Origin of the sequence: Variovorax trehalosi (genome assembly GCF_051216415.1) — a bacterium.
In the GTDB taxonomy this organism is placed as follows: domain Bacteria; phylum Pseudomonadota; class Gammaproteobacteria; order Burkholderiales; family Burkholderiaceae_C; genus Variovorax.
Map to the genome: position 1 here is coordinate 1118553 of NZ_JBPJZG010000001.1, position 111958 is coordinate 1230510.

At 65.5% G+C, this 111958-nt stretch carries 106 protein-coding genes and 3 tRNA genes (2 of these 109 only partly in view); 62 read left to right on the forward strand and 47 right to left on the reverse strand.

What is annotated here, in order from left to right; all coding sequences use genetic code 11:
• The 3 genes in view from ACSFA7_RS05250 to ACSFA7_RS05260 are tightly spaced (at most 4 nt apart) and all read left to right on the forward strand, a layout consistent with a single transcriptional unit that may run on beyond the window.
• Positions 1 to 777, forward strand: partial view of an aminotransferase class I/II-fold pyridoxal phosphate-dependent enzyme gene (locus ACSFA7_RS05250; RefSeq protein WP_435498398.1) — the 3' portion only. The gene continues 234 nt to the left of window position 1, outside the view; only the last 777 of its 1011 coding nucleotides appear in the window; its start codon lies beyond the left edge, outside the window; the stop codon is at positions 775 to 777.
• Between the two features lie 4 nt (positions 778 to 781).
• Positions 782 to 1135 carry a CidA/LrgA family protein gene (locus ACSFA7_RS05255; RefSeq protein WP_435498399.1) on the forward strand — a complete coding sequence of 118 codons (354 nt, stop codon included), beginning with the start codon at positions 782 to 784 and terminating at the stop codon, positions 1133 to 1135.
• Complete coding sequence (locus tag ACSFA7_RS05260) at positions 1132 to 1860, forward strand: LrgB family protein (protein ID WP_435498400.1); 729 nt, start codon at positions 1132 to 1134, stop codon at positions 1858 to 1860. Before ACSFA7_RS05255 ends, ACSFA7_RS05260 begins: the two co-directional genes overlap by 4 nt.
• Positions 1861 to 1915: 55 nt before the next feature.
• On the opposite strand, the gene ACSFA7_RS05265 is transcribed toward ACSFA7_RS05260, so the two are convergent.
• The 3 genes from ACSFA7_RS05265 to ACSFA7_RS05275 form a co-directional block, all read right to left on the reverse strand.
• Positions 1916 to 3418 carry a KAP family P-loop NTPase fold protein gene (locus ACSFA7_RS05265; protein ID WP_435498401.1) on the reverse strand — a complete coding sequence of 501 codons (1503 nt, stop codon included), beginning with the start codon at positions 3416 to 3418 and terminating at the stop codon, positions 1916 to 1918.
• A gap of 169 nt (positions 3419 to 3587) precedes the next feature.
• Positions 3588 to 4433, reverse strand: coding sequence for a PhzF family phenazine biosynthesis protein (locus ACSFA7_RS05270; RefSeq protein ID WP_435498402.1), 846 nt, complete (start codon positions 4431 to 4433; stop codon positions 3588 to 3590).
• A complete protein-coding gene (locus ACSFA7_RS05275; RefSeq protein ID WP_435498403.1) occupies positions 4433 to 5407 on the reverse strand; it encodes a Bug family tripartite tricarboxylate transporter substrate binding protein in 975 nt (324 codons plus the stop codon). Before ACSFA7_RS05275 ends, ACSFA7_RS05270 begins: the two co-directional genes overlap by 1 nt.
• Before the next feature lie 119 nt (positions 5408 to 5526).
• Here ACSFA7_RS05275 and ACSFA7_RS05280 point away from each other — a divergent pair, with 119 nt between their 5' ends.
• Together ACSFA7_RS05280 and ACSFA7_RS05285 are read left to right on the forward strand one after the other, a co-directional pair.
• On the forward strand, positions 5527 to 6366 hold the full coding sequence (locus ACSFA7_RS05280; RefSeq protein ID WP_435498404.1) for a helix-turn-helix domain-containing protein: 840 nt from the start codon (positions 5527 to 5529) through the stop codon (positions 6364 to 6366).
• A 30-nt stretch (positions 6367 to 6396) separates the two neighbouring features.
• Positions 6397 to 6873, forward strand: a complete 477-nt coding sequence (locus ACSFA7_RS05285) for an OsmC family protein (protein ID WP_435498405.1) — start codon at positions 6397 to 6399, stop codon at positions 6871 to 6873.
• 12 nt (positions 6874 to 6885) lie between these two features.
• Here the strand turns inward: ACSFA7_RS05285 and ACSFA7_RS05290 are convergent, their stop codons facing one another.
• Genes ACSFA7_RS05290 through ACSFA7_RS05300 form a run of 3 tightly spaced genes read right to left on the reverse strand, consistent with a single transcriptional unit; the run spans position 6886 to position 10134 of the window.
• Positions 6886 to 7500, reverse strand: a complete 615-nt coding sequence (locus ACSFA7_RS05290; RefSeq protein ID WP_435498406.1) for an Isoquinoline 1-oxidoreductase subunit — start codon at positions 7498 to 7500, stop codon at positions 6886 to 6888.
• Entirely contained in the window at positions 7500 to 9668 is a 2169-nt protein-coding gene (locus tag ACSFA7_RS05295; protein ID WP_435498407.1) for a xanthine dehydrogenase family protein molybdopterin-binding subunit, read from the reverse strand. Before ACSFA7_RS05295 ends, ACSFA7_RS05290 begins: the two co-directional genes overlap by 1 nt.
• A 4-nt stretch (positions 9669 to 9672) precedes the next feature.
• Positions 9673 to 10134, reverse strand: coding sequence for a (2Fe-2S)-binding protein (locus ACSFA7_RS05300; RefSeq protein ID WP_435498408.1), 462 nt, complete (start codon positions 10132 to 10134; stop codon positions 9673 to 9675).
• 214 nt (positions 10135 to 10348) lie between these two features.
• Here ACSFA7_RS05300 and ACSFA7_RS05305 point away from each other — a divergent pair, with 214 nt between their 5' ends.
• The gene (locus ACSFA7_RS05305; RefSeq protein WP_435498409.1) at positions 10349 to 11407 is read left to right on the forward strand and encodes a tetratricopeptide repeat protein; all 1059 of its coding nucleotides are present in this window, start codon (positions 10349 to 10351) and stop codon (positions 11405 to 11407) included.
• A gap of 58 nt (positions 11408 to 11465) precedes the next feature.
• On the opposite strand, the gene ACSFA7_RS05310 is transcribed toward ACSFA7_RS05305, so the two are convergent.
• Positions 11466 to 12380, reverse strand: coding sequence for a LysR family transcriptional regulator (locus ACSFA7_RS05310; RefSeq protein WP_206178989.1), 915 nt, complete (start codon positions 12378 to 12380; stop codon positions 11466 to 11468).
• Positions 12381 to 12571: 191 nt separating this feature from the next.
• Between ACSFA7_RS05310 and ACSFA7_RS05315 the strand changes: the two genes are divergently transcribed.
• From ACSFA7_RS05315 to ACSFA7_RS05330, 4 genes are all read left to right on the forward strand, one after another.
• Positions 12572 to 13450 carry an alpha/beta hydrolase gene (locus ACSFA7_RS05315; RefSeq protein WP_435498410.1) on the forward strand — a complete coding sequence of 293 codons (879 nt, stop codon included), beginning with the start codon at positions 12572 to 12574 and terminating at the stop codon, positions 13448 to 13450.
• Positions 13451 to 13601: 151 nt separating this feature from the next.
• Positions 13602 to 14858, forward strand: a complete 1257-nt coding sequence (locus tag ACSFA7_RS05320; RefSeq protein ID WP_435498411.1) for an efflux RND transporter periplasmic adaptor subunit — start codon at positions 13602 to 13604, stop codon at positions 14856 to 14858.
• A 40-nt stretch (positions 14859 to 14898) separates the two neighbouring features.
• The gene (locus ACSFA7_RS05325; protein ID WP_435498412.1) at positions 14899 to 18183 is read left to right on the forward strand and encodes an efflux RND transporter permease subunit; all 3285 of its coding nucleotides are present in this window, start codon (positions 14899 to 14901) and stop codon (positions 18181 to 18183) included.
• A 30-nt stretch (positions 18184 to 18213) separates the two neighbouring features.
• A complete protein-coding gene (locus ACSFA7_RS05330; RefSeq protein WP_435498413.1) occupies positions 18214 to 19686 on the forward strand; it encodes an efflux transporter outer membrane subunit in 1473 nt (490 codons plus the stop codon).
• Here ACSFA7_RS05330 and ACSFA7_RS05335 read toward each other — a convergent pair.
• Positions 19655 to 19888 (reverse strand): hypothetical protein, encoded by a 234-nt coding sequence (locus ACSFA7_RS05335; RefSeq protein WP_435498414.1) that lies wholly within the window; start codon positions 19886 to 19888, stop codon positions 19655 to 19657. The genes ACSFA7_RS05330 and ACSFA7_RS05335 overlap by 32 nt on opposite strands.
• A gap of 155 nt (positions 19889 to 20043) precedes the next feature.
• On the opposite strand from ACSFA7_RS05335, the gene ACSFA7_RS05340 reads away from it, so the two are divergent.
• Genes ACSFA7_RS05340 through ACSFA7_RS05355 form a run of 4 tightly spaced genes read left to right on the forward strand, consistent with a single transcriptional unit; the run spans position 20044 to position 23901 of the window.
• Positions 20044 to 21504: a cobyric acid synthase gene (locus ACSFA7_RS05340; RefSeq protein WP_435498415.1), complete on the forward strand. Its 1461-nt coding sequence runs from the start codon at positions 20044 to 20046 to the stop codon at positions 21502 to 21504.
• Complete coding sequence (cobT, locus tag ACSFA7_RS05345; RefSeq protein ID WP_435498416.1) at positions 21501 to 22541, forward strand: nicotinate-nucleotide--dimethylbenzimidazole phosphoribosyltransferase; 1041 nt, start codon at positions 21501 to 21503, stop codon at positions 22539 to 22541. The genes ACSFA7_RS05340 and cobT overlap by 4 nt, the downstream gene beginning before the upstream one ends.
• A 5-nt stretch (positions 22542 to 22546) precedes the next feature.
• Positions 22547 to 23341, forward strand: a complete 795-nt coding sequence (locus tag ACSFA7_RS05350; protein ID WP_435498417.1) for an adenosylcobinamide-GDP ribazoletransferase — start codon at positions 22547 to 22549, stop codon at positions 23339 to 23341.
• The gene (locus tag ACSFA7_RS05355) at positions 23338 to 23901 is read left to right on the forward strand and encodes a histidine phosphatase family protein (RefSeq protein ID WP_435498418.1); all 564 of its coding nucleotides are present in this window, start codon (positions 23338 to 23340) and stop codon (positions 23899 to 23901) included. Before ACSFA7_RS05350 ends, ACSFA7_RS05355 begins: the two co-directional genes overlap by 4 nt.
• Here ACSFA7_RS05355 and ACSFA7_RS05360 read toward each other — a convergent pair whose 3' ends face one another.
• The 3 genes from ACSFA7_RS05360 to nth form a co-directional block, all read right to left on the reverse strand.
• Positions 23902 to 24816 (reverse strand): hypothetical protein, encoded by a 915-nt coding sequence (locus tag ACSFA7_RS05360; protein ID WP_435498419.1) that lies wholly within the window; start codon positions 24814 to 24816, stop codon positions 23902 to 23904. It lies immediately after the preceding gene.
• Positions 24817 to 24930: 114 nt separating this feature from the next.
• Positions 24931 to 25779 carry an Ivy family c-type lysozyme inhibitor gene (locus ACSFA7_RS05365; RefSeq protein WP_435498420.1) on the reverse strand — a complete coding sequence of 283 codons (849 nt, stop codon included), beginning with the start codon at positions 25777 to 25779 and terminating at the stop codon, positions 24931 to 24933.
• Between the two features lie 10 nt (positions 25780 to 25789).
• A complete protein-coding gene (gene nth / locus ACSFA7_RS05370; RefSeq protein ID WP_435498421.1) occupies positions 25790 to 26437 on the reverse strand; it encodes an endonuclease III in 648 nt (215 codons plus the stop codon).
• Between the two features lie 139 nt (positions 26438 to 26576).
• Between nth and ACSFA7_RS05375 the strand changes: the two genes are divergently transcribed.
• Complete coding sequence (locus ACSFA7_RS05375) at positions 26577 to 27764, forward strand: aminotransferase-like domain-containing protein (protein WP_206179001.1); 1188 nt, start codon at positions 26577 to 26579, stop codon at positions 27762 to 27764.
• Between the two features lie 54 nt (positions 27765 to 27818).
• Here ACSFA7_RS05375 and ACSFA7_RS05380 read toward each other — a convergent pair whose 3' ends face one another.
• From ACSFA7_RS05380 to ACSFA7_RS05390, 3 genes are all read right to left on the reverse strand, one after another.
• Positions 27819 to 30221, reverse strand: coding sequence for a TonB-dependent siderophore receptor (locus tag ACSFA7_RS05380; RefSeq protein WP_435498422.1), 2403 nt, complete (start codon positions 30219 to 30221; stop codon positions 27819 to 27821).
• A 129-nt stretch (positions 30222 to 30350) separates the two neighbouring features.
• Positions 30351 to 31667, reverse strand: a complete 1317-nt coding sequence (locus ACSFA7_RS05385) for a sigma-70 family RNA polymerase sigma factor (protein ID WP_435498423.1) — start codon at positions 31665 to 31667, stop codon at positions 30351 to 30353.
• Positions 31668 to 31757: 90 nt separating this feature from the next.
• Positions 31758 to 31985: a hypothetical protein gene (locus tag ACSFA7_RS05390; RefSeq protein WP_013541760.1), complete on the reverse strand. Its 228-nt coding sequence runs from the start codon at positions 31983 to 31985 to the stop codon at positions 31758 to 31760.
• 76 nt (positions 31986 to 32061) lie between these two features.
• On the opposite strand from ACSFA7_RS05390, the gene ACSFA7_RS05395 reads away from it, so the two are divergent.
• Entirely contained in the window at positions 32062 to 32385 is a 324-nt protein-coding gene (locus tag ACSFA7_RS05395; RefSeq protein ID WP_435498424.1) for a DUF6172 family protein, read from the forward strand.
• A 4-nt stretch (positions 32386 to 32389) separates the two neighbouring features.
• Here the strand turns inward: ACSFA7_RS05395 and ACSFA7_RS05400 are convergent, their stop codons facing one another.
• From ACSFA7_RS05400 to mfd, 3 genes are read right to left on the reverse strand one after another with little or no spacing between them, the layout of a single operon-like run.
• A complete protein-coding gene (locus tag ACSFA7_RS05400) occupies positions 32390 to 33457 on the reverse strand; it encodes an Ldh family oxidoreductase (protein ID WP_435498425.1) in 1068 nt (355 codons plus the stop codon).
• Positions 33454 to 34164, reverse strand: coding sequence for a phosphoserine phosphatase SerB (serB, locus tag ACSFA7_RS05405; protein WP_435498426.1), 711 nt, complete (start codon positions 34162 to 34164; stop codon positions 33454 to 33456). The genes ACSFA7_RS05400 and serB overlap by 4 nt, the downstream gene beginning before the upstream one ends.
• Positions 34161 to 37643 carry a transcription-repair coupling factor gene (gene mfd, locus ACSFA7_RS05410; protein WP_435498427.1) on the reverse strand — a complete coding sequence of 1161 codons (3483 nt, stop codon included), beginning with the start codon at positions 37641 to 37643 and terminating at the stop codon, positions 34161 to 34163. Before mfd ends, serB begins: the two co-directional genes overlap by 4 nt.
• Positions 37644 to 37762: 119 nt before the next feature.
• Here mfd and ispD point away from each other — a divergent pair, with 119 nt between their 5' ends.
• Both ispD and ispF read left to right on the forward strand, forming a co-directional pair.
• A complete protein-coding gene (gene ispD / locus ACSFA7_RS05415) occupies positions 37763 to 38476 on the forward strand; it encodes a 2-C-methyl-D-erythritol 4-phosphate cytidylyltransferase (protein WP_435498428.1) in 714 nt (237 codons plus the stop codon).
• Positions 38473 to 38967, forward strand: a complete 495-nt coding sequence (gene ispF, locus ACSFA7_RS05420; protein WP_435498429.1) for a 2-C-methyl-D-erythritol 2,4-cyclodiphosphate synthase — start codon at positions 38473 to 38475, stop codon at positions 38965 to 38967. Before ispD ends, ispF begins: the two co-directional genes overlap by 4 nt.
• A gap of 12 nt (positions 38968 to 38979) precedes the next feature.
• On the opposite strand, the gene ACSFA7_RS05425 is transcribed toward ispF, so the two are convergent.
• Positions 38980 to 40392, reverse strand: coding sequence for a sensor histidine kinase (locus ACSFA7_RS05425; protein WP_435498895.1), 1413 nt, complete (start codon positions 40390 to 40392; stop codon positions 38980 to 38982).
• Between the two features lie 74 nt (positions 40393 to 40466).
• Entirely contained in the window at positions 40467 to 41198 is a 732-nt protein-coding gene (gene ompR / locus ACSFA7_RS05430) for an osmolarity response regulator transcription factor OmpR (protein WP_007837017.1), read from the reverse strand.
• Positions 41199 to 41321: 123 nt separating this feature from the next.
• Between ompR and ACSFA7_RS05435 the strand changes: the two genes are divergently transcribed.
• A complete protein-coding gene (locus ACSFA7_RS05435; RefSeq protein WP_435498430.1) occupies positions 41322 to 41729 on the forward strand; it encodes a hypothetical protein in 408 nt (135 codons plus the stop codon).
• A 49-nt stretch (positions 41730 to 41778) separates the two neighbouring features.
• A complete protein-coding gene (locus tag ACSFA7_RS05440) occupies positions 41779 to 42480 on the forward strand; it encodes an SIMPL domain-containing protein (protein ID WP_435498431.1) in 702 nt (233 codons plus the stop codon).
• Between the two features lie 24 nt (positions 42481 to 42504).
• Here the strand turns inward: ACSFA7_RS05440 and ACSFA7_RS05445 are convergent, their stop codons facing one another.
• Positions 42505 to 43275 carry a 3-hydroxybutyrate dehydrogenase gene (locus ACSFA7_RS05445; RefSeq protein WP_435498432.1) on the reverse strand — a complete coding sequence of 257 codons (771 nt, stop codon included), beginning with the start codon at positions 43273 to 43275 and terminating at the stop codon, positions 42505 to 42507.
• Between the two features lie 26 nt (positions 43276 to 43301).
• Between ACSFA7_RS05445 and ACSFA7_RS05450 the strand changes: the two genes are divergently transcribed.
• From ACSFA7_RS05450 to ACSFA7_RS05460, 3 genes are all read left to right on the forward strand, one after another.
• Positions 43302 to 44297, forward strand: a complete 996-nt coding sequence (locus ACSFA7_RS05450) for an alpha/beta fold hydrolase (protein WP_435498433.1) — start codon at positions 43302 to 43304, stop codon at positions 44295 to 44297.
• 63 nt (positions 44298 to 44360) lie between these two features.
• Positions 44361 to 46550, forward strand: a complete 2190-nt coding sequence (locus ACSFA7_RS05455) for a RelA/SpoT family protein (RefSeq protein ID WP_234975087.1) — start codon at positions 44361 to 44363, stop codon at positions 46548 to 46550.
• Positions 46551 to 46598: 48 nt separating this feature from the next.
• Positions 46599 to 46675 (forward strand) — tRNA-Val (locus ACSFA7_RS05460).
• 183 nt (positions 46676 to 46858) lie between these two features.
• On the opposite strand, the gene ACSFA7_RS05465 is transcribed toward ACSFA7_RS05460, so the two are convergent.
• Complete coding sequence (locus ACSFA7_RS05465; protein WP_435498434.1) at positions 46859 to 47089, reverse strand: hypothetical protein; 231 nt, start codon at positions 47087 to 47089, stop codon at positions 46859 to 46861.
• Positions 47090 to 47285: 196 nt separating this feature from the next.
• On the opposite strand from ACSFA7_RS05465, the gene phaR reads away from it, so the two are divergent.
• On the forward strand, positions 47286 to 47846 hold the full coding sequence (gene phaR / locus ACSFA7_RS05470) for a polyhydroxyalkanoate synthesis repressor PhaR (RefSeq protein ID WP_013541748.1): 561 nt from the start codon (positions 47286 to 47288) through the stop codon (positions 47844 to 47846).
• Positions 47847 to 47924: 78 nt separating this feature from the next.
• Entirely contained in the window at positions 47925 to 49331 is a 1407-nt protein-coding gene (rimO, locus tag ACSFA7_RS05475; RefSeq protein WP_435498435.1) for a 30S ribosomal protein S12 methylthiotransferase RimO, read from the forward strand.
• Between the two features lie 78 nt (positions 49332 to 49409).
• On the opposite strand, the gene ACSFA7_RS05480 is transcribed toward rimO, so the two are convergent.
• Both ACSFA7_RS05480 and ACSFA7_RS05485 read right to left on the reverse strand, forming a co-directional pair.
• A tRNA-Leu gene (locus ACSFA7_RS05480) sits at positions 49410 to 49494 on the reverse strand.
• A 164-nt stretch (positions 49495 to 49658) separates the two neighbouring features.
• Positions 49659 to 49743 (reverse strand) — tRNA-Leu (locus tag ACSFA7_RS05485).
• An 81-nt stretch (positions 49744 to 49824) separates the two neighbouring features.
• Here ACSFA7_RS05485 and rnr point away from each other — a divergent pair.
• Both rnr and ACSFA7_RS05495 read left to right on the forward strand, forming a co-directional pair.
• The gene (gene rnr, locus ACSFA7_RS05490; RefSeq protein WP_435498436.1) at positions 49825 to 52095 is read left to right on the forward strand and encodes a ribonuclease R; all 2271 of its coding nucleotides are present in this window, start codon (positions 49825 to 49827) and stop codon (positions 52093 to 52095) included.
• A gap of 48 nt (positions 52096 to 52143) precedes the next feature.
• Complete coding sequence (locus tag ACSFA7_RS05495; protein ID WP_435498437.1) at positions 52144 to 52911, forward strand: SDR family oxidoreductase; 768 nt, start codon at positions 52144 to 52146, stop codon at positions 52909 to 52911.
• Positions 52912 to 52918: 7 nt separating this feature from the next.
• On the opposite strand, the gene ACSFA7_RS05500 is transcribed toward ACSFA7_RS05495, so the two are convergent.
• The 3 genes from ACSFA7_RS05500 to ACSFA7_RS05510 all read right to left on the reverse strand — a co-directional run bounded on the left by ACSFA7_RS05500 (position 52919) and on the right by ACSFA7_RS05510 (position 57459).
• On the reverse strand, positions 52919 to 54379 hold the full coding sequence (locus ACSFA7_RS05500) for an NAD(P)H-hydrate dehydratase (protein WP_435498438.1): 1461 nt from the start codon (positions 54377 to 54379) through the stop codon (positions 52919 to 52921).
• Between the two features lie 447 nt (positions 54380 to 54826).
• A complete protein-coding gene (locus tag ACSFA7_RS05505; protein ID WP_435498439.1) occupies positions 54827 to 56080 on the reverse strand; it encodes a D-amino acid dehydrogenase in 1254 nt (417 codons plus the stop codon).
• 53 nt (positions 56081 to 56133) lie between these two features.
• Positions 56134 to 57459: an amidase gene (locus ACSFA7_RS05510; RefSeq protein ID WP_435498440.1), complete on the reverse strand. Its 1326-nt coding sequence runs from the start codon at positions 57457 to 57459 to the stop codon at positions 56134 to 56136.
• 213 nt (positions 57460 to 57672) lie between these two features.
• On the opposite strand from ACSFA7_RS05510, the gene rpsB reads away from it, so the two are divergent.
• From rpsB to ACSFA7_RS05615, 21 genes are all read left to right on the forward strand, one after another.
• Positions 57673 to 58428 carry a 30S ribosomal protein S2 gene (rpsB, locus tag ACSFA7_RS05515; protein WP_435498441.1) on the forward strand — a complete coding sequence of 252 codons (756 nt, stop codon included), beginning with the start codon at positions 57673 to 57675 and terminating at the stop codon, positions 58426 to 58428.
• Between the two features lie 81 nt (positions 58429 to 58509).
• Complete coding sequence (gene tsf, locus ACSFA7_RS05520; RefSeq protein ID WP_435498442.1) at positions 58510 to 59433, forward strand: translation elongation factor Ts; 924 nt, start codon at positions 58510 to 58512, stop codon at positions 59431 to 59433.
• 96 nt (positions 59434 to 59529) lie between these two features.
• Positions 59530 to 60252 carry a UMP kinase gene (pyrH, locus tag ACSFA7_RS05525; protein WP_206179018.1) on the forward strand — a complete coding sequence of 241 codons (723 nt, stop codon included), beginning with the start codon at positions 59530 to 59532 and terminating at the stop codon, positions 60250 to 60252.
• Between the two features lie 11 nt (positions 60253 to 60263).
• Positions 60264 to 60824: a ribosome recycling factor gene (frr, locus tag ACSFA7_RS05530; protein WP_206179019.1), complete on the forward strand. Its 561-nt coding sequence runs from the start codon at positions 60264 to 60266 to the stop codon at positions 60822 to 60824.
• 8 nt (positions 60825 to 60832) lie between these two features.
• Positions 60833 to 61552, forward strand: a complete 720-nt coding sequence (gene uppS / locus ACSFA7_RS05535) for a polyprenyl diphosphate synthase (protein WP_435498443.1) — start codon at positions 60833 to 60835, stop codon at positions 61550 to 61552.
• A gap of 21 nt (positions 61553 to 61573) precedes the next feature.
• A complete protein-coding gene (locus ACSFA7_RS05540; protein ID WP_435498444.1) occupies positions 61574 to 62419 on the forward strand; it encodes a phosphatidate cytidylyltransferase in 846 nt (281 codons plus the stop codon).
• Positions 62416 to 63603 (forward strand): 1-deoxy-D-xylulose-5-phosphate reductoisomerase, encoded by a 1188-nt coding sequence (gene ispC / locus ACSFA7_RS05545; RefSeq protein WP_435498445.1) that lies wholly within the window; start codon positions 62416 to 62418, stop codon positions 63601 to 63603. The genes ACSFA7_RS05540 and ispC overlap by 4 nt, the downstream gene beginning before the upstream one ends.
• A gap of 24 nt (positions 63604 to 63627) precedes the next feature.
• Positions 63628 to 64998 (forward strand): RIP metalloprotease RseP, encoded by a 1371-nt coding sequence (gene rseP / locus ACSFA7_RS05550; protein WP_435498446.1) that lies wholly within the window; start codon positions 63628 to 63630, stop codon positions 64996 to 64998.
• A gap of 38 nt (positions 64999 to 65036) precedes the next feature.
• Positions 65037 to 67499 (forward strand): outer membrane protein assembly factor BamA, encoded by a 2463-nt coding sequence (bamA, locus tag ACSFA7_RS05555; protein WP_435498447.1) that lies wholly within the window; start codon positions 65037 to 65039, stop codon positions 67497 to 67499.
• Complete coding sequence (locus ACSFA7_RS05560) at positions 67500 to 68045, forward strand: OmpH/Skp family outer membrane protein (RefSeq protein WP_198788445.1); 546 nt, start codon at positions 67500 to 67502, stop codon at positions 68043 to 68045. It begins immediately after the preceding gene.
• A 14-nt stretch (positions 68046 to 68059) separates the two neighbouring features.
• Positions 68060 to 69037, forward strand: coding sequence for a UDP-3-O-(3-hydroxymyristoyl)glucosamine N-acyltransferase (gene lpxD / locus ACSFA7_RS05565; RefSeq protein WP_435498448.1), 978 nt, complete (start codon positions 68060 to 68062; stop codon positions 69035 to 69037).
• A gap of 23 nt (positions 69038 to 69060) precedes the next feature.
• Positions 69061 to 69510: a 3-hydroxyacyl-ACP dehydratase FabZ gene (gene fabZ / locus ACSFA7_RS05570; protein WP_013541729.1), complete on the forward strand. Its 450-nt coding sequence runs from the start codon at positions 69061 to 69063 to the stop codon at positions 69508 to 69510.
• Between the two features lie 23 nt (positions 69511 to 69533).
• Positions 69534 to 70322, forward strand: a complete 789-nt coding sequence (gene lpxA, locus ACSFA7_RS05575; protein ID WP_206179026.1) for an acyl-ACP--UDP-N-acetylglucosamine O-acyltransferase — start codon at positions 69534 to 69536, stop codon at positions 70320 to 70322.
• 10 nt (positions 70323 to 70332) lie between these two features.
• Positions 70333 to 71481 carry a lipid-A-disaccharide synthase gene (gene lpxB / locus ACSFA7_RS05580; protein ID WP_435498449.1) on the forward strand — a complete coding sequence of 383 codons (1149 nt, stop codon included), beginning with the start codon at positions 70333 to 70335 and terminating at the stop codon, positions 71479 to 71481.
• Positions 71453 to 72178, forward strand: a complete 726-nt coding sequence (rnhB, locus tag ACSFA7_RS05585) for a ribonuclease HII (RefSeq protein ID WP_435498450.1) — start codon at positions 71453 to 71455, stop codon at positions 72176 to 72178. The genes lpxB and rnhB overlap by 29 nt, the downstream gene beginning before the upstream one ends.
• A gap of 7 nt (positions 72179 to 72185) precedes the next feature.
• Positions 72186 to 72971, forward strand: a complete 786-nt coding sequence (locus ACSFA7_RS05590; RefSeq protein WP_435498451.1) for a TrmH family RNA methyltransferase — start codon at positions 72186 to 72188, stop codon at positions 72969 to 72971.
• A gap of 138 nt (positions 72972 to 73109) precedes the next feature.
• Positions 73110 to 74303, forward strand: a complete 1194-nt coding sequence (carA, locus tag ACSFA7_RS05595; RefSeq protein ID WP_435498452.1) for a glutamine-hydrolyzing carbamoyl-phosphate synthase small subunit — start codon at positions 73110 to 73112, stop codon at positions 74301 to 74303.
• The gene (carB, locus tag ACSFA7_RS05600; RefSeq protein ID WP_435498453.1) at positions 74296 to 77544 is read left to right on the forward strand and encodes a carbamoyl-phosphate synthase large subunit; all 3249 of its coding nucleotides are present in this window, start codon (positions 74296 to 74298) and stop codon (positions 77542 to 77544) included. Before carA ends, carB begins: the two co-directional genes overlap by 8 nt.
• An 8-nt stretch (positions 77545 to 77552) precedes the next feature.
• A complete protein-coding gene (locus tag ACSFA7_RS05605; RefSeq protein WP_435498454.1) occupies positions 77553 to 78422 on the forward strand; it encodes a Kdo hydroxylase KdoO in 870 nt (289 codons plus the stop codon).
• 64 nt (positions 78423 to 78486) lie between these two features.
• A complete protein-coding gene (gene greA / locus ACSFA7_RS05610; protein ID WP_042578201.1) occupies positions 78487 to 78963 on the forward strand; it encodes a transcription elongation factor GreA in 477 nt (158 codons plus the stop codon).
• Between the two features lie 11 nt (positions 78964 to 78974).
• The gene (locus ACSFA7_RS05615) at positions 78975 to 79391 is read left to right on the forward strand and encodes a DUF4149 domain-containing protein (protein ID WP_435498455.1); all 417 of its coding nucleotides are present in this window, start codon (positions 78975 to 78977) and stop codon (positions 79389 to 79391) included.
• Between the two features lie 40 nt (positions 79392 to 79431).
• Here ACSFA7_RS05615 and ACSFA7_RS05620 read toward each other — a convergent pair whose 3' ends face one another.
• Positions 79432 to 80151 carry a glycosyltransferase gene (locus tag ACSFA7_RS05620; protein WP_435498456.1) on the reverse strand — a complete coding sequence of 240 codons (720 nt, stop codon included), beginning with the start codon at positions 80149 to 80151 and terminating at the stop codon, positions 79432 to 79434.
• A 26-nt stretch (positions 80152 to 80177) separates the two neighbouring features.
• Positions 80178 to 80657, reverse strand: coding sequence for a YhbY family RNA-binding protein (locus tag ACSFA7_RS05625; protein WP_093433071.1), 480 nt, complete (start codon positions 80655 to 80657; stop codon positions 80178 to 80180).
• Positions 80658 to 80689: 32 nt separating this feature from the next.
• On the opposite strand from ACSFA7_RS05625, the gene ACSFA7_RS05630 reads away from it, so the two are divergent.
• The 5 genes from ACSFA7_RS05630 (at position 80690) to ACSFA7_RS05650 (ending at position 86192) form a co-directional block, all read left to right on the forward strand.
• The gene (locus tag ACSFA7_RS05630) at positions 80690 to 81358 is read left to right on the forward strand and encodes an RlmE family RNA methyltransferase (protein WP_435498457.1); all 669 of its coding nucleotides are present in this window, start codon (positions 80690 to 80692) and stop codon (positions 81356 to 81358) included.
• Between the two features lie 167 nt (positions 81359 to 81525).
• Positions 81526 to 83442, forward strand: coding sequence for an ATP-dependent zinc metalloprotease FtsH (gene ftsH / locus ACSFA7_RS05635; protein ID WP_435498458.1), 1917 nt, complete (start codon positions 81526 to 81528; stop codon positions 83440 to 83442).
• 115 nt (positions 83443 to 83557) lie between these two features.
• Complete coding sequence (folP, locus tag ACSFA7_RS05640) at positions 83558 to 84379, forward strand: dihydropteroate synthase (RefSeq protein WP_435498896.1); 822 nt, start codon at positions 83558 to 83560, stop codon at positions 84377 to 84379.
• Positions 84376 to 85713 carry a phosphoglucosamine mutase gene (glmM, locus tag ACSFA7_RS05645; protein ID WP_435498459.1) on the forward strand — a complete coding sequence of 446 codons (1338 nt, stop codon included), beginning with the start codon at positions 84376 to 84378 and terminating at the stop codon, positions 85711 to 85713. The genes folP and glmM overlap by 4 nt, the downstream gene beginning before the upstream one ends.
• Positions 85710 to 86192, forward strand: coding sequence for a GNAT family N-acetyltransferase (locus tag ACSFA7_RS05650; protein ID WP_435498460.1), 483 nt, complete (start codon positions 85710 to 85712; stop codon positions 86190 to 86192). The genes glmM and ACSFA7_RS05650 overlap by 4 nt, the downstream gene beginning before the upstream one ends.
• A gap of 81 nt (positions 86193 to 86273) precedes the next feature.
• Here the strand turns inward: ACSFA7_RS05650 and ACSFA7_RS05655 are convergent, their stop codons facing one another.
• The 9 genes from ACSFA7_RS05655 to lexA form a co-directional block, all read right to left on the reverse strand.
• Positions 86274 to 87545: an acyl-CoA dehydrogenase family protein gene (locus ACSFA7_RS05655; RefSeq protein ID WP_435498461.1), complete on the reverse strand. Its 1272-nt coding sequence runs from the start codon at positions 87543 to 87545 to the stop codon at positions 86274 to 86276.
• 43 nt (positions 87546 to 87588) lie between these two features.
• A complete protein-coding gene (locus tag ACSFA7_RS05660; protein ID WP_435498462.1) occupies positions 87589 to 88695 on the reverse strand; it encodes a phosphotransferase in 1107 nt (368 codons plus the stop codon).
• A 1-nt stretch (position 88696) separates the two neighbouring features.
• Positions 88697 to 89416: a Crp/Fnr family transcriptional regulator gene (locus tag ACSFA7_RS05665; RefSeq protein WP_206179042.1), complete on the reverse strand. Its 720-nt coding sequence runs from the start codon at positions 89414 to 89416 to the stop codon at positions 88697 to 88699.
• Between the two features lie 61 nt (positions 89417 to 89477).
• Positions 89478 to 90257 (reverse strand): oxepin-CoA hydrolase, alternative type, encoded by a 780-nt coding sequence (locus tag ACSFA7_RS05670; protein ID WP_435498463.1) that lies wholly within the window; start codon positions 90255 to 90257, stop codon positions 89478 to 89480.
• Between the two features lie 35 nt (positions 90258 to 90292).
• Positions 90293 to 91813, reverse strand: a complete 1521-nt coding sequence (locus ACSFA7_RS05675) for a 3-hydroxyacyl-CoA dehydrogenase (protein WP_435498464.1) — start codon at positions 91811 to 91813, stop codon at positions 90293 to 90295.
• A 144-nt stretch (positions 91814 to 91957) separates the two neighbouring features.
• Positions 91958 to 93115, reverse strand: coding sequence for an MFS transporter (locus ACSFA7_RS05680; RefSeq protein WP_435498465.1), 1158 nt, complete (start codon positions 93113 to 93115; stop codon positions 91958 to 91960).
• 60 nt (positions 93116 to 93175) lie between these two features.
• On the reverse strand, positions 93176 to 94183 hold the full coding sequence (locus tag ACSFA7_RS05685; RefSeq protein ID WP_206179046.1) for a D-2-hydroxyacid dehydrogenase family protein: 1008 nt from the start codon (positions 94181 to 94183) through the stop codon (positions 93176 to 93178).
• 99 nt (positions 94184 to 94282) lie between these two features.
• Positions 94283 to 94648 carry a hypothetical protein gene (locus ACSFA7_RS05690; RefSeq protein WP_435498466.1) on the reverse strand — a complete coding sequence of 122 codons (366 nt, stop codon included), beginning with the start codon at positions 94646 to 94648 and terminating at the stop codon, positions 94283 to 94285.
• A 138-nt stretch (positions 94649 to 94786) separates the two neighbouring features.
• The gene (lexA, locus tag ACSFA7_RS05695) at positions 94787 to 95470 is read right to left on the reverse strand and encodes a transcriptional repressor LexA (RefSeq protein ID WP_013541704.1); all 684 of its coding nucleotides are present in this window, start codon (positions 95468 to 95470) and stop codon (positions 94787 to 94789) included.
• Between the two features lie 73 nt (positions 95471 to 95543).
• On the opposite strand from lexA, the gene ACSFA7_RS05700 reads away from it, so the two are divergent.
• The gene (locus ACSFA7_RS05700; protein ID WP_435498467.1) at positions 95544 to 96506 is read left to right on the forward strand and encodes an asparaginase; all 963 of its coding nucleotides are present in this window, start codon (positions 95544 to 95546) and stop codon (positions 96504 to 96506) included.
• Between the two features lie 25 nt (positions 96507 to 96531).
• Here the strand turns inward: ACSFA7_RS05700 and adk are convergent, their stop codons facing one another.
• The 6 genes from adk to ACSFA7_RS05730 all read right to left on the reverse strand — a co-directional run bounded on the left by adk (position 96532) and on the right by ACSFA7_RS05730 (position 100350).
• The gene (gene adk / locus ACSFA7_RS05705) at positions 96532 to 97188 is read right to left on the reverse strand and encodes an adenylate kinase (RefSeq protein WP_206179049.1); all 657 of its coding nucleotides are present in this window, start codon (positions 97186 to 97188) and stop codon (positions 96532 to 96534) included.
• Positions 97189 to 97312: 124 nt separating this feature from the next.
• Positions 97313 to 98086: a 3-deoxy-manno-octulosonate cytidylyltransferase gene (gene kdsB, locus ACSFA7_RS05710; RefSeq protein ID WP_435498468.1), complete on the reverse strand. Its 774-nt coding sequence runs from the start codon at positions 98084 to 98086 to the stop codon at positions 97313 to 97315.
• An 8-nt stretch (positions 98087 to 98094) separates the two neighbouring features.
• Entirely contained in the window at positions 98095 to 98277 is a 183-nt protein-coding gene (locus ACSFA7_RS05715) for a Trm112 family protein (RefSeq protein ID WP_007836935.1), read from the reverse strand.
• Complete coding sequence (gene lpxK / locus ACSFA7_RS05720) at positions 98258 to 99280, reverse strand: tetraacyldisaccharide 4'-kinase (RefSeq protein ID WP_435498469.1); 1023 nt, start codon at positions 99278 to 99280, stop codon at positions 98258 to 98260. Before lpxK ends, ACSFA7_RS05715 begins: the two co-directional genes overlap by 20 nt.
• Positions 99281 to 99706, reverse strand: coding sequence for an ExbD/TolR family protein (locus ACSFA7_RS05725; RefSeq protein ID WP_435498470.1), 426 nt, complete (start codon positions 99704 to 99706; stop codon positions 99281 to 99283).
• Positions 99707 to 99717: 11 nt separating this feature from the next.
• Complete coding sequence (locus ACSFA7_RS05730) at positions 99718 to 100350, reverse strand: MotA/TolQ/ExbB proton channel family protein (RefSeq protein WP_093433040.1); 633 nt, start codon at positions 100348 to 100350, stop codon at positions 99718 to 99720.
• Between the two features lie 313 nt (positions 100351 to 100663).
• Between ACSFA7_RS05730 and xseA the strand changes: the two genes are divergently transcribed.
• Both xseA and ACSFA7_RS05740 read left to right on the forward strand, forming a co-directional pair.
• The gene (xseA, locus tag ACSFA7_RS05735; RefSeq protein ID WP_435498897.1) at positions 100664 to 101977 is read left to right on the forward strand and encodes an exodeoxyribonuclease VII large subunit; all 1314 of its coding nucleotides are present in this window, start codon (positions 100664 to 100666) and stop codon (positions 101975 to 101977) included.
• A 50-nt stretch (positions 101978 to 102027) separates the two neighbouring features.
• Positions 102028 to 102609 carry a superoxide dismutase gene (locus tag ACSFA7_RS05740; RefSeq protein WP_435498471.1) on the forward strand — a complete coding sequence of 194 codons (582 nt, stop codon included), beginning with the start codon at positions 102028 to 102030 and terminating at the stop codon, positions 102607 to 102609.
• Positions 102610 to 102677: 68 nt separating this feature from the next.
• On the opposite strand, the gene ACSFA7_RS05745 is transcribed toward ACSFA7_RS05740, so the two are convergent.
• From ACSFA7_RS05745 to ACSFA7_RS05755, 3 genes are all read right to left on the reverse strand, one after another.
• Positions 102678 to 103142 (reverse strand): DUF192 domain-containing protein, encoded by a 465-nt coding sequence (locus ACSFA7_RS05745; RefSeq protein WP_435498472.1) that lies wholly within the window; start codon positions 103140 to 103142, stop codon positions 102678 to 102680.
• A gap of 94 nt (positions 103143 to 103236) precedes the next feature.
• Entirely contained in the window at positions 103237 to 103425 is a 189-nt protein-coding gene (locus tag ACSFA7_RS05750; RefSeq protein WP_176657709.1) for a hypothetical protein, read from the reverse strand.
• A gap of 151 nt (positions 103426 to 103576) precedes the next feature.
• Entirely contained in the window at positions 103577 to 103915 is a 339-nt protein-coding gene (locus ACSFA7_RS05755) for a cell envelope biogenesis protein TolA (protein ID WP_435498473.1), read from the reverse strand.
• 219 nt (positions 103916 to 104134) lie between these two features.
• Here ACSFA7_RS05755 and icd point away from each other — a divergent pair, with 219 nt between their 5' ends.
• The 3 genes from icd to ACSFA7_RS05770 all read left to right on the forward strand — a co-directional run bounded on the left by icd (position 104135) and on the right by ACSFA7_RS05770 (position 107965).
• The gene (gene icd / locus ACSFA7_RS05760; RefSeq protein WP_435498474.1) at positions 104135 to 105394 is read left to right on the forward strand and encodes an NADP-dependent isocitrate dehydrogenase; all 1260 of its coding nucleotides are present in this window, start codon (positions 104135 to 104137) and stop codon (positions 105392 to 105394) included.
• 279 nt (positions 105395 to 105673) lie between these two features.
• A complete protein-coding gene (locus ACSFA7_RS05765; protein WP_435498475.1) occupies positions 105674 to 107428 on the forward strand; it encodes an ATP-dependent nuclease in 1755 nt (584 codons plus the stop codon).
• Positions 107429 to 107647: 219 nt separating this feature from the next.
• The gene (locus ACSFA7_RS05770) at positions 107648 to 107965 is read left to right on the forward strand and encodes a hypothetical protein (RefSeq protein ID WP_435498476.1); all 318 of its coding nucleotides are present in this window, start codon (positions 107648 to 107650) and stop codon (positions 107963 to 107965) included.
• Here ACSFA7_RS05770 and ACSFA7_RS05775 read toward each other — a convergent pair.
• Complete coding sequence (locus ACSFA7_RS05775; protein ID WP_435498477.1) at positions 107955 to 108662, reverse strand: hypothetical protein; 708 nt, start codon at positions 108660 to 108662, stop codon at positions 107955 to 107957. The two genes, ACSFA7_RS05770 and ACSFA7_RS05775, sit on opposite strands and share 11 nt — an antisense overlap.
• 293 nt (positions 108663 to 108955) lie before the next feature.
• On the opposite strand from ACSFA7_RS05775, the gene clpS reads away from it, so the two are divergent.
• The 3 genes from clpS to cls all read left to right on the forward strand — a co-directional run.
• A complete protein-coding gene (gene clpS, locus ACSFA7_RS05780; protein ID WP_013541678.1) occupies positions 108956 to 109315 on the forward strand; it encodes an ATP-dependent Clp protease adapter ClpS in 360 nt (119 codons plus the stop codon).
• A 67-nt stretch (positions 109316 to 109382) separates the two neighbouring features.
• Positions 109383 to 111704 carry an ATP-dependent Clp protease ATP-binding subunit ClpA gene (gene clpA, locus ACSFA7_RS05785; protein ID WP_013541677.1) on the forward strand — a complete coding sequence of 774 codons (2322 nt, stop codon included), beginning with the start codon at positions 109383 to 109385 and terminating at the stop codon, positions 111702 to 111704.
• Between the two features lie 116 nt (positions 111705 to 111820).
• Positions 111821 to 111958: the 5' portion of a cardiolipin synthase gene (gene cls, locus ACSFA7_RS05790; protein ID WP_435498478.1), read on the forward strand. The gene runs 1308 nt beyond the window's last position; only the first 138 of its 1446 coding nucleotides appear in the window; its start codon is at positions 111821 to 111823; its stop codon lies beyond the right edge, outside the window.

Sequence of the window (111958 nt, forward strand, 5' to 3'; positions counted from 1 at the left end):
ATCCATCGCATCAGCGCGGCCGTCGCACAGCGCGGCGGCCGGCAGGTCTGGTTGCCTGTACACAGCTACGGCGACTATGAGCGTGCGGCGCAAGCCTGGGGGCTGGAGGTGTCGCGTGCGCCCGAGCCGCACCACGGCGCTGCGTTGCACTGGTGCTGCGAGCCATCCAGTCCGCTCGGGCAGGCACAGGCCGATCTCGCGTTGCATGCGCAATCCAGCAGCGCCTGCGTGCTCGACATGGCCTACGAACCGCTGCGCCTCGAAGGCCAGGCGTCGCTCGATGCCGCGCAGCGCAACCGCGTCTGGCAACTCTGGACGCCGAACAAGGCGATGGGCCTCACCGGCATCCGTGCCGCCTATGCGATCGCACCCGACGACGCCACTGCCCAGTCTCTGATGCAGCGGCTCGAACGACTCGCACCGTCATGGCCGATCGGCGCACACGGCGTGGCATTGCTCGAAACCTGGACCGGCGAAGAAGCACAAGGCTGGCTCGCGCAAAGCCTGCAGACCTTGCGAAGCTGGAAGGCGCAACAGCGCGCGCTCTGCGAATCGCTCGGCTGGCAGTGCCTCCCCAGCGACGCCAATTTCTTCTGCGCCCGCACCGACACGCCATACCCCCGGCTGGCTGCGGCCCTGCGTGCGGACGGCATCAAGCTGCGCGACTGTGCCTCCTTCGGCCTGCCAGGCCACGTGCGCCTCGGCGTGCTGCCGCCGCAGAGCCAACAGGCGCTGAAGCAAGCCTGGACACGCGCAGCCGCTTGCCCCGAAGATTGAAAACATGCTCTACGCCATCACCTCGCTCTTTCTTTGCCAACTGGCCGGCGAACTGCTCGTTCAGTGGCTGGGCCTGCCGATTCCCGGTCCGCTGATCGGCATGGTGCTGATGTTCATCGCGCTGCTTGTGCGCGGCAGCGTGCCGCAGGCGCTGACCGATACCTCGGGCCATCTGCTGCGCAACCTGATGCTGCTGTTCATTCCGGCCGTGACCGGCGTCATGCTGCATTTCGAGCGGGTGGGGCGCGAGTGGCTGCCGTTCCTCGCGGCCGGCATCGTCGGTGCGGCGTTCACGATGACCGTTACTGCGCTCACCTTTCGCTGGATGATCCGCGTCACCGGGAAGAACGCCGAATGACCGCGCCGGCAAAGCTCTCCGAGATCTGGGTTTTTCTTGCGCAGTCGCCGCTGCTGTGGCTGTCGCTCACGCTGCTCGCGTACCTGGGCGCGCTGTGGCTGCACCGGCGCAGCGGCGCGAACCCGGTGGTCAATCCGGTGCTGATCTCCGTCGTCGTCATCGTGACGGTGCTGCTCGTCACGCGCACGCCCTACGACACGTATTTCGAAGGCGCGAAGTTCGTGCACTTCCTGATCGGCCCGGCGACCGTGGCGCTGGCCGTGCCGCTCTACGGCCAGATCGCGCGGCTGCGGCGCTTGTGGCTGCCGATCGGCGTGGCGCTGCTGATGGGCTCCGTGGCGGCCATCGTCTCGGCCATCGGCATCGCGTGGGCGCTGGGCGGATCGCACGAACTGATCATGTCACTCGCACCGAAGTCGGCCACCATGCCCATCGCGATGGGCGTGGCGGAGAAGATCGGCGGCCTGCCGTCGCTGGCCGCGGTGGCGGCAGCGGTGGCCGGCATCTCGGGCGCGATCATGGCCACCGGCCTCTTGAACCTGCTGCGCATCAAGGAGCCCGCGGTGCGCGGCTTTGCGGTCGGCATGGCGGCGCACGGCATCGGCACGGCGCGGGCCATCCAGGTGAATGAAACGGCCGGCGCGTTCTCGGCGCTCGCGATGGGGCTGAACGGCATCGCGACGGCGCTGCTGGTGCCGTTGTTGGTCAAGCTGCTCGTGGCCTAACGTTAACGAATAGCTTATCTAAAACTCAAAAAAACGAATCGACGCGCCCAGCAAGTTATCCGAGCAGACCTGCACTGCTTACCGCGTCAAAGTAATCAAACAAGATACTTCGATCATTTCGCTTCGTCGATCTTTTTAAGTGAAGAGTTCCAAGGGTGTCGGGGTAATTCGTAGCCTGCGATGCCCGAGCTAGGAAACCGTCATATTCAGTCGTGGCTGCTTCAAAATACCAGCGTATCAAGGCTGATAAAATAACTGTCCGTTGTTCGTAGTTACTACGCTGCGAGTTTAGAATGCTATAAGGGAAAGCAATGCGATTCGCTTTTCCAATACGGCTTAGCAAGGTGCCAAACTCGGTGACTCCTACGCTACCTTTCGTGATCTGATCAAAATCATCGCGGCGAGATTGTCGAAGTGCGACTAGAAAATAAAGCCATATGAGTGCAATTGGGCTCGCAGGCGCAATCGCTGTCACTGCTGCGGACGACATCATGAATACTACTTGCTGGGTTCGAAGCGGTAGCTCAAAGGAATCTGCAATTGCCGAGAAAACTACAGCTGCGGGCTCATTTTTTTTCAATGCCACGTCCTGGAGGCCAAAGTCAATTTGACCGCTTCCTATTGCTGGCATGGATCGAATAAGCTTCAGTGCAAAACTGTAGTTATCAGGCGTGGGAAGGGATGATTCAAAATCAAAGAATCTCTGTAAATACATTGAGCCATCAAATCCAGGTCCGTAGACCGCCTGAACAGATTTTGATAGCTGGCGCATGTTTGTAGAAATGACGAAAACAACACCTTCAACGGCAAAAAGGTGCTTGATTCCCTCGAGCAGGCGAATTGCGTAGTCTGGCCTGCAGCGATCTAACTCGTCTACAAAAACATAGAGTGGCCCACGGATCGCATCTGCCTCTCTCAATTGTTTAACCAAAGTCTGCAAAGCAAGTCGGAAGGTAGCCGTTGCAGCCGTCCTCGCGCGATGATCCTCGAGAGTTCTCTTGAAAAATAGGTCTAGCGATTTCTCTAACTCCGCTTCCGCTGCTTCAGTCATCTTTCCAAGATCGAAATCGATGGCGTCTGTGTTTCCCTTGATTGCCTCCAACATTTCGTCAGCGGCTATCCCCGTGGCCTTCTTGAGTAAGCCACCCGCCAAGACCGTAGTAGCGGGAACTACCGCCTTTCGGACTGCTTTAAACATACTTGAGGCGGTGTTGGTAATGGCTTTCGACGCTTTTGAAGTTGCGGGGACCTTCTTGCGTAGTACCTGCATCCCAGATTGCAGCTCGGCCATAAATCCCAGCACGGGGTCTGACGACATGTCGTTCTTCCACGCATCAAAAACTAGCGCTCCACGACCATCTGCTCTGAGATCATCTACCCATTTTTGGACAAAGAAGGTTTTCCCCGCTCCCCAATCGGCATCCAAAGCAATAGTCAGGGTGCTATTTGGTTCGGCCATTCGACTCTCGATATATCTCGTGAGAAAAACTGCGTGAGGACGCCTGTTCATGGCGTCGCCTGTCCAAATTAAGGGGGTGACATCCGTGCCATCGGTCATGCAATTCATCTCCGGAGGTATTTTGCGAGCGACTTCAAGTACACCATGTTTGGTGATCCGGGTTTTCGTTATTGATGGATGAACAAACTCCAGTTAATGGAAGAGAAATTTTTCGAATCTGGGCGGTAGGACTGCAGGTAGGAGAGCAAAGCTGTTTTGGGCCCTATGCTCACATCGCCCGCGCTTCGCCGCGCAGCCAGCAGCCTTGCGCTTCCCCGCCACGGGCGGGAAGCCGCACGCCGATCATCGAGGGCGAGCCCATCGCCTCGCCTTGCCGGACCGTCACGAGCGTGGCCGCATCGCCCGCCAGCGCCTGCTCGCGCAGACCCCAGGCCAGTGCGGCGGCAGCGATGCCGGTGGCAGCGTCTTCCGGATAACCGGACGAGCGCGGAAACTGCCGCGCGCTGACGACCGGGCCGTCGCTGTCGGCGAGTGCAAAAGGGTAGAGGCCGGTTGATTCGAGCCGGTCGCACAGCGCCTCGACGCCGCCCAGGTCCACGCGCAGCGTGTGCAGCACATCGAGGCTTTCGAGGCGGACCAGCGTCTTGACGCGGCTCGTCGCCGAATTGAGCACCGGGCCGACGATCTGCCGCATCGCCACGCCGAGGCAGCGCGCGATCTCCTGCACCAGTGCGTCGCCCACAACCTGCACCTGGGCGCGCGGCTGGCTGATCTCGACCGTGCCCTGCACATACCGGCCTTCGACCGTTCCGCTCAAGGTCTCGACGGCCACCGGCGCGCCATTCCAGAGGCCGCGCTCGTGCAGCAGCCACAGCGCACCGATGGTCGCGTGGCCGCACATCTCCATCTCGTGACGCGGCACGAAGTAGCGCATGCGGAACTGGTGGTCGGCGCTCGATGGCTTCAGCACGAACACCGACTCGTGCCCGCTCAGGCGCGTGTGTTCCTGCATCTGCGCGGTGGTCATGTCGTCGGCACCGAGCCAGACGGGTGCCGGATTGCCGCCGGTGTCGGCGCCGGGCAGGGCGAATACGCGAACGAGCTGCATCGTCATCAGTCGGCCTTCGCATTGACGGCGCGGGCGATGCCACCCCAGAGCGCGATGTCGGCGCGGATCTTCTGCGCGAACGCTTCAGGGCTCAGGCTTTGCGGGGCCACGCCCTTGGAGAGCATGTCGGCGCGCAGGTTGCGGTCCTGCAGCACCTTGTCGAGGGCGGTGCGCAGGCGCTGCAGCACGTCCTTCGGCGTGGCAGCGGGCGCCATCAGACCGTACCAGAGCTCGGGCTTGAAGTCCTTGATGCCCGAGGCCTCGAAGGTCGGCAACTCCGGGAACACCGCCGAGGGTTGGCTGATCGCCAGCGCGCGCATCCGCGAGGCGCGCACCTGCGGCGCCAGCGCCACCGGGTTGTCGAACAGTGCCTGGATCTGGCCCGCCATCAGGTCGGTCTGCGCGGGCGCCGCGCCGCGGTAGGGGATGTGCGTCATGTCGACGCCGGTGCGCTGCTTGAAGAGCTCGGCCGCCAGGTGGCTCGCGGTGCCGTTGCCGATGCTGCCGTAGTTGAGCGTGCCGGGCTTGGATTTGGCGTAGCGGATGAACTCGGCGAGGTTCTGCGCCGGCAGCGCGGGCGACACCACCAGCACGAAAGGCGTGGTGCCGAGCGTGCCGACCGGCGTGAGGTCGGCCAGCGGGTCGTAGGGCAGCTTGGGATACACGGCCTGCGCCGAGGCGATGGTGGTGGTCGTCGCGGCCACGAGCGTGTAGCCGTCGGGCGAGGCCTTGGCCGCATAGCCCGTGCCGACGGTGCCGCCCGCACCCGCGCGGTTGTCGATGATCACCGGCACGCCCAGTTCGGCCTGCAGCTTCACCTGTACCGAACGGAAGATCACGTCGGTGCCGCCGCCCGCGGGGAAGGGCGCGACGATGGTGATCGGCTTGGCCGGGTAGGCGGCGTGGGCGGCCGCTGCGGCTGTCAGCACACCGGCCGCAGCCAGGCGGAGGCCGGCGCGCACGAGGGACGAGGGATTCATGAAGGTTCCTTGCAGGATCGACGAGGGGATGCGGGCTAGTCTTGTCGAAGGCGCCCCTCGGGGTGCGCCGGATCGCGACATTCGCGCGCACGAAAGCGACATTGGCGACAATCCCGCTCATGCCATCGAGAGACGCCCAGCCCGGCCTGCGGATTTCGCCGTTCATCGACCGGCTCGCCCACAAGGCGACGATGGTGGCGAACGCGCGTGAGGGCTACGCAACGAGCACGCATGCACACGATTGCGACATGCTCTTCGTGCCGCTCGCGGGCCGCTTCGACATCGTCGATGCGCAGGGCGATCCGCTGCAGTCTTCCCCCGGTCACTTCCTCTGGTTCGCTGCCGGTGCCGCCCACGCGACGAGCGCGCAGACGCTGCGGCAGACGCATGTCGCGGTGTACGTCGATTCCGAGTTCTGGGACATGGCGTTGCGCGCCCAGGGCGTCCACGCACCGGTGCAGGGCATGCGCGCCGGCAGCGCAGCGCTCACCGCGCTGTCGCAGCAGATGCTGTCGCTGGCGCAGGCGGGCGAGACCGAGGAACGCGTTGTCGCGCATTGCGGCGCACTGGTCATGGAGGCGGCGCGGCTCACGGCCCACCCGCTCGTGCAGCCGAACGACCGCGGCGCGCCCGCGCAGGTGCTCGCCGCACTGCTGGCCGACGACATCGAAGCCGACCTCGCACGCCCGCTCTCGCTCGATGCGTTCGCCGAGCGGCACCGGCTCTCGCGGCGGCAGGTCGAGCGCATTTTCAAGACCGCGTTCGAGGTGTCGCCGCTCGAATTCCAGCAGCGCAAGCGCCTGGAGCGCGCGCGCTACCTGCTGGAGAGCACCGACGACTCGGTGCTCTCGGTGGCGCAGCAAGTGGGGTGGGAGTCGGGCTCCTACCTCTCGCGCATGCTCGGCAAGGCCTGGGCCGTGACCGCCGCGCGGATCCGCGCTTCCGCGCCGCGCCCCTGAACGAACACCTCATCACGGAGAACAACGACCATGTCCGAATACACCGCAGAAGTGCTGTGGCAACGGGGCGACCAGGATTTCCTCGCCAACACCTACAGCCGCAGGCACTCGCTGCGCTTCGACGGCGGCGCGGAGTGGGCGGGCTCCTCGTCGCCGCATGTGGTGCCGTTGCCGTTTTCCGATGCCTCGGCGGTCGATCCGGAAGAAGCCTTCGTCGCGTCGCTGTCGAGCTGCCACATGCTCTGGTTCCTGACGATGGCGGTGAAGCGCAAGTTCTGCGTCGACCGCTACTTCGATGCGGCGAGCGGCATCATGGAGAAGAACGCAGAAGGCAAGATGGCCATGACCGTGGTCACGCTCCGGCCCGAGGTGACGTTCTCGGGCGAGAACCTGCCGACGCGCGAGCAGATCGCGCACATGCACCATCGCGCGCATGAGGAGTGCTTCATCGCGAATTCGGTGAAGACCGATGTGCGGTGCGAGCCGGTGTATGCCGCGGCCGAGTGAGGCGGTGAAGCCTCAGGACTTCGGGCAATAAGCCCCAGCCTCCGCCCAGGCCCGAATCAGCGCCCCGAACTGCACCTGCGTCCCCGGCGCCGGCGTGCGGTTCGCCCCCGGCTTCCAGGCCCAGCCGACCAGCGTGTCTTCCGACATGTGCTTCACCAGCGCGGCGAGGTCCATGTTGTCGTTGCGCGACTTGTCCTTGATCTGCTCGCAGATCTGCGCGAGCGACTTGCCTTGCCACGCCATAGAGGCCGGCGCCAGGTGCCACTTCGGATGGCCCGGCACCCCCGAGCTTTCGAAGTTCGCGGCCTGGTGGCAGGTGGCGCAGCGCATGCCTGGGGCACCGAAGCCATCGGCGCCGCGTATCACCCAGGGCTGGTGCGGGTTCATCGCATCGGTCTGCGTGGGGCGTTCGCCGCCGGGGTGGCAGTTTTGGCAGCGCGGGCTGTTGATGACCTTGCCGGCCTCGATGAAGAGGGCGGCCGCGCGGTCCTGCCTGTTCTCGATGCGGTCGAACTCGGATGCGGGCTTGAGCGTGACGGGATTGGTCGGCGTTGCGAGCTGCGCGAAGGCATGGCCGGCGAACACCAGCGAGAGCAGGGCGGCGGAGAAAGAAAAGAAGCGCTTCATCATGCGTCCCCCCTGACCATCGGCAATTGCGAGGGCCGCGGCTTCCCGAGCCGCGCCAGCGCGTTGGCCACCGCCGGTCCGATCGGTGGCACGCCCGGTTCGCCAACGCCCGTGGGCTTCTCTTTCGAATCGATGATCCTCACCTCGATCTCGGGCATCTCCTGGATGCGCAGCGACCGGTAGGTGTTGAAGTTGCGCTGCACCGGCCGCCCTTCGTCCAGGCTCACCTGCGCGTAGAGGATGTGGCCGAGCCCGAAGCCGATGCCGCCTTCCATCTGCGCGCGCACGATGTCGGGGTTGACGACCGTGCCGCAGTCCACCGCGCACCACACCTTGTGCACGCGCGGCTCGCCGTTCTCGCTCATCGAGACCTCGGCGATTTCCGCGACGTAGGTGCCGAAGGATTCGGCCACCGCCACACCGCGCGCACGTCCGCGCTCGGGCTGGGTGCCCGACGACCATTTCGCCATCTCAGCCACGGCTTTCAGCACGCCCGCGTGGCGCGCTGACTTGCCCATGAGCGAGAGCCGCCCGTCGACCGGGTCGAGCCCGGCTGTCTCGAGCAACTGGTCGATGAAGCACTCGGTGGCGTAGGCTGTGTGCGTGCTGCCCACCGAGCGCCACGAGGTCACCGGCACGCTGCCCTTGGCGATGTGCGCGTCGCAGCGGAAGTTGGGAATGTCATAAGGAATGCTCTTGGCGCCCTCGACCATGGTGCCGTCGATGCCGTCTTTCATCATTCCCTCGAAGGCAGTGCCGATGACGAACGACTGGCCCACGATGGTGTTGCTCCACGAGGCCACCTTCCCGTCTCGCAATACGCCGCGCAGTCGGTGCACGAAGGCGGGGCGGTAGAAGCCGCCGGTGATGTCGTCCTCGCGCGTCCAGACAATCTTCACCGGCTTGTTGGGGCCGAGCGCCTTGGCGGCCTCGGCCAGGTCCAGGATCATGTCGTGACCCAGGTCGATGCGCCGCCCGAAGCTGCCGCCCGCGAGCATGGTCTGGATCTCCACGTCCTCGGGCTTGATGCCGAAGACCTTGGCGATCTGCATCTGATCGAGCGTCTGGATCTGGCTCCCGTAGCGCGCCTTCACGCGCTGGCCGTCCCACACGAGAAAGCCGTTGAGCGGCTCCATCGGGCCGTGCGCGAGGTAGGGGAAGACGTACTCGGTTTCCACCACGCGCTCGCCGGCCACCTTGGATGCGACGTCGCCCTGGCTCGCGGCCACGGTGCCGGGGGAGCGCGCGAGCTGGCGGTAGTCCTCCACGATCTGCGCGCTGCTGCGCTTCTCGGCGGCCGCGTCGTCCCACACGATCTTCAGCTTCTCGCGGCCCTTGATGGCGGACCAGGTGTCCTTCGCGTAGACGGCCACGCCGGCGGAGATCTGCTTGACCTCGACCACGCCGTTGACCGCGCGCGTGGCCGTCGCATCGAACGACGTGACCTTGCCACCGAAGCGCGGCGCCCGCGCCACCACGACGGTGAGCATGCCGGGCTCGTGGATGTCCATCCCGAACTGCGCGGTGCCGTTGGTCTTGCCGGGCACGTCGAGCTTCTTCACCGCGCCTTCACGGCCGATGAGGCGGAAGGAGGACGGGTCTTTGAGCGGCGCGTCCTGCGGCACGGGCAGCTTCGACGCGGCCACCGCGAACTGGCCGAAGCGGCCCTGGCGGCGCGAGGCCACGTGGCGCAGCACGCCGCGTTCCACCGCGATGTCGGAGGCTGGTACTTTCCACGCGTTCGCGGCGGCCTGCACCAGCATCGCGCGCGCGACCGCGCCGGCCTTGCGCATCTGCTCGTACGAGTTGGCCACGGCGCTCGAACCGCCCGTGCCCTGTAGCGGGCCGAAGGAGAGGTTGTTGTAGAGCTTGGCGTCGGCGGGTGCGTGCTCGGCGCGCATCTGCGACCAGTCGGCGTCCATCTCCTCGGCCACGAGCGTGGTGAGGCCGGTCATCGGGCCCTGGCCGAATTCGATGTGCTTCACGAGCACGGTGACGGTGTTGTCGGTGGACACGCGCACGAAGGCGTTGGGTGCGAGCGCGGCGGCCTTGGCCTTGGAGGCGGTGGCCTGCGCGGCACGGGTGGCGGGCGTCAGGTAGACGCCGATCAGCAGGCCGGTGGTGGCCTGCAGCAGCGTGCGGCGCGAGAGAGTGCTTGTCGTGCTCATTGCATCACCCCTGCAGCGCACGCGCCGCGTCATGGATGGCCGCGCGGATGCGCACATAGGTCGCACATCGGCAGAGGTTGCCGTTCATCGCGAGGTCGATGTCGCGGTCGGTCGGCTTCTTCACTTCCTTGAGCAGTGCGACCGCGCTCATGATCTGGCCCGACTGGCAATAGCCGCACTGCGGCACGTCGCGCGCGATCCATGCGGCCTGCACGGCCTTGGCCTCGCGGCTGGTCGCGCCCTCGATGGTGGTGATGGCGCGCTTGCCGACCGCGGACACCGGGATCGAGCAGGAGCGCAGCGGCTGCCCGTCCATGTGCACGGTGCAGGCGCCGCACTGGGCCACGCCGCAGCCGAACTTGGTGCCGGTCAACTGGAGGTGGTCGCGCAGGACCCAGAGCAGCGGCGTGTCGTCGTCCACGTCGACGCGCCGCGTCTTTCCGTTCACTTGGATCTGATGAATCATGGCTCCCCTTCGTTGGGTGGCTAGATAGAAAGAACTACCGGGCTTCGCCTTCGCGCGTTTTCGCATGAGAGGGCCAGCCCAGGCTGGTGTACCTGTTCTACAGCGCCGAAGCAAGTCGGACGAGGGCTTGGCGTGCTCACTGCTTCGTATGATGCTTCGCACACAGGCGGCCCTTCGCGAACGAGGGCGTGTCATTGAAAACGGAGGGCGAACAATGCGGCGAGGAATTCTGGTGTGTCTGGGCCTGCTCGTTGCAGCACCGATGGCGGTGCATGCCAGCGATGCCCCGGACACCTGCGCAATGGGCGACCTCACCGCCGCAGCAGGCCAGTTCCGTGCGCGGGCGGCCGGCGGCGATTCCGGCGCGGCCTATTGCCTTGCACGGATGACCGAGAAGGGGCAGGGCACGCCGAAGGATGTGCGAGAGGCTGCGAGGTTGTATCGCGCTGCCGCCGAGCGTGGCGATGCCCGCGCCCAGTTCAGCCTCGGCCTGATGTTCGAAGAAGGAGCAGGCGTGCGCAAGGACGAGTCGCAGGCCGCGCGCTGGTACCGCAAGGCCGCGGATCAGGGCCATGCCCCTGCGCTGAACATGATGGGCGTCGTCTCCGAGAACGGCCGCGGCGTGGCAAAGGACAAGGCCCAGGCCGTCGCCTGGTATCGCAAGGCGGCGGAGAAGGGCGATGTGGATGGGCAGTTCAACCTGGCGACGGTGCTGGGCAACGGCATCGGCGTGAAGCAGGACGCCGCCGAGGCGGCGCTCTGGTACCGCAAGGCGGCGCAGCAGGGCCTGGCCGATGCGCAGTATTCGTTGGGGCTGGCCTACCACGATGGCTCGGGCGTGGCGCGCGATCTGCGCGAAGCCGCCGCCTGGTACCTCAAGGCCGCCGAACAGGGGCTGGCGGGCGCGCAGTACTCGATGGGGCTGATGTACAAGGACGGGCTGGGCGTCGCGCAAGACGACACCAAGGCCTTCGAATGGTGGCGCGCCGCCGCGGTGCAGGGCTTTGCGGAGGCGGAGGTACCGCTCGGCGCGGCATACACCGATGGCTCCGGTACGGCCCGGGACTTTGCACAGGGCCGCGCCTGGTTCCTCAAGGCCGCCGGACGGAACGACGCCTTGGCCCAGTACAACCTCGGCCTGATGTACCGGGACGGCATGGGCGTTGCCAAGGACCGGCGCAAGGCGGCTGGATGGCTGGGCAAGGCAGCGGCGCAGGGCGACGCGGATGCAAGGCAGGCGTTGAAGGAGCTCGGATCCGCGCCACGGCGTTGACGACGCTTCGATTGAGGGCGTTCGCCCGTCAGCGGGCAGCCGGCCAATCTGCCGTTGCTCAGCGCCGCTGCAGCCTCGGGTTCTTGGCGAACAGCTCGGCCGCCCAATCCACGAACGCCCGCACCTTCGCGCTCAGGTGGCGGTTCGGCGGATAGACCACATGGATCGGCAACGGGTCGCGGCTCCAGTCGGGCAGCACCTCGATCAGCTCGCCGCTTTCCAGGTGCGGCTCGGCCATGAAGGTGATGCACTGCGAAATGCCGAAGCCCCCGAGGACGGCAGCGATGTGCGCATTGCTCTCGTTCACCGACACCCGGTACGGCCCGTTCAGCTCGATGCGCTCGTCGCCCTTGTGGAACTCGTGCGGATAGATGCGCCGCGTGGTGCCCGAGAAATAGCTCACTACCGTGTGGCGCTTCTCGATGTCGTTCGGATGCTGCGGTGCGCCATAGCGCTTGATGTAGGCAGGCGAGGCCACCGTCACGAAATGCAGCGTGCCGATGCGGCGGGCCACGAGCGACTGGTCGCTGAGTTCGCCCGCGCGGATCACGCAGTCGACGTTGTCGCTGATCAGGTCGACCGTGCGGTCGCTCACGCCCAGGTCGACCTGGATGTCAGGGTAGCGGTCGCAGAAGCTGGCCAGGTTGGGCAGGATGATCTGCCGGGCCACCGAAGTCCCGACGTCGATGCGCAGCCGCCCCGTGGGGCTGGCCTGCGCATTGGTCATGCTGGCCTCCATGTCGTCGAAGTCGTTCAGGAGGCGGGCGGCGCGCTCGAAGTAGGCGGCACCGTCGGGCGTGACCGTCACGCGGCGCGTGGTGCGGTTCAGGAGCTTGACGCGCAGGCGCGATTCCAGCGCCTGGATCTGCTTGGTGACCGTGCCTTTGGGCAGGGCGAGTGAATCGGCGGCACGGGTGAATGTGCCGGCTTCCACCACGCGGACAAAGATCCGCATTGCCTGGATCTGATCCATTGAATGCCTGTGAATGCCTGTTGAGGGGGCCGGCCCACGCCGGAGGGAGGCGGATTCTCACACAAGGCGTTCAACCCCCTGTGGCATACGGATTGTTAGCCGTTTGGAAACAGAGTGGGGTCAGCTTGCCTGTTTCATGTCACACACGGCGCCTTATATTTCAACCATCGCCCATCACCCTGAGGTCGTCCATGTCACCCGTTCCATCGTCCCGTTCTGCCGAAGCTGCCGCTGCTGCCGCCGCGGTGCAAGGCGTGGAAGCCGATCTGCTGATCGAGCTGCCCGGTCGCGAACCGGTGGCCGCGCGTGTCTACGGACAGCGCGCCAAGAGCGACACCGCGCCCCTGGTGCTGCATTTCCATGGCGGCACCTTCGTGTGCGGCGGCCTGGACAACGGGCGCAACGTGGCACGGCTCCTGGCCGGCTCGGGCGCCGTGGTGGTTTCGCTGGCCTACCCGCTGGTGCCGTTCCCCGAGCCCATCGAAGTCGGTTATGCCGCCCTCGAATGGCTCTACAAGCAACGCACCAAGCTGGGTGGCAAGGGCGCTCTGGTTTATCTGGCCGGTGAGGAAGCCGGTGGCAACCTGGCTGCGGCGGTCGCGCTGATCGCTCGCGACCGGGCCCATCCGCCGCTGGCAGGCCAGATCCTGCTGTCGCCGATGCTCGATCCGTGCGCAGGCACCGCGTCGCTGCGCAAGGCGACCAACGATGCGCCCGAATGCCGCTGGGCCAGCGGCTGGGAAAAGTATTTGAGCTGCCCCTCGAACGCGACGCACCCCTATGCGGTGCCGAGCGGATCGCTGCGCCTCTCTGCCCTGGCACCCGCGCTGGTGCTGGTGGGGCAGGACGACGCGATGCGCGACGAAGCCATGACCTTCGCGGGCCGTTTGCGCGCGGCCGGCATCGAGGTCACCAGCAGCGTGCTGCCCGGCGCGGCGAACTGGCCCAAGGCGCTGTACGACCCCGACAACGAGGGTTGTCGAGACTGCGCGGCCAACGTGCAGCAGCACTTTCGCGAGTTCTTCAGCGCCACGACGCCGCCGCCTCCCGCGGCGCCCGAGCCCAGCTAGACCCGCAAGAGTCAGCACCGCCCACTGACAGCCGCCGCCTCCTCTGAGGCGGGCGTCCGGCCCCTCTTTTCCCCGAAATCCGCCTCCTGGTGCCAAAAGCACCGGGGTGGCCTGTTGCATCCCAAAAAGTCATCGAGAAGGACGAAACATCATGTCGAACAACGATCAACAAAAGCTCTCTTCCGCCGCCCGCAAGGGACTGTGGCCCGCCGTAACCGGCCTGACCGCACTGCTGGCGGTGGCCGCCGCGGTGGTGGGCATGTACAGCTTCAAGGCCGAGGCCACTGCGCCAGTGGCTGCGCAACAGGGCACCCCGGTGTCGGTCGCGACCGTCGCATCGAGCGAGATCAATGCGTGGGACGAGTTCTCGGGCCGCCTCGAAGCGGTCGAACGCGTCGATGTGCGATCCCGCGTGGCGGGCGCCGTGCAGGCGGTGCACTTCCGCGAAGGCGCGCTGGTCAAGCAGGGCGACCTGCTGATCACCATCGACCCGGCACCGTATGCCGCCGAAGTGGAACGCGCCGAAGCGCAGGTCGCCTCGGCACAAGCCCGCCAGGCGTTCAGCCGCAGCGAGCAGGAACGCGCCAAGCGCCTTTGGGACGAGCAGGCCATCGCCCAGCGTGAACTCGACGAACGCGTGAACGCCGGCCGCGAAGCCGAAGCCAACCTGCGCGCCGCGCAGGCCTCGCTGCAGACCGCACGCCTGAGCCTGGGCTACACCCAGGTGCGGGCGCCGGTGTCCGGCCGCATCGGCAAGCTCGAAGTGACGGTGGGCAACCTCGTCGCCGCGGGCCCCGGCGCGCCGGTGCTGACCACGCTGGTGTCGGTGAGCCCGATCTACGCGAGCTTCGATGCCGACGAGCAGGTCATCACCCGCGCCTTGAAGGACCTGCCGGCCAACGCCGGTGCGCGCGGCCAGATCGACACGATCCCCGTGCAGATGGGCACTGCGGGCCTGGACGGCACGCCCTTCACCGGCAAGCTGCAGCTGATCGACAACCAGGTCGATGCCCGCAGCGGCACGGTGCGCGTGCGCGCCTCGTTCGACAACAAGGACGGCGCGCTCATTCCCGGCCAGTTCGCCCGCATCCGCATGGGCCAGGCCCGCAACGACACCGCACTGCTGGTGAGCGAACGCGCCATCGGCACCGACCAGAACAAGAAGTTCGTGATGGTCGTGGGTGAAGACAACAAGGCGGTCTACCGCGAGGTGGCGCTCGGCGCATCCATCAACGGCCTGCGTGTCGTGAGCAAGGGCCTGAAGGCCGGCGATCGCGTCGTGGTCAACGGCCTGCAGCACATCCGCCCGGGTGCGCTGGTGGTGCCGCAGCAAGTGACCATGGATGCCAAGGCCGACGCCGCCAAGCAACAACAACCGGAACGCGTGGCCGAGGCCGCGAAGTCCTGAAACCGGAGGGGAGCGCACCAGCGCTCACCGGAGAACCAACATGAATCTCTCTAAATTCTTCATCGACCGGCCGATCTTTGCCGGCGTGCTGTCGCTATTGATGCTGATAGCCGGCCTGATCGCGCTGCGCGGGCTGCCGATCTCGGAGTACCCGGAAGTCGCGCCGCCTTCGGTGGTGGTGCGCGCCCAGTACCCGGGCGCCAACCCCAAGGTGATCGCCGAAACCGTGGCCACGCCGCTGGAAGAGCAGATCAACGGCGTCGAAGGCATGCTCTACATGGGCAGCCAAGCAACGACCGACGGCGTGCTCACGCTCACCGTCACCTTCCGCCTCGGCACCGATCCCGACAAGGCACAGCAGCTCGTGCAGAACCGCGTCTCGCAAGCCGAGCCGCGCCTGCCCGAGGAAGTGCGGCGCCTGGGCATCACGACCGTCAAGAGCGCACCCGACCTCACGATGGTGGTCCACCTCGTGTCGCCGAACAACCGCTACGACATCAACTACCTGCGCAACTACGCGGTGCTGAACGTCAAGGATCCGCTTGCGCGCATCGAAGGCGTGGGCCAGGTGCAGATCTTCGGCGGCGGCGACTACTCGATGCGCGTCTGGCTCGACCCGCAGAAGGTTGCCCAGCGCGGCCTCTCGGCGAGCGACGTGGTGGCAGCGATCCGCGGCCAGAACGTACAGGCCGCGGCCGGCGTGGTCGGCGCTTCGCCGGGCCTCTCGGGCGTGGACATGCAGCTCTCCATCAATGCGCAAGGGCGCCTGCAGAGCGAAGAAGAGTTCGGCGACATCATCGTCAAGAGCGGCACCGACGGCGCCGTGACCCGCCTGCGAGATATCGGCCGCCTGGAGATGGGCGCCGCCGACTACTCGCTGCGTTCGCTGCTGAACAACGACCCGGCCGTCGGCATGGGCGTGTTCCAGGCACCGGGCTCCAATGCGCTCGACATCTCGGCCAACGTCCGCAAGACGATGGAAGAGCTCAACAAGAACATGCCGGAAGGCCTGGAGTACCGCATCGCCTACGACCCGACGCAGTTCGTGCGTGCGTCGATCGAATCGGTGATCCACACGCTGCTCGAAGCCATCGCGCTGGTGGTGCTGGTGGTGATCCTGTTCCTGCAGACCTGGCGCGCCTCGATCATTCCGCTGCTGGCCGTGCCGGTGTCGGTGATCGGTACCTTCGCGGTGCTGCACATCCTCGGTTTCTCGATCAATGCGCTGAGCCTGTTCGGGCTGGTGCTGGCCATCGGCATCGTGGTGGACGACGCCATCGTGGTGGTGGAAAACGTCGAGCGGAACATCGAAGCCGGATTGACGCCGCGTGAGGCGACGTACCGAGCGATGCGCGAAGTGTCCGGGCCCATCATCGCGATCGCGCTGGTGCTGGTGGCCGTGTTCGTTCCGCTTGCTTTCATCAGCGGCCTCACGGGCCAGTTCTATCGCCAGTTCGCGGTGACCATCGCGATCTCGACGGTGATCTCGGCGATCAATTCGCTGACGCTGTCGCCGGCTCTTGCTGCATTGCTGCTGCGCGGCCATGACCAGCCCAAGGACGCATTGACGCGCGGCATGGACAAGGCCTTCGGCTGGCTCTTCCGCGGCTTCAACCGCCTCTTCCATCGCGGTTCGGAGGCCTACAGCGGCGGCGTGAAGAACGTCATCTCGCGCAAGGCGCTGATGCTGGCGATCTACGTCGCGCTGATCGCGGTGACCTTCGGCCTCTTCAAGGCGGTGCCCGGCGGCTTCGTGCCGGCGCAGGACAAGCAATACCTGATCGGTTTTGCGCAACTGCCCGACGGCGCCACGCTCGACCGCACCGACGAAGTGATCCAGCGCATGGGCGAGATCATGAAGAAGAACCCGAACGTGGAAGACGCCATCGCCTTCCCGGGCCTGTCGATCAACGGCTTCACCAACAGCTCCAACTCGGGCATCGTGTTCGCCACGCTCAAGCCCTTCGACCAGCGCAAGCGCCCCGACCAGAGCGGCGGTGCGGTGGCCGGCCAGCTCAACGGCGCTTTCTCGAGCATCCAGGACGCGTTCATCGTGATGTTCCCGCCGCCACCGGTGGCGGGCCTGGGCACCACGGGCGGCTTCAAGCTGCAGATCGAAGACCGCGCCTCGGTCGGCTACGACCAGATGGACCAGGCAGTGAAGGCCTTCATGGCCAAGGCGCAGGCCGCGCCCGAGCTGACGGGCATGTTCACGAGCTGGCAGGTCAACGTGCCGCAGCTGTACGCGGACATCGACCGCACCAAGGCCCGCCAGCTCGGCGTGCCGGTGACGGACATCTTCGACACGATGCAGATCTACCTGGGTAGCCTGTACGCCAACGACTTCAACAAGTTCGGCCGCACGTACTCCGTGCGCGTCCAGGCCGATGCGCCTTACCGCGCCCGTGCCGAAGACGTGGGCCTGTTGAAGGTGCGTTCGACGAGTGGCGAAATGGTGCCGCTGGCCGCGCTGATGAAGGTCAACTCGACCTTCGGTCCGGAACGCGCCATGCGCTACAACGGCTACCTCGCGGCCGACATCAACGGCGGCCCGGCCCCCGGCTACTCGTCGGGCCAGGCGCAGGACGTGATCACCAAGATCGCGGCCGAGACGCTGCCCAAGGGCGTGAGCTTCGAGTGGACCGAGCTGACCTACCAGGAAATCCTGGCCGGCAACTCCGCCTTCCTGGTGTTCCCGCTGGCCATCCTGCTGGTGTTCCTGGTGCTGGCTGCCCAGTACGAGAGCCTGACGCTGCCGATCGCGATCATCCTGATCGTGCCGATGGGCATCATGGCCGCGATGGCGGGCGTATGGATATCGGGGGGTGACAACAACGTCTTCACGCAGATCGGACTGATCGTGCTGGTGGGGCTGAGTGCGAAGAACGCGATTCTGATCGTGGAGTTCGCACGGGAGCTGGAGTTCGCCGGACGCACGCCCATCCAGGCTGCGATCGAAGCGAGCCGCCTGCGCCTGCGCCCGATCCTGATGACCTCGCTGGCCTTCGTGATGGGTGTGCTGCCCCTTGTGCTCTCGACCGGCGCGGGCTCGGAGATGCGCAAGGCCATGGGCGTGGCGGTGTTCGCCGGGATGATCGGCGTGACGGCCTTCGGCCTGTTCCTGACGCCGGTGTTCTATGTGCTGCTGCGTCGCCTGGCGGGCAACAAGCCGCTCAAGCTGCATGGCGAAGTGCCGCATGGCGAGGAGTTCGTCTCGGCGGGCCACCCGGCCGCTCCGGCGCCGTCGTCGCACGGTGGTTCCGGTGGTGGCGGGCTGCACCCCGTGCCGGCCTCGCCGCGTCCCTCGCACGAGTCGCATGACTGATCGCATCGCCGATCCAGAAGAAAGTTCATCATGAAATTCGCATTCCAACCTTTGGTCCGCAACGCACTGTTGCCGTTGGTGGCAGCCCTGGCGCTGGCCGGCTGCGCCACCGTGCCCTCGGGCGTGCCGGAAATCCAGACCACGGCGCAGTTCAAGGAGCAGGGCGCCACGCCGCCCGCCGGCTTCACGAAGGCACTGCCTTCGGAAGCCCAGGCACGCGGCGCCTGGTGGCTGGCGTTCAACGACCCGGTGCTCAATGCGCTGGTCGAGAAGGCCGACGTCAACAACAACAACATCCAGGGCGCCGCGGCGCGTCTGGCCGAGGCCCGCGCGCTGGCGCGCAGTGCCAACGCCGACCGGCTGCCGCAGATCGGCCTGGGCGCAGGCGCCAACCGAGGCGCGGGCCTGGACAAGGCTTCGGCCAGCGTCAGGCCGGGCACGATGACCAACATCGGCGCCACCTTCTCTTATGAGGTCGATCTGTTCGGCCGCCTCTCGGGCGCCAGCAACGCGGCCAAGCTCGACGCGGTCGGTCGCGAAGGCCTGCTGCAAAGCACGCGCCTCGCGGTGCAGGCCGAAGTGGCGCAGACCTATCTGCAGCTGCGCGCGCTCGACGCCGAACGCGCCCTGATGCGCGAGACCGTCGAGGCCTACAGCGACACGCTGCGCCTCACGCAGCGCCGCCAGGCCGCCGGCGACATCGCCGAGCTCGACGTGGCGCGTGTGCAGACCGAGGTGTCGTCCACCGAATCGGATGCGCTGGCGCTCGACCGCCAACGTGCCCAGGTCGAGCACGCGCTCGCGGTGCTGGTCGGCGATTCGGCCTCCAGCTTCGGCGTGCGCACCGACGAATGGGCGACCGCGCTGCCGGCTATTCCGCCGGGCGTGCCGGGCACCGTGCTCACGCGCCGGCCCGACGTGTCGGCCGCGCAGAACGCGGTGCTCGCGGCGCAGGCCCGCGTGGGCGTGGCGCAGGCCGCGTGGTTCCCGGACATCTCGCTGACCGGCGCCGCCGGCTACGCCTCGCCCGAGATCGGCGACCTCTTCAAGTGGTCGGCCCGTTCATGGGGCGTCGGTGCGCTGCTGTCTCTGCCGATCTTCGACGGCGGCCGCCGCGAAGCTGGCGTGCAGGGCGCCAATGCCCAGCTCGATGGCGCGATCGCCAGCTATCGCACGCAGGTGCTGGTGGCGTTCCAGGAGGTCGAAGACCAGCTGGCCGCGATCCGCATCCTGCAGGAGCAGTCGGTGGTGCAGGCCAAGGCGGTGTCCTCGGCCCAACGGGCGACGAGCCTGTCGGACACGCGCTATCGCAATGGCTACATCAGCCAGCTCGACCTGCTCGATGCACGCCGCAGCGAACTGCGCAACCGGCGCCAGGCGCTGCAGGTGAAGTCGGCGCAGTACCAGGCCGCGGTGGGCCTGATCCGCGCGATCGGCGGTACGTGGGAAGTGCCGGCGGCGACCGCTTCGGCTACGGCGGCGCAGAAGGTGGCGACGCGCTGATCTTCTGGAGCTCCGCGACGCCCATGGCCAGGGCGTTGGAGTAGCTGGCCTGCGGCTTCGCGGCCGAGCGGAACACCCGGTAGTCGAGGGTGTCGTGAAGGTCTGAATGGCCGCTGTTGTCGAGGGCTTCGAGCAGGGTCCAGTAGAACTGGCCCGGCTCGCGTTCCTCGACAGTGAGCGCCAGGTCGTTGAGGGCAGGCATGGGTCCGTGGTCGCAAGGCATTGAGATGTCTTGTATACGGACAAACGGCCACCCAGGATTCAAAAAGCAACGGCGCTTGCGGTGGTCGGCGTGAAAGATGCCGCATTTCGGCCGCCCGATTCGGGGCACGCCGGCGCTCAACGACAATCCGGCCCATGAGTTCAACGGCGAAAAATGGGCCGGCGCGCTGCGTCATGGTCCTGGGCACCACCAGCGGAGCCGGCAAGAGTTGGCTGGCCACGGCGCTGTGCCGCTGGTACGCGCGGCAGGGGCTGAAAGTGGCGCCCTTCAAGGCGCAGAACATGAGCAATAACGCCCGCGTGGTCGATGGCGGCGAGATCGGCAGCGCCCAGTACTTCCAGGCCCTGGCCGCGAATGCCGTGCCCGATGTGCGGATGAATCCGCTGCTGCTCAAGCCCGAGCGCGACACCCACAGCCAGGTCGTCCTGATGGGGCAGGTGAGCGAGGCGCTCTCGGCCTTGCCCTGGCGCGGCCGTAGCGAACGCGTGTGGCCGCAGATCGCGCAGGCGCTCGACGAACTGCGCGCCGAGAACGACGTGGTGGTGATCGAAGGCGCGGGCTCGCCGGCCGAGATCAACCTGATGGCGAGCGACATCGTCAACCTGCGCGTGGCCCGGCATGCCGAGGCCCGCTGCCTTCTCGCGACCGACATCGACCGGGGCGGCGCGTTCGCCCACCTCTACGGCACCTGGGCGCTGATGCCCGAGGCCGACCGCGCGCTGCTGCACGGCTTCGTGTTGAACAAATTCCGTGGCGATGCCTCGTTGCTGTCGCCCGCGCCCGAAAAACTGCAGGCGCTGACCGGCGTGCCCACGGTCGCGACGCTGCCGATGTGGTGGCAGCACGGACTGCCGGAAGAAGACGGCGTGTTCGACGACCGCAGCCGCGCGAGCGGCAAGGTGACCGCGACCGTGGCCGTCGTCGCCTATCCGCGCATCAGCAACCTCGACGAATTCCAGTCGCTCAAGAATGTGCCCGGTGTGCGGCTGGTCTGGGCGCGCTCGCCCGCCGACGTGGCCGGCGCCGACTGGATCGTGCTTCCCGGCTCCAAGCACACGAGCGGCGACCTGGCCTGGCTGCGCGCACAGGGGCTCGACAGCGCCGTGGCCGCCCATGCAGCCCGTGGCGGCGTGGTGCTGGGCATCTGCGGCGGGCTGCAGATGCTGGGCGAAGCGCTGGTCGATCCGCATGGCATCGACGGCAATGCGCCCGGCCTCGGCCTACTGCCGTTGGTGACCGTGTTCGAACGCGAGAAGACCGTGCGCCACCGCGTGGCCACCTTCGGCACGCTGGCCGGCGACTGGGCCGCACTGTCGGATGTACCGATGGCCGGCTACGAGATTCACCACGGCCAGACCGCCGCCCACCCCCAGATGGCGCAGGACGGCCAAGCCGTGATGCCCGAGGGGCTGGCCTGGCAGAACGCGCGCGGCAACGTGCTCGGGCTGTACCTTCACGGGCTGTTCGAGGATGCCGCGGTGCTGCATGCGCTGTTCGGCGCCGCGGCGCCCACGCTCGACAGCACCTTCGACGGCCTGGCCGATTTCATCGACACCCATTTCGACGCCGGCGTTCTTGCCGGCCTCATTGCATGAACGACACCATTCCCTCCATCTCCGACATCACCGACGCAGCACTCGCGGCTCGCCTGCAAAGCACGATCGACAACAAGACCAAGCCGCTTGGCGCGCTCGGCAAGCTCGAAACGCTGGCCTTGCGGATCGGCACGATCCTGGGCAGCGAAACGCCAGTGCTCGAAGCGCCGCAGATGCTGGTCTGCGCTGGAGACCACGGGCTGGCGGCGCGCGGCGTCTCGGCCTTTCCGAGCGACGTGACCTGGCAGATGGTCGAGAACTTTCTTGCCGGCGGGGCGGCGGTCAGTGTGCTCGCGCGACAGCACGGGCTTGCGCTGACGGTGGTCGATTGCGGCGTGCGGCGGGACTTTCAGCCTCGCGCGGGGCTGGTGTCGCGGCGGATCGCTGCCGGGACGGCGGATGCGTCGGCCGGCCCCGCGATGACCGCCGAGCAATGCGCACAAGCCATCGCCAACGGCCGCGAGGTGGTGCGCGCGCTGCCCGGCAATGCCTTGCTGCTGGGCGAGATGGGCATCGGCAACAGCTCGTTGGCTGCGTTGTTGCTCGCTCGGCTCGCCGGGCTGGACATCGGCGCCTGCACCGGCGCGGGCACCGGTCTCGACGCGGCGGGGCTGGCACGCAAGCGGGATGTGCTGCGCGAAGTGCTCGCATTGCATTCGACTGCGAAAGAACCGCTCGATGCGCTGGCCGCATTCGGCGGTTTCGAGGTCGCCACGCTGGTCGGCGCGGTGCTGCAGGCGGCGGAAGAACGTCGCGTGATCGTGGTCGACGGCTTCATCGCGAGCGCCGCGGTGCTGGTCGCGCAGGCGCTGCAGCCGCATGTGACGCAGCGCTGCGTCGCCGCGCACAGCTCGGCGGAGCCGGGTCATGCGCTGCTGCTGAAGCACCTCGGTCTCGAGCCCCTGCTGAACCTGGACCTTCGCCTGGGCGAAGGCTCAGGCGGTGCACTGGCTTGGCCGCTGCTCGAATCGGCCTGCCGCATCCTGCGCGAGATGGCCAGCTTCGAGGCGGCGGGCGTGTCGCGCAAGGAAAACTGAGCCTGATGAACGGCGTTCGCCATTTCCTGCTCGCGCTGCAGTTCTTCACCCGAGTGCCGGTGACAGGTTCGCTCGCGGCGTGGGTCGGGTTCAGCCCGCAGATGCTGCGCGCGAGCGCGGCGCATCTGCCGGGCATCGGATGGCTGGTGGGCGGCGTGGCTGCACTGGTCTTCGTGGCCGTGGGCGTTGGATTGCAGAGCGTGGCGGGCGCCTTCGCTGCGGCGGTGCTGAGCACCGTCGCCACCGTGATGTTGACCGGTGCCTTCCATGAAGACGGCCTCGCCGACGTGGCCGATGGCCTGGGCGGCTCGGCCAACCGCGACCGCGCGCTGGAGATCATGAAGGACTCGCGCGTCGGCGCCTTCGGTGCGGTGGCGCTGGTGCTGGCGCTCGGTCTCAAGTTCGCGCTGCTCGCCACATTGGCCGGGCGCGGGCTGGAGACGGTGGCCGTGGCGATCGTCGGCGCTCATGTGCTATCGCGGCTCGCGCCGCTGTTCCTGATCCGCTGGCTGCCCTACGTGGGCGACAGCGGGGCGAGCAAGGCGAAGCCGCTGGCCGATGCGATCAGTGGCGGGGCATTGGTCGTCGCGGTGCTGTGGTCGGTGCCCGCCGTGGCGCTGCTGCTGTGTGCGCATGACGTCGTGCATGTCGTCGCTGCCCTACTGGCCGTCGTCGTGGCCGCGGGCTGGATGGCGCGTCTTTTCCTGCGGCGCCTGCAGGGTTTCACCGGCGACGGCTTGGGCGCGACCCAGCAGGTCTGCGAACTGGCGGTCTATCTCGCGCTGGCCTGGCAGGCATGAGAAAACTCTGGCTCCTGCGCCATGCGCCCGTGATCGCGGAGCCCGGCCTCTGCTACGGCGCCACCGACCTCGAAGCGGAAGCCGAGGCCACGCTGGCCGCCGCGCAACGCATCGCGCCCTTGCTGCCCGTCGGCATCGCACTGCGCAGTTCGCCGCTGCGGCGCTGCGCCGCATTGGCCGGCGCCATCGCGGCACTGCGCCCGGATCTGGCCGTGCAGCACGATGCCCGTCTGGCGGAGATGAGCTTCGGCGCGTGGGAAGGACGGCCATGGTCCGCCATCGGGCGCGAGGAGTTCGAGACTTGGACAGGCAATTTCGCGGATGGCATCGCCGGTGCGAACGGCGAGAGCGTGCGCGCCTTCATGCAGCGTGCGGCCGAAGCCCACGACGAATGGCGCTCAGGCGAGGGCGATGCACTCTGGGTCACCCATGCCGGCGTGCTGCGTGCCGTGACGCTCCTGCAGCGCGGCATTCGTTGCCCCGCAACCGCCGCCGACTGGCCCGCCGGCGAGCTCGCATTCGGTGGCTGGCTGACCTTCGAACATCCTTCGGCTGGCTGATCACGCTCCCCGCGCGAACCAGAGCTCGAAGTGGTTGAAGCGCACGTTGCCGCAGAGCTTGGGCGGCAGCTCGGTCATCGAGGGTGACGGAAGCACCTGGCTGGCCGTCGCCGTCCGCACCCGCTCCAGCGCTGCGGGCGACACCTTGTCCTTGCAGTAGCGCACGCTGTTCTGTTTGGGCGTGTTCTGCGCCGGCACCAACTCGATGCCGGGCACGATCATCCCGGCCTGTCGCAATCCTTCGGAGGCCTTGGTCGCGGCCGGCCAGTCGGCGCGGTCGCCGACCTGCAGGTAGATGCGGATCGGCAGCGAGGTGTTGTCCAGCGCAGCCGCCACGAGGCTGGGCGTGGCAGCTGCCGGTGCCGGCTCGGCGGCGACGCTCGCCGCGGCCGGCGTTCCCCAGGCTTGCATGGCGGAGAGACCCGCCTTGTCGAAGAAGGTGTAGATCGCCTGGCTGGCCACGCGCTCTTCCGGCGTGGCGTTGGGCCGGTTGCCGGCCTCGGCGGTGCTGCGGAACAGCGCGACGATCTGCCCCGACACCTGCTTGTCGATCCCGTCGCCGGCCGAGAGGCTGTTGAGCAGCACGATCGCCATGTCCACCTGCGGGCGCTTGTCGGAGGTGAGCAAGGGGCCGAGCTTGAGCAGCATGTCCGCATCGCGGCGGCTGCGTTCGGCGAGCTCGCGGCGGGCGATGTCTTCCTGGTCGAGGTAGCGCTGCAGCTTGGTGAACCCCGTGGCGACGATGCCCGCCAGCACCGTCGTCAAAAGCCAGAAGCCGACCTTGGAATCTCCGAAGGCCGAGAGGCGGTCCATCAGCGTGGGCGGCCTCGCCGGTGTGGCGAGGGATTTGCGCACTTCCATTCGGAAGTACTCCTCCTCGCGGATGTCCTGTTGCTGCTCGGGCGTGAGTGCCATGGCGTCTGCCTCCTCCACGGGCGGTGGTGGCTTGCAGTGTCTGCCTCTGCCGGCGGTTGCACATCCATCGTTGGTTGTAGATGGCGTAGTGCGTTGGGGGGCGGCCGGGCCTTCTCAGTTCTTCTGCCGCCACTGTTCGCGCCAGAGCTTGTCCAGCTGCGGCGCCAGCGCCTGCGGCGGCGCGCCCACGAGGGTGTTCTTGCCGTTGCGCTGCACCAGCCCGTAGATGCGGCCCGAGCCCTGGTCGTAGAGCGCGACGGCGTTGTTGTCGAAGCAGTCGTGCGGCTTGCAGAAGGCGTGCAGCACATAGCGCGTGCCGTCCACCGTGACCCATTGCGGCTCGGGCGCCGGGCCTTCGCGGCGCACCAGCCAGCGGTCGTTTTCCTTGGTGCCCAGTGCGGCGCGCCAGGCTTTCTGCATCGCGGGGCCTTTTGCGAGGGCAGCGGGGCTGCCTGTGGCAGGAGGCGGTGGTTTCGTTGCTGCCGGTTCCACGGGCGGCAGCTTGGCGCGCGCGGAGCCGTCGCATCGCCAGTAGCGCAGCTTCATCAACTCGGGGCCCAGTTGCCCCGCCACCGGCTTCGCGGCATCCAGCGTGATGTACTGCCCGCGCGCTTCGCGGAAGACGAGCAAGGTCAGGGCGCCGGCCTTGTCGACATAGCTCATCAGCGCGACGTCGAAGCGCGCCGGGGGCTGGCTGTTGCCGAAGAAGCTGTGAGCCGCATCGGGCTCTTCGCCGACCACACGGCGCTTGCCGCTTTCAACGATCAGACGGCCTTCGCGCACCTGCAGCGTGGGCGCGGACGCATCGGCGCACGAGGTCGACCAGCGGCCACCGTAGGCTGCCATGGTGTCGGGCGACAGGCCCTTGCCACCTTGCTGCGACCAGGCCGCGGCCGGCAGGAAAGCGGTTGCCGAGAGCAGGGCGGCGGCGAGGAGGGTGCCGTGATTCTTCGAGGTCGTCATTCGGATGTTGTCAGGCGGTTTTCGGGGCCGGTGTCTTGGGTTTGAAATCGCAGTACGGAGCCACTGCGCATTCCCAGCAGCGCGGCTTGCGCGCCACGCAGATGTAGCGGCCGTGCAGGATGAGCCAGTGGTGCGCATGCAGACGGTACTCCGGTGGGACGCGCTTCTCGAGCTTGAGTTCCACCTCCAGCGGCGTCTTGCCCGGCGCAAGGCCGGTGCGGTTGCCCACGCGGAAGATGTGCGTATCGACCGCCATGGTCGGTTCGCCGAAAGCCACGTTGAGCACCACGTTGGCCGTCTTGCGGCCGACGCCGGGCAAGGCTTCGAGCTCCGCACGGGTCCTGGGCACCTCGCCGCCGTGCAGTTCCACCAGCATGCGGCAGGCCTCGATCAGGTGCTTGGCCTTGCTGCGGTAGAGCCCGATGGTCTTGATGTAGCTCTCCAGGCCCTCGACGCCCAGGTCGAGGATCGCCTGCGGCGTGTTGGCCACCGGGAAGAGCTTTCGCGTGGCCTTGTTCACGCCCACATCGGTGGCCTGCGCCGAGAGCAGCACGGCCGCCAGCAGCTCGAAGGGAGTGTCGTATTCGAGTTCGGTCTCGGGCGTGGGGTTGGCCGCCTGCAGGATGGCGAAGAAGAGGGGGATGTTGTCTTTTTTCATGGGGCTGGGGGCGCCGCACGCGTCTGCCCGGGGGCGCAGGGCGGCGACAGGCGCAATATATCGTTGAAAGGCGATGGCCTTACGCAGCATTCATGCACCCGGCTTTCGCGACAATGGCGTCCAGAAAGTGAGACTGACCATGCAATTCGCCTCCCGCCTCGACAACGTCGAAACCTCCGCCATCCGCGAACTCTTCAAGCTGCTCGGCAAGCCCGGCATCATCAGTTTCGCGGGCGGTTTCCCGGACAGCGCCATGTTCGACGTCGAGGGCCTCAAGGAAGCGAGCCAGAAGGCATTGACCGAGGAGCCCGGCGGCGCATTGCAGTACGGCGCCACAGAAGGCTACGAGCCGCTGCGCAGCCAGCTCAGTTCCTTCATGAAGACCAAGGGCGTCGATGTGGACCCCAGCGGCCTGATCGTCACCACCGGCAGCCAGCAGGCGCTCGACCTGCTGGGCAAGACCATGATCTCGCCCGGCGACAAGGTGATCGTCGAGGGCCCGACCTTCCTGGCCACCATCCAGTGCTTCCGCCTCTACGGCGCGCAGCTCATCAGCGCGCCCATCGACGCCAACGGCGTGAAGACCGACGAGCTCGAGAAGCTCATCGCCGAGCACAAGCCCAAGTTCGTCTACCTGATCCCGACCTTCGGCAACCCCAGCGGCGCGATGCTGACGCTGGAGCGCCGCAAGAAGGTGCTCGAGCTTGCCGTGAAGTACCAGACGCTGATCGTCGAGGACGACCCGTATGGTGACCTCTACTTCGGCGAAGCGCCTCCCCCTTCGATCCTCGCCCTGAGCAAGGACGTTCCGGGCAGCCGCGAACTGCTCGCGCATTGCGGCAGCCTCAGCAAGGTGCTGAGCCCGGGCCTGCGCATCGGCTGGATGATCGCGCCTCCCGAACTGCTCGCCAAGGCGACCATGTGCAAGCAGTTCAGCGATGCGCACACCAGCACCTTCTCGCAGGCCACGGCCGCGCAGTACCTCAAGAGCGGCCGCATGCCCGCGACGCTCGCGCATGTGCGCGAGGTCTACGGTCAGCGCGCGCAAGCCATGGGCGCGGCGCTCCAGCGCGAACTGGGCGATGCGGTGAGCTTCACGCAGCCCAACGGCGGGTTGTTCTTCTGGGCGCGCCTCACGGGCGCCAACGGCAAGCTGGCCGATGCGAACGAGCTGGCCAAGCGCGCGATCGAGAAGCTCGTGGCCTTTGTGCCTGGCGCACCGTTCTTTGCCGAGAAGCCCGATGTGGCGACGCTGCGCCTGAGCTTTGCGACGGCCGATGTGGCGAAGATCGAAGAGGGCGTGAAGCGCCTCGGCCAGGCGCTCTGAAGCATTGCGGGGTCGGCGGTGCGCGAGTTGCGCACGCGGCCGGCCGGACCCTGCCTAGAACTGGTACTTCGCGCTGGCGATCAGCGTGCGCTCGTTGCCGCTGTAGTAGTTGTTGTAGGCGCGCGAGGCGGTGTACTTGCGGTTCGCCAGGTTGGTTGCGCTCAGTGCGAAGCGCCAGGGGCCGGTCTTGTAGTGCACCGTGGCGTCCAGCAGCGCGACGCCGCCTTCGTCCGAGGTGTTGGTCACGTCGTTCCAGCGTCTGCCGATGTAGCGCACGCCGCCGCCGAACCCGATGCCGTTGCTCAGGGTGTAGTCGAGCCAAAGGGAAGCGGATTGCTTGGGCACCTGGATCGGCATCTTTCCGACCTCGCTCGTATTGGCGCTCTCTAGCACCTTCATGTTGAGCACGGTATAGGAGGCGGTGAAGTTCAGGTTGCGAGCCAGTTCGGCCTTGGCTTCCAGCTCGAGGCCGCGCGAGCGGATGCGGCCGATCTGACGGGACTCGAAGGTGTCCTGGTCGTAGGTGACCACGTTCGACTTGCGCAGGTCGAAGACGGCCGCGGTGAACGACGTGCGCGAACCCTCGGGCTGATACTTGATGCCGGCTTCCACCTGCTTGCCACGGGTCGGCTGCAACGGGTTGCCGCTGGGGTCGACGCCGCTGGTCGGCATGAAGGACGTGGCATAGCTGACATACGGCGCCCAACCGTTGCCGACCAGATAGCTCAGGCCCGCGCGGCCGCTGATCTTGTTGTCGGTCTGGCCTTTGCGGGTGCTGTTGATGCGGTCGGTGGTCTCGGACTTCACGCGATCCTGGCGCCCGCTGAGCGTGAGCACCCAGCGATCGTCGATCTTGATCTGGTCCTGGGCGTAGAGGCCGAATTGCTGGGTGATCTGGGTGTAGTTGCTCGCGGGGACGAGGGGCTCTGGTATCGGCAGGACGTTGACTGGGTAGCGCAGATCAAGGCTGGGTGCCGGTCCCGAGAACTCCTTGGACGTGTAGCGGATGCGGGTCGCGTCGAAGCCGAACAGCAGCGTGTGCTCGACGATCCCGCTACGAACACGGCCCTGCAGCTGCGCGTCGGAGCTCCACTGGCCGTACCACTCCGGAAAGGAACGCGCGCTTCGAGTGACCGTGTAGTTGTCCGGCAGCAGGGCGTGGCGCAGGATGTGCTTTTCGATGCGGGCATCGGAGTAGCGCAGGTTGTGGCGTACCGTCCAGTTGTCGTTCACATGGTGTTCGAACAGGTAGCCCAGCGATTCCTGGCGGTTCCGGATGCGGCTGAAGTTGGGGTCGCCGCGAACGATGCCGGTGTTGCGGCCCGCCTTGTCCATGACATAGAAGACGTCGTCGCTGGCCTTGTTGTCCAGAAACTCGCCGAGCAGCGTGAACGACGTGTCGGCCGAAGGCTGCCAGCGCAGCGAAGGGGCCAGGTAGGTGCGCTTGTTCGAGAACGGCGTGCCATCTCCGTAGTACACCTGCGAGTTGGTGTCCAGACCGAGGCCGACCAGGCGGTAGCTGAGGGTGTCGCCGGCGACGCCGCCCAGGTCGAAGGCCAGTTGCTTGCGCTGGAAGTTGCCGTACTTCACCTCGACTTCGTTCACGGGCGTGTTGCTCGGCATCTTGCTCACACGGTTGATGATGCCGCCGGCGTCACCCTGGCCGAAGGTCACGGAGGACGGTCCGCGCAGCACTTCGACGCGTTCGATGCCGTAGGACTCGGTCACGGAATAGGCGGGCAGGACGAGGCCGTCGCGGTAGCCGGCGATGCCCGCTGTCGTGTCGAAGCCGCGCATCAGGATCCATTCGATGCCCCGGGGGTCGAAGCCCCAGTTGTTGACCGTGACACCGGGGGTGTAGCGCACGGCTTCCATGATGTCCTGCACGCCGCGTGCATCCATTTCTTCCCGCCCGATGACCGAGATCGACTGCGGCACTTCTAGCAGCGGCGTGTCGGTCTTGGTGGCGGTCTGGCTGCGCCGCGCCACATAGCCGGGCACCGGACCGATGGCGGTTTCGCGCTCTGCCAAGGCGCTGACCGTCACGGCCGGTAGCGTGGTGTCGGAGGCCTGCGTGGCCCGTCCGATGACCAGCATGTTGCCTGTCATTCGCCCGGTCAATCCGGTGCCTTGCAGCAGTTGCGAGGTGGCAGCGCCGACGCTCAGATCGGCGTGTATCGCCCGGCTGTGCAGGCCGTTCAGCAAGGCCGACGGCGCCAGCAACTGCAGGCCGGCCTGGCGGGCCAGTTGGTTCAGCGCCTGGTCCAGCGGCTGGGCGGGGATGGAGAAGCCGATGACCGCGCCTGCGTCCGCCGCAGTCGACGTGGCTTGCGGGGTCCGCGGCGCTGCCGTGTCTTGTGCCATCGCGCTCTGGCCGGCCTGGGCGATGCAGGCCAGGACGGCGACGGCGATCAGGTGGCGCGAGGCGCCGCGTGGAAGGGGGGTGCGAGAAGGCATGCGATGAGGTCGGTTCATTTCTGGGCCATGGGATCCCGGGCCATCCGCTGGACAGACTTTTCCGGGCTCTTCAGGCTGATACGACCGAGCGGCGCGAATCCCTCATGCGATTCGCAAAAAGTTGCGATGTCAGGCTGGCGGGCGGCGCGCAATGACGATCGCTTGCGGCCTGCCCGGGTCTTCCCGCACCTGCACCGGCAGGCTGCCGGGCAGCAGGCGCAGCCAGGCCCCGGCCTGCGCGATGTGCACGCGACCGAACACCGGCAAGGAAGCGGCATCGGGCTCGACGCGCAGGGGACGCGGGCTGTAGCGCGCGAGACGGGACACGACCTCGCCCAGCGGCACGTGATGAAAGTCGAGCCAGCCTTCGCGCCAGGGCGCCACCGCGGCGGCCTCGCCGGGATGCGCCGTGGTGAACTGCTGTGATGCATCGATGCGGGCGCTGTCGCCGGCGCCCAGGATGCGCTCTTCGCCGCCGCTGCTGCGAACCCGCACCCGGCCCGATTCAACCGCCACGCGCAGGCTGCCGTCTTGCAGCGCGGCCTCGAAACGGGTGCCGAGCACGGTGATCTCGTGGCCCAGCGCGGTGACGACGAAGGGGCGCGCTTCGTCGCGCGCCACGTCGAAGAAGACGCTGCCCCCAAGCAGTTGCACGGTTCGGCGCGTGACGTAGTAGGTCACTTCGGCGCGGCTGTCCGCATCGAGGGTGAGGCGGCTGCCGTCCGGAAGGGTCTGGCTGCGGATGCGGCCGATGGCGGTGGCCAGGCTACCCTGGTAGCCGGGCATCCATTGCCGCCACGCCTGCCAAAGCGCTGCGCTGCCGACGCTCAGGCCGGCGATGCCGAGCAGCGTCGACAGGGCCCGGCGGCGTCCAGTGCGCACCGGCACGGTGTCGCCGCGCCACCTGTGCAACGCGGCCTCGACGCTGTCGAGTGCGCGCATCACGTCGCGCTCGACGGTCTTGACGGAGACGCCATAACGTTCGGCCAGTTCGGCGTGGCCGATGCCTTCGAGCCGGTCGGCCAGGAAGATGTCGCGGCTGCGCTGCGGCAGTTGCCTCAGCGCGATGTCGATCGCATCCAGGGCCTGCCGGTGCGCACAGAGGTCGGCGACATCGTGCGTGCCGCGTTCGCGCGCGGTGCCCTCGTCGGCGTCGTCGTGCGATGCCGCAGTAAAGCGCTCCATGCCGCGCCGGTGGCGGCGCAGGTGGTCGATCGCGATGTTTTCGGCCACGGTGTACACATAAGCGCGCGCGGCGGGCTCCGGTGGAACTTCTTTGTCGTGCTGCGAACTTTCGGCGCGCTCGGCCAGACGAAGCCAGGTGTCGTGCGCCAACTCGCGTGCGTCATGCGTGCTGCCCGTGCGCCGTGCGATGAATCGCACCAACTCCTGATAACTGTCCTGGAAGGCGCGCAGCAGCGGAGTGGGGGAGAGTTGGGCTGACATGGACAAATGAGAACGTAGGTACCGTTTCTCGATTATTGTCGAGAATGGTTCTCATTTGTGAGGCTTCTGGGCAGAACCCGGGGCTGTGCCTCAGGGCGAGCGATGCAGGCGGGGCGCCGCCAGCAGGTCCAGGTTGTCTGAAATGGCCGCGTCCACGTTCGGATAGCGGCCTTTCATTTTCGAGAGCGTCATGATGGTCTGCAGCGCCTTCAGGTCCTTGACCGAGGGCGCGACCTTGATCTGCGCGATGGCGGCGGGGGCGTTGCCGCCGTTTACCAATGCCATCACCTTGCTTGCCCAGTCGTTTGCGCGCGCCATGTCTTCACCTGCTTTCCATTGAACCGCTGACTGTACACACAGCACGGCAGCCCCCACGGGGGCGTTACGATCACCCATGAGAAAAACCTTTCAGCTCCAGGTCGAGGGCAAGCACCCCGACCGTCTCGTCGAAGCCATCAAGCACGAGATCCGCAAGTACATCAAGCGCGAACGCCGCCGCGATCTGCCCGAAGGCAGCGATTTCTGGGACTTCGATTGCAAGTTCGGCGCGGCGCAGGAATCCGCCGAAGTCGTTGAACTACCGGCCATCAACAAGCTGATCGACGGCATCGTGAAAGATGCCGGCAAGCAGTTCTACGTCGAGATCCTAGCCAAGCCCGGCAAGCGCCCACCGCGCCCTGCCGGCGAGCGGGCCGAAGCACCGCCCGAGGAAGACTGATCCCTTAAAGAAGCGCCTTCGCGAGTTGCAGCCCGTGCTGCTGCTCCGCATCCAGCAGCGAGCGTGCGATCGACGGGTGCAGCCGCACCCCGTTCTTCGATTGCGCATCCCGTCGCTTTAAACCGCCTTCTCCCGGCAGCCGGACCGGCTTGGCAGGGTCGATCGGCGTGTTGTCCCGGCATTGCGCCGCGACATGGTCCATTTGGCGCAGGAATGCTTCCTTGCCGCCGAACGCATTCAGGTCATGCAGCGTGATGTGCACCGTCGCGCCCCAACCCTCTTTCGGGTCGGCCCGGCCAAAGCCCGCCAACCCGGCCGTCAACGTCTCCACCAGCAGCGCCATGCCGTAGCCCTTGTGGCCGTGGCTCAGCCCACCCACGGGCAGCAGCGTGCCGGGCGGCTGGTCGAACAGCACCTGCGGGTCGTTCGTCGGCTTGCCGGCCGCATCAATCAGCCATTCCTCGGCAAAGGTCTCGCCGGCGGCGCGCTTGCGGTTGCTCATGCCGTTGGTGGTGATCGAGGCCGAGATGTCGACCATCACCCCGCCTGTCGAGAGCGGAAAACCCATCGCCAGCGGGTTCGGCGTGAACACTGCCTGCGTGCCGCCGAAGGGTGCGACGCTGGCGGTGTTGGGGTCGGAGCAGGCCAGGAGCATCAGCATGTCTTCCTGCAGCGCGCGCAGCATGTAGACCGCGAGGCAGGCGATGTGGTGGCTGCGGCGGATCACGAGCGAGGCGGTGCCCAATTCGCGCGCACGCGGCACGAGCAGGTCCATGCCCTGGTCCATGAGCCAGGGGCCGGGCAGGCGCTTGCCGTCCCACAGCACGGCGGCGGGACGGTCCGACAGCACCTCGGGTGCGCCGTCGCGCGTCATGCCGCCGGATTCGACTTCCTTCACATAGCCGGCCAGCAATGCGAGGCCGTGCGTGTCGTGGCCGAGCAGGTCGCCTTCGACCAGCGTGCGGGCAACGCTGTCGGCCATCGACGCGGCGAGGCCGGCTTTCTGAAGCAGGGCGCTGGCGTAGTCCTTGAGCGCGTCTGCGCGATAGAGCAGTGCGGTCGAATCGGTCATTTCAGGATTTCGAGCAGGCGGTCGAGCCCGCCTTCGTTGATCGCCACCATCGCTTGCTCGCGCACCTTCGGCTTGGCGTGATAGGCCACCGAGAGGCCGGCCTCGCCCATCATCGGCAGGTCGTTGGCACCGTCGCCGACGGCGATGGTCTCTTGCGGCGAAATGCCCATGAGCGACGCGACCTCGAGCAGCGTGCGGCGCTTCTCGGCGCCGTCGCAGATGTCGCCCCAGCTCTGCGTTACGACCTGGCCGGTGAGCTTGCCGTCGGCCTCATCGAGCAGATTCGAACGCGCGAAGTCGATGCCCAGCTGGTCCTTCACGCGGTTTGCGAAGAAGGTGAAGCCGCCCGACACCAGCAGCACCTTGAGGCCCGCCTTCTTGCACGCGGCGACCAGTTCGGTGGCACCGGGGTTGAGCTTCAGCCGCTCGTCGTACACCTGCTGCAGCGCTTCGACCGGCACGCCCTGCAGCAGCGCCACGCGACGGCGCAGGCTTTCCTTGAAGTCCTTGATCTCGCCGCGCATCGTGGCCTCGGTGATCGCGGCCACCTCGGCTTTCTTGCCGACGGCATCGGCGATCTCGTCGATGCATTCGATGTTGATCAGCGTCGAGTCCATGTCGAACGCGATCAGCTTGAAGTCGGCCAGGGCCAGCGGCGGCTTCACGCGCTGGATCACGAGACCGGGAGAAATTTCTGTAGCGCTCATGCGGGGGCGGGTTCCTTGACGAGGGGTTGTCCGAGGCTGCGCAGCACATCGCGCACCATCTGCGCGCGATCTTTCGGCTCCTTGAGCTCGCGCTCGATGCGAAGCTTTTCGTTGCCTGCGAGCTTGATGTGCTTGTTCTTCTGCACCAGCTGGATGATGGCCATGCCGTCGACCGGTGCGTCCTTCTTGAAGGTGATGTTGATGATGCCCGGCGCCGCATCGACCTTGACCACGCCGTAGGGCCGTGCGAGCACGCGCAGGCGGTGCGTGTCGATCAGCGTCTGCGCCTGCGGCGGCAGCTTGCCGAAGCGGTCGACGATTTCCTCGAGCAGCGTGTCGATTTGGTCGGGCGTCTTTGCCGTCGCCAGCTTCTTGTAGAACGACAGCCGCAGGTGCACGTCGCCGCAGTAGTCGTCGGGCAGGAGGGCGGGGGCGTGCAGGTTGATCTCGGTGGTGACCGACAGCGGCGCCAGGAGGTCGGGCTCCTGACCGGCCTTGAGGGCGCGCACGGCTTCGCTCAGCATCTCGTTGTAGAGCTGGAAGCCGATCTCCATCATGTTGCCGCTCTGGTTCTCGCCAAGCACTTCGCCGGTGCCGCGGATTTCCAGGTCGTGCATCGCGAGGTAGAAGCCGGAGCCCAGCTCTTCCATCTGCTGGATGGCGTCGAGCCGCTGGGCCGCCTGCTTGGTGAGGCCCTCGGTGTCCGGCACCATCAGGTACGCATAGGCTTGGTGGTGCGAGCGCCCGACGCGGCCGCGCAGCTGGTGCAGCTGCGCGAGGCCGAACTTGTCGGCGCGGCTCATCACGATGGTGTTGGCGGTCGGCACGTCGATGCCGGTCTCAATGATGGTCGAGCACAGCAAAAGGTTGTAGCGCTGCGCCACGAAGTCGCGCATCACGCGCTCCAGCTCGCGCTCGGGCATCTGGCCGTGGGCGACCGCGATGCGGGCCTCGGGCAATATCTCTTCGAGTTTCTGGCGCCGGTTCTCGATGGTCTCGACCTCGTTGTGCAGGAAGTAGACCTGCCCGCCGCGCTTCAATTCGCGCAGCACGGCTTCGCGGATGACGCCCGTGCCCTCGTTGCGAACGAAGGTCTTGATGGCCAGGCGCCGCTGCGGCGCAGTGGCGATCACGCTCAGGTCGCGCAGGCCTTCGAGCGCCATGCCCAGTGTGCGCGGAATCGGCGTGGCGGTGAGCGTGAGCACGTCGACCTCGGCGCGCATCGCCTTCATCGCCTCCTTGTGGCGCACGCCGAAGCGGTGCTCCTCGTCGATGATGAGCAGGCCCAGGTTCTTGAACTTGACCGACTGCGAGAGCAGCTTGTGCGTGCCGACCACGATGTCGATTTGCCCCTCGGCCAGCCCCTTGGCGGCGGCGGTGATTTCCTTGGCCGAGCGGAAGCGGCTCATCTCCGCCACTTTCACCGGCCACTTGGCGAAGCGGTCGACCAGCGTCTGGTAGTGCTGCTCGGCCAGCAGCGTGGTTGGCGCGAGAAACGCCACCTGCTTGCCGCCGGTGATCGCGATGAAGGCGGCGCGCAGCGCGACCTCGGTCTTGCCGAAGCCCACGTCGCCGCAGACCAGGCGGTCCATGGGCTGGGGCGAGATCATGTCCTGCACCACCGCATGGATCGCGGCCTTCTGGTCGGCGGTTTCCTGGAAGCCGAAGTCGTTGGCGAACACCTCGTAGTCGGCGGCCGAGTAGCGGAAGGCGTGGCCTTCGCGCGCGGCGCGGCGGGCATAGATGTTGAGCAGCTCGGCGGCCGAGTCGCGCACCTGTTCGGCGGCCTTGCGCTTGGCTTTTTCCCACTGGCCGGAACCCAGCCTGTGCAGTGGGGCCTCGTCGGCGCTCACGCCGGTGTAGCGGCTGATCTGGTGCAACTGCGAGACGGGCACGTAGAGCGTGGCCTTGTCGGCGTACTCCAGGTGCAGCATTTCCTGCAGCAGCGGCTTGCCTTCGGCATCGACGCCCTGGCCCAGGTCCATGTGCATCAGGCCACGGTAGCGGCCGATGCCGTGCGCGGTGTGGACCACCGGATCGCCGACGTTGAGCTCCGAGAGGTCCTTGATCAGCGCCTCGACGTCGCTGACCTGTTCCTGCTTCTTGTTGCGGCGGCGGGTGGTGGGCGCGGTGGCGAACAGCTCGGTCTCGGTGACGAGGTCGATGCCTTGCTCGCGCCAGGCGAAGCCCGAGGCCAGCGCGGCGGTGACGATGCCGATCTTCTCGTCGGTGGAGGCCTCGAACTCGGCCAGCGAATCGAAGGCCGGCGGGCTCACGCCGCTGGCGCGCAGGAAGTCGAGCAGGCTCTCGCGGCGGCCGTCGCTCTCGGCGACCATCAGCACGCGGTGCGGCGTCGTGGCGATGTGGGCCTTCAGGCCGACCAGCGGGTCTTCGGCGCCGCGCACCACGGCGAAGGGCGGGAGCCGGTCGAACTCGGCGTAGGGCGTGTCGGTGGCGATGTCGCCGCGGATGGCCAACTGCGCGTGCGGCTTGGCGCGCTGATAGAACTGCTCGGCGTTGAGGAACAGCGCCTCGGGCGGCAGCGCAGGGCGCTCGGGGTCGCCACGCACCAGCCGGTAGCGCTCGTTCGCGTCCTGCCAGAAATGCTGGAACGCGGGTTCGAGGTCGCCGTGGAGCACCACGGTGGCGTCGGGGCCGAGGTAGTCGAACACGGTGGCCGTCTCGTCGAAGAACAGCGGCAGGTAGTACTCGATGCCGGCGGTGGCCACGCCGTTGCCCATGTCCTTGTAGATGCGGCTCTTGGTCGGATCGCCTTCGAGCAATTCGCGCCAGCGGCTGCGAAAGCGCGCGCGGGCGTCGTCGTCCATCGGGAACTCGCGGCCCGGCAAAAGGCGCACTTCGGGTACGGGGTAGAGGCTGCGCTGGGTGTCGGGGTCGAAGGTGCGGATCGAGTCGATCTCATCGTCGAACAGATCGACGCGGAACGGCACCAGCGAGCCCATGGGGAACAGGTCGATCAGGCCGCCGCGCACCGCGTATTCGCCCGGGCTCACCACCTGCGTCACATGGCTGTAGCCGGCCAGCGTGAGCTGGGCCTTGAGCTTGGATTCCTGGAGCTTCTGCTTGGCCTTGAAGTGAAAGGTGTAGCCGGCCAGGAAGGCCGGCGGCGCGAGCCGATAGAGCGCGGTGGTGGCGGGCACCAGCACCACGTCGGCCTCTTTCTGGCTGATGCGCCAGAGGGTGGCCAGGCGCTCGCTGATCAGGTCCTGGTGGGGGGAGAAGCTGTCGTAGGGGAGGGTTTCCCAATCGGGGAAGAGGGCGCAGCGCAGATCGGGCGCGAAGAAGGCGAGCTCGTCGATGAGGCGCTGCGCGTCATTGGCGTCGGCCGTGAACATCGCGGTCGCGCGGCCGGCGGCCTTCTCGCGCATGCCCAGCTGCGCGAGCAGCAGGGCATCGGCCGACAGAGGGGGACGCGGCAGCGTGAAACGCTTGCCCGCCGTGAGGTGGGGGAGGTCCATGGAACGCTTCGAAAAATGCACAACACCCCGCGCCGGCTGGCGAGGGGTGTGCGAAGGGCAATTCTAGAATGGCGGCCCTTTATCCGCTTGTCGGCCATCGGCCCGTGCCGCACCTTCCAATGTCTTCTTCCCGATTCTTCGTGCTGATTCCCTGTGCCGGCTCCGGCCACCGTGCGGGCGGCGTGCAGCCCAAGCAGTACCAGCGACTCGCGGGGGCGTCGATGGTGGCGCACACGGTGGAGGCTTTTCGCGCCCTGGCCGGTCGTTTTGCCGGGCTGGCGGTGGTGGTGTCGCCGGACGACCGCGAAGTGCAGACCGCGCTGCCGCGCTTTCCGGGCAACGACGAGTACCTGCTGCAAGTCGGCGGCCTGACCCGCGCGGCCACGGTGCGCAACGGCCTCGCGGCACTGCGCCAGAAAGGCGCCGGCGCGCACGACTGGGTGCTGGTGCACGACGCCGCGCGTTGCCTCGTCACCTCCAGCCAGATCGAGGCGCTGATCGCCGCTTGCGAACACGATGCCGTCGGCGGCTTGCTGGCGCACCGGCTGGCCGACACGCTGAAGGTGTCCTCGACCGACAGCCGCGTCTCCCAGACCCTGTCGCGCGCCGACAAATGGCTGGCCCAGACGCCGCAGATGTTCCGTATCGGCATGCTGCTCGACGCGCTGGAGCGCGTGGGCGACGTGGTGACCGACGAGGCCAGCGCCATCGAGGCCATCGGCCTCGCGCCGCTGCTGGTGCCGGGCAGCGCGCAGAACTTCAAGATCACCTTCCCCGAAGATTTCGCACTGGCCGAGGCGGTCCTGCTCAGCCGCAAGAAAGCCATCGCATGACCTCACCTGCACCCTTCAACATCCGCGTCGGCGAGGGCTGGGACGTTCATCAGCTCGTGGCGGGGCGCAAGCTGATCCTGGGCGGCATCGAGGTGCCGCACACCACGGGCCTGCTGGGGCACTCGGACGCCGACGTGCTGCTGCACGCGATCACCGATGCGTTGCTGGGCGCCGCGGGGCTGGGTGATATCGGCCGGCATTTTCCCGATACCGACGTTCAGTTCCGCGGTGCCGATTCGGCGGTGCTGCTGGCCGAGGCGGCGCGTCGCGTGCGCGCGGCCGGCTGGGAGATCGGCAATGTCGATAGCACCGTGATCGCCCAGGCGCCGAAGCTGGCGCCGCACATCCCGCTCATGTGCCAGCGCATCGCGGACACGCTGGGCATTGCGATCGAGCAGGTCAATGTGAAGGCCAAGACGGCCGAGAAACTCGGCCCGGTGGGCGAGGGCCGCGCGATGGAAGCGCGCGCGGCCGTGCTGCTCCACCGCTGAGCGGTTACCTGATCAAGCGGGCTTCTTGCCCGATACTTCGCCCGGCTTGGGCGTCGGCATGGCGCGCGGCATGCGGATGTGGGCCGCGAGCCCGCGCCCCGGCGTGCTGGTGAGCGCGAAGGTGCCGCCCATGCGCTCGATGTTCTTCGCCACGATCGAGAGGCCCAGGCCCGCGCCCGCCGCCGATGTACGCGCCGCGTCGCCGCGGAAGAAGGGCTTGGTCAGCTGCGAGAGCAGGGCGGGCTCGACCCCCGCGCCATGGTCGCGCACCTTGATCAGCACCGCATCGTTGTTGGCCTGCGCCTGGATCGTGACGTCCGCCACGCCGGTGGCCGGTGTCTTGCCGTAGCGCCGGGCGTTCTCGACCAGGTTGGAGATCACGCGTGTGAGCTCGACTTCGTCGCCCAGCACCCGCAGGTCGGGCGGGACTTCGACCTTGATGTTCATCTCCTCGTAGTCCTGCACGGCGTAGGTGCAGGCATCGACCACGTCGCGCAACAGCACGGGCCGCGGATCGACATGGTCGGGCCGGGCGTAATCGAGGAACTTGTCGATGATCGCGTCGAGCTGCGCGATGTCGGCGGCCATGTGGTCGCGGGCATCCTCGTCGGCCACGCTCATCTCGGTTTCGAGCCGAAGGCGCGCGAGCGGCGTGCGCAGGTCGTGCGAGATGCCGGCCAGCATGATGGCGCGGTCCTGCTCGATCTTGGCGAGCTGGTCCGCCATGCGGTTGAAGCCGATGTTGACCGCGCGAATTTCGTTGGTGCGGGCGCGTTCGTCGAGCCGGTGCGCCTCGTACTCGCCTTCGCGCACCTGCATCGTCGCGCGCGACAGCTGCTTGAGCGGCAGGTTGATGAGCCGCGTGATCAGCGCCGCCCCGGCCAGCGAGAGCGCCATCGCGGTGCTGAGCCAGACCAGCCAGGTGCGCCCGCCCACGCGGCTGAAGCGCGTGGGGTCGAGCAGCAGCCAGTAGGTGTCGCTCTCGATGGTGAAGCCGATCCACAGCCCCGCCTCGTCGTTCACGCGGCTGGCCACGGTGGTGCCTTCACCGAGCTGGTCGATCAGCTCCTCGGTCACGCGCAGGTCGAGCGCGCCGCTGGTGTAGGGCTGGAAGCGGTCGTTGGGCTCGCGCGGCAGGATGCGCACGCCTTCCTGGTCGGCCAGCGTCTTGATCAGCGACACCCGGGTGATGGCGTCCGAATACACCAGCGCCGCGCGCGTGAGGTTCACGAGCGAGGCGATCTGGTGGGCGGTTTGAATCGCGCGCGGCTCGTATTCGAGCGAGCGAAAAGTCTGCAGCCAGGCGACCGTGCAGCCGATCAGCAGCAGCGCGAGCAGGAAGAAAGTGCGCCAGAAAAGGCTGAACCCCAGCTTGAGGCCGGGGCGACGGTCACGTGCCGCGCTGGCCTCCAGCGGGCTCGGCATCGTGACCTGCGCGCCGTCCTCCTGCGCCGGGCCGGGTCTGGCAGATGGGCCGATGGCCACCTCTCAACGGGGCGTCAGGCCGTGCCGTCCGGCACGAACACGTAGCCCACGCCCCAGACGGTCTGGATGTAGCGCGGCGCCGCGGCGTCGGACTCGACGAGTTTGCGCAGGCGCGAGATCTGCACGTCCAGGCTGCGGTCGAAGGGCTCGAATTCGCGTCCGCGGGCCAGCTGGGCGAGCTTTTCGCGCGACAGCGGCTGGCGCGGATGGCGCACCAGCGCCTTGAGCATCGCGAATTCGCCGGTGGTCAGCGAGAGTTCTTCGCCGTCCTTCTTGAGCGTGCGCGAGCCGAGGTCGAAGGCGAACGGGCCGAAGGTGACGGTCTCGTTCTCGGTCGAGGGCGCGCCGGGCGCCTCGAGCGGCGGACGGCGGCGCAGCACGGCGTGCACGCGGGCCAGCAGTTCGCGGGGGTTGAAGGGCTTGCCGAGGTAGTCGTCGGCGCCGACTTCGAGACCGACGATGCGATCCACGTCTTCGCCCTTGGCGGTGAGCATGATGATCGGCGTGCGGTCGTTGGCGGCACGAAGGCGGCGGCAGACGGAGAGACCGTCTTCGCCGGGCATCATCAGATCGAGCACGATCAGGTCGACCGTGTCGCGCAACAGGATGCGGTTGAGCGCCTTGCCGTCCTCGGCCACGATCACTTCGAAACCTTCCTGGGTCAGGTAGCGGCGAAGGAGATCACGGATGCGGGCGTCGTCGTCGACGATCACGATCTTGTCAGTGCGAGCGGGAACTTGAGTCATTTCTACAACGTTGAATTTGTAACAGCGCCGATTCTGAAGGCGTTAGCACCCCATCGAGCCAGATTTACTTATGGTTTGACACTAAGTTACAAAACTTGCGGACGCTCGCCCTATGGACATCCGGTGTTCGTCCAGCAGTGGCAAAGTTCCCCTGCCTTCACGACCAACCACTCGATGAGACTTCCTTTTCCCGCACTGCCATTGCTCCTTGCCTGCGCCTGTGGTTCCACATGGGCGGTTTCCGGTGACTTTTTCAGGGTCGGCGAGGTGCGCCGCAGTGAAGTGCGGGATGCAGTGGCCGCCCACCGGGCGGCGCAGCGAGAGGAAATCCGCCGTGAAGAAGCCGTCGCCGGCCGGCGCCTGACCGCCGGGGAGTTGTTCGAGTTGCGGCAGCAGATCCGAGGGCAGTGGATGCCGCCTGGCGTAGGTGCCATGGCGAATTCGGCAGAATCGCAGCCAGCCGAGCGGATCGCGCCGGCACCGATGCCCGCCGCCCGCTCGCTGATCGCGCCGCGCAGCCAGCGCCCCTGAGGGCCCTGGCGCGGGTGTTCCTCGCCATCAACCTAGGGAGTTCCTTGCCTTGAAGAAAATCAAATTGCTCGCTGTTTGCGCCGCCCTGGCCGCCGCCGGTTCCGCGCTGGCCCAGAACGTGGTCGCTCCGGCGCCGCAGAACGTGCTGCAGCTCACTGCCTCCGGCACGGTCGAGGTCCAGCAGGATCTGCTGAGCATGACGCTCGTGACCACCCGCGATGCGACCGATGCAGCCACGGTGCAGACGCAGCTCAAGGCCGCGCTCGACGCCGCCCTCAACGAAGCCAAGAAGAACGCGCAGCCCGGCCAGCTCGACGTGCGCACAGGCAACTTCAGCCTCTCGCCGCGCTACACCAAGGACGGCAAGATCAACGGCTGGCAAGGTTCGACCGAGCTGGTGCTCGAAGGCCGCGACTTTCCGCGCATCACGCAGACGGCTGGCCGCATCAGCACGCTCAGCGTGGGCAACGTCGGATTCGGCCTGAGCCGCGAGCAGCGCGCCAAGACCGAGGCCGAAGCGCAGAACATCGCGATCGAGAACTTCAAGCAGAAGGCCAACGAGCTGGCCAAGGGCTTCGGTTTCGGCGGCTACACGCTGCGCGAGGTGTCGGTGAACGCGAACGATGGCGGCCCGCGCCCGCGGGTGATGGCGATGCAGGCCAAGTCGTTCTCGGCCGATTCGGCCGTGCCGGTCGAAGCCGGCAAGACCAGCGTGATCGTGAACGTTTCGGGGTCGGTGCAGCTCAAGTAGGGCGCTGCACCGCTGGCCGGCTCTTTATTGCGCCGTCCAGCCGCCGTCCATTTGCCAGGCTACGCCGCGCACCTGGTCGGCGGCGGGCGAGCACAGGAAGACTGCAAGTCCGCCAAGCTGCTCGACCGTCGTGAACTGCAGCGAGGGCTGCTTCTCTCCCAACAGATCGTTCTGCGCCTGCGTGGCCGAGATGCCTTCGCGGGACGCGCGGTCGTCGATCTGCTTCTGCACGAGTTGCGTCAGCACCCAGCCGGGGCAGATCGCGTTGCTGGTGATGCCTGTGGTCGCGGTTTCGAGTGCGACGGACTTGGTGAGGCCAACGATCCCATGTTTTGCCGCCACATAGGCCGACTTCTGCGCCGAGGCGACCAGGCCATGGGCCGATGCGACGTTGATGATGCGGCCCCAGTTGGCCTCGCGCATCGCGGGAATCGCCAGGCGCGTCGTATGGAATGCGCTGGTGAGGTTGATTGCGATGATCGCGTCCCAACGTTCGACCGGGAAGTCCTCGACCTTGGCGACGTGCTGGATGCCGGCGTTGTTCACGAGGATGTCGACACGGCCGAACTTCGACGCGGCGAACTTCATCATGTCCTCGATCTCGCCGGGCTTGCTCATGTCGGCGCCGTGGTACTCGGCGCGAACACCGAGCGCTTCGATCTGGGACTTGGGCGTTTCGGCATCGCCGAAACCGTTGAGCACGATGTGTGCGCCTTGCTGGGCAAGCGACTTGGCAATGGCGAAGCCAATGCCGCTGGTGGACCCCGTGACAAGCGCGGTTTTGCCTTTGAGCATGAAGATCAATCTCCGGATGAATTAGGATGCAACGAGACCATTATCCGCACCACGACTCCCCCGTTTTCATGACCGAACCGACGCTTCATCACGTGGCATGCGACGACGCCCAGGGCGGCCATCGCATGGCCTATTGGCAATGGGGCGACGAACGCAGCGCGCATGTCGTGGTCTGCGTGCACGGGCTCACCCGGCAAGGGCGCGACTTCGATGTGCTGGCACAGGCCATCGTGGCGAGGGCGGGCGGCGATGTGCGGGTGATCTGCCCCGATGTCGTGGGGCGCGGGCGCAGCGATTGGTTGCGCGCCCCGGCCTTCTATCAGGTGCCTGTCTACGCGGCCGATATGGTCGCGCTGATCGCCCAGCTGCAGCGCGAACAGTCCATCGACACCCTCGACTATTTCGGCACCAGCATGGGCGGGCTGATCGGCTTCGTGCTGGCGGGTCACAAGGAGCTGCCGTTGGCGCGCCCGGTGCGCCGCTTCATTGCGAACGATGTGGGTCCGACGATCGAGCCTGTCGCGCTGCAGCGCATCGCCGCATACGTGGGGCAGGGCGGTCGCTACGGCAGCGTGCAGGAAGCGGCCGATGCGATGTGGGCGATCTCGACCAGCTTCGGTCCGCACACGCCGGAGCAATGGCTTGCGCTTTCGCAGCACATGGTGGTGCCCGCATCGCAGCGCACGGTGGATGGGGTCTCCAAGATCGAAGCCAGCCAGAACGTTGGTGATGGCCCGTGGCTGCTGCACTACGACCCGGCTATCGCCGTGGCGTTGCGTGCCATCACGCCTGAAGCCGCGGCGCAGGGAGGCGCAATCATGTGGAGCCTGTACGACGCCATCCAGGCGCGCACGCTGGTAACCCGCGGGGCCGAGTCGGACCTCCTGTCGCGCGAGACCGCGGAGGCCATGACGCAGCGCGGCCCGAAGGCGGCGCTGGTCGAGTTCGAGGGTGTGGGCCATGCGCCGACCTTCATCGATCCCGCGCAGGTTGCCGTCGTCACATCCTTCCTGTTCGATTGATGGGGTGAAAGCGTGAAGCGCGAGTCCTCGAGCCTGCAGACGGCACCCCTGTCCGATACCGCCGTGGTCGACTACCCGTTGTCCGCGGCAACGGCCGACCGCACGCCGGTGATCGAGAACATGCTCGCCCGCGCGCGTGCGTTCGCCGAGCCGCTGATCGCCGATGAAAAGCTCGACACCGGCGAGAACACGCTGGCGCATGCGGATGCGGTGGCGGCCATCGTCGCGAAGATGGGCGGTTCCGAGGCCATGCAGGCGGCGAGCTATCTCGTTTATTCGTGTCAGCACCTGAACCGTCCGCAGGAGGTGATCGCCAAGGTGTTCGGCGACAACTTCGCGGCGCTCGCGGTCGAGACCACCAAGCTGGTGCGCGTGCAGGAGCAGGCGCGCTCGGCGTCGCAGGGCCATCACATCGAAGGCGCCGGCGCACAGACCGAGAACGTGCGCAAGATGCTGCTGGCGTTCTCGCGCGATCTGCGTGTCGTGATGCTGCGCCTTGCGTCGCGCCTTCAGACCTTGCGCCATGCGGCGGCCAGCAAGCAGCCGGCGCCCGAGAGCGTGGCGCGCGAGTCGCTGCAGGTGTTTGCGCCGCTGGCCAACCGCCTTGGCATCTGGCAGGTGAAGTGGGAGATCGAGGATCTTTCGTTCCGCTTCATTGAACCCGAGACCTACAAGCTGATTGCGCGTCTGCTTGATGAGAAGCGCATCGAGCGTGAAGGCCACATCGAGCAATTGCGCTCGGAACTCGAACGCGAACTGCAGGCCGAGGGCGTACACGCCACGGTGCAGGGGCGGCCCAAGAACATCTACAGCATCGTCAAGAAGATGCGCGGCAAGTCGCTCGACTTCGCGCAGGTGTTCGACATCCTCGCGCTGCGCGTGGTGGTGGCGGACGTGAAGGACTGCTATGCGGCACTGGCCTGGGTGCACACGCATTTCCAGCCGATCGACGAGGAGTTCGACGACTACATCGCGCGGCCCAAGCCGAACGGCTACCAGTCGCTGCACACCGTGGTGCGCGAACTGGTCGACGGCAAGCCGGGCAAGCCGATCGAGATCCAGATCCGCACCGAAGAGATGCACGATCACGCCGAGCATGGCGTGGCCGCGCACTGGGCCTACAAGGAGGCAGGGCACAAGGGCTATGCGGGCGTCTGGGCGAGCGGCGAGTACGACGCGAAGATCGCGGTGCTGCGCCAGCTGCTCGCTTGGGAGCGTGATCTCTCAGGCGGCTTGCAGGGACAGGGTCTGTTCGACGACCGCATCTATGTGCTGACGCCCGACGCAGCCATCGTCGAACTGCCGCAGGGCGCGACGCCGGTGGACTTTGCTTATACGGTGCACACCACGCTGGGCCACCGCTGCCGGGGTGCACGGGTCGATGGGGCGATGGTGCCGCTCAACACGCCGCTGTCGAACGGACAGACGGTGGAGATCATCGCGGCCAAGGAAGGCGGCCCTTCGCGCGATTGGCTCAATGCCGAACTGGGTTATCTGGCGAGTCACCGTGCACGCGCCAAGGTGCGCGCATGGTTCAACGCACAGATCACGCACGAGACCGTGGCGCGCGGACGCGAGGCGGTCGAGAAGCTGCTGCAGCGCGAAGGCAAGACGGCCATGCGGCTCGAGGACCTGGCGTCGCAGCTCGGCTTCAAGTCGGCGGACCATCTGTTCGAGGTGGTGGGCAAGGACGAGTTTTCGCTGCGCAACATCGAGACGCTGCTGCGTCCGCCGGAACCGGCGCCGAACCCGGACGATGGGGTGCAGATCAAGAAGGCGCGCGGCAGCGAGAAGTCCGGCAAGGGCGGCGTGCTGGTGGTGGGCGTGTCGTCGCTGATGACGCAGCTTGCCAAGTGCTGCAAGCCTGCACCGCCCGATGCCATCAGCGGCTTCGTCACGCGCGGCCACGGCGTCAGCGTGCACCGCAGCGATTGCAGCAACTTCCGCACGATGGCCACGCGCGATGGCGAGCGTGTGATCGATGTCGAATGGGGCGCGACGAAGAAGGGCGGCGATGCGCCGGTGTACGCGGTCGACGTGGCCGTCGAAGCAGCCGATCGCCAGGGCCTGCTGCGTGACATCTCCGATGTGTTCGCTCGAGAAAAGATGAATGTGATCGGGGTGCAGACGCAGTCGGTGAAGGGCACGGCGTGGATGACGTTCACTGTGGAAATCGCCGATGCGGCACGGCTGACGCAGGTGCTCGGCATCGTCACTGCAGTTGTTGGTGTGCGATCTGCACGTCGTCGCTAAAAAGCGTGTTTTCTCCTGCTACAATAGCTGCTTCTCGGACACATCCTTAGGCGCGTAGCTCAGCTGGTTAGAGCACCACCTTGACATGGTGGGGGTCGTTGGTTCGAGTCCAATCGCGCCTACCAATTTCTGTTCCAACTTCCGGCCAACCACCGGGTCTGTTGAACAGAGCTTTCACCGGGTTCCCCGGTGTCTCAATCGTCCCTTGTGGTGATGCAGAAAAAGACCATGGCCATGTTGTTGTGCTACCTTGGCCGCTCTGCAATCCCATCTCCAATTTCTTGACAAGCGGTCCGATGAATACGCGATCAACGCTGGTTGATCGGGCTCATGCCGACATGCGCGTTGCTGCGCTGTTGCGGCAGGCTCCCATCGAGTTTGCGCGCGCGGTCTATGGCATTAACGACCATGCGGGCGGCCGCACCGACACGATGGCAGCGCGCGAAGTGGCGCGAGCCCTCCGACAAGGCGTGGCGGTGACCGAAGAACGCGCCGAACAGCGTGCTCGTGCTTATCTGCCGACCGTCGGGCAGGAGCACTGTCCGCGTTGCTGGGTGGTCTATGGTCACAAGAGCCCGCTTCGCTTTCGCGAGACAACCGAAGAACGCCCCGAAACAGCCGCTTGCCACGCATGCGGCGCAGAGTACGCGACATCGCGGGGCTGAAGTGCAGCGCGCGGTCAGGGTAAACCTTGTCGCGATGCAGCAAAACCGCTCCCTAGAATCGTCCGATGACATGGGCGTCCATGTGAAGGAGTCCGCAGTGCAGAGCAAGAAGTCCGGGGTCAAACCGGTACAGCGTGTGATCAAGAAGTACCCCAACCGAAGGCTCTACGACACCGAGACATCCACGTACATCACGCTGACCGAGGTGAAGCAGCTGGTCATCCAGAACGCCCAGTTCGTGGTGCGCGATGCCAAGACGGGTGATGACCTCACACGCAGTATCCTGCTGCAGATCATTCTGGAAGAAGAGGCGGGCGGCGCGCCGATGTTCACCGAGCAGGTGCTGGCCAACATCATCCGTTTCTATGGGCAGGCGATGCAGGGCTACATGGGGCCGTACCTCGAGAAGAACATCCAGGCCATGACCGAAGTGCAGGCCCAGCTCGCCGACAAGGCCGAAGGCCTGACGCCCGAGATGTGGTCGAAATTCATGACGATGCAGTCGCCGATGCTCCAGGGCCTCATGGGCAACTACGTCGAGCAATCCAAGAATGTCTTCCTGCAGATGCAGGAGCAGATGCAGAAAAACACCGAGCAGGTTCTGGGGGCCTTTGGCATCAAGCGTCCCTGAGTGCCTCCGGGCCGCGCCAAGGCGGGGCTTGCCCAATGATTGCCCGGCTGTCACCGATAGCTGGGACAATAGAGGGATATGAGCGAAGTTGCCTCCCCCGAACGAACGACCACGTCGACCGCCCCCAAGGTCGGCTTTGTGAGCCTGGGCTGCCCCAAGGCCCTGACAGATTCCGAACTGATCCTGACCCGGCTGAGCGCCGAGGGTTACCAGACCTCCAAGACTTTCGAAGGTGCCGATCTGGTGATCGTCAACACCTGCGGCTTCATCGACGATGCCGTGAAGGAAAGCCTGGACACCATCGGTGAAGCGCTGGCCGAGAACGGCCGCGTGATCGTCACCGGGTGCCTGGGCGCCAAGACCGGCGACCAAGGCGGCAACCTGGTGCGCCAGATGCACCCGAGCGTGCTGGCCGTGACCGGTCCGCACGCCACGCAAGAGGTGATGGATGCGGTGCATGTCAACCTGCCCAAGCCGCACGATCCCTTCATCGACCTGGTGCCGAACAACTTCGGCATCGCCGGCCTCAAGCTGACGCCGCGCCACTATGCGTACCTGAAGATCAGCGAAGGCTGCAACCACCGCTGCACCTTCTGCATCATCCCTTCGATGCGCGGCGACCTCGTGTCGCGGCCGGTGGGCGATGTGCTCGGCGAGGCCAAGGCCTTGTTCGAGGGCGGCGTGAAGGAACTGCTGGTGATCAGCCAGGACACTTCCGCCTACGGCGTCGACGTGAAATACCGCACCGGCTTCTGGGATGGCAAGCCGGTCAAGACCCGCATGCTCGAACTGGTGCGCACGCTCGGCGAAATTGCCGAGCCTTATGGCGCGTGGGTTCGCCTGCACTATGTGTACCCGTACCCGAGCGTCGATGAAATCATCCCGTTGATGGCGAGTGGCCAAGTGTTGCCTTACCTCGACGTGCCGCTGCAGCACAGTCATCCCGATGTGCTCAAACGCATGAAGCGTCCTGCGAGTGGCGAGAAGAACCTGGAGCGGCTCGCGCGTTGGCGCGAGGTGTGCCCGGAACTCGTGATCCGCAGCACTTTCATCGCCGGCTTTCCCGGCGAGACGGAGCAGGAGTTCGAGCATCTGCTCGACTTCATCCGCGAGGCCGAGATCGACCGCGCAGGTTGCTTTGCCTACAGTCCGGTCGAAGGCGCGACCGCCAACGACATTCCGGGCATGCTGCCCGAGGCCGAGCGCGAAGCACGTCGCGCCCGTTTCATGGAAGTGGCCGAAGCCGTGTCGATCGCCAAGTTGCAGCGCCGCATCGGCGCGACGATGCAGGTGCTGGTCGATTCCGCGCCGGGCATGGGCCGCAAGGGCGGTGTGGGGCGCACCTACGCCGATGCGCCGGAGATCGACGGCACCGTGCGGCTGCTGCCGCCCGAGAAGATCAGCAAGACGCTGAAGGTCGGTGAGTTCACTCGCGCGCGCATCGTCGGCGCCGAGGGCCATGACCTGATCGCATTGCCGATTTGATGATTCGAACAGGCAAGAAAAAAGCCACCGGATGCCGGTGGCTTCATTCGAAAGACCTGGTAGGGGTCTGCTTGACTTTGGTGCCCAGAAGAGGACTCGAACCTCCACGATGTTACTCGCTAGTACCTGAAACTAGTGCGTCTACCAATTCCGCCATCTGGGCATTTCAGGAAAGCCTACGAGTATACCAAATCGAACGCAGCAGTTTCGTCGCGACGAAGGAATTCGTGGGCTGTTCGATGCCGACTCGAACGCGAGCAGGCAAGAAAAAAGCCACCGGAGACCGGTGGCTTGAATCGAAAGACCCGGTGAGGGTCTGTTTAAACTTGGTGCCCAGAAGAGGACTCGAACCTCCACGATGTTACTCGCTAGTACCTGAAACTAGTGCGTCTACCAATTCCGCCATCTGGGCCCACATACCTGCAAAAGCAAGTACGTTTTGAATTTCAGGAAAGAAGGAGATCATATCAAAAATAATGTCAATTCCAGCGGCTTGCTGGACGAATTCGAAGGCACTGTTCAAGGACATCGTGACGGTCACGGCTTCGTGCAACGCGATGACGGCGAGGCAGACATCTACCTGCCCCCGAACGAGATGCGCGCGGTGTTGCACAAGGATCGCGTCAAGGCGCGCGTCGTGCGCCAGGACCGCCGCGGTCGTCCCGAAGGCCGCGTGGTCGAGATCGTCGAGCGTCCCGAGCAGCCGATCATCGGCCGCCTGTTGCACGAGGGCGGCATCTGGCTCGTAGCCCCTGAAGACAAGCGCTATGGGCAGGACGTCCTGATCCCCAAGGGCGCGACCGGTCCCGCCAAGGTGGGCCAGGTGGTCGTGGTGCAGCTCACAGAGCCGCCGGCACTGTTCGGCCAACCCGTGGGTCGCGTCAGAGAAGTGCTGGGCGAGATCGACGACCCCGGCATGGAGATCGAGATCGCCGTGCGCAAGTACGGCGTGCCGCACGAGTTCTCCGCGGAGTGCCTGGCCGAGGCCAAGGCCCTGCCCGAGAAGGTCCGCCCCGCCGACAAGAAGGGCCGCGTCGACCTCACCGACATTCCGCTCGTCACCATCGACGGCGAAGACGCCCGCGACTTCGACGATGCCGTGTACTGCGAGCCCGCCAAGGTGGGTCGCGGCAAGGGCTGGCGCCTGCTGGTCGCGATCGCCGACGTCAGCGCCTATGTGCAGACCGGCTCGGCGATCGACATCGACGCCTACGACCGCGCCACCAGCGTCTACTTTCCGCGCCGCGTCATCCCGATGCTGCCGGAGAAGCTGTCGAACGGCCTGTGCTCGCTGAACCCCGAGGTCGAGCGCCTGTGCATGGTGTGCGACATGCTCGTGGCTGCCGATGGCGAGATCTACGCATACCAGTTCTACCCGGCCGTGATGTTCAGCCACGCGCGCTTCACGTACACCGAAGTGGCCGCGATCCTGAGCAACACGCGGGGCCCGGAAGCTGCCAAACGCAAGGACCGCGTCAAGGACCTGCTGAACCTCGCCGATGTCTACAAGGCCCTGCTCAAGCAGCGCGGCAAGCGTGGCGCGGTCGACTTCGAAACCACCGAGACGCAGATCATCTGCGACGACGCCGGCCGTATCGAGAAGATCGTGCCGCGCACGCGCAACGAGGCGCACCGCCTCATCGAAGAAGCGATGCTCGCAGCCAACGTCTGCAGCGCCGATTTCATCGCCGAAGGCAAGCATCCGGGCCTGTTCCGCGTGCATGAAGGACCGACGCCGGAGAAAAAGGAAATCCTGCGCGGCTACCTCAAAGCCATGGGCGTGGGCCTCAGCATCACCGACGATCCGAAGCCCGGCGAGTTCCAGGCGATTGCCGAGGCCACCAAGGAGCGCCCCGACGCGCAGCAGATCCACACCATGCTGCTGCGCTCGATGCAACAGGCGATCTACACGCCATTCAACAGCGGCCACTTCGGGCTGGCCTACGAGGCGTACACGCATTTCACCAGCCCGATCCGTCGCTACCCCGACCTGCTGGTGCACCGCGTGATCAAGGCGATCCTCACCAAGACGCGCTACCAGTTGCCGATGCTGCCGACGCCGGGCGAGGCGCACGCCAAGCTGGCCAAGCGGCTCGCCTCGCGCGTGAAGGCGCCGACGACCAAGCCACAGAAGGCGACCATTGCGCCCACGAAGGAAGTGCTGGCCTGGGAAGCCGCGGGCCTGCATTGCAGCGCCAACGAACGCCGCGCCGACGAAGCCAGCCGCGACGTCGAGGCCTGGCTCAAGTGCAAGTACATGCGCGAGCACCTGGGCGAGGAGTACGGCGGCGTGGTCACTGCGGCCACCACCTTCGGCATCTTCGTCACGCTCGACGCGATGTACGTCGAGGGCCTGGTCCACATCACCGAGCTCGGCGGCGAATACTTCAAGTTCGACGAGATGCGCCAGGAACTGCGCGGCGAGCGCACCGGCATCCGCTATGCCATCGGCACGCGGGTGCGGGTGCAGGTGAGCCGCGTCGATCTGGACGGCCGCAAGATCGACTTCCGCCTCGTGCGCGAAGGCGAGGACCTCACGGCGCGCGCCATGAAGGACAAGGGTGCCGCATCCGGCGGCGTGCCGGTCAAGGCATCGGCCAAGCGCGGTTCGCGCCACAAGGCAGAGGCGGCCACCAGCGATCAGCGCGCGGAACGCAGCACGGCGGCCGTTGCCGCCGGGCCGCAGTCGGCGATGCAGGCCTTCAAGTCGGCGGTCAAGAAAGCCGCCAACAAGATGAAGGGGCGCAAGCCCCGCCGCGGATGACGCGCGGCAACCCCCAGAGACAGACAAGCCGAGAAGGAGACATTGAGCATGAGCGTTGAAAGCAACAACAAGGGCCGCATCGCGATCGTCACCGGCGCGGGCACCGGCATCGGCCGGGCCGCTGCGCTGGCGCTGCTGGGCGATGGCTGGAGCGTGGTCCTTGCGGGCCGTCGCCTGGAGCCGCTGGAGCAGGTGGCCGAAGAGTCGGGCGCCGGCGCGCGAGTCTTCGCTGTGCCGACCGATGTGTCGAATGCGGAATCGGTGCAGTCGCTCTTCGCCGCCACCGTGGAGCGCTACGGCCGCGTTGACCTGCTGTTCAACAACGCCGGCGTGGGCAATCCGCCGGGCCCGTTCGAGGACTGGACGCCCGCGCAGTGGCAGGGCGTGGTCGACATCAATCTCACCGGCATGTTCTTCTGCATCCAGCAGGCGTTCCGCACGATGAAGGTGCAGGTGCCGATGGGCGGCCGCATCATCAACAACGGTTCCATCTCGGCCACAGCGCCGCGTCCGAACTCGATTGCGTACACCGCAACCAAGCATGCGGTGGAAGGGCTGACCAAGACCGCGTCGCTCGATGGCCGCAAGTACGACATCGCCGTGGGCCAGGTCGACGTGGGCAACGCGATGACCGAGCTGGCCGCGCGCATGGCCAAGGGCGTGCCGCAGGCGAACGGCGAACTCGCGATCGAGCCGCTGATCGACGTCAAGATCGTGGGCCAGTCGGTGCTCTACATGGCGAACCTGCCGCTGGAAGCCAACGTGCTGTTCCACACCATCATGGCGACGAAGATGCCCTTCGTCGGGCGCGGCTAGAAAGCGGTCAGACAGGCGCCTGGCGCGCCAGCGTGCCCGCCGTGAGCGGGGCCGCATCGGCCGGCCAGGTGTCTGCAATGTGGCCGTGTTGCCAGACGGCTTCGCATGCCGCCTCGAAGGCCGGTTGCCCGGCTGCGAGGGCGGCGCCGATCATGCCGGCCAGCACGTCGCCGGTCCCGGCCGTTGCGAGCCGGGCGTTGCCCGTCAGGTTGAGCACCGGGGGCGCGCCGCTGTCGTCGGCGATCACCGTGCCCGAACCCTTGAGCACGGCGACCACGCCGAAGCGCGACGCGAGTTGGCGGGCTGCTGCCAATCGATCCGCCTGAACGTCGCCAGTTGTGCAGCCGAGAAGGCGCGCCGCTTCCAATGGATGGGGCGTGATCGCGGTCGGCCGCCCGCGCCGGGCGCGTGATGCCAGTTGCGTCTGCAAGGCGCTGTCGGTTGCGATGGCGTTGAGCGCATCCGCATCGAGCACCAGCGAAGCCGCCGTCGCCAGCATGCGCGGCAGCGCCGAGCGAACGTCCGTGCCGCCGCCACAACCGCAGACTGCGGTCATGCCCGAGAGGTCGAGCGCGTTGGCGTCGCGGAGCATCAACTCGGGTTGCGCCGTGTCCACCGGCGCGGCGCTGGGGTCTAGCAACCCGACGAACACCCGGCCCGCACCCGCGTGCAGCGCAGCCGATCCGGCCAGCAACGCGGCGCCCGCCATGCCCGACGCGCCTCCGATCACCGCGACATCGCCATAGCTGCCCTTGTGCGATGCGTGGGTGCGGGCCTGCGCCTTGGGGGCGCCTGCCAGGCGCGCGGTCGGTGGCTCGGCGGTGTGGCGGCAGCCCAGGTCGTCGAACCACACCGCGCCTGCCGCGTCGCGGCCATGCGCCGTGAAGAGACCGGGCTTCAGGGTCAGGAAAGTCACGCAGAACCGGGCCGTGTTTGCATGGGCGCCGGTGCTGCCGGACAGCACGCCCGTGTCCGCGTTCAGCCCGGACGGCACATCGACGCTGAGCACCGGCTGGCCCTTTGCATCCATCTCGCGCAGCCACTCGGCCATGACGCCCTCGGGCGGCCGGGTCGATCCGATGCCCAGCAGCGCATCGATCGCCAGCTCGTATTCGGCCGGCGGCTTCTGCGCAAAGATGACGCTGGCGTCGCGGGCGCGCTGCAGCGATGCCTTGGCGTCGGGCGGCAGCCGGCTCTCGTCTCCCGCGAAGGTGACGATCGGCATGAAGCCCCGGTGCTGCAACTGCGCCGCGGCTTCGAAGCCATCGCCGCCGTTGTTGCCCGGCCCGCAGGCGATCCAGACCGTGCGCGCATGTGGCGCGATCGCCATCGCGAGCCGCGCCACGGCGAGGCCGGCGCGCTGCATCAGCGTGTGGGCGGGCAGGGCGGCGGCTGCGGCCTGCTCGATGCGGCGCGTGGCCGCGATGTCGAACAGGTCGGCGACGGTGGCGGAGGTGATGCGGTGCATCGAGGCATTTTGCCGTCCTATGATCGACGGATGAAGCTCAAGAGCCTTGGCTGGCTGCTGGTCCTGCTGCTGGCGGGGATCGTCTTTTTCCTGGCCGCGACGATGGCATGGATCGCAGGCCTGGCGTGGTCGCTCGGTTTGCTGGGCCTCGTGTGGGGCACGTTCCTGCTGGCTGAAGTGAAGCGCTGGGTGCCGCTGCGCGACGTGGCCTGGGTCGCAGGCGTGGCCTATGGCGTCGGCGTGATCCGGTGGTTCGACCTGCCGGTAGAGGGGCTGTCCTTCACGCAGCGCTGGCTGATGATCGGCGCCGGTCTGCTGTGCCTTGTTTTCTTTGCGTTCGTGGCACCGGCGCTGTTGGCATGGGTCGCCCAGAAACTCAGGCCACCCGCGGAGCCCGACCTGCCGGTGAGCTGCCGCCGAGCCCTGACATGCTGCAGCGGTGGAACCCTAGAGATTGAGGCGCTCGACGCCCAGGCCTTCCAGATCGACGCCCGGGTCGCGTCCGCCGATCAGGTCGCCCAGCACGCGCGCACTGCCGCACGACAGCGCCCAGCCGCTCGAGCCGTGCCCGAGGTTGAGCCACACGCCGGGGATGCCGCTGGCGCCCAGCACCGGCGGTCCATCGGGAAGCATCGGCCGCGCGCCTTTCCATTGCTGTACGCCCGATTGCAGCGTGGCCGCACCTGGAAACCAGTCGTGCAGCACCTTGTAGAGCGTCTGGATCGCGGCCGGACTCATGGTGTCGAGCGAGCCGCCGATCTCGGCGCTGCCGGCGACGCGCACGCGCTGGCCCAGGCGCGAGATGGCAACCTTGTAGCGCTCGTCCATCACCGCACTGCGCGGCGCATTGAGCGGCTCGCGCACCGGCGCGCTGACCGAATGGCCGTAGACCGGCGCGAGCGGAATCCGCAGGCCCAGCGGCCGCAGCAGCGTTGCAGAGGCCAGGCCGGCGCACACGATCACGGCATCGAAGCGCAGCGCTTCGGAGCCGCTCGCGAGCGACAGCGAAGTGGGCGCCGCGCGGCTGAGCGGCGCGATGTCGCAGTTGAAATGAAACTGCGCGCCGAGCGCTTCGGCCTCCCACTTGAGCAGCAGCGCGAACTGGCGGCAGTTGGCGACTTCGTCTTCCGGCAGGTGGATGGCGCCTGCCAGTGGCGTGTCGGCGTTGAGTGCTGGTTCGATCCGGCGGGCCTCGTCGGCATCGACTTCGCGAAACACGCTGCCGGCCGTGCGCAGCACCTCGAGGCCAGGCTGGATCAGCTTTTTCTCGCGCTTGGAGCGCAGCAGCACGAGATAGCCGTCGCTGCGCTCGTAGCTGAGCTCGCGCGCCTCGGTCACCTCGTGCAGCCGGGTGCGGCTGTAGAAAGCGAGGCGCTGCATGCGGGCGCGGTTGGCGAGGTAGGTTTCGAGCTTGCAGGCCTTCTGCCAGCGCGACATCCAGCCGAGGTCGCGTGCCCCCAGAGGCCAACGCAGCTTGATGGCGCCGTGCGAGGAGAGCAGCGAGCGCAACACCTTCATGCGCATGCCCGGCGCGGCCCATGGTGTGACGTAGCCCGGCGCGACGACGCCGGCATTGGCGAAGCTGGCTTCTTCGGCCGCGGCGCCGCGGCGCTCGAACACGGTCACTTCATGGCCGTCGGAGACCAGTTCCCAGGCGGTGGTGACGCCGATGATGCCGGCGCCCACGATCGCGATTTTCATTGATTGTTCAGAGGTAAAAGAGACGGCTGACGCCCGTGAGGGGGCGTGGGCAGCTATTGGTTTTGCAGCGCTCGCTCCGCCTGCAGGGCGATGGCGAGCACGGCGTCATCATGCAGCGCGGCGTGCCACAGCATCAGGCCGACCGGCAATTCGCCGGCGGCGTGGCAGGGCAACGAGATGGCGCAGCCGTCGAGCATATTGACGATCGACGGGTTGCGCAGCAGCAGCGCATTGACGCGGAAGAATTCATCGTCGCGCTCGGCACCCGGTGCCACGCTGGCGATGGATGGCGCTGTGATGGGCACGGTCGGCGAAAGCACTGCGTCGAAGGGCGCAAGCGCTGTCTCGACGCGGGCGATCCAGGCGCGGCGGGCGTTGAGCAGGTCGATGTACTCGTGCGCCTTCATCGTGGCGCCGCGCAGGATTCGCTGGGCCACGCGCGGGTCGTAGCCCGCGCCGCTGCGCTCCAGCAGCAGGCGGTGCCAGGCGTGGGATTCGGCCGCGGAGAAGCCGCCGGTGGCATTGATGGATTGCAGCTCGGCCAGCTCGGGCAGTTCGATTTCCTCGATGCGGGCGCCTGCGGCGCGAAGCGCTTTCAGCGTGCGCTCGAAGGCGGTGGCCACGACGGGCTCGATGCCGTCGAAGAAGACGTTCTTCACGACGGCCAGCTTGTAGGCGGCGAGTGGGGCCGTACCGGCCGTCACGCGGCGTGCCGAGAGGATCTCGTGCGCGGTGATCGCATCGCGCACAGAGCGCGTCATGGCGCAGACGGTATCGAGCGTGGTCGACAGCGGCAGCGCGCCGTCGACCGGCACCAGGCGGGCCGTGTTCTTGAAGCCGACGATGCCGTTCAGCGCCGCCGGGATGCGGATCGAGCCACCGGTGTCGGAGCCCAGGCCGATGAAGGCGGCACCGCTGGCCACCGAGATCGCCGCGCCCGAGGAGGAGCCGCCCGGGATGCGCGGGGTGGCCTTGTCGCTCACATTGGCTGGCGTGCCGTGATGCGGATTGACGCCCACGCCCGAGAAGGCGAACTCGCTCATGTTGGTGCGGCCCGTGAGCACGCCACCCGCAGCGCGGAGCCGCGCCACCGCGACGGCGTCCGCCTTGGCCGCCGGTGCATGGGACAAGACGACAGACCCTGCGGGCGTCGGTTGGCCAGCGATGTCGAACAGGTCCTTGGAAGTGAAGGCGAGTCCGGCGAGCCTGCTTTCGGGATTCGCCTTGGCGGCATCCCGGCGGGCCTCGTCGAACATCGTGCGGGTGAAGACGTGGGCGCAGGCCGGGGACTGGGAGATTTCGATGGCGCGCTCCATTTCGGTGCGTACATCGGAGCCACCTGCCTGAAGGGTGAGACGGGTGGCGTGAAGGTCGTTCATGGGTGACTGCGGGTGCCGCGGGCGGCTCGGTTTCAAGGGGGAAAGAGGGGCTGCGGCCGTGCTATACTCTTTGGGTTTCGCTGGTCGAGCGACGGCTCCCGTTGCATCCAGTCAAACACATCCGCAAACCAGCCCAATCAAGGTGTTGTGACTCCATTCGAAAGGAGCGCAAAACGGGCTGGATTTTAGACCCAACCTTTGGAGTAATTTCTAATGTCTACCACCATGCGCGAAATGCTGGAAGCCGGTGTCCATTTCGGTCACCAAACCCGCTTCTGGAACCCCAAGATGGCTCCGTTCATCTTCGGCCATCGCAACAAGATTCACATCATCAACCTGGAAAAGTCGCTCCCGATGTTCCAGGACGCGATGAAGTACGCCAAGCAACTCACGGCCAACCGCGGCACGATCCTGATGGTCGGCACGAAGCGCCAGGCTCGTGAAATCGTCGCTGCGGAAGCCCGTCGCGCCGGCGTGCCTTTCGTCGACACCCGCTGGCTCGGCGGCATGCTGACCAACTTCAAGACCGTCAAGACCTCGATCAAGCGTCTGAAGGACATGAAGGCCCAGCAGGAAGCCGGCCTCGACAGCCTGAGCAAGAAGGAGCAACTGACCTTCTCGCGCGAAATCGCGAAGCTCGAAAAGGACATCGGCGGCATCCAGGACATGGCTGCATTGCCTGATGCCATCTTCGTGATCGACGTGGGCTTCCACAAGATCGCCGTGGCCGAAGCCAAGAAGCTCGGCATTCCGCTGATCGGCGTGGTGGACTCCAACCACTCGCCCGAAGGCATCGACTACGTGATCCCCGGCAACGACGACTCGTCCAAGGCCGTCACGCTGTACGCGCGCGGCATCGCCGACGCGATCATCGAAGGCCGCAACAGCGCCACCGGTGACGTGGTCAAGGCCATCGCCGAAGGCAACAGCGACGAATTCGTCGAAGTCGAAGAAAGCGCTTCGGCCTGATCGGTTCTCTCGCGAGCCTGAAGAAGGGGCTTTGGTGCCCCTTTTTTTTAACCTGATTTTTGGATTTACGGAGATACACAAATGGCTGCAATCACCGCAAGCATGGTCGGCGAACTGCGCGCAAAGACCGACGCGCCGATGATGGAATGCAAGAAGGCCCTGACCGAGGCCGACGGCAACATGGAAAAGGCCGAAGAGCTGCTGCGCATCAAGCTCGGCAACAAGGCTGGCAAGGCATCGGGCCGCATCACGGCCGAAGGCGTGGTCACGGCTTTCGTCGACGGCGCTGCCGGCGGCATGATCGAAATCAACTGCGAAACCGACTTCGTCACCAAGAACGACAGCTTCCTGGCTTTGGCCAACGCTGCCGCGATGCTGGTCGCCAAGAACAACCCCGCAGACATCGCTGCGCTGGGTGCCCTGGCCTACGAGCAGGACGGCTTCGGCCCCACGCTCGAAGACGTGCGCAAGGGCCTGATCGGCAAGATCGGCGAGAACATGAGCTTCCGCCGCTTCAAGCACTTCGCGGGCAACGGCAAGCTGGCTTCGTACCTGCACGGCACGCGCATCGGCGTGATGGTCGAGTTCGAGGGCGACGACACGTCGGCCAAGGACGTCGCGATGCACATCGCCGCCATGAAGCCGGTCGCCATCCAGGCATCGGACGTGCCTGCCGACCTGATCGAAAAAGAGCGTGCCGTTGCTGCTGGCAAGGCTGAAGAAGACCGCAAGACGGCCGAGGCCGAAGGCAAGAAGCCGCAGCCGGCTGATATCGTTGCCAAGCGCATCGAAGGCGGCGTGCAGAAGTACCTCAAGGAAGTCTCGCTGCACAACCAGCCGTTCGTGAAGAACGACAAGCAGACCGTCGAGCAGATGCTCAAGGCCGCCAACACCTCGATCAAGGGCTTCACCCTGTACGTGGTCGGCGAAGGCATCGAGAAGAAGGTCGACGACTTCGCTGCCGAAGTGGCCGCGCAAGTCGCGGCGGCCAAGGCTGCTGCTTAAGCCATAAGGCTTCCAACGACGGCGCGTGCTCGCGTGCCGTCGTTTTTTCATCGCTACGTTTTACACTCGTCACTGCCAACTCAAAGGAAATTGCCCATGTCTGATGCCCGCCCAGCCCACAAGCGAATCTTGTTGAAGCTGTCGGGAGAGGCACTGATGGGCGACGACGCCTTCGGCATCAACCGCGCGACCATCGTGCGCATGGTGCAGGACGTGGCCGAGGTCGTGAACATGGGCGTCCAAGTGGCGGTCGTGATCGGCGGCGGTAACATCTTCCGCGGCGTCGCGGGCGGCTCGGTCGGCATGGACCGCGCCACGGCCGACTACATGGGCATGCTGGCCACGGTCATGAACTCGTTGGCGTTGGCCGACGCGATGGACAAGCAAGGCCTTGTGGCCCGCGTGATGTCCGCCATCGCGATCGAGCAGGTGGTCGAGCCCTATGTGCGTCCCAAGGCCCTGCAGTACCTCGAAGAGGGCAAGGTCGTGGTGTTCGCGGCAGGTACCGGCAACCCGTTCTTCACCACCGACACGGCCGCTGCGCTGCGCGGTGCCGAGATCGGCGCCGAGCTGGTGCTCAAGGCCACCAAGGTGGACGGTGTCTATTCCGCCGATCCCAAGATCGATCCCCACGCAACGCGCTACGTCTCGCTCAGTTTCGACGAGGCGATCGCAAAGAATCTCGGCATCATGGACGCCACGGCCTTCGCGCTGTGCCGCGACCAGAAGTTGCCGATCAAGGTGTTCTCGATTCTCAAGAGCGGCGCGCTCAAGCGCGTCGTGATGGGCGAGGACGAAGGCACGCTGGTGCATGCCTAGGAGTATTTGAGATGACCATTGCAGACATCCGCAGTGCGACCGACGCGAAGATGAATCAGTCGCTCGCCGCATTCCAGAACAACCTCACCAAGATCCGCACGGGCCGCGCCAACTCGGCGCTGCTCGACTCGATCCATGTCGAGTACTACGGCTCGCAGGTGCCGCTGAGCCAGGTGGCCAACGTGTCGGTGCTCGATTCGCGCACCATCAGCGTCCAGCCCTGGGAAAAGGGCATGGGCGCCAAGATCGAGAAGGCCATCCGCGAAAGCGACCTGGGCCTGAACCCCGCGTCGATGGGTGACCTGATCCGCGTGCCGCTGCCTGCCATGAGCGAAGAGCGTCGCAAGGAAATGACCAAGCTGGTCCGCAACGAAGGCGAGACCGCCAAGGTCGCCACGCGCAACCTGCGCCGCGATGCGAACGAGTCGGTCAAGAAGCTCGTGAAGGATAAGCTGGCGTCCGAGGACGACCAGAAGCGTGCCGAAGCCGATATCCAGAAGGTCACCGACCGCCATATCGCCGAAATCGACCGCCTGGTCGCGGCGAAGGAAGCGGAGATCATGGCCGTTTGAGGCCTGCCATGGCCTCTTCGCCGCCGCGCATTCCCCACCACGTTGCCATCGTCATGGACGGCAATGGCCGTTGGGCGACGCGGCGGTTCCTGCCTCGCGTGGCGGGGCACAAGCAGGGCGTCGAATCGCTGCGCCGCTGCGTCAAGGCCTGCGCCGACCGCGGTGTGGGCGTCCTCACCGTGTTCGCGTTCTCCTCGGAGAACTGGAACCGCCCCCCCGAAGAGGTCTCCGGCTTGATGTCGCTCATGGTGGGCGCGCTGGCGCGAGAGGTGCCGCGCCTGAGCCGCGATGGCGTCCGGCTGCATTTCGTCGGCGAACGCGGCGGCCTGTCCGCCAAGCTGGTGGCCGGGTTGGTCAGTGCCGAAGAGGCGACCGCGCGCAACACGCGGCTCGTGCTCAACATCTGCTTCAACTACGGCGGGCGCTGGGACATCGCCCAGGCCGCGGCCAAGCTCGCCGAGCAGGGCCTTCCGATGACCGAGATGAACATGGACCGCGCGATGGCGCTGGCCCATGTGCCCGACCCCGACCTGTTCATCCGCACCGGCGGCGAGCAGCGGCTGTCGAATTTCCTGCTCTGGCAAAGTGCCTACGCCGAGCTGTTCTTCAGCGACAAGCTCTGGCCCGAATTCGACGAGGCCGCGCTGGACGCGGCCATCGCCGCGTTCCAGAGCCGCGAACGCCGCTTTGGCCAAACCTCGGCACAGGTCTCGACGGCTGCGGCCTGAGAAGGCCTTACAACCTCCCGCATGCTCAAACAACGCATCCTCACGGCGATCGTGCTGCTCGCGATCCTGCTGCCGGCGCTGTTCTATCGAAACTACATTCCATTCGCCTGCGTGATGCTCGTGCTGATCGGCGCGGCTGCATGGGAATGGGGGCGCCTGAACGGCTACGGGGAGGGCATGTCGCTGTTCCTCGGTGCCGAGATGGTCGCGCTTTGCGGGCTTTCGTGGTGGCTGGGTCTGCTCGAGCAACCGCTGGTCCTGATGTGGACCCTGGCCAGCGCGGCCTGGGTGCTGGGCGGTGCGGCGCTCCTGCGCGTGGCGGTGCCGGGCTGGCCTCGCATTCCGCGCGGGCTGCGTCTGGTCGGCGGCCTGTTGGCGCTCTGGGTTGGGTGGCTTGCCGCGGTGCAGGCGCGCATGGTCGGCATCAACTTCCTGCTGTCGATCCTGGTGCTGGTCTGGGTGGCGGACGTGTTCGCCTATTTCGCGGGCCGTGCCTTCGGGCTGAAGTTCACCCGCGGCAAGCTGGCTCCGGCGATCAGCCCGGGCAAGAGCTGGGAGGGCGTGTGGGGCGGAATGATCGGCGTCATCGTGCTGGCCTTTGCCTGGGTCTACGCCGACAAGGCGCTCGGCGCGACGGTGCCCAGCCTCTACACCCGCCTGAACGAACGCGGCTGGTGGCTGCTGCTGATCGGCGCGGTATTCCTCGCCGCGATGAGCGTCGTGGGCGACTTGGTCGAATCGCTGATCAAGCGCAGCGCCGGTGCCAAGGACAGCAGTCGCCTGCTCCCCGGCCACGGCGGCGTGCTCGACCGCGTGGATGCCCTCTTGCCGGCACTTCCCATTGCCATGATGCTGGCTTTCCTGTGAACACTCCCAAACAACGCGTCACGGTGCTCGGTTCGACCGGGTCGGTCGGCGTGAGCACGCTCGACGTCATTGCGCGGCACCCCGATCGCTTCGAGGTCTTTGCGCTCTCCGCTGCCACCAAGGTCGATGAGATGCTGGCGCAATGCGCGCAGTTCTCGCCCCGGTTCGCCGTCATGGCGAGCGCGCCGCATGCCGCATTGCTGGCCGAAAAGCTTAAGCAGAACAGCCTGCGCACCGCTGTGCTGACGGGCGAGGATGCTATTGAAAAGATAGCTTCGCACGAAGAAGTCGATGCCGTCATGGCGGCCATCGTCGGTGCTGCCGGGCTCGGCCCATGCCTGGCCGCCGCGAAGGCCGGCAAGCGCCTGCTGCTGGCCAACAAGGAAGCCCTGGTGGTCGGCGGCGAGCTGTTCATGCAGGCAGTGCGCGAGGGCGGCGCCACGTTGCTGCCGATCGACAGCGAGCATTCGGCCATCTTCCAGTCGCTGCCCGAAGACCCGTCCACCTGGGCGCGTCGCATCGACAAGATCATCCTGACCGCCTCAGGCGGTCCGTTCCGCACCCGCGCGCCCGAAACCCTGGGGGCAGTGACGCCCGAACAGGCCTGCGCCCATCCGAACTGGGTCATGGGTCGCAAGATCTCGGTCGACTCGGCCACGATGATGAACAAGGCGCTCGAGGTGATCGAGGCGCGCCACCTGTTCGGCGTGTCGCCCGAGCAGATCGAAGTCGTCATCCATCCGCAGAGCGTGGTGCATTCGATGGTGCAGTTCACCGACGCCTCGGTCATCGCCCAGCTCGGCACGCCCGACATGCGGGTGCCGATCGCGGTCGGCCTGGCCTGGCCCGAGCGCATCGAGAGCGGGGCGGCACGGCTCGATTTCCGCCAGATGGCGTCGCTGACCTTCGATGCGCCCGACGCGGCGCTCTTCCCCGGCCTGGGTCTTGCGTGGCACGCATTGCGCGCCGCACCGGGTACGACGGCGGTGCTAAACGCGGCCAACGAGGTTGCCGTCGAGGCCTTTCTGGACCGGCGCCTGCGTTTCGACCGCATTCATGCGGTCAACATGGAAACTTTGGAGGCCGTCGCTCCCTCCAAGCCGGCATCGCTGGCCGACCTGCTGGCGCTCGATGCCAGCGCCCGTGCGGCGGCCAATGCCGCTGCGCTGCGCTTCGCAGCCTGACTTCCCCCATTCGTTGAGGATCCGATGCTCACTGTCATAGCCTTCGTGGTTGCACTCGGTGTCCTCATCGCCGTGCATGAATACGGTCACTACCGCGTGGCCGTTGCTTGTGGCGTCAAGGTGGAGCGCTTCTCGATCGGATTCGGCAAGGCACTGTTCCGCTGGCAGCCCAAGCGTCAGCATCCGGGGCAGCAGACCGAATTCGTCATCGCTGCCTTTCCGCTGGGCGGCTACGTCAAGATGCTCGACGAGCGCGAAGGGCCGGTGGCTCCCGAAGAGCGGCATCGGGCCTTCAACACCCAGCCCCTGAGATCGCGCGCGGCCATCGTGGCGGCCGGGCCCATCGCCAACCTGTTGCTGGCGATCGTGCTTTACACGGCCGTCAATTGGATCGGCGTGGAAGAGCCGGTTGCCAAGCTGGCGCGGCCGGTGGCGGCTTCGCTGGCCGAGGCTGCAGGCCTGCGCGGTGGTGAACACATCATGCGCGCTGGCTTCAACGGCGATCTGACACCGGTCCAGTCCTTCGAGGATCTGCGCTGGCGCATGACGCAGGGCGCGCTCGACGCCCGCGATCTCACGCTCGAAGTGGACGGCGAGGACGGCAAGTCGGCGCGCCAGCTGGTGCTGCCGCTCAGTCGGATGGAGGCCAAGGACGCCGATCCGCAGATGTTCCGCAAGATCGGCATTCTCGCCCCCCTGACCCGGCCGGAAATCGGCGACGTCATGGCCGGCGGCGCCGGCGAGCAGTCGGGCCTGCGCAAGGGCGATCTGGTACGCGCCATAGGCGATACGGCCATCTACGACGGACAGCAGCTGCGCGAGGTGATCCGCGCCTCGGTCGACGGCGACCAACCGCGCACGCAGGCTTGGGAGATTCAACGCGGTGGCCAGTCGCTCATGCTCGAGGTGAAGCCCGAGATACGCGAGGAGGGCGCCACCAAGGTCGGCCGGATCGGCGCGTACGTCGGTGCACCCCCGGACATGGTGACGGTGCGCCAAGGGCCGGTCGACGGCGTCTGGCGCGGCGTGGTGCGTACATGGGAGATGTCCGCGCTGACCGTGCGCATGATGGTCAAGATGGTGACCGGACAGGCGTCGCTGAAGAATCTGAGCGGTCCGCTGACGATTGCCGACTATGCGGGCAAGTCCGCGAGCCTTGGCCTGACCCAGTACCTGATCTTCCTCGCGGTCATCAGCGTGAGCCTGGGTGTGCTCAATCTCATGCCGCTGCCGGTCCTCGATGGAGGACACCTGATGTATTATCTTTGGGAGGGCCTGACCGGCAAAAGCGTTTCTGACGCCTGGATGGAACGGCTTCAGCGCGGCGGTGTCGCCTTGCTGCTGGTCATGATGTCGGTCGCACTTTTCAACGACGTCACGCGGCTCTTTGGTTAACTTTCTGCCGGCCCTTTCCGTGCCGGCTCAATTCACAGATGAACAAAAACTCCAATCGCTTTCGCCTGCGTAGCGTTGTCGCGGTGGTTGCCAGTGCACTCGCAGCCACGGCAGCCTGGGCCGTCGAGCCTTTCACGGTGCGCGACATCCGCGTCGAAGGCCTGCAACGCGTCGAGGCCGGCACGATCTTCGCGTCGCTGCCGTTGCGCGTGGGCGATACCTACAGCGACGAACGCGGTTCGGCCGCCATTCGTGCGCTGTTCGACCTGGGGTTGTTCAAGGACGTGCGCATCGACGTCAACGGCAATGTGCTGGTGGTGATCGTCGAAGAGCGCCCGACCATTGCCGACGTCGATTTCGTCGGCAGCAAGGAATTCGACAAGGCAGCGTTGCAGAAGGCACTGCGCGAAATCGGCCTGACCGACGGCCGCCCGTACGACAAGGCACTGGCCGATCGCGCCGAGCAGGAGCTCAAGCGCCAGTACGTGAGCCGCAGCCTCTACAACGCGCAGGTCGTGACCACCGTCACGCCCATCGAACGCAATCGCGTCAACCTGACGTTCACCGTCACCGAAGGCGATTCCGCACGCATTCGCGAAGTCCACATCGTCGGCAGCAAGGCCTTCAGCGAATCGACGCTGCTGAGCCTGTTCGACCAGGACAGCGGTGGCTTCATGAGCTGGTACACCAAGTCGAACCAGTATTCGCGCGCCAAGCTCAATGCCGACCTCGAAACGCTGCGCTCGTACTACATCACGCGCGGCTACCTCGAATTCCGAATCGATTCCACCCAGGTCGCCATCTCGCCCGACCGCAAGGACCTGACGGTCACGGTCAACATCACCGAAGGCGAGAAGTTCGTGGTGGCGGGCGTCAAGCTCAACGGCAACTACCTGGGCCGCGACGACGAGTTCAAGTCGCTGATCACCATCAAGCCCGGCGAGGCCTACAACGGCGAACTGGTCACGGAAACCACCAAGGCCTTCAGCGACTACTTCGGCACCTTCGGCTATGCCTTCGCCAAGGTGCAGGCCGTCCCTGACATCGACCGCGTCAACAACCGCGTCACGCTCACCTTGCAGGCCGAGCCTTCGCGCCGCGTGTACGTGCGCCGTGTGTCCGTCGGCGGCAACAACAAGACCCGCGACGAAGTGATCCGCCGCGAGTTCCGTCAGTACGAAGCCTCGTGGTACGACGGCGACAAGATCAAGGTTTCGCGTGACCGCGTGGACCGCCTGGGCTTCTTCACCGAAGTGAACGTCGAGACCCAGGAAGTGCCTGGTTCGCCCGATCAGGTGGACCTGACCGTCAACGTGGCCGAAAAGCCCACCGGCAGCCTGCAGCTCGGCGCCGGCTATTCGAGTGCCGAGAAGGTCGCGCTGACCTTCGGCATTTCGCAGGAAAACGTGTTCGGCTCGGGCAATTTCCTGGGTGTGCAGGTCAACACCAGCAAGTACAACCGCACGCTGTCGCTGACCACCACCGATCCGTACTTCACGAAGGACGGCATCTCGCGCACGATCAGCGTCTATCACACGACGACGCGTCCGTACTCGGAGACCACCGACGGTGACTACAAGCTGGTCAACCAGGGCGCGTCCATCCGTTTCGGCGTGCCGTTCAGCGAACTCGACACCGTGTTCTTCGGCGTCGGGCTCGAACGGTATGCGTTCGATCCGAACTCGACGACGACGCTCTCGGGGCTCTATACGCCCAAGTCCTATCTGAGATATTTCCAGTGCCAGACGAATACAGAAGGGCCGTGGCCTCCGGGCTTCATCGTGACTGGATGCGACCAGAAGAGCGTGTGGGGCGTGCCGCTCACCGTCGGCTGGGGCCGCGACAGCCGCGACAGCGCGCTCGTTCCGACCACTGGGCGCCTGCAGCGTGCCAACCTCGAGCTTGGCGTCGGCGGCGACATGCAATACATCAAGACGAACTACCAATACCAGCAGTTCTTCGCGATCAACAAGCAATACACCTTCGCGATCAACGCCGACGTTGGCTACGCGAAGGCTCTGGGCGGCAAGGTCTATCCGATCTTCAAGAATTTCTATGCGGGTGGACTGGGTTCGGTCCGCGGCTTTGAACAGAATTCGCTCGGCCCGCGCGACGTGCCGCTGCTCGGACAGACCGATGGCGCACCACTGGGCGGCACCAAGAAGGCGGTCTTCAATGCCGAGCTCAGCACGCCGTTCCCGGGTGCCGGCAACGACCGCACCTTGCGTCTCTATAGCTTCTTCGACGTGGGCAATGTGTTCGGTTCGCGCGCGCCCGGCCTGTCCGACGAGCAGTGGAAAGCACAGAAGAAGGTGCGTGCCTCCGTCGGCTTCGGCATCAGCTGGATCTCGCCGCTGGGTCCACTGCGCCTCGCCTACGCCTTCCCCATCAAGTCGCAGAAGGAAGTGTTGGGGCCGGATCCGGTGACGGGATTGCAAACCGTCTTGATCCCGAAGGATAGAATTCAGCGCTTGCAATTCCAGATCGGAACGTCTTTCTAAATGAAGCATTTGATTCGCGCCGCTGCTGGTGCGTTGTTGATTCCCGCTTTCGCGATCGTCGCTGCGCCTGCGCAGGCGCAGGAAACCTTTCGCATCGGATTCGTCAATCCGGACCGGGTGCTGCGTGAAGCGCAGCCGGCCAAGGCAGCCCAGGCGAAGCTCGAAGCCGAATTCCTCAAGCGGGAGAAGGACCTGACCGCGCAAGGCGACGCATTGAAGACTGCCTCGGAGCGATTCGAGCGCGAAGCGCCGACCATCTCCGAGAGTCAGCGGGCGACCCGCCAGAAGGCACTGATCGACCAGGACCGCGAGTTCCAGCGCCGTCGCCGCGAATTCCAGGAAGACCTGAATGCACGCAAGAACGAAGAACTCCAGCAGGTCTACGAACGCGCCAACCGCGTCGTGAAGCAGGTCGCCGAGGCGGAAAAGTACGACGCCATCCTGCAGGAAGCGATCTACATCAATCCGAAGCACGACATCACCGACAAGGTGATCAAGGCGCTCAACGCGTCGGTCGGCTCCACAGCGCCCGCGGCCGGCAAATAACGCCGCGAACCGGCGTGTCGCTGCAGCTCGGAGCCATCGTTGACGCCCTGGGGGGCGAGCTTCATGGAGATGCCACGCTGTCCATCGAGCGGCTCTCGCCGCTCCAGAATGCACAGCCCGATGCGCTCAGTTTCCTGAGCCATCCCAAATACCAGCAGGAACTGGCGGCGTCGAAGGCCGCGTGCGTGATCGTGTCGCCTGCCATGCAGGAGGCGGCAGCTGCGCGCGGTGCGTTCATCGTCACGCCCGACCCCTACTTCTACTTTGCGCGCCTGACGCAGCTCTGGAAGTCGCACCATGCGCGTCCGGAGGCCGATCTCATCCACCCATCCGCCGTGATCCATCCGGAAGCCTACGTCGACGCCACGGCGCGCGTCGGCGCGCTCTGCGTGGTGGAGCGGGGCGCGCGCGTCGGCGCGGGCACGGTGCTGAAGTCGCGCGTGACGGTCAGCGAGGACTGCACGATTGGTGATCGCTGCCTGCTGCACCCGGGCGTGGTGATCGGGGCGGATGGTTTCGGCCTCGCGTTGCACCAGGGCGCCTGGGTCAAGATCGAACAACTGGGTGCAGTGCGCATCGGCAATGACGTGGAGATCGGCGCCAACACCTGCATCGACCGCGGCGCCCTCGACGACACGGTCATCGAGGACGGCGTGAAGCTCGATAACCTGATCCAGATCGGCCACAACGTGCGCGTCGGCAAGAACACCGCCATGGCGGGCTGCGTTGGCGTGGCCGGCAGTGCCACCATCGGCGCCAACTGCACCTTCGGCGGCGGTGCCATCGTGCTGGGTCACCTGACGCTCGCAGACGGCGTGCATGTGTCCGCCGCGACCGTGGTGACACGCTCCATTCACAAGGCCGGCCAGTACACCGGCATGTTTCCCATCGATGACAATGCGAGCTGGGAAAAAAATGCGGCAACGCTCAAGCAGTTGCACAGCCTGCGCGAACGACTGAAGGCGCTGGAGAAAGCCCTCCCGAAGAAATGACGACGATGCAGGAACAGAAAATCATGACGACGACGCTCGATATCCATCAAATCCTCAAGCTGCTTCCCCACCGCTACCCGTTCCTGTTGGTGGACCGCGTGCTGGACATGGAAAAGGGCAAGCGCATCACGGCGCTCAAGAACGTGACGATGAACGAGCCGTTCTTCAACGGCCATTTCCCGCACCGCCCGGTGATGCCGGGCGTGCTGATGCTCGAAGCCATGGCGCAGGCCGCGGCCCTGCTGTCGTTCCACTCGCTGGACATCGTGCCGGACGACAACACCGTCTACTACTTCGCCGCCATCGACGGCGCGCGCTTCAAGCGTCCCGTGGAGCCCGGCGATCAGCTCACGCTCGAAGTCGAGATCGAACGCATGAAGGCCGGCATCTCGAAGTTCAAGGGCCGCGCGCTGGTGGGCAGCGAACTGGCCTGCGAAGCCACGCTGATGTGCGCCATGCGCCAGATCAGCTGACCCGGCCTTTGCCACAACAAGGCATGACCCAGGTTCATCCGACAGCGCTCGTCGACCCCCAGGCACAACTCGACGCCTCGGTTTCGGTCGGGCCCTATACCGTCATCGGCCCGCACGTGCGGGTCGGGGCGGGCACGACCATCGGCGCGCATTGCGTGATCGAAGGACGCACCACCATCGGGCGCGACAACAGGATCTTCCAGTTCTCCTCGCTCGGCGCGATCCCGCAGGACAAGAAGTACGCCGGCGAGCCGACCGAGCTTGTCATCGGCGACCGCAACGTCATCCGCGAGTTCTGCACCTTCAACCTCGGCGTACCCGGGGCAGGGGGCGTGACCCGCGTGGGCAGCGACAACTGGATCATGGCGTACACGCACATCGCGCACGACTGCCATGTCGACAACCACACCACGCTGTCCAACAACACGACCCTGGCGGGCCATGTGCACCTGGCGGACTGGGTCACGATCGGCGGGCTCACCGGCATCCACCAGTTCGTCTCGATCGGCGCGCATGCCATGGTCGGCTTCGCGAGCGCGATCACGCAGGACGTGCCCCCGTTCATGTTGGTTGACGGCAATCCGCTGGCGGTTCGCGGCTTCAATGTCGTGGGCCTGCGCCGGCGCGATTTCTCGGCAGAGCGGCTGGCGGCGGTCAAGCAGATGCACAAGCTGCTGTATCGCCAGGGCAAGACGCTCGAAGAAGCACGCGCGGCCATTTCCGCGTTGACTGCCGAGATGCCTGAGGCGGCGGGTGATGTCGCCTTGATGGAATCATTCCTCGCCAACTCCACGCGCGGCATCGCGCGTTGACGTGACGGCGATGCAGACGGACGAACAGCGACGCTTCGCGCTGGTCGCGGGCGAAGCGTCCGGCGACCTGCTCGCCGGGCTTCTATTGGACGGCCTTCAGGCCCGCTGGCCCAACCTCCAGACCGCCGGCATCGGCGGCCCTCGCATGCTCGCGCACGGCTTCCAAAGTTGGTGGCCGCAGGAAAAGCTCGCGGTGCGCGGCTACATCGAGGTGCTGCGGCACTATGCGGAGATCGCAGGCATCCGCCGCCAGTTGAAGGCCCGCCTGCTGCTGGAGCGCCCCGAGCTCTTCATCGGCGTCGACGCGCCGGATTTCAACCTCGATCTCGAAGCGGGCTTGCGCAGCCAGGGCATCAAGACCGTGCATTTCATCTGTCCGTCGATCTGGGCCTGGCGCCCCAAGCGCATCGAGAAAGTCAGGGCTGCGGCGGACCATGTGCTGTGCATCTTCCCGTTCGAGCCCGAGTTGCTCGAAAAGCAGGGCGTTGCCGCGAGCTATGTGGGCCACCCGATCGCCAACGTGATCCCGATGACGCCCGACCGCGCCGCTGCCCGCGCCGCCATTGGCTTGGCGGCCGATGCGCAAGTCGTCGCCTTGCTGCCGGGCAGCCGCCGCTCCGAGATCCGCTACCTGGCCGACCGTTTCTTCGCGGCCGCTGCGCTGATGCAGAAGGCGCGGCCCGAACTCCAGTTCGTGGCGCCCATCATCCCCAGCCTGCGCGCCGAGGTCGACGCTTTGCTCCAGGCCAGCGGCATGGCGGGCCGGGTGAAGCTGCTCGACGGCCAGTCGCACGCCGCGCTGGCCGCCTGCAACGCCACGCTGATCGCCAGCGGTACCGCCACGCTCGAGGCGGCGCTCTTCAAGCGGCCGATGGTCATCGCGTACAACATGAACGGGCTCTCGTGGCGCCTGATGCAGCGCAAGCAATTGCAGCCCTGGGTCGGATTGCCCAATATCCTGTGCCGCGAGTTCGTGGTGCCCGAGCTGCTGCAGGAGGCCGCGACGCCCGAAGCGCTGGCCCAGGCCACGCTGGCCTGGCTCGACGCCCCCGAAAAGACACAGGCCCTGCAACAAAGATTTTCCGAGCTGCACGTGCAATTGCAGCGCGATACGCCGACACTTTGCGCCGATGCGATCCAGAAAGTTCTTGAAGGCTGAGCAGGCCCGCCTGGTGTGGGACGCACCGGGGCTGCTTGCGGGCGTCGACGAGGCCGGCCGCGGCCCGCTGGCGGGCCCCGTGGTGGCCGCAGCGGTGATCCTCGACGACACGCGGCCGATTCGTGGCCTCGCCGACTCCAAGACCCTCACCGCCCTGCAGCGCGAACGCCTGCACGACCAGATCCTGGCCAAGGCCCTGTGCTGCTCCATCGCCCAGGCCAGCGTCGAGGAAATCGACACCCACAACATCCTGCAGGCCACGATGCTCGCCATGCGCCGGGCGGTCGAGGGCCTGCGGCTGAAGCCCGCCAAGGTGCTGGTCGACGGCAACCGGCTGCCGACGCTGGACGTGCTGGCCGAAGCCGTGGTCAAGGGCGATGCGCTGGTGAAGGCGATTTCGGCTGCGTCGATCCTGGCCAAGGTTCATCGCGACCGGCTGTGCGAGCAGTTGCATACCGAATTCCCGTACTACGGCTTTGCCGGCCACAAGGGCTACGGCACGCCGGAGCACCTCGAAGCGTTGCAGCGGCACGGCGCCTGCGTCCACCATCGCAGGTCGTTCAGTCCGGTTGCTGCCGCTTTGGCGCGAACGGCCGCGGGCGCCACGCTGGTCGTCGAGACCGTGTCGGCCACGCCCGCGGTGTCGGTGTTCGCGACGGTCGAGACCGTTCACCTCGACCTGCGCGCTGCGCCCTGATCTGCCGATGACCACCGACGCCGGCGCGAGCCACATCAGCTCGCGCGACAACCCGCTGCTCAAGGACCTGCGCAAGCTCGCGCAGGACCCGGGTGCCTACCGCAAGCTGGGACGTATCTGGCTCGAAGGCGACCACCTGTGCCGCGCAGCGCTGGCGCGCGGCGTCAAGCCGGCGATCGCGGTGTTCTCGGAGTCTTTCTGGCCGACTGCCCCAGCCGAATGGGGCGCGAGTGCTATCAAAACCATAGTCGTCGCCGACGATCTGCTGCGCGGTGTCAGCGGGCTGGAATCACCAGCGCCGATGGGCTTCGTGCTCGATCTGCCGGTACGGCCGGAGTTGATCCCCGATGCCCCGAGCGTGGTGCTCGACCGCCTGCAGGACGCCGGCAATGCCGGTTCCATCCTGCGCAGCGCGGCCGCTTTCGGCTTCACCCAGGTGATCGCGCTCAAGGGCACGGCCGCGCTCTGGGCGCCGAAGGTGCTGCGCGCCGGCATGGGTGCCCATTTCGGCCTGCGGCTGATCGAAGGCGTCGAAGCCGAAGCGCTCGACGCTTTGAATATCCCGCTGGTCGCAACCAGCTCGCACCGCGGCGAGTGGCTGCACAAAGCCCGCTTGCCGCATCCCTGCGCCTGGCTCATGGGCCACGAGGGGCAGGGCGTTTCCCCCGCGCTGGAAGCCCGGGCGACCCATCACATCCGCATTGCCCAGCCCGGCGGCGAGGAATCGCTCAACGTGGCCGCGGCGGCCGCGATCTGCCTGCATGCGAGCGGAGCGGCCCTCCAGGCCGGATAGGGCTTCAGTCCGGGCTACAATCGGGGGCTTACTCGCAATAGCGTCGCCCGGCCGCCTTTAACGCCAAAATCCCCTTGAAGCAAGTCCGCAGGCAGCGCGCCTGGGGCTCCGGGCGACCGTAACCATCCGGAGAACCCAGTGCTTTTGTCTCTCAAGGGAAATTTCCCGCCCGCCATCCTGGCGCTCGCAGACGGCACGGTCTTTCAAGGCAATTCGATCGGAGCCGCCGGCTCCACGACCGGTGAAGTGGTGTTCAACACCGCCATGACCGGTTACCAGGAAATCCTCACCGACCCGAGCTACTGCCAGCAGATCGTCACCTTGACGTATCCGCACATCGGCAACTACGGCGTCAACGGGGAAGACATCGAAGCCGACAAGATCCATGCCGCGGGCCTGATCATCAAGGATCTGCCCCTCGTCGCCTCCAACTTCCGCCAGACCGCCACGCTGAGCGAATACCTCGTGGCCGGCAAGACGGTCGCCATCGCGAACATCGACACCCGCAAGCTCACGCGCCACCTGCGCACCCACGGCGCGCAGAACGGCTGCATCCTGGGCCTGGGCGAAGGCGAAGCCGTGACACAGGCGCTGATCGACAAAGCCATCGCCGCCGCCAAGGCCGCACCGAGCATGGCCGGCCTCGATCTCGCCAAGGTGGTGTCGGTCACCCAGACCTACGAGTGGACCGAGACCGAGTGGAAGCTGGGCGCGGGCTACGGCGTGCAGATCACGCCGAAATTCCACGTCGTCGCCTTCGACTACGGCGTCAAGAAGAACATCCTGCGCATGATCGCGCAGCGCGGCGCGCGCATCACCGTGGTGCCGGCGCAAACGCCCGCGGCAGACGTGCTCAAGCTCAAACCCGACGGCATCTTCCTGGCCAACGGCCCCGGCGACCCGGAGCCCTGCGACTACGCCATCAGCGCCGTCAAGGAACTGATCGAGACTGGCATTCCCACGTTCGGCATCTGCCTCGGCCACCAGATCATGGCGCTGGCTTCGGGCGCCAAGACCTTCAAGATGAAGTTCGGCCATCACGGCGCGAACCATCCGGTGAAGGACCTGGACAACGGCCGCGTGAGCATCACCAGCCAGAACCACGGCTTCGCGGTCGACGAGAAGTCGCTGCCGGCCAACCTGCGTCCCACGCACATCAGCCTGTTCGACAACACGCTGCAGGGGCTGGCGCGCACCGATAAGCCCGCGTTCTGCTTCCAGGGCCACCCGGAAGCCTCGCCGGGCCCACACGACATCGGCTATCTGTTCGATCGCTTCACGGCACTCATGGAAAAGAACCAGACGGAAAAGACGGAGAAAGAGAATGCCTAAGCGCACAGACCTCAAATCGATCCTCATCATCGGCGCCGGCCCGATCATCATCGGCCAGGCCTGCGAGTTCGACTACTCCGGCGTGCAAGCCTGCAAGGCGCTGCGCGAAGAGGGCTACAAGGTCATCCTGATCAACAGCAACCCCGCGACGATCATGACCGACCCGGCCACGGCCGACGTCACCTACATCGAGCCCATCACCTGGCAGACGGTCGAGAAGATCATCGCCAAGGAACGCCCCGACGCGATCCTGCCGACCATGGGCGGCCAGACTGCGCTGAACTGCGCGCTGGACCTTTGGCGCAACGGCGTGCTCGACAAGTACACGGGCGCTTCCACCAACAAGCCGGTCGAGCTCATCGGCGCCACGCCCGAAGCCATCGACAAGGCCGAGGACCGCCTGAAGTTCAAGGACGCGATGACCAAGATCGGTCTCGGTTCGGCGCGCTCGGGCATTGCGCACTCGATGGACGAGGCATGGGCCGTGCAGAAGTCGGTCGGTTTCCCCACCGTGATCCGACCCAGCTTCACGCTCGGCGGCACCGGCGGCGGCATCGCCTACAACCCCGAAGAATTCGAGACCATCTGCAAGCGCGGCATCGAAGCTTCGCCCACCAACGAGCTGCTGATCGAAGAATCGCTGCTCGGCTGGAAAGAGTACGAGATGGAGGTCGTGCGCGACAAGGCCGACAACTGCATCATCGTCTGCTCGATCGAAAATCTTGACCCGATGGGCGTGCACACCGGCGACTCGATCACCGTGGCGCCGGCGCAAACGCTTTCCGACAAGGAATACCAGATCCTGCGCAACGCCTCGCTGGCCGTGCTGCGCGAGATCGGCGTCGATACCGGCGGCTCGAACGTTCAGTTCTCCATCAATCCGAAGGACGGCCGCATGGTCGTCATCGAGATGAACCCGCGCGTCTCGCGTTCGTCGGCGCTGGCCTCCAAGGCCACGGGCTTCCCGATCGCCAAGGTCGCGGCCAAGCTGGCCGTGGGCTACACGCTCGACGAGCTGCGCAACGAAATCACCGGCGGTGCCACGCCTGCGTCGTTCGAACCGTCGATCGACTACGTGGTCACCAAGATCCCGCGTTTCGCCTTCGAGAAATTCCCGCAGGCCGACTCGCGCCTCACGACGCAGATGAAGTCGGTGGGCGAGGTGATGGCCATGGGCCGTACCTTCCAGGAATCGTTCCAGAAGGCCCTGCGCGGCCTCGAAGTGGGCGTCGACGGCCTGAACGAGAAGACGCAGGACCGCGAAGTGCTCGAAAAGGAACTGGGCGAACCCGGTCCCGAGCGCATCTGGTACGTGGGCGATGCCTTCGCCATGGGCTTGAGCGTCGATGAAGTGTTCGCGCTGACCAAGATCGACCCGTGGTTCCTGGTGCAGATCGAGGAGATCGTGAAGATCGAACTCGAACTGGAAACCAGGTCGCTCGACGACATCGACAGGGACACGCTGCTCGCGCTCAAGAAGAAGGGCTTCTCCGATCGCCGCCTTGCCAAGCAACTCAAGACCACCGATACGGCCATCCGCGAGAAGCGCCGTGCTCTCGGCGTGCGTCCGGTCTACAAGCGCGTGGACACCTGCGCTGCCGAGTTCGCGACCAACACGGCCTACATGTACTCGACCTACGAGGACGAGTGCGAAGCCGATCCGACGGACAAGAAGAAGATCATGGTGCTCGGCGGCGGTCCCAACCGCATCGGCCAGGGCATCGAGTTCGACTACTGCTGCGTGCACGCCGCGCTCGCGATGCGCGAGGACGGCTACGAGACCATCATGGTCAACTGCAATCCCGAGACCGTGTCGACCGACTACGACACATCCGACCGCCTGTACTTCGAGCCGCTGACGCTCGAAGACGTGCTGGAAATCGTCGACAAGGAAAAGCCGCTCGGCGTGATCGTGCAGTACGGCGGCCAGACGCCGCTGAAGCTCGCGCTCGACCTCGAGGCCAACGGCGTGCCGATCATCGGCACCTCGCCCGACATGATCGACGCGGCCGAAGACCGCGAACGCTTCCAGAAGCTGCTGCACGAGCTGGGCCTGCGCCAGCCGCCGAACGCCACCGCGCGCACCGAACCCGAAGCGCTCGAAAAGGCTGCCGCCCTCGGTTATCCGCTGGTGGTGCGCCCGAGCTACGTGCTCGGCGGCCGTGCGATGGAAATCGTGCACGAACAGCGCGACCTGGAGCGCTACATGCGCGAAGCGGTCAAGGTGAGCAACGACTCGCCGGTGCTGCTCGACCGCTTCCTGAACGACGCTGTCGAGTGCGACGTCGACTGCATCCGTGATGGCGAAGGCGCCACGCTGATCGGCGGCGTGATGGAACACATCGAACAGGCCGGCGTGCACTCGGGCGACTCCGCCTGCTCGCTGCCGCCGTACAGCCTGAGCGCCGAGACGATCGCCGAGCTGAAGCGCCAGAGCGCTGCAATGGCGGCGGCCCTGAATGTGGTCGGCCTCATGAATGTGCAGTTCGCGATCCAGCAAAAGGACGGCAAGGACGTCATCTACGTGCTCGAAGTGAACCCGCGTGCATCCCGCACAGTGCCTTACGTGAGCAAGGCCACCGGCATCCAGCTCGCCAAGGTGGCAGCACGCTGCATGGCCGGCCAGTCGCTCGCGTCGCAAGGCGTGACCAAGGAAGTGACGCCGCCGTACTTCAGCGTGAAGGAAGCCGTGTTCCCGTTCGTCAAGTTCCCGGGCGTGGACACCATCCTCGGCCCCGAGATGAAGTCGACCGGCGAAGTGATGGGCGTGGGCAAGACCTTCGGCGAAGCCTTCGTGAAGTCGCAATTGGGCGCGGGCACGCACCTGCCGAAGTCGGGCAAGGTCTTCATCTCGGTGAAGAACAACGACAAGGCGCGCGCCGTGGAAGTGGCGCGCGGCCTGGCGAAGCTGGGCTTCGAGCTGATCGCCACCAAGGGCACGGCCGCCGCCATCGCCGCCGCGGGCATCGAATGCGCGACGGTGAACAAGGTGACCGAAGGCCGCCCGCACATCGTGGACATGATCAAGAACAACGAGATTGCCTTGGTCATCAACACGGTGGAAGAGCGCCGCAACGCAATCACCGATTCGCGGCAGATCCGCACCTCGGCGCTGCTGGCTCGCGTGACGACCTTCACCACGATCTTCGGTGCCGAAGCCGCGGTCGAAGGCATGGGTTTCATGGACGAGCTGGGCGTCATCTCGGTGCAGGAGATGCACGCGCAACTGGCAGCCGCCTGAGCGCAGCCATGGAAACGCAGCTCGTCGAACTGGACCTGAGCGACTGGAACGCGGCCACGCCCAACGAGGCGTGGATCGCGGAACTGGAAGCCGGCAAGGTGCTGTACTTCCCGTGCCTGGGTTTCGAGCTGCTGCCCGAAGAGCGCAGCCTGCTCACGCCCAGCCTGCTGTCGCCCGACGTGCGCAACATCAGCCTCGACGCCAACGGCAAGCTCAAGGGCGCCGTCGGGGACGAGGCGGTGCAGCGCACCGCGGCGGCGATGGTGGGGCGGTTTCGGGCGCAGGCGCAGCAGCTGATCCACGGCTTGCTGCCGCACTACACACCGGCGCTACGCCTCGCGCCGACCAGCTACCGGCCGGCGCAGGTCGAGACGCGTGTGCAATCGTGGCGAGCCGACGACCGTCGCCTGCACGTCGATGCGTTTCCGTCGCGTCCCAACTATGGCGAGCGCATCCTGCGCGTGTTCACCAACGTCAATCCCGAGGGCGCGCCGCGCGTCTGGCGCGTGGGCGAGCCTTTCGAAGACATCGCCAAGCGCTTTCTGCCGCGTGCAAAGCCCTATGTGCGCTGGCAGGCCAAGCTGCTGCAGGCGCTGCATGTGACCAAGTCCTTCCGCAGCGAATACGACCACCTGATGCTGCAGCTGCACGACGGCATGAAGTCGGACATGGCGTACCAGGAAACGTCGCCGCAGGAGAAGGCCGAATTCCCGCCGGGCTCGGTGTGGGTGTGCTTTTCCGACCAGACCTCGCACGCCGTGATGGCGGGCCAGTACATGCTCGAACAGACCCTTCATCTGGCCGCTTCGAAGCAATACAATCCCGACTCGAGCCCGCTCGCCATCCTGAGCCGGCTGACCGGACGCAATCTCGTCTGATCTGTCCCCCCAATCGACCGCCGAACGGCATCGTTCGGCGGTTTCGCTTTATGGAGAACCAAACATGGCCACCATTCCAATCACCAAGCGCGGTGCCGAAAAGCTGCGCGCCGAGCTGCACCAGCTCAAGACCGTGGACCGCCCCTGGGTCATCAATGCGATCTCCGAAGCCCGCGCCCAGGGCGACCTGAGCGAGAACGCCGAATACGAGGTCGCCAAGGACCGCCAAGGCTTCATTGAAGGCCGTATCCAGGAAGTCGAGGGCAAGCTCTCGGCCGCGCAGATCATCGATCCGACCGAGCTCGACGCCGGCGGCAAGGTGGTGTTCGGCTCGACCGTGGAACTTGAGGAAGAAGAGTCCGGCGAAGCTGTCAAGTACCAGATCGTGGGCGAGGACGAGGCCGATCTGAAGCTGGGCCTCATCAACATCTCCAGCCCGATCGCCCGCGCGCTGATCGGCAAGGAAGAGGGCGACACCGCCGAAGTGCAGGCCCCGGGCGGCTTGAAGCGCTACGAGATCGTGGCCGTTCGCTACCTCTGATCGATCCTTCGATGAAAGACCGCCTGGCCCTGCTGCTGGCTGCCTTCTGGTGGGGCAGCCTCACGACGATCGGCTTCCTCGTGGTGCCGATGCTGTTCGCCAAGCTCGGAAATCCGGCGGTCGCGGGCAATTTCGCCGGCCAGCTGTTCGAGGCGCAGAGCTGGGTTGCCATCGGCTGCGGCCTGATCCTCTTGATTCATTTCCGGAGCAAGGCCGACGAGCGCATGGACGCGGCCACGATGACGTCCATCGGCATCGTGCTGGGCGCCCTATTGCTGGCGCTGCTCCAGCAGTACGCCGTGGCGCCGCGCATCCTGGCGCGGGACAACCTCAGGCTGTGGCACGCCGTCGGCAGCGGCATGTATGTCGTGCAATGGGTGTGCACCTTGGTGCTGCTCTGGCGCATGGGCGCTCGGCCCGCTCGCTGACAAAGCGGCGATGGCGGCTTTCGCCGCCATCCGTTCACTCTCACTCTTTCCAGAACTTCGCGACCCAGCTCGCGGGCCGGATGTAGCGGAAGGCGCGATTGCGCCGTCCCGCCAGCGCATCGGGCGGATTGCACTCGCCATGAAAGATCATGATGCGCGCGCCTTCAGGGACGAAGGGCTCTTCCCAGTAGTTGGTCGGCCAGGTCGGGATGCCGTGGTACTTGAAGCTCGGGCACCAGGCCTCGGGCCAGTAGGAAAGCTTGCCCTGCTTGTGCAGGAAGTCCGACAGGTAGGCCTGCTCGTTGCGGTGCTCGGCCTGCACCTTGTCCATGTTGGCGCGGAAATACGCCAGCACATCGGCATGGGCGCCCAGCTCGAAGCGGTAGACCGATGAATTCCCGGTGATCCGCTCGCGTCGCCAGGGGCGGGCGTAGTCGTGAATGATCAGGAACTCGCCGGGCTGCTCGAAGAAGGCGTCCAGGCTGCCCACGACGACCACGTCGACGTCCAGGAAGAGGGCGGTGCCGCGCAGGCCGTGCAGGTCCTGCTCGAAGGTTGTGAGCTTCTTCCAGGCGCCGTCGCGCTGGCCGGGGGCCAGTTGCAGGTTCAGCGGCGGGATCGGCAGGCACGTCACTTCGGGCCGGATGCCGGTGCCGTCATCGGTCAGGCAGACGAACTTGAAGTCGCCGCTCAAGTTGCGGCGCACCATCGCGTAGAGGCGGTTGACGTATTCGGGGCCGTATTTCGTGCCCCACTTCATGCAGAGGATATGGCGTCCCACCCGGCTCAATCCGACTGGTTGCGCTTCTTGGCCGACAGCGGCCGCTTGGCCTTGGCGCGCTTGATGGTGCCGCCGGGGGTGAGGCGCTGGTTGCCGAGCACGCGCAGGGTCTTGATCTCCGGGCGCTGGCCGCCGCGCTTGCTGTACTTCAGCACCTTGACGTCGCGCGGGCCGGGCATGCGGTCTTCATCGACCACTTTTTCCTTTTCGGGGATCGGCCGCCAGAGCACCAGCAGCTTGCCGATGTGCTGGATCGGGGCGGCGCCAAGCTCGTCGGCGAGTTCGTGCAGCATGGCGTCGCGGGCGAGGCGGTCGTCGGAGAAGACGCGGACCTTGATCAGGCCATGGGCCTTGAGCGCCGCGTCGGCTTCCTTTTTCACGGCAGGGGTAAGCCCGTCTCCACCGACCATGACGATCGGATCCAGGTGGTGAGCTTCGGCGCGGTGCACCTTGCGCTCGGCAGGGGTAAGTTGAATGGCGGGCATCCCCGTATTATCGAGGGTAGATAAGCACCCCAATGAGCACCAAAGCAAAAAGCAAAAAAGTCAACAAAGCCTGGCTTCACGATCACATCAATGATCCGTACGTGAAATTGGCCACGCGAGAGGGGTATCGCGCCCGCGCCGCCTACAAGCTCAAGGAGATCGACGAGTCGCTGGGACTGGTCAAACCGGGCCAACTGGTGGTCGACCTGGGTTCCACGCCCGGGGCCTGGAGCCAGTACCTGCGGCGACGTATGTCGCCCGAGGGCGCCGCGGTCGGCACGCTGAACGGCACCATCATCGCGCTCGACATGCTGGCCATGGAGCCCATCGAGGGAGTCACTTTTATCCAGGGGGACTTCCGCGAGGCAGAGTTGCTCGAGCAGGTCTTGGGCGTCCTGGCGGGGCGCAAGGCCGACCTGGTGGTCTCGGACATGGCGCCCAACCTGTCGGGCATCCATTCGGCCGACGGCGCCCGCATTGCCCACCTGATCGAGCTTGCAGTCGACTTCGCCCAGCACCACCTGAAACCCGAAGGGGCGCTGGTGGCCAAGCTTTTCCATGGAGGCGGCTATGACGAGTCGGTGAAGCTGTTCAAAGCCAGTTTCCGTACCGTCAAGCCATTCAAGCCCAAGGCGTCGCGCGATAAATCGGCCGAAACCTTCCTCGTCGGGATGGGGTTGAAGGCCCTGGATACGCCTTGATACCTTGCCGCCATGGATCGTCAGGGGGCGCAAACCCTTGTCAGGCTATGGCTGCTTTAGGGAAATGCCCGTTTTTCGCAGCTTGAAAAGCCTAAAATGGGGCGCAATTGCGTACCCATAGCGCGTTTTTTCACATCCTCGTCACGCGCTTTCGACTGGAGCTTCGTTTGAACAATCAGTGGTTTTCCAAAGTTGCCGTATGGCTCGTCATTGCCATGGTGTTGTTCACTGTGTTCAAGCAGTTCGACACCCGCGGTGGCGTCGGCTCGGGAGCAGTCAGCTACTCCGAGTTTCTCGATCAGGTTCGCAGCAACCAGATCAAGAGCGCCGTCATTCCTGAGGGCGCTGGCGGCGGCGAGATCGTTGCCGTCACCAACGACGATCGCAAGATCCGCACGACCGCCACGGTTCTGGACCGCGGCCTCGTGGGCGACCTGATCGACCACAACGTCAAGTTCGACGTCAAGCCGCGCGAAGAGGGCTCGCTCCTCATGACGCTGCTGGTCAGCTGGGGCCCGATGCTGCTGCTGATCGGCGTCTGGATCTACTTCATGCGTCAGATGCAGGGCGGCGGCAAGGGCGGGGCGTTCAGCTTCGGCAAGAGCAAGGCCCGCATGATGGACGAGAACAACAACACGGTCACCTTCGCCGACGTCGCAGGCTGCGACGAGGCCAAGGAGGAAGTCCGTGAAGTCGTCGACTTCCTGAAAGACCCGCAGCGTTTCCAGAAACTCGGCGGCCGCATTCCCCGCGGTCTGCTGCTGGTCGGCCCTCCCGGTACCGGCAAGACCCTCTTGGCCAAGTCGATCGCTGGCGAAGCCAAGGTTCCTTTCTTCTCGATTTCCGGCTCCGACTTCGTTGAAATGTTCGTCGGCGTGGGCGCTGCCCGTGTCCGCGACATGTTCGAGAACGCCAAGAAGAACGCACCTTGCATCATCTTCATCGACGAAATCGATGCGGTGGGTCGCCAGCGCGGCGCCGGCCTCGGCGGCGGCAACGACGAGCGCGAGCAAACGCTCAACCAGATGCTGGTCGAGATGGACGGTTTCGAAACCAACCTCGGCGTGATCGTGGTGGCTGCCACCAACCGTCCGGACATCCTGGACGCCGCACTGCTGCGCCCCGGCCGTTTCGACCGCCAGGTCTACGTCACGCTGCCCGACATCCGCGGCCGCGAACAGATCCTCGGCGTGCACATGCGCAAGGTCCCGCTGGGGCAGGACGTGAACCCGAGCGTGATCGCCCGTGGCACGCCCGGAATGTCCGGTGCCGACCTGGCCAACCTCTGCAATGAAGCAGCTCTCATGGCCGCCCGCCGCAATGCGCGCGTGGTCGAGATGCAGGACTTCGAGAAGGCCAAGGACAAGATCTTCATGGGCCCCGAGCGCAAGAGCATGGTCATGCCCGAGGAAGAGCGCCGCAACACGGCCTACCACGAGTCCGGCCACGCCCTCATCGGCAAGCTGCTGCCCAAGTGCGACCCGGTCCACAAGGTCACGATCATTCCGCGTGGCCGCGCCCTGGGCGTGACCATGAGCCTGCCGGCACAAGACCGCTACAGCTACGACCGCGAATACATGCTCAACCAGATCAGCATGCTGTTCGGTGGCCGCATTGCCGAAGAAGTGTTCATGCACCAGATGACCACCGGCGCCAGCAACGACTTCGAACGCGCGACCTCCATCGCCCGCGACATGGTCACCCGCTACGGCATGACCGATGCGCTGGGCCCGATGGTCTACGCCGAGAACGAAGGCGAAGTGTTCCTGGGCCGCTCGGTCACCAAGACCACGAACATGAGCGAGCAGACCATGGAAAAGGTCGACGGCGAAGTGCGCCGCATCATCGACGAGCAGTACGCCCTGGCGCGCAACCTGATCGAAGCGAACAGCGACAAGATGCATGCGATGGCCAAGGCGCTGCTCGAATGGGAAACCATCGATTCCGAGCAGCTCGACGACATCATGGCCGGCCGCGCTCCGCGTCCGCCCAAGGACTGGACGCCGCGGACCCCTCCTTCGGGCAGCGGCGGCAGTGGCGGCACGCCGGCGGTCAATACCGACCCGGCGCCGACCGCCGCTTGAGGTGGGCTTGAAATCAAGCGACAACGGGGCCTCTGGCCCCGTTTTCCATGGTGAGCTGCATGGTGCGGTCTGGCAGACCTCCCGTTTCAGGATCGACCTCGCGCAACCGCGCGTGATGGGCATCGTCAACGTCACGCCCGATTCCTTCTCCGATGGCGGGGCACACGCCTCCACCGAGACCGCGCTGCGCCATTGCGAGCAGTTGCTGAAGGAGGGCGCCGACATCCTCGACATCGGCGGTGAATCCACGCGCCCGGGCAGTCCGGCCGTGCCGCTCGACGCCGAACTGGCGCGCGTGCTGCCGGTGGTGCGCGAGGCGGTGAAGCTGAACGTGCCGCTCTCCATCGACACCTACAAGCCCGAGGTCATGCGCGCCGTGCTCGACCTGGGCGCAGACATCGTCAACGACATCTGGGCGCTGCGCCAGCCGGGCGCGCGCGAAGCTGTTGCGGCATACCCGTCGTGCGGCATCTGCCTGATGCACATGCACCGCGATCCGCAGACCATGCAGGCCGTGCCCATGCAGGGCGACGTGATTCCCGAGGTGCTGTCGTTCTGGGCCGCGCAGCTGGCGCAGCTTCACGCGCTGCAGATCGACCCGTCGCGCATCACGCTCGACCCGGGCGTTGGCTTCGGCAAGACCGTGGCTCAGAATTTCGCCCTGCTGGGTCGGCAGCGCGAGCTGCTCGGCGCCGGCTACCCGCTGCTCCTGGGCTGGTCGCGCAAGTCGTCGATCGGTGCCGTCACAGGCATCGAGGCAACGGGTGAGCGCATCGTGCCCAGCGTCGCGGCCGCGGTGCTGGCCGTGGACCGCGGCGCCGCGATCGTGCGCGTGCACGATGTGCGCGACACGGTGGCCGCCCTCGCGGTGTGGCGCGCGATGAAAGCCACAGCACCACAAGCACAAACACAACAAACAAAAGAGGAATCCGCATGACCCGCAAATACTTCGGCACCGACGGCATCCGCGGCACGGTCGGCCAGGCACCCATCACACCCGACTTCGTGCTGCGCCTCGCGCATGCCGTGGGCCGCGTGCTCAAGAAGACCGAATCCCGCCCCCGCGTGCTGATCGGCAAGGACACGCGCATTTCGGGCTACATGCTCGAATCGGCGCTCGAATCCGGCTTCAATTCGGCCGGCGTCGACGTGGTGCTGCTGGGCCCGCTGCCTACGCCCGGCGTGGCGTACCTCACGCGTGCCCAGCGCGCGAGCCTTGGCGTAGTGATCAGCGCCAGCCACAACGCCTTTCCCGACAACGGCATCAAGTTCTTCAGCGCGCAAGGCACCAAGCTCGACGATGCATGGGAGCTGGCCGTCGAAGCTGCACTGGAAGAAGCGCCGGTGTGGGTGGACTCCGTCAACCTCGGCAAGGCCCGCCGTCTCGACGATGCGTCCGGCCGCTACATCGAGTTCTGCAAGAGCACCTTCTCGAATGACCTGACGCTGAAGAACATGAAGCTCGTGGTCGATGGCGCGCACGGCGCGGCCTACCAGGTGGCGCCCAACGTGTTCCATGAGTTGGGCGCGGAAGTCACCAGCATCGGCTGTGCGCCCGACGGGCTCAACATCAACAAGGGCTTCGGCGCGACCCATCCCGAGGCGCTGGTCGCCGCGGTGATCGCGCAGAAAGCCGACTACGGCATTGCGCTCGACGGCGACGCCGACCGCCTGCAACTGGTCGATGCCAGCGGCCGCCTGTTCAACGGCGACGAACTGCTCTACTTGATGGTGACGGAGCGCATCGCGCGCGGCGAGAAGCCGGCGGGTGTGGTCGGCACGCTGATGACCAACAAGGCGGTGGAAGTCGCGCTGCGCGGGCAGGGCATCGAGTTCGTGCGGGCCAAGGTGGGCGACCGCTACGTGCTCGAAGAGCTCGACAAGCGCGGCTGGCTCCTGGGCGGCGAGGGTTCGGGCCACCTGCTGGCGCTCGACCGCCACACCACCGGCGACGGCATCGTCAGCGCGCTGCAGGTGCTGCAGGCTTGCGTGCGCAGCGGCAAGACGGTGGCGCAGCTGCTCGAAGGCGTCACGCTGTTCCCGCAGACGCTGATCAACGTGCGCCTCTTACCCGGTCAGAACTGGAAGGACAACAAGGCGCTGGCCAGCGAAACGCAGCGCATCGAGGCCGAACTGGGCGATGGCGGCCGCGTGCTGATCCGGGCGAGCGGCACCGAGCCGCTGGTGCGCGTGATGGTCGAGGCGCGCGACGCCAAGCAATCCAGGTCGTGTGCAGAGCGCCTTGCAGCGACGCTGGAGTCGACGCAGTGAGCATTGAAACCCTGATCGCGGACTACCGCGATGCCGCGCAGGCTGCAGCACTGGTCGACCTGCTCGACACCTACGCCCGCGATCCGGCCGGTGGCGGCACACCGCTCGATGCCGCCGTGCGCGAGGGCTTGCCGGCGGCGCTGGCGGCGCGTCCCCAGGCCTTCAGCGTGCTGGCCTTCCATGGCGACACGCCCGTGGGCTTGGTCAACTGCATCGAAGGCTTCTCGACCTTCGCCTGCAAGCCGTTGGTCAACGTGCATGACGTGGTCGTGCTGCCCAGCCATCGCGGCCAGCGCGTCGCGCAGCAGATGTTCGCCCGGGTGGAAGAAGAGGCGCGCAAGCGAGGCGCCTGCAAGCTCACGCTCGAAGTGCTTTCGGGCAACGCACCGGCGCTGCGCGCCTATGAGCGCGAGGGATTCATCGGCTACCAGCTCGACCCGGCCTTTGGGCACGCGGTCTTTCTTCAGAAAAAGCTCTGAAAAAGAAAAGGGCCGAGGCGAATTGATCGCCGTCGGCCCTCACCCCAACCCTCTCCCCGCGGGGAGAGGGAGCAAGACAGATCAGAAGCGCGTGACGGGCGCCTCGGCTTCGGTCTTGTTGGGCGCGTACTTGCCCAGCTCCCACTTGGCGATCGCATTGCGGTGCACTTCGTCCGGGCCGTCCGCGAAGCGCAGCGTGCGCGCGCCGGCATAGGCGTAGGCGAGCGGGAAGTCGTCGCACATGCCGCCGCCGCCGTGGACCTGCATGGCCCAATCGATCACCTGGCAGGCCATGCTGGGCGCGACCACCTTGATCATCGCGATTTCGTTCTTCGCGACCTTGTTGCCGGCCACGTCCATCAGCCAGGCGGCCTTGAGCGTGAGCAGGCGGGCCATGTCGATCTTGCAGCGCGCTTCGGCGATGCGTTCCTGCGTCACGGTCTGCGAGGCCACGGTCTTGCCGAAAGCCACGCGCGAGGAGGCGCGCTTGCACATCAATTCGAGCGCGCGCTCGGCCAGGCCGATCAGGCGCATGCAGTGGTGGATGCGTCCCGGGCCAAGGCGGCCTTGCGCGATTTCGAAGCCACGGCCTTCGCCGAGCAGGATGTTGTCGACAGGCACGCGCACGTTCTCGAAGTACATCTCGACGTGGCCGTGCGGCGCATCGTCATAGCCCATCACGTTCAGCGGACGCACGATGCGGATGCCCTTGGCATCGGCCGGCACGATCACCATGCTCTGCTGCGAATGGCGCGGTGCGTCCGGATCGCTCTTGCCCATGGTGATGAAGACGGCGCAGCGCGGATCGGCCGCGCCCGAAATCCACCACTTGTGGCCGTTGATCACGTACTCGTCGCCTTCGCGCGTGATGCGGGTCGAGATGTTGGTCGCGTCGCTCGAGGCGACATCGGGTTCGGTCATCGCGAAGGCCGAGCGGATCTGGCCTTCGAGCAGCGGCTTGAGCCAGCGCGCCTTGATGGCTTCGGAGCCGTAGCGGGCGATGGTTTCCATGTTGCCGGTGTCCGGCGCGGAGCAATTGAAGGCTTCCGATGCCCATGGCACGTGGCCCATGATTTCGGCCAGCGGTGCGTATTCCTGGTTGGTGAGGCCCGCGCCTTCGTAGCCCGAGGCGGCAGCGCTGTCGACCGGCAGGAACAGGTTCCACAGGCCCTGGGACTTGGCCTTCTCCTTGACCTTCTCGACGGTCTTCAGCGCAGTCCAGCGCTTGCCCGCGGCCGTGTTGGCGGCCAGCTCGGCGGAATACTCGGCTTCGGCCGGGTAGATGTGCGCGTCCATGAAGTCGCTGACGCGCTTCTGCAGTTCCTTGGTCTTGGCCGAATATTCGAAATCCATGCTGTCTCCTGGTGGGGGTGATTGGGCGGAGGGGAGGGCCCGGTTACGCCTTTTGGGCGAATTGCCAGGCCATCTCGGCCATCGGTCTCGCGCCGCGCGCTGATGCCACGGCTTGCTCGCTCGATGCAGTACCGGCCTCGACCCGCTTCGCGATGCCCTGCAGGATTGCAGCCATGCGGAACAGGTTGTAGGCCTGATAGAAATTCCAGTCGGGTGCCAGCGCCTCGGGCGTGCTGATGCGCGTGCGCTCGCAGTACCGGCGGATGTATTCGCTCTCGGTGGGGATGCCCAGCGCAGCCACGTCCACGCCGCCGATGCCGCGGCCGGTGGAGGGAGGCATGTGCCACGACATGCAGTGGTAGCTGAAGTCCGCCAGCGGATGGCCCAGCGTGGAGAGCTCCCAGTCGAGCACCGCGATGATCCGTGGCTCGGTGGCGTGGAACATCACGTTGTCGAGGCGATAGTCGCCATGGACGATCGAGACCTTGCTCTCGTCGCGCGCGCTTGCCGGCATGTGGGCGGGGAACCAGTCGATCAGGCGCTCCATGGCGTCGATCGGCTGCGACAGTTCGCCGGTGCCATCGGCCGAGGCCTTGTACTGTTTGCTCCAGCGGCCGATCTGGCGCTCGAAGTAGTTGCCGGGTTTGCCATAGTCGGCCAGGCCCCGAGCGGAGAAGTCGACCGTGTGCAGCGCCGCGATGACGCGGTTCATCTCGTCGTAGTAGGCCGCGCGCTCGGCGTTGCTGAAGCCGGGCAGCGACTGGTCCCAGAGCACGCGGCCCTGCATGAACTCCATCACGTAGAAGGCGCGGCCGATGACGGACTCGTCTACACAGAGGCAGTGCATGCGCGGCACGGGCACGTCGGTGCCCTGCAGGCCGCTCATGACCTTGAATTCGCGCTCCACCGCGTGGGCCGAGGGCAGCAGCTTGGCGACCGGGCCGGGCTTGGCGCGCATCACGTAGCTTTGCGACGGCGTGACGAGCTTGTAGGTCGGGTTCGACTGGCCGCCCTTGAACATCTCGACGGTCAGCGGGCCCTTGAAGCCTTCGAGGTTCTTCTCGAGCCAGGCGGCGAGCACCTCGATGTCGAAGGCGTGCTGCTGCGACACCGCGCGGGTGCCGACAAAGTTGGAGAAGTCCTGGCTCATGTCAGATATCCGCTTCCGAGATGCGCCTCAAAGCCGCACGGTCGAGGACCACAAGGCCGCCCGGCTCGATCCGGATGCTGCCCTCGCGTTCCATGGTCTTGAGTTCCTGGTTGACCCGCTGGCGCGATGCGCCGAGCAGTTGCGCCAACTCTTCCTGCGCCAGTTGCAGGCCGATGCGCATCTGGCTGCCGTCGTCCAGGTTGGGCACGCCGTAGCTGCGCACGAGGTGAATCAGCTGCTTGGCCAGCCGTGCACGCAAGGGCAGAGTGTTGAGGTCTTCCACCAGTCCGAACAGCGTGCGGATGCGGCGTGCCTGCAGCCGCATCAGCGCTTCGTACAGCTCCACATGCGCGGCCAGGATCTTCTGGAAATCGGCGCGCGCCACGCAGAGGATCGTGCTGTCGCCATGCGCATAAGCGTCGTGCGTGCGCCGGTCCCCGTCGAACATCGCCACGTCGCCGAACCAGATGCCCGGCTCCACGTACGTCAGCGTCACCTGCTTGCCCGAGACGGCCGTCGAGCTGACCCGCACTGCGCCCTTGGCGCAGGCAATCCAGTGTTCGGGTGGGTCGCCGCGTGCGGCGATCAGGTCGCCGTCTTTGTAGCGTTTGACGAAAGCGCATCGGAGGATGTCGTGCCGTAGCGATGGAGATAAGGAAGAAAACCAGCGACCACTGTTGATCGCTTCACGTTCTTCGATGGTAAGAATGGGGTCGTCCATTGGTCTGTCCTCTCGGCGACTGAAAAGCTGGGGGGTGTCACGGGAGCGACGCCGGAAGGCGCTACTCGTACTGCGGCGGTTTCTTCTCGAGGAACGCGGCGATGCCGATGCCCGCGTTCGCATGGTGCAGGTTGCGCACGAAGTGATCGCGCTCCTGCGTGAGTTGCGCGGCCAGCGTGGCGCCGCGTGCTTCGCTCAGCAGTTCCTTGATGCTGGCGAGCGAGTTGGGCGCGCGTGCGTTGAGCTTCTTCGCCAGCGCCAGGGCACCTGCGAGCGCCTGTCCGTTCTCGGTGAGTTCGTTCACGAGGCCGGCTGCATGCAGGCGCGGTGCGGCGATGCGCTCGCCGTTCATGAGCCATTCGCTGGCGAGCTGCCGCGGCAGCTGCTGCCCGAGGTGCCAACTGAGGCCCCCGTCCGGCGACAGCGCCACGTTGCTGTACGAGGCCGCAAACACCGCATCGCGCGCCGCCACCACGAAATCGCAGGCGAGGGCGAGCGAGAAGCCCGCTCCGGCCGCGGCACCCTCGACGGCCGCGATGATCGGCTTGGGAAAGGTACGGATCGAGTCGATCCAGTTGTGCAGGCCCTCGATGCTCTCGGCCTGCACCGATCGGTCGAGCTCGCGGTTGGCGAGAAGGCGCTGCAGCGAGCCGCCGGCGCAGAACCATGCGCCTTCGCCCACGATGACGACGCTGCGGATCTCGCTGCTGCTCTCGGCGCCGTTGAGCGCTTCGATGCCCGCGGCATAGATCTCGGGGCCCAGCGCATTGCGCTGGGTGGGGTTGGCGATCGTCAGCACCATGGTGCTGCCTTCGCTGGTGCTCTTGAGTTCGGCGGTCATCGCTGTGTCGCGTTTCCAGTCGGTTGGTTGTCTGTTTATTCTTCTTCGTGCAGGAGGCTCAGGCCCAGCGCGCCGCGGCGGCGCAGCCACGGGCTCGGGCGATAGCGCGGGTCGCCGTAGACCGTCTGCAGGTTGAACAGCACTTCGAGCATGTTGGTCGGGCCGTAGAGGTTGCCCATAGCGAGCGGGCCGCGCGGATAGCCGAGGCCCAGCTGCACCGCGGTTTCGAGGTCTGCCGGCGAGCACACGCGTTGCTGGCACATGTCGGTGGCGATGTTGACGATGGTGCCGATCACGCGTTGCGTGACGAAGCCGCCGCTGTCGCGGATCACGCTCACCGCCTTGCCGTCGCGTGCGAAGAGGGCGTGCGCGGCATCGCGGATGTCGCGGCGCGTGGCCGGGTTGGTGGCGAGCACGCGGCGCTTGGTGGCGGCGTCGTCGATCAGCATGTCGATGCCGACGGTGCGCGTGGCGTCCAGGCGCTCGACGGCTGCAACGGTGGTCACGTCGAAGCCCAAGGGGGCCACGAGGATCAGCGAATGCGGCGCGGCGGTGGCGCCGCTGTCGATCTGCGCGCCCAGCGTGTTGATCAGGCGCAGCAGTTCAGCACGGCGTGCAGCGCGGGGCGAGACCCAGACCGAGGGCGTGCCGTCGACAACGGGTGGCGGCGCCTCGGGCGTCTGCTGCATCACGCCATCGGTGTAGCGGTAGAAGCCTTCGTTGGTCTTGCGGCCGAGCGCGCCGGCTGCGAGGCGCTGCGCCGTGATCACGCTCGGGCGGAATCGCGGCTCCTCGAAGTACTGGTGATAGATCGACTCCATCACCGGGTGAGACACGTCGAGCGCGGTCAGGTCCAGCAGCTCGAACGGACCGAGGCGAAAGCCCGCCTGGTCTTTCAGGATGCGGTCGATGGTCACGAAGTCGGTCACGCCTTCGCCGACGATGCGCAGCGCCTCTGTGCCGTAGCCGCGGCCCGCGTGGTTGACGATGAAGCCGGGCGTGTCCTGCGCCTGCACCGCGCTGTGGCCCATCTGCACCGCGTAGCCGGCCAGCTGCTTGCAGATTTCGGGTGCGGTCTTGAAGCCCGCCACCACCTCGACCACCTTCATCAGCGGCACGGGGTTGAAGAAGTGAAAGCCCGCAAAGCGCTCCGGATGCGCGAGCCCGGCCGCGATGGCCGTCACCGAAAGGGACGAGGTGTTGGTGACCAGCGTGGCCGTCGGGGCCACCACGGTCTCGATCTCGCGGAACAGCTTGCGCTTGACCTCGAGGTCTTCGATCACGGCCTCGATCACGAGGTCGCAGCCGGCGAGGGCCTGGATCGAATCGACGGCCTGCACGCGCGCGATCTGCGCATCGCGGGCTGCGGCGTCGAGCTTGCCCTTTTCGTGCAGCTTGTTCCATTGGGCGATGAGGGCTTCACGTCCGCGTTCGGCGGCACCTGCAAAGCTGTCCAGAAGCAGCACTTCGCTGCCGGCCTGTGCGGCGATCTGCGCGATCCCGCGACCCATGGCGCCGGCGCCGATGAGCCCGATCCGTTGGTAGTTCACTGTCATTTGATGGAGATTTTCGCTGGTTGAGTGGTGTGGGGGCCTGACGCGCAGGTGCTGGCCGGAGAGCGGCTGGCGGGCGTCGGCAGATTCCGATTTTGCAATCCCGCGCGGGCGATGCGTCCCGGGTCTTACGCGGGGCCGCGTTTTTCAGGCCGGACGGCGGCTGCGGTCGATGGCCACGCTGAGGCCGATGGCGAGCAGCAGCAGCGCAAGGCCGACCCGGCTCATCCACAGCGCGGCATCGTTTGCCAATAGCCAGCCGCCGAGGCCTGCGCCGACAGCCTGGCCGATGTAGATACCCGAACTGTTGAGCGCCACGGAGCCCGGCGCGAGCGCCGGTGCCAGCCCCACCAGCCGCGCCTGCTGGGCCGAATTGGTGGCAAAGCAGCCCAGGCCCCAGGGCACGATCACCACGGCCAGCCAGGCGAGCGTGCTCGCGAACGGCCACAGGAACAGGCTCAGCGCGATCAGCGAACTCGTCAGCAGCACCATGCGGCCGGCGCCGATGCGGTCGATGTAGCGGCTGACCACCATGTTGCCGATCAGCCCGAAGGCGCCGAACAGCGCCCACATCAGGCTCAGCGTGTTGGCATCTGCGCCGAAGCTCTGCTTGAGGATGGGGCCGAAGTAGCTGAACAGCACGAACTGCCCCGAGCCCTGCAGTGCCGTGACCGACACGATCCCCATCAGCACCGGGCTGCGCAGCACGCGCGACCACGCCGCAGCCGTGAGCGCGGCGGGCCGGATGCCGGTGGGCAGCGTGAGCCAGATCGAGGCGGCGCTCACGATGCTGAGCATCGCGATGGCCATGAAGGCCATGCGCCAGCCGAGGTGGCCGCCGATCAGCGCTCCGATGGGCAAGCCCAGCACCGAGGCCATCGACCAGCCGAGAAAGACGAAGGTGACGGCCCGCCCGCGGTGTTCCGGCGGCACCAGCATGCCGGCGCAGGCCGCGGCCTGCGGCGTGAAGATCGCCGGCGCGATCACCGTGAGCATGCGGACCGGCAGTAGGGCGGCGAAGCTCGGCATGAGCGTGCAGAGGGCGTGTCCGGCGGCATACCAGAGGAGCGTGAGGGCCAGGAGCTGGCGGCGGTCCCAGCCCGCGACCAGGGCGGCCAGGAGCGGCGCGCCGAGGCACATCACGATCGCGGCCGCTGTGATCAGCTGACCGGCTGTCGCAGCGGTGACAGCAAGCGAAGCGCTGATCTCGTTGAGCGTGCCAGGCACCACCATCACGCCGGTGCCGATCACGAAATTGCCAGCCAGCAGCGCCCAGAGCGCGCCCCGGGGCGCAGGCTGGCTCATTGAATGACCTGCGCCTTCGGCTGCGGTATTCGCCTTGGGGCGGCCCGGCGGCTCATGAGCTCACCGGCGAACCTGCAAGGCGCCGGGATTCACGATGTTGGTGGGATTGCCCTTGATGAAGCTCACGACGTTGTCGAAAGCCTGGCCGAAGTAGCTCTCGTAGCTGTCCTGCTCCACATAGCCGATGTGCGGCGTGCAGATGCAGTTCTCGAGGCGCAGCAGCGCGTGGCCCTGCAGCGGCGGTTCGCTCTCGAACACGTCGATGGCCGCGAGGCCCGGGCGTCCGCGATTGAGCGCGGCGAGCAGCGCGTCGGCCTCGACCAGTTCGGCGCGGGAGGTGTTCACGAAGAGCGCCGTCGGCTTCATGCGCGACAGGTCTTCGAGCGTGACGAGGCCGTTGGTCTCCTCGTTGAGCCGCAGGTGCACCGACAGCACATCGGCCGCGGCAAAGAACTCGTGGCGGTTCTGCGCGACCTGGAAGCCATCGGAGCGCGCCTTGGCGCAGCTTGCCTCGCGGCCCCAGATCACCACCTGCATGCCGAAGGCCTGTCCGTAACGCGCGACCAGCTGGCCGATGCGGCCATAGCCCCAGATGCAGAGCGTCTTGCCCTTGAGCACCGAGCCGAGTCCGAAATTGGGCGGCATCGAGGCCGACTTGAGGCCCGATTGCTGCCACGCTCCGTGCTTGAGGTTGCTGATGTACTGCGGAAGCCGGCGCATGGCCGCCATGATGAGCGCCCAAGTGAGTTCGGCAGGCGCTTGAGGAGAGCCAGTGCCCTCGGCCACCGCCACACCGCGCTCGGTACAGGCATTGACATCGATATGGCCACCGACCCGCCCGGTCTGCGAAATGAGCTTGAGCTTGGGCAGTTTTTCGATCAGCTGCCGCGAGATCTGGGAGCGCTCGCGGATCAGCACGATCACGTCGGCGTCCTTGAGGCGAACCGACAGTTGCCCGATGCCCTTGACCGTGTTGGTGTAGACCTTGGCCGCGTACGCGTCCAGCTTGGCGGCGCAGCGCAGCTTGCGCACGGCGTCCTGGTAATCGTCGAGGATCACAATGTTCATGGCGTGCCATTGTGCCTCGCAGCATTGGGATGTCGCGCCGGTGAACGTTTGGATACCCACCCCGGAAGCGCTTCTGGAGCGGTTCGCCGGGGAAATGCCTCAGTGCAGGTGGGCGGAGCGGGGAGCCGAGCCCAGGGTCTCCGCCGCCTCGAGCGCTGCCAGCCGGTCGAGCTCTGCGCAGACATCGGCCATGCGGCCCGAGATCACCATGCGGCTGCGGTCCTTGCTTTTCCCGTCGATCACGCGAACCACGCGGAGCGGGCGTGCTGGGGCGGCGGCAGTTGCCGTCGGTGCAGGCGAGCCTGCGGTGCGTGTGGTGCAGGCGGGGCGCACCGCCACGTAGCGCAGTCCGGCGGTGGTGTCGCCGCTGTCCCGATGACGGGTGCGGCGGGCAGGCATCAGGCGGCTTGCAAGCGATTGCAGCGGCATCCAGAAATCAGCGATGGCGAGGAGGGCGATTCCCATGTGAACTCCAAAAAAGTCTGAGGTTGAACACAGGCAGGATTTCTTGAATCGGCCGCGACAGGGTGATGGCGACTTCGCGCCATACGCCCGCCACCTGTTGCGGCCGGATGGGGTGCTGCTGCAAGCAGGCCGCGAGGCCTACATCAGCATGGTGTTGCGGATGAGGCCGACCGCGAGGCCTTCGATTTCGAAAGGCTCGCCGGGCTGGACGATGATGGTCGGGTAGTCGGGGTTCTCGGCGTGCAGCTCGATCACCTGCTTGTTGCGCTTCAGGCGCTTGACGGTGACTTCGTCACCCAGGCGCGCGACCACGATCTGGCCGTTGCGCGCTTCCTTGGTGGCCTGCACGGCGAGCAGGTCGCCGTCCATGATGCCGGCGTCGCGCATCGACATACCGCGCACCTTGAGCAGGTAGTCGGGTTGGCGCTGGAAGAGCGTGTTCTCGACGTAGTAGGTCTGGTCGACATGCTCTTGCGCCAGGATGGGCGAGCCTGCCGCGACACGACCGATGAGCGGCAGCGCCAGCTGCGCCATGCCGGGCAGCGAAAGCGAGAACTGGCCGCCTTCGCGATGGCGTGTTTCGTTGAGTGAGCGCAGTGCATCGCCCTTGAGCCGGATGCCGCGCGAGGTGCCGCTGACGAGTTCGATGACGCCCTTGCGCGCCAACGCCTGCAGGTGCTCTTCGGCGGCGTTGGCCGACTTGAACCCCAGCTCGTTGGCGATTTCGGCGCGCGTGGGTGGGGCACCAGTGCGCGCGATGGCGCTCTGGATCAAGTCGAGGATCTGCTGCTGGCGGGCGGTAAGCTTCACGGCGAACTGCATATGTGGTTCCTTGCGGCACTGGCTAGATATCCAGTACCTGTATTTTTAACCAGTTTTTGAAAGTTGACAAGTCATGGCCCATTCCCCGTTGCCTGAAGTGCGTCGCGTGGTGGTTCTGGGCACCGGCGGAACCATCGCCGGAAAGGCCTCCAGCAGCGGCGACAACATCGGCTACACCGCCGGGCAAGTGGACGTGGCGGACCTGCTGGGCGGCATCGAGGCGCCCGAGGGCATCGCGTTGCTGGCGGAGCAGGTGGCGCAGGTCGACAGCAAGGACATGGCGTTCGACATCTGGCAGAAACTCGCACAGCGTTGCGTGCATTGGCTGGCGCAGCCCGATGTGGCGGGCGTGGTGATCACCCACGGCACCGACACGCTCGAGGAGACGGCTTTCTTCCTTCACTCGGTGCTGGCGCCGGCGAAACCCGTGGTGCTGACCTGCGCGATGCGCCCGGCCACGGCGCTTTCGCCGGATGGCCCGCAGAACGTGCGGGATGCCATCGCGGTTGCGACCACGGTGGGCGCGCAGGGCGTGATGGCGGTGTGTGCCGGCATGGTCCACAGCGGGGTGGATGTGCAGAAGGTGCATACCTATCGGCTCGATGCCTTCGCGTCCGGCGATGCAGGGCCGATCGGCTATGTGGAAGAAGGCGCGGTGCGGCGCGTGAGGGAGTGGCCGGCTGCACCGTCAAACCAGTCGTCGAAGGCGCTGAACACGTCAGGGCCTTGGCCGAGGGTCGAGATCGTCATGAGCCATGCCGGCGCGAGCGGTGCGATCGTCGATGCGCTCGTCCGGGAGGGTGCGGAGGAACCTGTCCGCGGACTGGTCCTGGCCACCACCGGCAATGGCACCGTGCACTATGCGCTGGAAGCGGCCGCGCTCAAGGCGCAGGACGCCGGCATTGCGGTGCTGCGCGCGACGCGCTGCAGCAGCGGCCGCATCCTGCCGAGGGCCGACGACCGGCTGCGTGACGCAGGCGCGCTCACGCCCGTGAAGGCGCGCATTGCGCTGATGCTGGAACTGCTGGGGAAATAGCCGCCCTGCGAAAGGGCGGCTGGGATCAGCTGCTCAGTGCCGCCAGGGCACGTTGCGTGATTTCGTCGACCGTGCCGACGCCCTTGATGGCGCGGTACTTCGGCGCGGCGGCCGGATCGGCCTTGGCCCAGGCCGAGTAGTAGTCGACCAGCGGACGCGTCTGCTGGCTGTACACGTCGAGCCGCTTGCCGACGGTTTCTTCCTTGTCGTCTTCGCGCTGGATCAGGTCTTCGCCGGTCACGTCGTCCTTGCCTTCGATCTTGGGCGGGTTGAACTTGACGTGGTAGGTGCGGCCCGATGCCGGGTGCGAGCGGCGGCCGCTCATGCGTTCGATGATGTCGCTGAAGGGCACGTCGATCTCGAGCACGTAGTCGAGCTTGACGCCCGCGGCCTTCATGGCATCGGCCTGCGGAATGGTGCGCGGGAAACCGTCGAACAGAAAACCTTCGGCGCAGTCGGGCTGGGCGATGCGTTCTTTCACGAGGTTGATGATCAGGTCGTCGCTCACCAGTGCGCCCGCGTCCATGACGGCCTTGGCCTGCAGTCCGAGCGGGGTGCCTGCCTTGACGGCGGCGCGCAGCATGTCGCCGGTCGAGATTTGGGGGATGCCGTATTTCTGGCAGATGAAGGCCGCTTGCGTGCCTTTGCCCGCCCCGGGCGCGCCCAGCAAAATTAGTCTCATGGTGTCCTCGGACGGTTCTTAGATTTTGTGTCACGCCAAGCGTCGGCCCGAGGGCTGGGCAAGGCGGATTTCACGTCGAGGATAGCATGCGCCCCCGTAGGGAATTCCCTCCGTGGCGCACGTCTTAGGACGCTGGCCCGGCGGCAAAGACGGCACGCACGCGCGCCAGATCCTCAGGGGTGTCGATGCCCGGGCCGGGCGCGACATGGCTGACATGCACCGCGATGCGATGCCCATGCCACAGCGCGCGCAATTGCTCGAGTGCTTCGGTGGCTTCGACGGGCGCCGGCGGCAGCGACGGAAATTTCCGCACGAAGCCGGCGCGGTAGCCGTAGATGCCGATGTGGCGGAGCGGCGCGGGCGAGGGCAGCACGGAGGGGGGCGCGCCACCGGCAGAACCGTCGCGCCACCAGGGAATCGGCGCGCGGCTGAAGTACAGCGCGTTGCCCTGGGCGTCGAGCACCGCCTTCACCACGTTCGGGTTCATGAAATCGCTCACCGAGTCGATCTCGTGGGCCGCGGTGCTCATCGCCGCTTCGGGATGCAGGGCCAGCGCGGCGGCCACGGCATCGATCAGCTCGGGATCGATGAGAGGTTCGTCGCCCTGCACGTTGACGACGATCTCGTCGCCGTCGAGGCCCAGTTGCTCGCAGGCTTCGGCCAGCCGGTCGGTACCGCTCGGATGGTCCTGGCGAGTGAGGATGGCTTCGACGCCGTGCGCCTTGCACGCCGAAACGATGGAGGCATCGTCTCCGGCAACAACAACGCGCGATGCGCCGGACTGGCTCGCGCGCTGCGCCACGCGCACCACCATCGGCAGGCCCGCGATATCGGCTAGGGGTTTGTCGGGCAGCCGCGTCGAGGCGAGGCGTGCCGGCACCAGGACAGTGAAGCTCACAGGGCCGGTCACAGACCCAGCTCTTCGTCGGACAGCGTGCGCGCCTCGTTCTCGAGCAGCACCGGAATGCCGTCGCGCACCGGGTAGGCGAGGCGGGCGCTGCGGGAGCACAGCTCCTGCTTCTCGGGGTTCCAGGTCAGAGGGCCCTTGGTCACGGGGCAGACGAGCAATTCAAGCAGCTTGGTATCCATCGGGCGATGATAGCTTTGCGTCGAGCGCGGCGAAGAATTCCGGGGCGGGTTCGAAATGCAGCGGCACGGCCAGCGCATCGGGTGCCTTGCGCCACAGCTTGACCGCATCTTTCTCGGTGCAGAGCAAGGTGTATTCGCTGCCGGACGGGCGCTGCCAAGCGTCGAAGTCATGGTGATCGGGCAGCGCGATGGTTTCGGCGAGCGTGAGCCCCCGCGCGCGCAGCATGTCGAAAAAGCCTTCGGGCCGCGCGATGGCTGCCAGCGCGATCAGTGGCTTGCCCGCGAGCGCCTCCAGAGGAACACGCTTTCCATCGCTTGCAACAGCATCCTGCGCAAGGCTGCGCGTGGCGGTGTAGCCGCCGGCAAACGCGGGCCGCTCGCCGCTATGGAGTACCAGGTCGCAACGACGTGGCCAAGGCTCGCGCAACATGCCTGCGGGCAGCAGCCAGCCGTTGCCGATGCCGCGGTCGTCGAACACGCAGATCTCGATGTCGCGTGCGAGCGCCAGGTGTTGCAGCCCGTCGTCGCTCACGATCAGTTGTGTGGCTGGATGTCGCTCGAGCAGGGCGCGTGCGGCTTCGATGCGTCGTCGCGCGACGAAAGCCGGGGCGCCCGTGGCGCGGTGAATCAGCGCCGGCTCGTCCCCGACGTCATGGGGGGCGCTGTTCTCAAGCACTTCGCGGCAATCCTCGGTACGGCGGCCGTAGCCGCGCGACACCACGCCGACTTGCAAGCCACGGGCCTGCAGATGCCGGACGACAGCCATCACGACAGGCGTCTTGCCCGCACCGCCTGCAATCACGTTGCCGACGACGATCACGGGAACGGGCACGCGTTCAGTCCGAAGCCACCCGATTCGATAGAGCCAGCCGCGCGCCGCAAAGATCGCTCCGTAGAGCAGCGACAGCGGCCACAGCAGGCAAGCCAGCAGGCCGCGGTGCAGCCAAGCGTCTTGCAGCCGCGAGGCGGATGCGCCCGTGCTGCTGCGGCCCTGCGACGGCACTCAGTGCCCGGCTTGCGCCGTCGACTGTGCGGCGAACGTGATCTGCATCAGGCCGGCGCGGCGCGCGGCTTCCATCACCGTGACCACGGCCTGGTGCGGGCTGCTCGCGTCGGCGCTGATGATCACCACGCTTTCCTTGCCGCCGGTGGCCGCGGCGCCGAGTGCAGCGGCCACGGAGCTCACGTTGCGGTCTGCCACCACTGCCTTGTTGACCGTGTAGCGGCCGTCGGCGGAGACCGTCACGATCACTTCCTTCGGATAGTCGCGTTGCGCATCCACGTCCGCCGTCGGCAGCCGCAGCTGCATCTCGGTGAACTTGCTGTAGGTGGTCGACAGCATCAGGAAGATCAGCACGACCAGCAGCACGTCGATGAACGGGATCAGATTGATCTCGGGCTCATCGCGCGAGCCATGGCGAAACTGCATGCGGGCCCGGCTCATTTGCGCAACGCGTTCAGATGGCGTGCGAAACGCTCACCCGAGAGTTCGAGGTTCAGCAGGTATTCGTCGACGCGGCTGCGGAAGTAGCGCCAGAAGATCAGCGTGGGAATCGCCACGATCAGCCCGAACGCCGTGTTGTACAGCGCGATCGAGATGCCGTGCGCCAGTTGCGCCGGGTTGCCCGAGCCGACAGCGCCGCTTCCGGGCGACTGCGAGCCGAAGATCTCGATCATGCCGATCACCGTGCCCAACAGGCCCAGCAGCGGCGCGGCCGAGGCGATGGTGGCCAGTGCCGGCAGGTAGCGCTCCAGCTTGTGCGCGATGGTGCGGCCCGAGGCCTCCATGGCGGCGCGAAGGTCGTCTTCGGTGCAGCGCGGGTTGGCGTTGAGCGCCCGCAGGCCCGCGGCCAGCACCTGGCCGAGCATGGAGTTGCGTTCGAGTTTGGTCACGATGTCCGGTCCGGGAACGGACCCGCGCGAGACGGTGATGGTTTCGTCGAGCAATTTCGGCGGCAATACTTTCACGGTCTTGAGACTCGTGAAACGTTCTATAACCAGCGCGAGCGCAATGACCGAACAAGCGAGCAGCGGCCAGATAGGCCAACCCGCAGCAACAATGATGGAAAACAAGAAAATCCTCCGGCCCGTAGACTGCAAATGCGCGGCGATTATCCACCGAGCCCACCATCGGTATGTGGCTTGTTTGCGTGTCAGCAAGGACGCACAGATTCTGTGGATAACTTTGTGATTAACCTGCTTCGCAACGCGTCCGAACCCGCACGGGTGGGCCTTTCCGCTAGATCGATTGAATTTTGAGCAGTACTTTTTTGAATGAAATCAACCACTTGCACGAGAAACCGTGCGCCTGCCCCGCATGGGCGACTTGGGGCAGGGGAAGTCGGGCCTGTTGTGGAAGAGTGGCTTTCGGCCGCTCGTGCGCTTTGTGAACTTGCGTGAAACGAATTCCGCGCCCGGGCCGCGCATCTGGGCTGTCGGTGCGTTGTGCCGGGCAGTCGCCGACACGTTGGACGCGCGCTTCAATCCGGTGGCCGTACGCGGCGAGATTTCGGGTTTTTCGCGCGCCTCCAGTGGACATTGTTACTTCTCGCTCAAGGACGAGTCCGGCCAACTGCGCTGCGCGATGTTCCGCCGCGCCGCCGGATTGCTCGATTTCTCGCCCCGCGATGGCGACCAGGTGGAGGTGCGCGGTCGACTTGCCGTGTACGAGCCACGCGGCGATCTGCAACTGGTCGTCGAAAGCCTGAAGCGTGCGGGGCAGGGCGCTCTGTTCGAGCAATTCCTGCAGCGCAAGGCGCGCCTCGAAGCCGAAGGGCTGTTCGACCCCGGCCGCAAGCGTGCGCTGCCCGCCATGCCGCGCGCGGTGGGCGTCGTCACTTCACTCGGGGCGGCTGCGTTGCACGACGTCGTCACTGCGCTGCGACGGCGCGTGCCGCACATCCCCGTGGTGCTGGCTCCGGCGGCGGTGCAGGGCGCGAATGCGCCCGCCGAGCTGGTGCGCGCGCTGCAATCGCTCTACACGCTGGAGCCAGCCGTCGACGTGATCCTGCTGGTGCGAGGCGGTGGTTCGATCGAAGACCTGTGGGCCTTCAACGACGAGACGCTGGCGCGGACCATCGTGCAGAGCCCGGTGCCGGTGGTGAGCGGTGTCGGACACGAGACCGACTTCACCATCGCCGATTTCTGCGCCGACCTGCGTGCGCCCACGCCCACCGCCGCGGCCGAACTCGTCAGCGCGCCGCGCGACCTGTGGCTCGGCGCGCTCGACCTGCTCGACGAGCGGCTTGGCGATGCGTTGGGCGCGCGCCTCGACGTGCTGGGGCAGCGGCTCGATCAGGCGGCGGGCCGCCTCGGCCGTCCGTCGAACTTGGTGGCCCGCCAGCAGCTTCGGCTGGCACACCATGCACAGCGCCTTCACTTCGCGGTGCTGTCGCGACGGGAGCGACTGGCGCAGGTGCCGCGATCGATTGCGGCCGACCTTCCTTCGAAATTCGACCGTGCACTCGTGCAGCGGCGCGAACGCCTGGAGCGCGTGGCGCTGCGGCTGCGTCTGCTCGACCCGGCACTTGTGCTGCAGCGCGGCTATGCCTGGCTCACCGATGCGGACGGCCGCGCCATCGTCAGCGCGAAGAACCTGAACGCAGGCGATGCGGTCGTCGCGCGGCTCGCGGACGGCGAGGTCGACATGACCGTGACGCCCGGCGGCGCGACGGGAACACGTCCGACGCCGCCTCAATAATTACTTCCTAGAATCCTCCATTCCCCACAACCAACCCACGAGAAAAAACCATGGAACATGTGCTCCCACCCCTGCCGTACGCCCTCGACGCGCTGGCACCTGAATATTCGAAGGAAACCCTCGAGTACCACTACGGCAAGCATCACAACGCCTACGTGGTGAACCTCAACAACCTGCAGAAGGGCACCGAGTTCGAAGCCCTCACGCTGGAAGAGATCATCAAGAAGGCCAGCGGCGGCATCTACAACAACGCCGCCCAGATCTGGAACCACACCTTCTTCTGGAACTGCATGAAGCCCCAGGGCGGTGGCGCTCCCACCGGCGCACTGGCCAAGGCCATCGATGCCAAGTGGGGCAGCTACGAAGCCTTCAAGGAAGCCTTCGTGAAGTCGGCTGTCGGCAACTTCGGCTCGGGCTGGACCTGGCTTGTGAAGAAGGCCGACGGTTCGGTGGACATCGTGAACACCGGCGCCGCCGGCACGCCGCTGACGACTGCAGACACCGCACTGCTGACCGTCGACGTCTGGGAGCACGCCTACTACATCGACTACCGCAACCTGCGCCCGAAGTTCGTCGAGACCTTCCTGGCCAAGCTGGTGAACTGGGACTTCGTCGCGAAGAACTTCGGCTGATCCACGTTTACGCATGAAAAAAGCCGACCCTCGGGTCGGCTTTTTTGTGGGCTATAGCCAGCAGAAACTCAGCGCTTGGCGGCTGAGAACAGTTCGCCGCCCAGCTTGGCGCCTTTCTTGATGTTCTTCTTGGCGAACCAACCCTGGTTCATCTCGAGCACGTAGCGCACCGGCTCTTCGGAGCAATGCGAATTCTCGGTCAGCGGCTGCATGTCGACCAGATTGACGATGCGGCCGTCGTCGGCCACGAAGGCGGCGGTCAGCGGCAGCAGGGTGTTGCGCATCCAGAAGCACTGCGTGGCGGGCTGCTCGAACACGAAGATCATGCCCTCGGCCTGCGGCATGGTCTTGCGGAACATCAGACCGATTTCTCGCTGCTGGGGCGTCTGGGCGATCTGCGTATCGATCTTGTACAGGCCGACCGACAGCTGCGTGCGCGCAAGATCGGTCTGGGGTTGCTGCTGTTGTTGGGCATGTGTCGGCATCACGAACGAGGCGGACAGCAGGAGCAGGGCGGCTAAACGCTGAAACATCGGACAACTCTTTCAGGGCGGGGTCGTGGAAGGCCCGGCCCGTAACCAATAAAAATGCCCGCTGATGCGGGCATTGCCGGGTGGGCTCGAAAGCTTACACCTTCTTGGCGGCAGCCGTGTGGGCCTTGGCCACGTGGCGAACCTTGTGCTTCTTGACTGCGTGCTTGGCCTTGGCCTTGTGAGCAGCAGGTGCGGCCGGAGCGGCGGCTGCGGGTTCAGGGGTTTGAGCAAAGGCACCGGCAGCGAAGAGACCGGCGACCAGGGCTGCGAGCAGCTTGTTCATGAGAAATCCTTTGAGATTGTTGATTTGGACCACCTCCCTTCGGAGGCTCACATTCAACGGACCCCGGTGTGCGCGGTTGACAGCAACTCGGCGACCGCAGGCGAAAAAAAAGCGCTCCGGAGAGCGCTCTTTTCGTGGGGGGCAGACCGCCTTACTTGGCGCCCGGCATGTCGGGCGTACCGCCTTGGGTCGACTTGCGCTTCACGCTGCCGTCCTTGTTGCGACGACGCTGGTCGCGCGTGCTGGCGCGCTTTTCGCCAGAGGCTGCAGCCTTGTCGGCACCGACGGCACCGCCTTCGGGCGTCTTGGCGATGTCGCCAGCGGGAGGAGCCACTTGACCAGCGGGCTTGGCTTCCTTCTTGGCTTCAGCACGTGCTTGCGGCTTGCTGTTGGTTGCGTTCCCTTGTTCGGGCGTGGTGCCGGCCGGGTTTTGGGCGTAGGCGCCAGCTGCGAACAGACCAGCGATCATGACTGCGAGAATTTTGCTCATTGAAGATTCCTCTATCGAGAATTGGTTGGAAACGCCTCCCGGCGAGCAGAAGGTCAGCCACTAACGAGCCCATTGGCCCCATGGTTGACAAACGCCAGCTGATGGGCAGCGTCTAAAATGTACAGCGATTTGTTAGCCGGTTGTACAGCGAAACCCCCGCGCTGTCTGAATTCGCTGACACTCCTCAAAATTACATCACCCCCGGAGCGCATCCCCCTCATGTCCAGCTACCAGCACATCCAAGTCCCGACCGAAGGCCAGAAGATCACGGTCAATGCCGACAACTCGCTGAATGTGCCCGACCAACCGATCATCCCCTTCATCGAAGGCGACGGCACGGGGCTGGACATCACCCCCGTGATGCTCAAGGTGGTCGATGCGGCCGTGGCCAAGGCCTACGGCGGCAAGAAGAAGATCCACTGGATGGAGGTCTATGCCGGCGAGAAGTCGACCAAGGTGTACGGCCCCGACGTCTGGCTTCCCGAGGAAACCCTGCATGCTGTGCGCGACTACGTGGTGTCCATCAAGGGCCCGCTTACCACGCCCGTCGGCGGCGGCATCCGTTCGCTGAACGTTGCGCTGCGCCAGGAACTCGACCTCTACGTGTGCCTGCGCCCCATCCAGTATTTCGAAGGCGTGCCCAGCCCGGTGCGCGAGCCGCACAAGACCAACATGGTCATCTTCCGCGAGAACTCGGAAGACATCTACGCCGGCATCGAGTTCGAAGCTGAAAGCGACAAGGCCAAGAAGCTCATCAAGTTCCTGCAGGACGAGCTCGGCGTCAAGAAGATCCGCTTCCCCAACACCTCCGGCATCGGCGTGAAGCCCGTGTCGATCGAAGGTACCGAGCGCCTGGTGCGCAAGGCCTTCCAATACGCGATCGACAACGACAAGCCCAGCGTGACCATCGTGCACAAGGGCAACATCATGAAGTTCACCGAAGGTGGCTTCCGTGACTGGGCTTATGCCCTGGCCGCCAAGGAGTTCGGCGCCGAGCTGATCGACGGCGGCCCGTGGATGAAGTTCAAGAACCCGAAGACGGGCAAGGAAATCACCGTCAAGGACAGCATTGCCGACGCGTTCCTGCAGCAGATTCTTCTGCGTCCTGCTGAGTACAGCGTGATCGCCACGCTGAACCTCAACGGCGACTACGTGTCCGACGCGCTGGCCGCACAGGTCGGCGGCATCGGCATTGCCCCGGGCGCGAACCTGAGCGACACCGTCGCGATGTTCGAAGCCACGCACGGCACGGCGCCCAAGTACGCCGGCAAGGACTACGTGAACCCCGGCTCCGAAATCCTCTCGGCCGAAATGATGCTGCGCCACATGGGCTGGACCGAAGCGGCCGACCTGATCATCAGCGCGATGAAGAAGTCGATTGCCAGCAAGCGGGTGACCTATGACTTCGCGCGCCTGATGGAAGGTGCGACGCAAGTGAGCTGCTCGGGCTTCGGGCAAGTCATGATCGAGCATATGTGACAGCTTGCTCACTAACGAAGTGAGTCCAATCTTTGACCCCGCTCTCCGCTACGGAGGCGGGGTCAAGTTGTTTTTGGGTGCTTGAGTTAAGACATGCCCCCGTCTTCCATGCATCAGAAAACTCGGATCCCTATTCGATAGTTTCTGTGCGGTCCTAAGTCGACTTACATTGGGGTGAGGTTTGTGCCTTGCTTGGCGCAGTAAGGCTGTGCATCGCGAACTCATCGTCCTAGTCGCCCAGGTAAGAGCAAGAGTCCTATTAAAGAAGAGGAGACGTGAATGACGAAATCAACATATCTGCATGGAATTGCTTTGGCGAACTATCGGGGGATCGGTGATCGAGTTGCTTATATAGGTCCGTTTCAGCAATTCAATTTTTTCATTGGGCCAAATAACGTTGGCAAATCGACGGTTTTGAATTACATCGCTCGACATGTCAAGTCGCATGTCGCGGATTCCCCAAATGGGCCAATTTCTTCTGTCGTTCCAATCGACGAGCTTGATAAAAATATCTCCAATCCAAACGGAGAAATGATCATGGGAATGGGGCTTCCGTGGTCCGCGGTGGATGACGCTGTACAAAGCCTATTTCCCAATAATGCAAATTATTTGAGAGTTGGGCGCAATCTTCTTAAACTTTTCGAAAAAGACGATCTCCTTTGGTTCAGGCGAGCTAGTGGATCCCGTGGTGTACTAGAGCCAATTCGACCTCTGTCTCTAAAAAATCTAGAAATCGCGAGTCAACCAGGCATGGAGCCTCTTTACAGTATGTGGGGTGCTCTAACGAATCAGAGACAAGGCACCGTTGATGTTTGGGTGCCCGAAACCATAAAACGCCTGCTGACGCATTTGAAGATGTCAATACCGAATGTCGCAATGGTTCCTGCGATACGGGTTGTATCTGAGAAGGGTCAAAACTTCTCTGACTGGTCCGGTCGCGGGCTAATTGAAGAACTCGGCAAGCATCAAGACCCTGACTATGATGAGCAAAGCAAACGATTGAAGTTTGATTCGCTCAATAAATTTTTGCGCGCTGTTACGGACAATAGTTCGGCAGAAATTCGTGTGCCGCATGATCGAAAACACATCCTGGTCTCAATGGACGCGAAATTACTGCCGTTAAGCGCATTGGGAACTGGTATTCACGAGGTGATTTTGCTTGCAGCATCCTGCACTTTTCTCCAGCAGCAGATAGTTTGTATTGAAGAGCCTGAAATTCATTTACATCCTCTTCTTCAAAGGCGTTTGATTCAGTATTTGGCTGATAATACTACGAATCAATATTTTATCGCGACGCACTCTGCCAGCATTATCGATGCCACTGCTGCTTCGGTATTCCATGTTTCAAATAGCGATGGGGAGACTGCTGTATCTGCCGCTTTGACGTCCGCCAGTCGTTTTAAGGTTTGCCAAGATTTAGGCTACAGAGCATCCGATTTACTTCAATCCAATGCGATTATTTGGGTTGAGGGGCCTTCGGATCGAATATATATCACGCACTGGATTCGCTCTTTGGCACCAGACCTCCGAGAGGGGATTGACTACTCGGTGATGTTTTATGGAGGGAGATTACTCAATCATTTGACGGCAAGCGACGAAGACGGGCAAAAAGATGTTGAGGCACTAATCGCAGTGCGGCAGTTAAATAGAAATATTTGTGTGGTGATGGACAGCGATAAAAGTGCCTTGGATGATTCAATTAACGCCACAAAACAGCGTTTGCTGGCCGAGCTTGCAACCGACCGCGGAATCGGCTGGATTACCGACGGCAGAGAGATCGAAAATTATATTGAAAAGGAAATGATGACGGGCGCTCTTAAGAAGGTCTATGGAGCGCGATTCGATAAAAGAATTCGGACAGGGGCGTTTGCACACGTGCTGCCATTCAAGAAGCCTGACGGTAGTACGCTAGAGCGGGTTGACAAACTTGCTGTCGCCACAGCGGTCTGTTCCGAGCCCGCAAATCTTGACGTCTTGGATCTTAGGGCTCGTGTCGAAGAGGTCGTCGGCCTTATTCGATCATCGAGCTTTTGACTGACTAAGGATGAACAATCTTGCTGAGGATTGTGAGATCATCTGACTGGATTGTTGGAGAGTCGGATGAGTGGTTAAATTTCACGGGTTGAGCGCTCGCATCGTCTTTTTAACTATTGATTGAAATTGTGTTGTGTGCGTGCTTGCCAAAGCGCACAAAATCTCATTCGGATGTGTGCTGGCCAAACTTCAAGCGTAAAGATAAGTAGCTCGTACTTATTGGTTATTGCTTTCGAGATTGGGGCGGAGCATCTGTTTTTAGATCAATCTTTTAAATTGGGCGGTCACATGATTAAATCAAAGCAGCTTGCGTTACTTGTCGATGAACAAGGCCCTAAAAAATTTCATTTCACAGTGATTGAGGCGGTTGGTGAGTCGGATGAGTTTTTTGTATTCAGCATTGTTAATGTCGGGAGGATTGCCTATTCGGACGCTTATCCCGCGTGGTTTGGTGGATTGGAGGCGTTGTTAAAAATAGAAAAGAATCGGGAAGACGCACTCGCCCAAGTCAGTGCTTCGCGGCCGTCTACGGCATAGTTCGATTGGTTGTTAAGCGAATTTCCAATACTGTTCCGATCAGCCAAGATATTGTCGCCGGCAGGATCCAGATTGCGAGAAGCACCGCCGCTTGCGTGCCCGTGTTGATACTGTGCAGTACGACGGCGAGAAGTATTTCCAGCACGATGATCATGAAAGCATTACCGTGTTCTCGCAGATGGCGATATGAGGTAACGAACTCGGCTATTTCACCTGTTGAGTTCGTGCCGCCGACTGCACGCACGGATGCAATCCTCCTGTAGAAGCTGTCGATCAGAGAGAATTTTGAAAGCAGCGCGGAAGAAATCAACGCGTATTGGGTTGCCAAGACAAGACCCAGTCCCAACGATAGGCAAATGTGCGCCTTGAGTAGCTGGGTTAAGCCGATCACCAACAATGCGAGGAAGCCTCCGAAAGCGATAACGAAAGTCCGATGATGGCGACTTGGTGCTGTGAGCTGCAGGTGGGCGCGAGTCGCATGAATGACGAGTACAGGCGAACTGGCGATATAGCAAAAAGCGAGTCCTAGAGCAGCGATCAAGCTGAAGCTCAGAAAGCCGCTGTTCTTCAGCGCCTCAGATGCCTCGAATGCCTGCTTGTAGGGCGCTTTGGTGACCAAAGTCGCGACGGCCATCGCTCCAACGACCGTTCCAACGAAGTACCTGACTGCGTAGTACTCCCACCATTTGCTTTCCATGTGCTTCCCTTGTGCGCCTGCCTTTCGGCGATTTGGTCCAGTTTGTGGAGGTGCAGCCAGCGGATTCGAACGCTTTTGACGCCTAGCTTGCTGCTGGTGATGGGAAGCCTAGCGCACCCGCGTCAGAACGGACGTGTTGTACGAGTCTGAGCGCATGCCTCGGGCTCAGGGCGTGAGGCCAGCGCTCAGAAAAAAACTGTCCCTATCGGCGCAAGCCACTTGATTTGTCGAAATCGCGCCACCAAGTCCTCCTGCGTCGGCACGGTGCTTGCACGCTCTATAGAATCTTTTTCATGGCAACGAGAATTCCCAAGACTCCCCCCACCCCTCCGGCCCAAAAACCGGCCGGGGATGACGGAGATTCGGTCGTTCTGGAGCGCCGGCCGCAGAAAACTGCGCCGCCCCAGATGTACCAGGTGGTCATGCTGAACGATGACTACACCCCCATGGAGTTCGTGATCGTGGTGCTGCAGGAGTACTTCAGCAAAGACCGCGAGACCGCGACGCAGATCATGTTGAAGATCCACCTCGATGGCCGCGGTGTCTGTGGGGTCTATTCCCGCGACATGGCAGCCACTAAAGTGAATCAGGTCATGGAGGCCGCGCAGCAGGCTGGGCACCCGCTGCAATGTGTCAGTGAGCCAGTTGCGTGAACCTGTTGAATTGCGCAAGCTCCAACCCATCTGAGAACTTATTTACAGCAAGGCAAAAGGAAATCACATGATTGCCCAGGAACTGGAAGTCAGCTTGCACATGGCCTTTGTCGAGGCCCGGCAGCAGCGCCACGAGTTCATCACCGTGGAGCATCTGCTGCTCGCTTTGCTGGACAACCCGAGCGCCGCAGAAGTTCTGCGCGCCTGCTCGGCGAACGTCGACGACCTTCGGGCGTCGCTCACCAACTTCATCAAGGACAACACGCCGCAAGTGGCGGGTACCGACGATGTAGACACCCAGCCCACGCTGGGTTTCCAGCGCGTGATCCAGCGCGCCATCATGCATGTGCAGTCCACCGGCAACGGCAAGAAGGAAGTCACCGGCGCCAACGTGCTGGTCGCGATCTTCGGTGAGAAGGACTCGCACGCCGTCTACTACCTCCACCAGCAGGGCGTGACCCGCCTCGACGTGGTGAACTTCATTGCCCACGGCATCAAGAAGAGCGATCCGCCCGAGGCCGTCAAGGGCAGCGGCGAAGCGCCTCAGGGTGAAGGCGAAGAGGGCGGCGGCGAACGCAACGAGAAGGCATCGCCGCTCGAGCAGTTCACCCAAAACCTCAACCAGCTCGCCAAGGACGGCAAGATCGATCCGCTGATCGGCCGCGAATACGAGGTCGAGCGCGTCATCCAGATCCTGTGCCGCCGGCGCAAGAACAACCCGCTGCTCGTGGGCGAGGCCGGCGTTGGCAAGACCGCGATCGCGGAAGGCCTGGCGTGGCGCATCACCCAGGGCGACGTGCCCGAGATCCTCGCCGAGGCGCAGGTCTACTCGCTCGACATGGGCGCACTGCTGGCCGGCACCAAGTACCGTGGCGATTTCGAACAACGCCTGAAGGGCGTGCTCAAGTCGCTGAAGGACAAGCCCAACGCCGTGCTCTTCATCGACGAAATCCACACGCTGATCGGTGCGGGCGCAGCCTCGGGCGGCACGCTCGATGCGTCGAACCTGCTCAAGCCCGCGCTCTCGAGCGGCCAGCTCAAGTGCATCGGTGCGACCACGTTCACCGAATACCGCGGCATCTTCGAGAAGGATGCGGCCCTGTCGCGTCGTTTCCAGAAGGTCGACGTGGTCGAGCCGTCGGTGCAGGAAACCGTCGACATCCTGAAGGGCCTGAAGTCGCGCTTCGAGGAACACCATGGCGTGAAGTACGCGGTGGCCGCCCTGCAGGCAGCCGCCGAACTGAGCGCCAAGTACATCAATGACCGTCACCTGCCCGACAAGGCAATCGACGTCATCGACGAAGCCGGTGCCGCCCAGCGCATCCTGCCGCCGAGCAAGCGCAAGAAGACCATCAGCAAGACCGAGGTCGAGGAAATCGTGGCGAAGATCGCGCGCATTCCCCCGGCCAACGTCAGCAACGACGACCGCAGCAAGCTGCAGACGATCGAGCGCGACCTCAAGAGCGTGGTGTTCGGCCAGGACAAGGCACTCGAAGTGCTGGCCTCTGCGGTCAAGATGGCTCGCTCGGGCCTGGGCAAGGGCGACAAGCCGATCGGCTCGTTCCTGTTCTCCGGCCCCACGGGCGTCGGCAAGACCGAAGCGGCCAAGCAACTTGCCTACATCATGGGCATCGAGCTGATCCGCTTCGACATGTCGGAGTACATGGAGCGTCACGCGGTGAGCCGCCTGATCGGCGCGCCTCCGGGCTACGTTGGTTTCGACCAGGGTGGTCTCCTGACCGAAGCCGTCACGAAGAAGCCGCATTCGGTGCTGCTGCTCGACGAAATCGAGAAGGCGCATCCGGACATCTTCAACGTGCTGCTGCAGGTGATGGACCATGGCACGCTGACCGACAACAACGGGCGCAAGGCCGACTTCCGCAACGTCATCATCATCATGACGACGAATGCGGGTGCCGAGACCATGAACAAGGCGACCATCGGCTTCACCAACCCGCGCCAGGCGGGCGACGAAATGGGCGACATCAAGCGCCTGTTCTCGCCCGAGTTCCGCAACCGGCTGGACGCCATCGTCAACTTCAAGGCGCTCGACGAGAACATCATCCTGCGCGTGGTCGACAAGTTCCTGCTGCAACTCGAAACGCAACTGGCCGAGAAGAAGGTGGAAGTCACCTTCAGCGACAAGCTGCGCAAGCACCTGGCGAAGAAGGGCTTCGATCCGCTGATGGGCGCGCGTCCGATGCAGCGGCTGATCCAGGACACGATCCGTCGTGCACTGGCCGACGAGCTGCTGTTCGGTCGCCTGACCGACGGCGGCCGCCTCGAAGTCGACCTCGACGACAAGGACGAAGTGCTGCTGGACATCCAGCCTCTCCCCAAGAAGGAAGGCAAGTCCAAGCCTGAGGCCGAAGAAGCGGCAACGGGCTAAGAAACCGGGCATTCCGTGGCCGATGAGGCCGCGGAAGCGCCTCCAAAGGCCGGTAGCATCGCGCTGCCGGCCTTTTTCTTTGGGCGGCCGAAATCCATCCACCCGTCTTCGTCACTTTGATCCTCCCCGAACTCAGCCACGAATGGAAAACCGGCCTCTCCCTGGCGTGGAGCGGCTACATCGCCGTGCTGTCGATCTGGATCGTGATGCAGAAGCGCGCGCCGGTGTCCACGATGAGCTGGATCCTGTCGCTG

Bases quoted from the DNA above. Each gene is read 5' to 3' on its own strand.
- pyrH (WP_206179018.1), top strand. From the start codon at position 59,530: ATGTCTGATGCCCGCCCAGCCCACAAGCGAATCTTGTTGAAGCTGTCG.
- ACSFA7_RS05680 (WP_435498465.1), bottom strand. From the start codon at position 93,115: ATGAGCCAGCCTGCGCCCCGGGGCGCGCTCTGGGCGCTGCTGGCTGGC.
- ACSFA7_RS05670 (WP_435498463.1), bottom strand. From the start codon at position 90,257: ATGACCGCCGAACTCAAGAGCACCAGCGAAGGCAGCACCATGGTGCTG.
- ACSFA7_RS05275 (WP_435498403.1), bottom strand. From the start codon at position 5,407: ATGAATCCCTCGTCCCTCGTGCGCGCCGGCCTCCGCCTGGCTGCGGCC.
- ACSFA7_RS05630 (WP_435498457.1), top strand. From the start codon at position 80,690: ATGAGCACCAAAGCAAAAAGCAAAAAAGTCAACAAAGCCTGGCTTCAC.
- ACSFA7_RS05360 (WP_435498419.1), bottom strand. From the start codon at position 24,816: ATGGCACTCACGCCCGAGCAGCAACAGGACATCCGCGAGGAGGAGTAC.
- ACSFA7_RS05690 (WP_435498466.1), bottom strand. From the start codon at position 94,648: ATGGGAATCGCCCTCCTCGCCATCGCTGATTTCTGGATGCCGCTGCAA.
- ACSFA7_RS05715 (WP_007836935.1), bottom strand. From the start codon at position 98,277: ATGGATACCAAGCTGCTTGAATTGCTCGTCTGCCCCGTGACCAAGGGC.
- ACSFA7_RS05355 (WP_435498418.1), top strand. From the start codon at position 23,338: ATGAGAAAACTCTGGCTCCTGCGCCATGCGCCCGTGATCGCGGAGCCC.
- rnhB (WP_435498450.1), top strand. From the start codon at position 71,453: ATGCGATCCAGAAAGTTCTTGAAGGCTGAGCAGGCCCGCCTGGTGTGG.
- rseP (WP_435498446.1), top strand. From the start codon at position 63,628: ATGCTCACTGTCATAGCCTTCGTGGTTGCACTCGGTGTCCTCATCGCC.
- ACSFA7_RS05620 (WP_435498456.1), bottom strand. From the start codon at position 80,151: ATGAAGTGGGGCACGAAATACGGCCCCGAATACGTCAACCGCCTCTAC.
- ACSFA7_RS05280 (WP_435498404.1), top strand. From the start codon at position 5,527: ATGCCATCGAGAGACGCCCAGCCCGGCCTGCGGATTTCGCCGTTCATC.
- ACSFA7_RS05450 (WP_435498433.1), top strand. From the start codon at position 43,302: ATGCAACGAGACCATTATCCGCACCACGACTCCCCCGTTTTCATGACC.
- ACSFA7_RS05425 (WP_435498895.1), bottom strand. From the start codon at position 40,392: ATGCCGAGCCCGCTGGAGGCCAGCGCGGCACGTGACCGTCGCCCCGGC.
- ACSFA7_RS05305 (WP_435498409.1), top strand. From the start codon at position 10,349: ATGCGGCGAGGAATTCTGGTGTGTCTGGGCCTGCTCGTTGCAGCACCG.
- ACSFA7_RS05445 (WP_435498432.1), bottom strand. From the start codon at position 43,275: ATGCTCAAAGGCAAAACCGCGCTTGTCACGGGGTCCACCAGCGGCATT.
- ACSFA7_RS05745 (WP_435498472.1), bottom strand. From the start codon at position 103,142: ATGTTTCAGCGTTTAGCCGCCCTGCTCCTGCTGTCCGCCTCGTTCGTG.
- ACSFA7_RS05330 (WP_435498413.1), top strand. From the start codon at position 18,214: ATGAAATTCGCATTCCAACCTTTGGTCCGCAACGCACTGTTGCCGTTG.
- ACSFA7_RS05495 (WP_435498437.1), top strand. From the start codon at position 52,144: ATGAGCGTTGAAAGCAACAACAAGGGCCGCATCGCGATCGTCACCGGC.
- uppS (WP_435498443.1), top strand. From the start codon at position 60,833: ATGGCCTCTTCGCCGCCGCGCATTCCCCACCACGTTGCCATCGTCATG.
- ACSFA7_RS05300 (WP_435498408.1), bottom strand. From the start codon at position 10,134: ATGATTCATCAGATCCAAGTGAACGGAAAGACGCGGCGCGTCGACGTG.
- ACSFA7_RS05350 (WP_435498417.1), top strand. From the start codon at position 22,547: ATGAACGGCGTTCGCCATTTCCTGCTCGCGCTGCAGTTCTTCACCCGA.
- bamA (WP_435498447.1), top strand. From the start codon at position 65,037: ATGAACAAAAACTCCAATCGCTTTCGCCTGCGTAGCGTTGTCGCGGTG.
- ispF (WP_435498429.1), top strand. From the start codon at position 38,473: ATGACCTCACCTGCACCCTTCAACATCCGCGTCGGCGAGGGCTGGGAC.
- ACSFA7_RS05265 (WP_435498401.1), bottom strand. From the start codon at position 3,418: ATGACCGATGGCACGGATGTCACCCCCTTAATTTGGACAGGCGACGCC.
- ACSFA7_RS05315 (WP_435498410.1), top strand. From the start codon at position 12,572: ATGTCACCCGTTCCATCGTCCCGTTCTGCCGAAGCTGCCGCTGCTGCC.
- ACSFA7_RS05615 (WP_435498455.1), top strand. From the start codon at position 78,975: ATGAAAGACCGCCTGGCCCTGCTGCTGGCTGCCTTCTGGTGGGGCAGC.
- clpS (WP_013541678.1), top strand. From the start codon at position 108,956: ATGGCAACGAGAATTCCCAAGACTCCCCCCACCCCTCCGGCCCAAAAA.
- ACSFA7_RS05390 (WP_013541760.1), bottom strand. From the start codon at position 31,985: ATGGCGCGCGCAAACGACTGGGCAAGCAAGGTGATGGCATTGGTAAAC.
- lexA (WP_013541704.1), bottom strand. From the start codon at position 95,470: ATGCAGTTCGCCGTGAAGCTTACCGCCCGCCAGCAGCAGATCCTCGAC.
- rimO (WP_435498435.1), top strand. From the start codon at position 47,925: ATGAGCGAAGTTGCCTCCCCCGAACGAACGACCACGTCGACCGCCCCC.
- cobT (WP_435498416.1), top strand. From the start codon at position 21,501: ATGAACGACACCATTCCCTCCATCTCCGACATCACCGACGCAGCACTC.
- ispD (WP_435498428.1), top strand. From the start codon at position 37,763: ATGTCTTCTTCCCGATTCTTCGTGCTGATTCCCTGTGCCGGCTCCGGC.
- ACSFA7_RS05625 (WP_093433071.1), bottom strand. From the start codon at position 80,657: ATGCCCGCCATTCAACTTACCCCTGCCGAGCGCAAGGTGCACCGCGCC.
- carB (WP_435498453.1), top strand. From the start codon at position 74,296: ATGCCTAAGCGCACAGACCTCAAATCGATCCTCATCATCGGCGCCGGC.
- ACSFA7_RS05560 (WP_198788445.1), top strand. From the start codon at position 67,500: ATGAAGCATTTGATTCGCGCCGCTGCTGGTGCGTTGTTGATTCCCGCT.
- ACSFA7_RS05700 (WP_435498467.1), top strand. From the start codon at position 95,544: ATGGCCCATTCCCCGTTGCCTGAAGTGCGTCGCGTGGTGGTTCTGGGC.
- lpxB (WP_435498449.1), top strand. From the start codon at position 70,333: ATGCAGACGGACGAACAGCGACGCTTCGCGCTGGTCGCGGGCGAAGCG.
- ACSFA7_RS05510 (WP_435498440.1), bottom strand. From the start codon at position 57,459: ATGAACGACCTTCACGCCACCCGTCTCACCCTTCAGGCAGGTGGCTCC.
- ACSFA7_RS05725 (WP_435498470.1), bottom strand. From the start codon at position 99,706: ATGCAGTTTCGCCATGGCTCGCGCGATGAGCCCGAGATCAATCTGATC.
- ACSFA7_RS05365 (WP_435498420.1), bottom strand. From the start codon at position 25,779: ATGACGACCTCGAAGAATCACGGCACCCTCCTCGCCGCCGCCCTGCTC.
- folP (WP_435498896.1), top strand. From the start codon at position 83,558: ATGGGCATCGTCAACGTCACGCCCGATTCCTTCTCCGATGGCGGGGCA.
- mfd (WP_435498427.1), bottom strand. From the start codon at position 37,643: ATGGACCTCCCCCACCTCACGGCGGGCAAGCGTTTCACGCTGCCGCGT.
- ACSFA7_RS05310 (WP_206178989.1), bottom strand. From the start codon at position 12,380: ATGGATCAGATCCAGGCAATGCGGATCTTTGTCCGCGTGGTGGAAGCC.
- greA (WP_042578201.1), top strand. From the start codon at position 78,487: ATGGCCACCATTCCAATCACCAAGCGCGGTGCCGAAAAGCTGCGCGCC.
- ACSFA7_RS05605 (WP_435498454.1), top strand. From the start codon at position 77,553: ATGGAAACGCAGCTCGTCGAACTGGACCTGAGCGACTGGAACGCGGCC.
- ACSFA7_RS05260 (WP_435498400.1), top strand. From the start codon at position 1,132: ATGACCGCGCCGGCAAAGCTCTCCGAGATCTGGGTTTTTCTTGCGCAG.
- ACSFA7_RS05385 (WP_435498423.1), bottom strand. From the start codon at position 31,667: ATGTCAGCCCAACTCTCCCCCACTCCGCTGCTGCGCGCCTTCCAGGAC.
- fabZ (WP_013541729.1), top strand. From the start codon at position 69,061: ATGACGACGACGCTCGATATCCATCAAATCCTCAAGCTGCTTCCCCAC.
- ACSFA7_RS05290 (WP_435498406.1), bottom strand. From the start codon at position 7,500: ATGAAGCGCTTCTTTTCTTTCTCCGCCGCCCTGCTCTCGCTGGTGTTC.
- adk (WP_206179049.1), bottom strand. From the start codon at position 97,188: ATGAGACTAATTTTGCTGGGCGCGCCCGGGGCGGGCAAAGGCACGCAA.
- ACSFA7_RS05675 (WP_435498464.1), bottom strand. From the start codon at position 91,813: ATGACAGTGAACTACCAACGGATCGGGCTCATCGGCGCCGGCGCCATG.
- clpA (WP_013541677.1), top strand. From the start codon at position 109,383: ATGATTGCCCAGGAACTGGAAGTCAGCTTGCACATGGCCTTTGTCGAG.
- ACSFA7_RS05295 (WP_435498407.1), bottom strand. From the start codon at position 9,668: ATGAGCACGACAAGCACTCTCTCGCGCCGCACGCTGCTGCAGGCCACC.
- ACSFA7_RS05335 (WP_435498414.1), bottom strand. From the start codon at position 19,888: ATGCCTGCCCTCAACGACCTGGCGCTCACTGTCGAGGAACGCGAGCCG.
- ACSFA7_RS05750 (WP_176657709.1), bottom strand. From the start codon at position 103,425: ATGAACAAGCTGCTCGCAGCCCTGGTCGCCGGTCTCTTCGCTGCCGGT.
- ACSFA7_RS05320 (WP_435498411.1), top strand. From the start codon at position 13,602: ATGTCGAACAACGATCAACAAAAGCTCTCTTCCGCCGCCCGCAAGGGA.
- nth (WP_435498421.1), bottom strand. From the start codon at position 26,437: ATGAAAAAAGACAACATCCCCCTCTTCTTCGCCATCCTGCAGGCGGCC.
- ACSFA7_RS05660 (WP_435498462.1), bottom strand. From the start codon at position 88,695: ATGAGCCAGGACTTCTCCAACTTTGTCGGCACCCGCGCGGTGTCGCAG.
- rpsB (WP_435498441.1), top strand. From the start codon at position 57,673: ATGTCTACCACCATGCGCGAAATGCTGGAAGCCGGTGTCCATTTCGGT.
- ACSFA7_RS05340 (WP_435498415.1), top strand. From the start codon at position 20,044: ATGAGTTCAACGGCGAAAAATGGGCCGGCGCGCTGCGTCATGGTCCTG.
- ACSFA7_RS05270 (WP_435498402.1), bottom strand. From the start codon at position 4,433: ATGACGATGCAGCTCGTTCGCGTATTCGCCCTGCCCGGCGCCGACACC.
- serB (WP_435498426.1), bottom strand. From the start codon at position 34,164: ATGAGCGCTACAGAAATTTCTCCCGGTCTCGTGATCCAGCGCGTGAAG.
- ACSFA7_RS05285 (WP_435498405.1), top strand. From the start codon at position 6,397: ATGTCCGAATACACCGCAGAAGTGCTGTGGCAACGGGGCGACCAGGAT.
- ACSFA7_RS05540 (WP_435498444.1), top strand. From the start codon at position 61,574: ATGCTCAAACAACGCATCCTCACGGCGATCGTGCTGCTCGCGATCCTG.
- glmM (WP_435498459.1), top strand. From the start codon at position 84,376: ATGACCCGCAAATACTTCGGCACCGACGGCATCCGCGGCACGGTCGGC.
- ACSFA7_RS05255 (WP_435498399.1), top strand. From the start codon at position 782: ATGCTCTACGCCATCACCTCGCTCTTTCTTTGCCAACTGGCCGGCGAA.
- ACSFA7_RS05685 (WP_206179046.1), bottom strand. From the start codon at position 94,183: ATGAACATTGTGATCCTCGACGATTACCAGGACGCCGTGCGCAAGCTG.
- ACSFA7_RS05380 (WP_435498422.1), bottom strand. From the start codon at position 30,221: ATGCCTTCTCGCACCCCCCTTCCACGCGGCGCCTCGCGCCACCTGATC.
- ACSFA7_RS05740 (WP_435498471.1), top strand. From the start codon at position 102,028: ATGGAACATGTGCTCCCACCCCTGCCGTACGCCCTCGACGCGCTGGCA.
- ACSFA7_RS05505 (WP_435498439.1), bottom strand. From the start codon at position 56,080: ATGAAAATCGCGATCGTGGGCGCCGGCATCATCGGCGTCACCACCGCC.
- ACSFA7_RS05325 (WP_435498412.1), top strand. From the start codon at position 14,899: ATGAATCTCTCTAAATTCTTCATCGACCGGCCGATCTTTGCCGGCGTG.
- tsf (WP_435498442.1), top strand. From the start codon at position 58,510: ATGGCTGCAATCACCGCAAGCATGGTCGGCGAACTGCGCGCAAAGACC.
- ompR (WP_007837017.1), bottom strand. From the start codon at position 41,198: ATGACTCAAGTTCCCGCTCGCACTGACAAGATCGTGATCGTCGACGAC.
- ACSFA7_RS05375 (WP_206179001.1), top strand. From the start codon at position 26,577: ATGCAATTCGCCTCCCGCCTCGACAACGTCGAAACCTCCGCCATCCGC.
- ACSFA7_RS05755 (WP_435498473.1), bottom strand. From the start codon at position 103,915: ATGAGCAAAATTCTCGCAGTCATGATCGCTGGTCTGTTCGCAGCTGGC.
- frr (WP_206179019.1), top strand. From the start codon at position 60,264: ATGACCATTGCAGACATCCGCAGTGCGACCGACGCGAAGATGAATCAG.
- lpxA (WP_206179026.1), top strand. From the start codon at position 69,534: ATGACCCAGGTTCATCCGACAGCGCTCGTCGACCCCCAGGCACAACTC.
- ACSFA7_RS05590 (WP_435498451.1), top strand. From the start codon at position 72,186: ATGACCACCGACGCCGGCGCGAGCCACATCAGCTCGCGCGACAACCCG.
- ACSFA7_RS05765 (WP_435498475.1), top strand. From the start codon at position 105,674: ATGACGAAATCAACATATCTGCATGGAATTGCTTTGGCGAACTATCGG.
- phaR (WP_013541748.1), top strand. From the start codon at position 47,286: ATGGGCGTCCATGTGAAGGAGTCCGCAGTGCAGAGCAAGAAGTCCGGG.
- icd (WP_435498474.1), top strand. From the start codon at position 104,135: ATGTCCAGCTACCAGCACATCCAAGTCCCGACCGAAGGCCAGAAGATC.
- ACSFA7_RS05665 (WP_206179042.1), bottom strand. From the start codon at position 89,416: ATGGACGACCCCATTCTTACCATCGAAGAACGTGAAGCGATCAACAGT.
- ACSFA7_RS05655 (WP_435498461.1), bottom strand. From the start codon at position 87,545: ATGGATTTCGAATATTCGGCCAAGACCAAGGAACTGCAGAAGCGCGTC.
- ACSFA7_RS05775 (WP_435498477.1), bottom strand. From the start codon at position 108,662: ATGGAAAGCAAATGGTGGGAGTACTACGCAGTCAGGTACTTCGTTGGA.
- ACSFA7_RS05400 (WP_435498425.1), bottom strand. From the start codon at position 33,457: ATGACCGATTCGACCGCACTGCTCTATCGCGCAGACGCGCTCAAGGAC.
- ACSFA7_RS05395 (WP_435498424.1), top strand. From the start codon at position 32,062: ATGAGAAAAACCTTTCAGCTCCAGGTCGAGGGCAAGCACCCCGACCGT.
- ACSFA7_RS05500 (WP_435498438.1), bottom strand. From the start codon at position 54,379: ATGCACCGCATCACCTCCGCCACCGTCGCCGACCTGTTCGACATCGCG.